Annotated in this window: 95 protein-coding genes, 1 tRNA gene, 1 other RNA gene and 2 pseudogenes (2 of these 99 cut by a window edge); 62 read left to right on the top strand and 37 right to left on the bottom strand. The window is 71.9% G+C overall.

Translation table 11 applies throughout. From position 1 onward, the window contains the following. The 13 genes from glyS to H3H34_RS09370 form a co-directional block, all read left to right on the top strand. On the top strand, positions 1 to 504 hold the 3' end of the coding sequence (gene glyS, locus H3H34_RS09430) for a glycine--tRNA ligase subunit beta (protein ID WP_194745037.1). 1689 nt of this gene lie to the left of the window's left edge; the window shows 504 of its 2193 coding nt (coding positions 1690–2193); its start codon lies off the left edge, out of view; it ends in the stop codon at positions 502 to 504. Further along, a complete protein-coding gene (gene ppdK / locus H3H34_RS09425) occupies positions 504 to 3155 on the top strand; it encodes a pyruvate, phosphate dikinase (RefSeq protein WP_194745036.1) in 2652 nt (883 codons plus the stop codon). Before glyS ends, ppdK begins: the two co-directional genes overlap by 1 nt. Next, the gene (locus tag H3H34_RS09420) at positions 3145 to 4071 is read left to right on the top strand and encodes an alpha/beta fold hydrolase (protein WP_194745035.1); all 927 of its coding nucleotides are present in this window, start codon (positions 3145 to 3147) and stop codon (positions 4069 to 4071) included. Before ppdK ends, H3H34_RS09420 begins: the two co-directional genes overlap by 11 nt. Further along, positions 4068 to 5207, top strand: a complete 1140-nt coding sequence (locus H3H34_RS09415) for an NAD(P)/FAD-dependent oxidoreductase (RefSeq protein ID WP_194745034.1) — start codon at positions 4068 to 4070, stop codon at positions 5205 to 5207. The genes H3H34_RS09420 and H3H34_RS09415 overlap by 4 nt, the downstream gene beginning before the upstream one ends. A gap of 22 nt (positions 5208 to 5229) precedes the next feature. Further along, positions 5230 to 6006 (top strand): DsbA family protein, encoded by a 777-nt coding sequence (locus tag H3H34_RS09410; protein WP_194745033.1) that lies wholly within the window; start codon positions 5230 to 5232, stop codon positions 6004 to 6006. Between the two features lie 28 nt (positions 6007 to 6034). Then, the gene (gene smc, locus H3H34_RS09405; protein WP_194745032.1) at positions 6035 to 9499 is read left to right on the top strand and encodes a chromosome segregation protein SMC; all 3465 of its coding nucleotides are present in this window, start codon (positions 6035 to 6037) and stop codon (positions 9497 to 9499) included. 94 nt (positions 9500 to 9593) lie between these two features. After that, positions 9594 to 9953 (top strand): AtpZ/AtpI family protein, encoded by a 360-nt coding sequence (locus H3H34_RS09400; protein ID WP_194745031.1) that lies wholly within the window; start codon positions 9594 to 9596, stop codon positions 9951 to 9953. Positions 9954 to 9969: 16 nt separating this feature from the next. Beyond that, positions 9970 to 10716, top strand: a complete 747-nt coding sequence (locus H3H34_RS09395; protein ID WP_194745030.1) for a F0F1 ATP synthase subunit A — start codon at positions 9970 to 9972, stop codon at positions 10714 to 10716. A gap of 14 nt (positions 10717 to 10730) precedes the next feature. Beyond that, positions 10731 to 10958, top strand: coding sequence for a F0F1 ATP synthase subunit C (locus H3H34_RS09390; protein ID WP_194745029.1), 228 nt, complete (start codon positions 10731 to 10733; stop codon positions 10956 to 10958). A 29-nt stretch (positions 10959 to 10987) separates the two neighbouring features. After that, positions 10988 to 11467, top strand: a complete 480-nt coding sequence (locus H3H34_RS09385) for a F0F1 ATP synthase subunit B family protein (RefSeq protein ID WP_194745028.1) — start codon at positions 10988 to 10990, stop codon at positions 11465 to 11467. A gap of 1 nt (position 11468) precedes the next feature. Beyond that, positions 11469 to 12005: a F0F1 ATP synthase subunit B family protein gene (locus tag H3H34_RS09380; protein ID WP_194745027.1), complete on the top strand. Its 537-nt coding sequence runs from the start codon at positions 11469 to 11471 to the stop codon at positions 12003 to 12005. 10 nt (positions 12006 to 12015) lie between these two features. Continuing rightward, on the top strand, positions 12016 to 12750 hold the full coding sequence (locus H3H34_RS09375; RefSeq protein WP_328831751.1) for an endonuclease/exonuclease/phosphatase family protein: 735 nt from the start codon (positions 12016 to 12018) through the stop codon (positions 12748 to 12750). Positions 12751 to 12766: 16 nt separating this feature from the next. Then, on the top strand, positions 12767 to 14344 hold the full coding sequence (locus tag H3H34_RS09370) for a phospholipase D family protein (protein ID WP_194745026.1): 1578 nt from the start codon (positions 12767 to 12769) through the stop codon (positions 14342 to 14344). A gap of 25 nt (positions 14345 to 14369) precedes the next feature. Here H3H34_RS09370 and H3H34_RS09365 read toward each other — a convergent pair whose 3' ends face one another. Next, a complete protein-coding gene (locus H3H34_RS09365) occupies positions 14370 to 14690 on the bottom strand; it encodes a chorismate mutase (RefSeq protein ID WP_194745025.1) in 321 nt (106 codons plus the stop codon). 71 nt (positions 14691 to 14761) lie between these two features. Here H3H34_RS09365 and H3H34_RS09360 point away from each other — a divergent pair, with 71 nt between their 5' ends. The 5 genes from H3H34_RS09360 (at position 14762) to H3H34_RS09340 (ending at position 19125) form a co-directional block, all read left to right on the top strand. Continuing rightward, positions 14762 to 15787, top strand: a complete 1026-nt coding sequence (locus H3H34_RS09360; RefSeq protein WP_194745024.1) for a polyprenyl synthetase family protein — start codon at positions 14762 to 14764, stop codon at positions 15785 to 15787. A 28-nt stretch (positions 15788 to 15815) separates the two neighbouring features. Next, positions 15816 to 18251 carry an ATP-dependent helicase HrpB gene (hrpB, locus tag H3H34_RS09355; protein WP_328831747.1) on the top strand — a complete coding sequence of 812 codons (2436 nt, stop codon included), beginning with the start codon at positions 15816 to 15818 and terminating at the stop codon, positions 18249 to 18251. 31 nt (positions 18252 to 18282) lie between these two features. Beyond that, on the top strand, positions 18283 to 18564 hold the full coding sequence (locus H3H34_RS09350) for an ETC complex I subunit (RefSeq protein WP_194745022.1): 282 nt from the start codon (positions 18283 to 18285) through the stop codon (positions 18562 to 18564). A gap of 29 nt (positions 18565 to 18593) precedes the next feature. Next, a tRNA-Arg gene (locus H3H34_RS09345) sits at positions 18594 to 18667 on the top strand. Between the two features lie 20 nt (positions 18668 to 18687). Beyond that, positions 18688 to 19125, top strand: coding sequence for a baeRF12 domain-containing protein (locus H3H34_RS09340; RefSeq protein WP_194745021.1), 438 nt, complete (start codon positions 18688 to 18690; stop codon positions 19123 to 19125). A gap of 4 nt (positions 19126 to 19129) precedes the next feature. Here the strand turns inward: H3H34_RS09340 and H3H34_RS09335 are convergent, their stop codons facing one another. From H3H34_RS09335 to H3H34_RS09315, 5 genes are all read right to left on the bottom strand, one after another. After that, a complete protein-coding gene (locus H3H34_RS09335; RefSeq protein WP_194745020.1) occupies positions 19130 to 21262 on the bottom strand; it encodes a PQQ-dependent dehydrogenase, methanol/ethanol family in 2133 nt (710 codons plus the stop codon). A gap of 98 nt (positions 21263 to 21360) precedes the next feature. Beyond that, positions 21361 to 24279 (bottom strand): TonB-dependent receptor plug domain-containing protein, encoded by a 2919-nt coding sequence (locus H3H34_RS09330; RefSeq protein WP_194745019.1) that lies wholly within the window; start codon positions 24277 to 24279, stop codon positions 21361 to 21363. 148 nt (positions 24280 to 24427) lie between these two features. Further along, the gene (locus H3H34_RS09325) at positions 24428 to 25693 is read right to left on the bottom strand and encodes a TCR/Tet family MFS transporter (RefSeq protein WP_194745018.1); all 1266 of its coding nucleotides are present in this window, start codon (positions 25691 to 25693) and stop codon (positions 24428 to 24430) included. Continuing rightward, a complete protein-coding gene (locus H3H34_RS09320; RefSeq protein ID WP_194745017.1) occupies positions 25690 to 26175 on the bottom strand; it encodes a helix-hairpin-helix domain-containing protein in 486 nt (161 codons plus the stop codon). The genes H3H34_RS09325 and H3H34_RS09320 overlap by 4 nt, the downstream gene beginning before the upstream one ends. A gap of 62 nt (positions 26176 to 26237) precedes the next feature. Then, complete coding sequence (locus H3H34_RS09315; RefSeq protein ID WP_194745016.1) at positions 26238 to 27125, bottom strand: SDR family oxidoreductase; 888 nt, start codon at positions 27123 to 27125, stop codon at positions 26238 to 26240. A 124-nt stretch (positions 27126 to 27249) separates the two neighbouring features. Between H3H34_RS09315 and H3H34_RS09310 the strand changes: the two genes are divergently transcribed. Next, positions 27250 to 27471, top strand: coding sequence for a sulfurtransferase TusA family protein (locus H3H34_RS09310; protein WP_194745015.1), 222 nt, complete (start codon positions 27250 to 27252; stop codon positions 27469 to 27471). On the opposite strand, the gene rfbB is transcribed toward H3H34_RS09310, so the two are convergent. From rfbB to argS, 3 genes are read right to left on the bottom strand one after another with little or no spacing between them, the layout of a single operon-like run. Then, the gene (gene rfbB, locus H3H34_RS09305; protein WP_194745014.1) at positions 27453 to 28523 is read right to left on the bottom strand and encodes a dTDP-glucose 4,6-dehydratase; all 1071 of its coding nucleotides are present in this window, start codon (positions 28521 to 28523) and stop codon (positions 27453 to 27455) included. The genes H3H34_RS09310 and rfbB overlap by 19 nt on opposite strands. A 51-nt stretch (positions 28524 to 28574) precedes the next feature. Next, positions 28575 to 29453, bottom strand: coding sequence for an SPOR domain-containing protein (locus tag H3H34_RS09300; RefSeq protein WP_194745013.1), 879 nt, complete (start codon positions 29451 to 29453; stop codon positions 28575 to 28577). Position 29454: 1 nt separating this feature from the next. Further along, complete coding sequence (argS, locus tag H3H34_RS09295) at positions 29455 to 31179, bottom strand: arginine--tRNA ligase (RefSeq protein ID WP_194751905.1); 1725 nt, start codon at positions 31177 to 31179, stop codon at positions 29455 to 29457. 130 nt (positions 31180 to 31309) lie between these two features. Here argS and H3H34_RS09290 point away from each other — a divergent pair, with 130 nt between their 5' ends. After that, positions 31310 to 32593 (top strand): DUF3011 domain-containing protein, encoded by a 1284-nt coding sequence (locus H3H34_RS09290; RefSeq protein WP_194745011.1) that lies wholly within the window; start codon positions 31310 to 31312, stop codon positions 32591 to 32593. A 49-nt stretch (positions 32594 to 32642) separates the two neighbouring features. Further along, positions 32643 to 33173, top strand: coding sequence for a Dps family protein (locus tag H3H34_RS09285; protein WP_408033954.1), 531 nt, complete (start codon positions 32643 to 32645; stop codon positions 33171 to 33173). A 118-nt stretch (positions 33174 to 33291) separates the two neighbouring features. Here the strand turns inward: H3H34_RS09285 and H3H34_RS09280 are convergent, their stop codons facing one another. The 10 genes from H3H34_RS09280 to H3H34_RS09235 form a co-directional block, all read right to left on the bottom strand. Further along, positions 33292 to 34287, bottom strand: a complete 996-nt coding sequence (locus tag H3H34_RS09280; RefSeq protein WP_194745010.1) for a lysylphosphatidylglycerol synthase domain-containing protein — start codon at positions 34285 to 34287, stop codon at positions 33292 to 33294. 30 nt (positions 34288 to 34317) lie between these two features. After that, positions 34318 to 35187 (bottom strand): dTDP-4-dehydrorhamnose reductase, encoded by an 870-nt coding sequence (gene rfbD / locus H3H34_RS09275; RefSeq protein WP_194745009.1) that lies wholly within the window; start codon positions 35185 to 35187, stop codon positions 34318 to 34320. Beyond that, a complete protein-coding gene (gene rfbC, locus H3H34_RS09270) occupies positions 35184 to 35741 on the bottom strand; it encodes a dTDP-4-dehydrorhamnose 3,5-epimerase (protein WP_194745008.1) in 558 nt (185 codons plus the stop codon). Before rfbC ends, rfbD begins: the two co-directional genes overlap by 4 nt. Beyond that, positions 35738 to 36616 (bottom strand): glucose-1-phosphate thymidylyltransferase RfbA, encoded by an 879-nt coding sequence (gene rfbA / locus H3H34_RS09265; protein WP_194745007.1) that lies wholly within the window; start codon positions 36614 to 36616, stop codon positions 35738 to 35740. Before rfbA ends, rfbC begins: the two co-directional genes overlap by 4 nt. 27 nt (positions 36617 to 36643) lie before the next feature. Further along, positions 36644 to 37474: a 2OG-Fe(II) oxygenase gene (locus H3H34_RS09260; protein ID WP_194745006.1), complete on the bottom strand. Its 831-nt coding sequence runs from the start codon at positions 37472 to 37474 to the stop codon at positions 36644 to 36646. Between the two features lie 101 nt (positions 37475 to 37575). After that, a complete protein-coding gene (locus tag H3H34_RS09255) occupies positions 37576 to 38745 on the bottom strand; it encodes a polysaccharide pyruvyl transferase family protein (RefSeq protein ID WP_194745005.1) in 1170 nt (389 codons plus the stop codon). Positions 38746 to 38834: 89 nt separating this feature from the next. Continuing rightward, on the bottom strand, positions 38835 to 39851 hold the full coding sequence (locus tag H3H34_RS09250; RefSeq protein WP_194745004.1) for a hypothetical protein: 1017 nt from the start codon (positions 39849 to 39851) through the stop codon (positions 38835 to 38837). A 123-nt stretch (positions 39852 to 39974) separates the two neighbouring features. Next, entirely contained in the window at positions 39975 to 41042 is a 1068-nt protein-coding gene (locus tag H3H34_RS09245; RefSeq protein WP_194745003.1) for a glycosyltransferase family 2 protein, read from the bottom strand. A 14-nt stretch (positions 41043 to 41056) separates the two neighbouring features. Then, the gene (locus tag H3H34_RS09240; RefSeq protein ID WP_194745002.1) at positions 41057 to 42037 is read right to left on the bottom strand and encodes a glycosyltransferase; all 981 of its coding nucleotides are present in this window, start codon (positions 42035 to 42037) and stop codon (positions 41057 to 41059) included. 38 nt (positions 42038 to 42075) lie between these two features. Further along, complete coding sequence (locus tag H3H34_RS09235; RefSeq protein ID WP_194745001.1) at positions 42076 to 43464, bottom strand: ATP-binding protein; 1389 nt, start codon at positions 43462 to 43464, stop codon at positions 42076 to 42078. Between the two features lie 690 nt (positions 43465 to 44154). Between H3H34_RS09235 and H3H34_RS09230 the strand changes: the two genes are divergently transcribed. From H3H34_RS09230 to epsI, 6 genes are all read left to right on the top strand, one after another. Continuing rightward, positions 44155 to 45387, top strand: coding sequence for an outer membrane beta-barrel protein (locus H3H34_RS09230; RefSeq protein ID WP_194745000.1), 1233 nt, complete (start codon positions 44155 to 44157; stop codon positions 45385 to 45387). 116 nt (positions 45388 to 45503) lie between these two features. Beyond that, positions 45504 to 46322 (top strand): polysaccharide biosynthesis/export family protein, encoded by an 819-nt coding sequence (locus H3H34_RS09225; protein ID WP_194744999.1) that lies wholly within the window; start codon positions 45504 to 45506, stop codon positions 46320 to 46322. Positions 46323 to 46539: 217 nt separating this feature from the next. Further along, positions 46540 to 47949, top strand: a complete 1410-nt coding sequence (locus H3H34_RS09220; RefSeq protein WP_194744998.1) for a Wzz/FepE/Etk N-terminal domain-containing protein — start codon at positions 46540 to 46542, stop codon at positions 47947 to 47949. Positions 47950 to 47951: 2 nt separating this feature from the next. After that, complete coding sequence (locus H3H34_RS09215) at positions 47952 to 48848, top strand: hypothetical protein (RefSeq protein WP_194744997.1); 897 nt, start codon at positions 47952 to 47954, stop codon at positions 48846 to 48848. Positions 48849 to 48898: 50 nt separating this feature from the next. Further along, positions 48899 to 49792, top strand: a complete 894-nt coding sequence (gene xrtV, locus H3H34_RS09210) for an exosortase V (protein WP_235945652.1) — start codon at positions 48899 to 48901, stop codon at positions 49790 to 49792. After that, positions 49776 to 50477, top strand: coding sequence for an exosortase-associated protein EpsI, V-type (gene epsI / locus H3H34_RS09205; protein WP_194744996.1), 702 nt, complete (start codon positions 49776 to 49778; stop codon positions 50475 to 50477). Before xrtV ends, epsI begins: the two co-directional genes overlap by 17 nt. A gap of 131 nt (positions 50478 to 50608) precedes the next feature. On the opposite strand, the gene H3H34_RS09200 is transcribed toward epsI, so the two are convergent. After that, the gene (locus tag H3H34_RS09200; RefSeq protein WP_194744995.1) at positions 50609 to 50869 is read right to left on the bottom strand and encodes an XrtV sorting system accessory protein; all 261 of its coding nucleotides are present in this window, start codon (positions 50867 to 50869) and stop codon (positions 50609 to 50611) included. A gap of 152 nt (positions 50870 to 51021) precedes the next feature. Here H3H34_RS09200 and H3H34_RS09195 point away from each other — a divergent pair, with 152 nt between their 5' ends. From H3H34_RS09195 to H3H34_RS13650, 3 genes are all read left to right on the top strand, one after another. Beyond that, positions 51022 to 52497, top strand: coding sequence for an undecaprenyl-phosphate glucose phosphotransferase (locus H3H34_RS09195; protein ID WP_207790870.1), 1476 nt, complete (start codon positions 51022 to 51024; stop codon positions 52495 to 52497). 191 nt (positions 52498 to 52688) lie between these two features. Beyond that, a complete protein-coding gene (locus tag H3H34_RS13655) occupies positions 52689 to 53384 on the top strand; it encodes an FxDxF family PEP-CTERM protein (protein WP_235945650.1) in 696 nt (231 codons plus the stop codon). Positions 53385 to 53613: 229 nt separating this feature from the next. Then, the gene (locus tag H3H34_RS13650; RefSeq protein WP_235983265.1) at positions 53614 to 54303 is read left to right on the top strand and encodes an FxDxF family PEP-CTERM protein; all 690 of its coding nucleotides are present in this window, start codon (positions 53614 to 53616) and stop codon (positions 54301 to 54303) included. A 57-nt stretch (positions 54304 to 54360) separates the two neighbouring features. On the opposite strand, the gene pdxH is transcribed toward H3H34_RS13650, so the two are convergent. Next, positions 54361 to 54945, bottom strand: a complete 585-nt coding sequence (pdxH, locus tag H3H34_RS09180; RefSeq protein WP_194744993.1) for a pyridoxamine 5'-phosphate oxidase — start codon at positions 54943 to 54945, stop codon at positions 54361 to 54363. A 102-nt stretch (positions 54946 to 55047) separates the two neighbouring features. Here pdxH and H3H34_RS09175 point away from each other — a divergent pair, with 102 nt between their 5' ends. From H3H34_RS09175 to aroC, 5 genes are all read left to right on the top strand, one after another. Further along, positions 55048 to 55935, top strand: a complete 888-nt coding sequence (locus H3H34_RS09175; protein WP_194751901.1) for a DnaJ C-terminal domain-containing protein — start codon at positions 55048 to 55050, stop codon at positions 55933 to 55935. 4 nt (positions 55936 to 55939) lie between these two features. Continuing rightward, on the top strand, positions 55940 to 56797 hold the full coding sequence (locus H3H34_RS09170; RefSeq protein WP_194744991.1) for a YihY/virulence factor BrkB family protein: 858 nt from the start codon (positions 55940 to 55942) through the stop codon (positions 56795 to 56797). After that, a complete protein-coding gene (gene fabI, locus H3H34_RS09165) occupies positions 56797 to 57594 on the top strand; it encodes an enoyl-ACP reductase FabI (protein WP_328831859.1) in 798 nt (265 codons plus the stop codon). The genes H3H34_RS09170 and fabI overlap by 1 nt, the downstream gene beginning before the upstream one ends. Positions 57595 to 57687: 93 nt before the next feature. Then, the gene (locus tag H3H34_RS09160) at positions 57688 to 58152 is read left to right on the top strand and encodes a hypothetical protein (protein WP_194744989.1); all 465 of its coding nucleotides are present in this window, start codon (positions 57688 to 57690) and stop codon (positions 58150 to 58152) included. Between the two features lie 61 nt (positions 58153 to 58213). Beyond that, positions 58214 to 59293: a chorismate synthase gene (aroC, locus tag H3H34_RS09155; RefSeq protein ID WP_194744988.1), complete on the top strand. Its 1080-nt coding sequence runs from the start codon at positions 58214 to 58216 to the stop codon at positions 59291 to 59293. Here the strand turns inward: aroC and H3H34_RS09150 are convergent. Beyond that, the gene (locus tag H3H34_RS09150) at positions 59290 to 60339 is read right to left on the bottom strand and encodes a putative sulfate exporter family transporter (protein ID WP_194744987.1); all 1050 of its coding nucleotides are present in this window, start codon (positions 60337 to 60339) and stop codon (positions 59290 to 59292) included. The genes aroC and H3H34_RS09150 overlap by 4 nt on opposite strands. Before the next feature lie 318 nt (positions 60340 to 60657). Further along, an RNA gene (rnpB, locus tag H3H34_RS09145) (RNase P RNA component class A) lies at positions 60658 to 61040 on the bottom strand. Between the two features lie 119 nt (positions 61041 to 61159). On the opposite strand from rnpB, the gene ndk reads away from it, so the two are divergent. Next, complete coding sequence (ndk, locus tag H3H34_RS09140; protein ID WP_194744986.1) at positions 61160 to 61582, top strand: nucleoside-diphosphate kinase; 423 nt, start codon at positions 61160 to 61162, stop codon at positions 61580 to 61582. Between the two features lie 118 nt (positions 61583 to 61700). Here ndk and H3H34_RS09135 read toward each other — a convergent pair whose 3' ends face one another. Further along, entirely contained in the window at positions 61701 to 62285 is a 585-nt protein-coding gene (locus H3H34_RS09135) for an HNH endonuclease (protein ID WP_194744985.1), read from the bottom strand. A gap of 161 nt (positions 62286 to 62446) precedes the next feature. Between H3H34_RS09135 and gluQRS the strand changes: the two genes are divergently transcribed. The 12 genes and pseudogenes from gluQRS to H3H34_RS09080 all read left to right on the top strand — a co-directional run bounded on the left by gluQRS (position 62447) and on the right by H3H34_RS09080 (position 72703). Beyond that, the gene (gene gluQRS, locus H3H34_RS09130; RefSeq protein ID WP_194744984.1) at positions 62447 to 63283 is read left to right on the top strand and encodes a tRNA glutamyl-Q(34) synthetase GluQRS; all 837 of its coding nucleotides are present in this window, start codon (positions 62447 to 62449) and stop codon (positions 63281 to 63283) included. Positions 63284 to 63359: 76 nt separating this feature from the next. Further along, positions 63360 to 63569 carry a twin transmembrane helix small protein gene (locus H3H34_RS09125; RefSeq protein ID WP_194744983.1) on the top strand — a complete coding sequence of 70 codons (210 nt, stop codon included), beginning with the start codon at positions 63360 to 63362 and terminating at the stop codon, positions 63567 to 63569. A 2-nt stretch (positions 63570 to 63571) separates the two neighbouring features. Further along, positions 63572 to 64150, top strand: a complete 579-nt coding sequence (locus H3H34_RS09120; protein WP_194744982.1) for a cob(I)yrinic acid a,c-diamide adenosyltransferase — start codon at positions 63572 to 63574, stop codon at positions 64148 to 64150. Next, entirely contained in the window at positions 64147 to 65340 is a 1194-nt protein-coding gene (locus H3H34_RS09115) for a M20 metallopeptidase family protein (protein WP_235945647.1), read from the top strand. The genes H3H34_RS09120 and H3H34_RS09115 overlap by 4 nt, the downstream gene beginning before the upstream one ends. 118 nt (positions 65341 to 65458) lie before the next feature. Then, on the top strand, positions 65459 to 67117 hold the full coding sequence (locus tag H3H34_RS09110; RefSeq protein ID WP_207790869.1) for a cation:proton antiporter: 1659 nt from the start codon (positions 65459 to 65461) through the stop codon (positions 67115 to 67117). Between the two features lie 61 nt (positions 67118 to 67178). After that, positions 67179 to 67928, top strand: coding sequence for an electron transfer flavoprotein subunit beta/FixA family protein (locus H3H34_RS09105; RefSeq protein ID WP_194751899.1), 750 nt, complete (start codon positions 67179 to 67181; stop codon positions 67926 to 67928). Further along, entirely contained in the window at positions 67925 to 68869 is a 945-nt protein-coding gene (locus tag H3H34_RS09100; RefSeq protein ID WP_194744980.1) for an electron transfer flavoprotein subunit alpha/FixB family protein, read from the top strand. The genes H3H34_RS09105 and H3H34_RS09100 overlap by 4 nt, the downstream gene beginning before the upstream one ends. Before the next feature lie 137 nt (positions 68870 to 69006). Continuing rightward, the gene (locus H3H34_RS09095) at positions 69007 to 69801 is read left to right on the top strand and encodes a S1/P1 nuclease (RefSeq protein ID WP_194744979.1); all 795 of its coding nucleotides are present in this window, start codon (positions 69007 to 69009) and stop codon (positions 69799 to 69801) included. Beyond that, a pseudogene (locus tag H3H34_RS13645) lies at positions 69699 to 71102 on the top strand (esterase-like activity of phytase family protein); the annotation flags it as partial. The gene H3H34_RS09095 and the pseudogene H3H34_RS13645, both read left to right, overlap by 103 nt. A 171-nt stretch (positions 71103 to 71273) precedes the next feature. Next, a pseudogene (locus H3H34_RS14165) lies at positions 71274 to 71375 on the top strand (PEPxxWA-CTERM sorting domain-containing protein); the annotation flags it as partial. Between the two features lie 80 nt (positions 71376 to 71455). Beyond that, positions 71456 to 71779: an HPF/RaiA family ribosome-associated protein gene (locus H3H34_RS09085; protein WP_194744977.1), complete on the top strand. Its 324-nt coding sequence runs from the start codon at positions 71456 to 71458 to the stop codon at positions 71777 to 71779. A gap of 63 nt (positions 71780 to 71842) precedes the next feature. Beyond that, complete coding sequence (locus tag H3H34_RS09080) at positions 71843 to 72703, top strand: 3-hydroxyacyl-CoA dehydrogenase NAD-binding domain-containing protein (protein ID WP_194744976.1); 861 nt, start codon at positions 71843 to 71845, stop codon at positions 72701 to 72703. 123 nt (positions 72704 to 72826) lie between these two features. Here the strand turns inward: H3H34_RS09080 and H3H34_RS09075 are convergent, their stop codons facing one another. The 4 genes from H3H34_RS09075 to H3H34_RS09060 are packed head-to-tail and all read right to left on the bottom strand — an operon-like array spanning position 72827 to position 76943. Continuing rightward, positions 72827 to 75328 carry a TonB-dependent receptor gene (locus H3H34_RS09075; RefSeq protein ID WP_235945645.1) on the bottom strand — a complete coding sequence of 834 codons (2502 nt, stop codon included), beginning with the start codon at positions 75326 to 75328 and terminating at the stop codon, positions 72827 to 72829. Positions 75329 to 75364: 36 nt separating this feature from the next. After that, positions 75365 to 75763, bottom strand: a complete 399-nt coding sequence (locus tag H3H34_RS09070; protein ID WP_194744975.1) for a nuclear transport factor 2 family protein — start codon at positions 75761 to 75763, stop codon at positions 75365 to 75367. Further along, positions 75763 to 76194, bottom strand: coding sequence for a nuclear transport factor 2 family protein (locus tag H3H34_RS09065; RefSeq protein WP_194744974.1), 432 nt, complete (start codon positions 76192 to 76194; stop codon positions 75763 to 75765). Before H3H34_RS09065 ends, H3H34_RS09070 begins: the two co-directional genes overlap by 1 nt. After that, positions 76191 to 76943, bottom strand: a complete 753-nt coding sequence (locus H3H34_RS09060; protein ID WP_194744973.1) for an aspartate/glutamate racemase family protein — start codon at positions 76941 to 76943, stop codon at positions 76191 to 76193. Before H3H34_RS09060 ends, H3H34_RS09065 begins: the two co-directional genes overlap by 4 nt. Before the next feature lie 100 nt (positions 76944 to 77043). Between H3H34_RS09060 and H3H34_RS09055 the strand changes: the two genes are divergently transcribed. Further along, on the top strand, positions 77044 to 77700 hold the full coding sequence (locus H3H34_RS09055; RefSeq protein WP_194744972.1) for a GntR family transcriptional regulator: 657 nt from the start codon (positions 77044 to 77046) through the stop codon (positions 77698 to 77700). Here H3H34_RS09055 and H3H34_RS09050 read toward each other — a convergent pair. Next, positions 77652 to 78326: an isochorismatase family protein gene (locus H3H34_RS09050; protein WP_194744971.1), complete on the bottom strand. Its 675-nt coding sequence runs from the start codon at positions 78324 to 78326 to the stop codon at positions 77652 to 77654. The genes H3H34_RS09055 and H3H34_RS09050 overlap by 49 nt on opposite strands. 115 nt (positions 78327 to 78441) lie before the next feature. Between H3H34_RS09050 and H3H34_RS09045 the strand changes: the two genes are divergently transcribed. From H3H34_RS09045 to H3H34_RS09025, 5 genes are read left to right on the top strand one after another with little or no spacing between them, the layout of a single operon-like run. After that, a complete protein-coding gene (locus tag H3H34_RS09045) occupies positions 78442 to 79446 on the top strand; it encodes a hydroxymethylglutaryl-CoA lyase (protein ID WP_194744970.1) in 1005 nt (334 codons plus the stop codon). Beyond that, positions 79443 to 81479 (top strand): hydantoinase/oxoprolinase family protein, encoded by a 2037-nt coding sequence (locus H3H34_RS09040; protein ID WP_194744969.1) that lies wholly within the window; start codon positions 79443 to 79445, stop codon positions 81477 to 81479. The genes H3H34_RS09045 and H3H34_RS09040 overlap by 4 nt, the downstream gene beginning before the upstream one ends. Continuing rightward, positions 81479 to 82021 carry an SRPBCC family protein gene (locus tag H3H34_RS09035; protein WP_194744968.1) on the top strand — a complete coding sequence of 181 codons (543 nt, stop codon included), beginning with the start codon at positions 81479 to 81481 and terminating at the stop codon, positions 82019 to 82021. Before H3H34_RS09040 ends, H3H34_RS09035 begins: the two co-directional genes overlap by 1 nt. A gap of 2 nt (positions 82022 to 82023) precedes the next feature. Further along, on the top strand, positions 82024 to 83901 hold the full coding sequence (locus H3H34_RS09030) for a hydantoinase B/oxoprolinase family protein (protein WP_194744967.1): 1878 nt from the start codon (positions 82024 to 82026) through the stop codon (positions 83899 to 83901). 4 nt (positions 83902 to 83905) lie between these two features. Next, entirely contained in the window at positions 83906 to 85099 is a 1194-nt protein-coding gene (locus tag H3H34_RS09025; RefSeq protein WP_194744966.1) for a CaiB/BaiF CoA transferase family protein, read from the top strand. 7 nt (positions 85100 to 85106) lie between these two features. On the opposite strand, the gene H3H34_RS09020 is transcribed toward H3H34_RS09025, so the two are convergent. Further along, positions 85107 to 85625: a hypothetical protein gene (locus H3H34_RS09020; protein WP_194744965.1), complete on the bottom strand. Its 519-nt coding sequence runs from the start codon at positions 85623 to 85625 to the stop codon at positions 85107 to 85109. A gap of 71 nt (positions 85626 to 85696) precedes the next feature. Here H3H34_RS09020 and H3H34_RS09015 point away from each other — a divergent pair, with 71 nt between their 5' ends. Then, entirely contained in the window at positions 85697 to 87805 is a 2109-nt protein-coding gene (locus H3H34_RS09015) for a TonB-dependent receptor plug domain-containing protein (protein ID WP_194744964.1), read from the top strand. Between the two features lie 87 nt (positions 87806 to 87892). On the opposite strand, the gene H3H34_RS09010 is transcribed toward H3H34_RS09015, so the two are convergent. Genes H3H34_RS09010 through H3H34_RS09000 form a run of 3 tightly spaced genes read right to left on the bottom strand, consistent with a single transcriptional unit; the run spans position 87893 to position 93046 of the window. Further along, positions 87893 to 89692 carry a cytochrome c3 family protein gene (locus tag H3H34_RS09010; protein WP_194744963.1) on the bottom strand — a complete coding sequence of 600 codons (1800 nt, stop codon included), beginning with the start codon at positions 89690 to 89692 and terminating at the stop codon, positions 87893 to 87895. 2 nt (positions 89693 to 89694) lie between these two features. After that, a complete protein-coding gene (locus H3H34_RS09005; protein ID WP_328831716.1) occupies positions 89695 to 90561 on the bottom strand; it encodes a hypothetical protein in 867 nt (288 codons plus the stop codon). Between the two features lie 19 nt (positions 90562 to 90580). Beyond that, the gene (locus H3H34_RS09000) at positions 90581 to 93046 is read right to left on the bottom strand and encodes a cyclic nucleotide-binding domain-containing protein (RefSeq protein WP_328831714.1); all 2466 of its coding nucleotides are present in this window, start codon (positions 93044 to 93046) and stop codon (positions 90581 to 90583) included. Between the two features lie 154 nt (positions 93047 to 93200). On the opposite strand from H3H34_RS09000, the gene H3H34_RS08995 reads away from it, so the two are divergent. Genes H3H34_RS08995 through ccmI form a run of 4 tightly spaced genes read left to right on the top strand, consistent with a single transcriptional unit; the run spans position 93201 to position 97407 of the window. Further along, positions 93201 to 95195, top strand: a complete 1995-nt coding sequence (locus tag H3H34_RS08995) for a heme lyase CcmF/NrfE family subunit (protein ID WP_328831712.1) — start codon at positions 93201 to 93203, stop codon at positions 95193 to 95195. A 5-nt stretch (positions 95196 to 95200) separates the two neighbouring features. Further along, positions 95201 to 95746, top strand: a complete 546-nt coding sequence (locus tag H3H34_RS08990; RefSeq protein WP_194744962.1) for a DsbE family thiol:disulfide interchange protein — start codon at positions 95201 to 95203, stop codon at positions 95744 to 95746. 1 nt (position 95747) lies between these two features. Beyond that, positions 95748 to 96176: a cytochrome c-type biogenesis protein gene (locus H3H34_RS08985; protein ID WP_194744961.1), complete on the top strand. Its 429-nt coding sequence runs from the start codon at positions 95748 to 95750 to the stop codon at positions 96174 to 96176. 1 nt (position 96177) lies between these two features. Further along, positions 96178 to 97407 carry a c-type cytochrome biogenesis protein CcmI gene (gene ccmI / locus H3H34_RS08980; RefSeq protein ID WP_194744960.1) on the top strand — a complete coding sequence of 410 codons (1230 nt, stop codon included), beginning with the start codon at positions 96178 to 96180 and terminating at the stop codon, positions 97405 to 97407. Positions 97408 to 97446: 39 nt separating this feature from the next. On the opposite strand, the gene H3H34_RS08975 is transcribed toward ccmI, so the two are convergent. Together H3H34_RS08975 and H3H34_RS08970 are read right to left on the bottom strand one after the other, a co-directional pair. After that, entirely contained in the window at positions 97447 to 98343 is an 897-nt protein-coding gene (locus tag H3H34_RS08975) for a FecR family protein (RefSeq protein ID WP_194744959.1), read from the bottom strand. After that, on the bottom strand, positions 98340 to 99689 hold the full coding sequence (locus tag H3H34_RS08970) for a hypothetical protein (RefSeq protein ID WP_194744958.1): 1350 nt from the start codon (positions 99687 to 99689) through the stop codon (positions 98340 to 98342). The genes H3H34_RS08975 and H3H34_RS08970 overlap by 4 nt, the downstream gene beginning before the upstream one ends. Positions 99690 to 99975: 286 nt before the next feature. Here H3H34_RS08970 and H3H34_RS08965 point away from each other — a divergent pair, with 286 nt between their 5' ends. Further along, on the top strand, positions 99976 to 102153 hold the full coding sequence (locus tag H3H34_RS08965; RefSeq protein ID WP_194744957.1) for a CHASE2 domain-containing protein: 2178 nt from the start codon (positions 99976 to 99978) through the stop codon (positions 102151 to 102153). Between the two features lie 100 nt (positions 102154 to 102253). Beyond that, positions 102254 to 103132, top strand: a complete 879-nt coding sequence (locus H3H34_RS08960; RefSeq protein WP_194744956.1) for a phosphodiesterase — start codon at positions 102254 to 102256, stop codon at positions 103130 to 103132. On the opposite strand, the gene H3H34_RS08955 is transcribed toward H3H34_RS08960, so the two are convergent. Both H3H34_RS08955 and H3H34_RS08950 read right to left on the bottom strand, forming a co-directional pair. Continuing rightward, on the bottom strand, positions 103129 to 110922 hold the full coding sequence (locus tag H3H34_RS08955; RefSeq protein WP_194744955.1) for a hypothetical protein: 7794 nt from the start codon (positions 110920 to 110922) through the stop codon (positions 103129 to 103131). The genes H3H34_RS08960 and H3H34_RS08955 overlap by 4 nt on opposite strands. A 16-nt stretch (positions 110923 to 110938) precedes the next feature. Next, positions 110939 to 112639 carry a ShlB/FhaC/HecB family hemolysin secretion/activation protein gene (locus H3H34_RS08950; RefSeq protein ID WP_194744954.1) on the bottom strand — a complete coding sequence of 567 codons (1701 nt, stop codon included), beginning with the start codon at positions 112637 to 112639 and terminating at the stop codon, positions 110939 to 110941. Between the two features lie 285 nt (positions 112640 to 112924). Between H3H34_RS08950 and H3H34_RS08945 the strand changes: the two genes are divergently transcribed. Further along, positions 112925 to 114047: the 5' portion of a cytochrome c family protein gene (locus tag H3H34_RS08945; protein WP_235945634.1), read on the top strand. It continues 305 nt past the right edge of the window; 1123 of the gene's 1428 nt are visible here — the first part of the coding sequence; its start codon is at positions 112925 to 112927; its stop codon lies beyond the right edge, outside the window.

The following is a 114047-nucleotide window of genomic DNA, read 5'->3' as shown; positions in this document are numbered from 1 at the left end:
CTCGCCGAGCGCCTCAAGGTCCGCGAGCGGGATGCCGGGGTGCGGCACGATCTCATCGACGCCGTGTTCGCGCTCGGCCACGAGGACGACCTCGTCCGCCTGCTTGCCCGGGTGCGCGCGCTCCAGGCCTTCGTCGAGACGAAGGAGGGGGAGAATCTGCTGGCCGGCTTCCGCCGCGCGGCGAATATCCTGAAGGCGGAGGAGAAGAAGGACGGCCCGCACGACGGGCCCGTCGCGCCCGCCCTCCTCGTCGAGCCTGCCGAGCGCGCGCTCGACACCGCGCTCGAAGGCGCGCAGGCCGCGGTCAGAGCCGCCGTCAACGCGGAGGACTTCACCGCCGCCATGCAGACCCTCGCCGCGCTCCGGCCCTTCGTCGACCGGTTCTTCGACACCGTCACCGTCAACGCCGATGACCCCGGCCTGCGCCGCAACCGGCTTGCACTGCTTGCCAAGCTGCGGGCCACCGCTGCGCTCGTCGCCGATTTCTCGAAGGTGGAAGGCTGATGCCCGACCGTCTCGTCGTTCCGTTCGGCGGCAATGCCGCCCCTGCCCACTGGCTCGGCAAGGCGCACCTCGGCGGCAAGGGCGCGAACCTGTGCGAGATGGCGGCGATCGGCCTCCCCGTGCCGCCTGGCTTCGTGATCCCGACCCCGGTCTGCGCGCGCTATCACGAGGCGGGCGGGCGGCTGCCGGAGGCGCTCCTCGCGAAGCTTCCCGAGGGGCTCGCGCACATCGAGGCGGCGGTCGGGGCGCGCTTCGGCGACCCGGCCAACCCGCTCCTCGTCTCGGTGCGCTCGGGCGCGCGGGTCTCCATGCCGGGCATGATGGACACGGTCCTGAACCTCGGCCTCAACCGCGAGACGGTCGAGGGCCTCGCGCGGCGCTCGGGCAACCGCCGCTTCGCCTACGACAGCTTCCGCCGCTTCATCCAGATGTATGCCGACGTCGTCCTCGGGCTCGACCACTATCTCTTCGAGGATGCGCTCGAGCTCATGAAGGACGACCGCGGCGTCACCCTCGACACCGCGCTGACCGAGGCCGACCTCGAGGCGCTCGTCGGCCAGTATCTGGAGATCGTCGCCAAGGAGCGGGGCGAGCCCTTCCCGATGGACCCCATGGCCCAGCTCGAGGGCGCGGTTGCGGCCGTGTTCGGCTCGTGGCGCTCCGAGCGCGCGACCGTCTACCGGCGGCTCAACGACATCCCCGAGGAATGGGGCACGGCCGTCACCGTCCAGGCGATGATCTTCGGCAACATGGGCGAGACCTCGGCCACGGGGGTGGCCTTCACCCGTGACCCGGCGACCGGCGAGCGGGCGATCTACGGCGAGTATCTGGTGAATGCGCAAGGAGAAGACGTGGTCGCCGGGATCCGCACGCCCCAGTATCTGACGAAGGCAGCGCGCGAGCGGGCAGGTGCGGCAGGCGCCTCCATGGAAGAGACCATGCCCGAGGTCTTCAAGGAGCTCTCGCAGGTCTTCACGCTGCTCGAGCGCCACTACCGCGACATGCAGGACATCGAGTTCACCGTGCAGGAGGGGCGGCTCTTCATCCTCCAGACACGAAGCGGCAAGCGGACCGCCAGGGCCGCGCTCCGCATCGCCTGCGACATGGTGGCAGAAGGTCTCATCGGCGAGGACGAGGCGGTCCGCCGGGTCGACCCGGCCGTCCTCGACCAGCTCCTCCACCCCACCCTCGATCCGAAGGCCGAGCGGCAGGTCATCGCAACCGGCCTTCCGGCCTCGCCGGGCGCGGCCTCGGGCGCGATCGTGCTCGACTCGGCGGAGGCCGAGCGGCGGGCCGGGCTGGGCGAGACGGTCATCCTCGTCCGCGTGGAAACGAGCCCCGAGGACATCGCCGGGATGCACGCGGCGAGGGGAATCCTCACCGCCCGGGGCGGCATGACAAGCCATGCTGCCGTCGTCGCCCGCGGCATGGGCCGCCCGTGCGTCTCGGGCGCTGGCGGGATTGCCATCGACCCCGAGACCCGCACCGTCCGCGCCGGCAGCCACGTGCTCAAGGAAGGCGATATCATCACGCTCGACGGCGCGACCGGCGAGGTGATGCTGGGCGAGGTGCCCACCATCGAGCCGGAGCTTTCGGGCGACTTCGCGACGCTCATGGCCTGGGCCGACCGCCACCGCCGCCTCAAGGTCCGCGCCAACGCCGAGACTCCGGCCGACTGTCGCGTCGCCCGCCAGTTCGGCGCCGAGGGCATCGGCCTTGCGCGGACCGAGCACATGTTCTTCGACCCCGACCGGATCGGCCTGGTGCGGGCCATGATCCTCGCGGCCGACGAGGCGGCGCGCGCGCCCATCCTCGCGCGGCTGCTGCCCCTGCAGCGCGCCGACTTCGCCGAGATGTTCGCGGTGATGGCGGGGCTTCCCGTCACCATCCGCCTGCTCGACCCGCCGCTCCACGAGTTCCTGCCCCAGCGCGAGGCCGACTATGCCGAGGTTGCCGAGGCGAGCGGAGTCTCGGTCGCTGGCCTCAAACGCCGGGTTGCCGAGCTCCATGAGATGAACCCCATGCTGGGGCACCGGGGGTGCCGGCTCGGGGTCACCTACCCCGACATCTACGCGATGCAGACGCGCGCCATCCTCGAGGCGGCGCTCCAGCAGGCCGATCCGCCGGTTCCGGAGATCATGATCCCGCTCGTTGCCACCCGCCGCGAGCTCGACCTCATGAAGGCCGTGGTGGACGAGACGGCGGAGGCCGTGTTCGCCGAGGCAGGGCGGCGCATTCCCTATCTGGTCGGCACCATGATCGAGCTGCCGCGCGCCGCCCTTGTTGCCGACTCGATCGCCGAGACGGCCGAGTTCTTCAGCTTCGGCACCAACGATCTCACCCAGACCACGCTCGGCATCTCGCGCGACGATGCCGCGCGCTTCCTCGCCACCTATGTCGAGAAGGGCATTTACCCCAAGGACCCGTTCGTCACTCTCGACGTCGATGGCGTCGGCCAGCTGGTGCGCCTCGCCGTCGAGCGCGGGCGGGGCGCGCGGCCCGACCTCAAGCTCGGCATCTGCGGCGAGCATGGCGGCGACCCGGCCTCGATCCGCTTCGTTGCCGGTCTCGGCCTCGATTATGTGAGCTGCTCGCCCTGGCGCGTGCCCATCGCCCGGCTCGCCGCTGCCCAGGCCGCGCTTGCCGACTGAGCCGCCGCGGCTTCCGGCGGCCGGCGCGGTTGGCACGCTGGCCATGGCCGACGGCACGCCGGTGCGCACCTTCCTCCTGCCGCACGCGGTTCCGCTGGCCCGCCTCCTGCTGCTGAACGGCCGGGCCGACTTCTTCGAGAAATGGGCGCGCCTCTTCGCCGAGCTGCACGACCTCGGCTTCGCGCTCGCCGCCTTCGACTGGCGCGGCCAGGGCCGCTCCGGCGGCAAGCCGGCCAATGGCGCCGGGCACATTTCAAGCTTCGACCTCTGGCTCGACGATCTCGACCGGCTCGTGCCCTGGGCGTGCGCCGCGCTCGGCGGCGAGGTGCTCCTCCTTGCCCACTCGATGGGCGGGCATCTGGCACTCCGCTGGCTGGCCGACGGGCGGGGCCGCGTGCCGGCGCTCGTGCTCACCGCGCCCTTCTGCGGCTTTGCCCTGCCCAGACCGGTCATGGCGGTCCTCGCGGCACTGGCACGGCGGCAGGTGCGGCGAGGCCGGGCCGAGGCCTATGCCCCGGGGCAGAAGCCCTGGGGAGCCCACCGGATGGACCGCGCGCGGGCCACGATCCTGACGTCGGACACCGGCCGCTTCGCCGAGGAGGGGAGCGCGGTCGAGGCCGACCCCGCGCTGGCGGTGGGCGGCGTGTCCTGGGGCTGGATTGCGGCCGCAGAGACAAGCCTCGCCCGGCTCCACGCCGCACCGCTCGAAAGGCTCGCCACGCCCACCCTCATGCTCCTTGCCGAGCGCGAGCGCCTCGTCTCGAACCGGGCGGCGCGCGCCGTCGCTGCCCGGCTTCCCGCCTGCACCGCGGAGACGGTGCCGGGCGCCGCCCACGAGATCCTGCGCGAGGCAGATGCGCCGCGCCGCTTCGCCCTCTCCCGCATCCGCGCTTTTGCGGCTAGGCACGCGCCATGACCCGGTTCGACATCGCCATCGCTGGCGCCGGGATCGCCGGGGCGAGCCTCGCCTACGCGCTTCTCGCGCGCGCGCCGGGCCTTTCGATCCTGCTGCTCGAAGCGGAGGACCAGCCGGGCTACCACACGACCGGCCGCTCGGCGGCCTTCTATGCCGAAACCTACGGCGGGCCCGACGTGCAGCCGCTGACGACCGCCTCCAAGGCCTTCTTCCAGAAGCCGCCGCCCGGTTTTGCCGAGACGGCGATCCTCTCACCGCGGGGCGCGCTCCACGTGGCGCACGCCGATGCGCTCGGCACGCTCGAGGCCCTCGAGCAGGTGTTCGAGGCGGGGCACGTTGCCTTCCAGCGGCTGGGGCCCGAGGGGATCGCAGCCAAGGCCCCCTTCCTCCGCGACGCATGGCGGGTGACCGCCATCTGGGAGCCGGGCTGCGCCGACATCGACGTGGCCGCGCTCCACCAGGCCTATCTCCGCTCGGCGAAGCGCGCGGGCGCCACGCTTGTCACCGGCGCCCGGCTGACGCGGGCCGAGCGGCGAGGCGATGGCTGGGCGCTTGCCACCAGCGCCGGCGACTTTGCGGCCGGCCGGCTCGTCGATGCCGCCGGCGCCTGGGGGGACGCGGTGGCAGAGGCCGCGGGCGTCGCCCCCATCGGCCTTGCGCCGCTCCGGCGCACCATCGTCGTCACCGAAGTCCGGCCCGAGGCGCCCGCCGACATGCCGGTGGTGATGGACGCTGGCGGAAGCCTCTACTTCAAGCCCGATGCCGGCCGGCTCTGGATCTCGCCCCACGACGAGACGCCCGACGTGCCCCACGATGTCCAGCCCGACGAGATGGACATGGCGGTCGCGCTCGACCGGTTCGAGCAGATGTGCGACTGGCCCATCCGCCGGCTGGCGTCGAAGTGGGCGGGCTTGCGGACCTTCGCGCCCGACCGCCTGCCCGTCATCGGCCCCGACCCCGGGGAGCCTGCCTTCTTCTGGTGCGTCGGCCAGGGCGGCTGGGGAATCCAGACCGCGCCGGCAGCTTCCGCCCTGGGTGCTGCGCTGCTGCTTGGCGAGGATCCGGGCGAGGGGTACGCCCGCTACCTGCCGGACCGGTTCCGACACGCATTGCCAGAGCCCCCCACATCTTGTTAGCCCTACGCTTCGAGGACCCGACATGTTGAAGCCGATTCGCCTCGCTTTCGCTGGTCCGCTGGTTGCGGCGCTTGCCGCCTGCGGCGGTGCCACCCCCGCCGGCGATGACCTGCCCGCGGGCAAGGCGCCTGCCGCCGGCACGGCGACGCCGGTTGCCGGCCCCGCGCCGGCCGCGCCCGTCGCGCGGGACTGGTCGCAGACCGTGGTGGCCACGCCCGAGGGCGGGTTCCGCATGGGCAACCCGGACGCGAAGCTGAAGCTCGTCGAATATGCGAGTCTCACCTGCGGCGTGTGCCAGCGCTTCCACCTCGAGGGGGCGGATGCGCTGAAGTCCGGCCTCGTGCGGCGCGGGCAGGTCTCCTACGAGTACCGGCCGTTCCTCCTGAACGCCATCGACATTGCCGCCGTGCTCGTTGCCACCTGCAACGGGCCGGAGCAGTTCTTCACCTGGGCAGACCAGTTCTACCGCAACCATGATGCCTTCGTGCAGCCCTTCACCCGGCTGTCGGATGCCGACGTGAAGAGCCTCAATGCCCTGCCGCAGGACCAGCAGGTCCGCCGGCTCGCCGAGCTCGGCGGGCTCGATGCCTTCGTGCGGCCCCGCGGCATGGCCCGCGCCCGCTTCGACCAGTGCCTCGGGGATGCCGCGGCGCTGCAGCGCCTGCTCGACCAGCAGAAGGTGGCGATGGAGAAGATGCAGGTGAACGCCACCCCCACCTTCTTCCTGAATGGCCGCAAGCTCGACGGCGTGACCAGTTGGGAGGCGCTTCGCCCGAAGCTGGAGGCAGCGCTCTCGTGAGCCCTTCTGCCGGGCGGCGGACCGGCTGATGCAGTTCGAGCGGCTGCGCCTCGTCGGCTTCAAGTCGTTCGTCGAGCCGACCGAGCTTGTCATCCTCCCCGGGCTCACCGGCATCGTCGGCCCGAACGGCTGCGGCAAGTCAAACCTGCTTGAGGCGCTGCGCTGGGTGATGGGCGAGAGCTCCGCCCGGGCGCTCCGCGGCGGCTCGCCAGCGAGCGGCGGCGGCATGGAGGACGTGATCTTCGCCGGCACCGCCACCCGGCCGGCGCGGAGCTTCGCCGAAGTGACGCTCACCCTCGACAACCGCGCGCGCCGGGCGCCCGCCGCCTTCAACGGCGAGGACCGCCTCGAGGTGACGCGGCGGATCGAGCGCGGCAGCGGCAGCGATTACCGGATCAACGCGCGCGACGTCCGCCAGCGGGACGTGCAGATGCTGTTCGCGGATGCCGCCACTGGCGCCCAATCGCCGGCGCTCGTCAGCCAGGGCCGGGTTGCCGCGATCATCGCCGCCCGGCCCGACGAGCGCCGCCAGCTGCTCGAGGACGCGGCCGGGATCGCCGGGCTTGCCGTGCGCCGCCGCGAGGCCGAGATCCGGCTGAAGGCGGCGGATTCCAACCTCGCGCGGCTGGCCGACCTCCTTGCTGCCGGCGAGGCGCGGGCGGCCGCCCTCCGCCGGCAGGCGAAGGCCGCCGAGCGCTACCGGGCGCTCTCGGCGCGGATCCGCGCGGCCGAGGCGGCCGCCGCGCGGCTGGCGTGGGTGGAGGCCGAGGCGCGGCTGGCCGCGGCCGAGGCTGCGGCAGGCGCGGCGGAGGCCGAGCTGCATGCGGCCGAAGAGGTCGAGGCGGTGGCGCGCACGGCGCAGGCGTCGAAGGCCGCAGGCCTGCCTGCGCTCCGGCAGGCCGAGGCAGAGGCTGCGGCCCGGCTCCAGGCGCTGCTGACCGCGCGCGCCACCCTGGTGGCCGAGCGCGCGGCGGCCACCCAGCGCCTGGCCGACCTTGCGGCAGCCCTCGCCGCGGCGCGGTCCGAGCGAGACCAGGCCGAGGCCCGCCTCGCCGATTCGGAGGCAACCCGTGCCCGGCTCTGCGCCGAGCTTGCGGCAGCTGAATCATCCGCGCGGGAGGCCGAGGCCGCCGCCGGGCCCGGAGCGGAGACCGTGACGCGGCTCGAGGCCGAGGCGGCCGACGCCGAGCGGGCACTGGCCGCGGCCGTCGAGGCCCATGCGGCTGTCGTCGCCGAGGGGCGGGCGGCGCGTGCAGCCGCCGAGGCGGCGCGGGGGCGGCTCGAGCGGCTGCGCACCGAGCATGACCGCCAGCGGGCTGCGCTTGCACGCCAGGAGGCGGATGGCGGCCTGGCGGCCGCCGACGCGCGCGTCGCTGCCGCCGAGCAGACCCTTGCCGCGGCCGTCGCAGACGTCGAGGCCGCGCGGGAGCGGCTGACAGCCGCTGCCGCCGCGCGCCGTGCGGCCGAGGAGGCGCGACTCGCGGTCGAGACCGCCCTCGCCGCCGCGCGTGCCGAAGTCGCCGCGCTCGAGGCCGAGGCGGAGGCGCTCCGGCGTCTGGCCTCGGCTTCGCCGGGCAACGGGCGGGCCGTGCGGCTCGAGGTGGCCCCCGGCCTCGAGGCGGCAGTGGCCGCAGCGCTCGGGGATGACGCCGATGCCGCGGTCGGCGCGGCAGCGCCGGGCGCTGCGCCCGCCCGCCGCTGGGCGGGGGCAGCGCCCGACCCGGAGGATCCCGCGCTGCCACCTGAAGTCACGCCGCTTGCCCCCCACGTGGCGGCCCCGCCGGAGCTGGCCCGCCGCCTGGCGCAGGTGGGCCTCGTCGAGGCGCCGCCGGACGCCGCCCTGCGCGCCGCGCTTCGCCCCGGGCAGCGGCTCGTCAGCCGCGAGGGTTGGCTCTGGCGCTGGGATGGCTTCGAGGCGCCGCCCGGCGGCCGCAGCGCGGCCGTCGCCGAGGCGCTGCGGCAGGCGAACCGGCTGGCCGAGATCGGCGAGGCCCTGGTGGCTCCGCGGGCGCGCCTCGCTGCGGCCGAGGCGGAGCTGGCCCGCCAGCGCGCCGCGGCTGCTGCGGCTGCGGAAGCGGAGCGGACCGCCGCGGTCGCGGAGGCGGCGGCGCAGAAGGCCCGCGCCGACGCGGAGGGGCGGCTGCAGGGTGCGCGCAACGCCGCAGCCGAGCAGCACGCCCGGCGCCAGGCGCTCGAGAGCGCGCTCGAGCGTCTGGCCGTCGAGCGCGAGAGCGCCGAGGCGGAGGCCAGGACGGCAGGCGAACGCGCGAAGGCCCTTCCCGATGCGACGGCCGCGGCCGAGGCAGTCGGCGTGGCGCGGCAGTCGGCCGAGCGGGCGCGGGCGGAGCTGGCGCGAGCGCGCGCCGAGCTTGCCGCCGAGGTCCGCAACGCCAGCGAGTCCCGGGCGCGCGCGCGGAGCCTTGCCCGCGAGATCGACGAGTGGGAGGCGCGCGGGGAGGCGGCGCGCGCGGCTCTTGCGCAGCTTGCCGAACGCATCGATGCGCTCGACGCGGACCATGCGCGTCTTGTCGGCGCGCCTGCCGCGCTCGGTGCCCGGCTCGCGGCGCTCGAGGCCGATGTCGCCGCCGCCGAGCAGGCGCGCGGCGCTGCTGCCGAGGCGGTGATGGCAGCCGACCTCGAGCTTGCCGACCTCGACCGCGCAGCCCGGGCCGCTGCCGCCCGCGTTGCCGATCTGCGCGAACGGCGCGGCGCTGCGGCCGCCGAACTGGCCGCGGCACGCGCAGGCTGTGACCGCCTCCTCGAGGCCGCTGGCGGAGCGCCGCCTGCGCCGCTTGCGGACTGCCCCGATGCCGCCGTGCTTGCGGAGCGAGCCGCCGAGCTTCCGCGGCTGGTTGCCGAGCGCGAGCGGCTGGGCGCGGTCAACCTCGTTGCGGCCGAGGAGCTTGCCGCGCTCGAGGAGGGGCTGCTGCGGCAGAAGGCCGAGAAGGCCGAGCTCGAGACGGCGGTCGCGCGGCTGCGCGCCTCGATCGGCGTCATCAACCGCGAGGCGCGCGCCCGGCTCCTCGAAGCCTTCGCAGCGGTGGACCGGGCCTTTCGGGAGCTGTTCCAGTCCCTCTTCGGGGGCGGCGCGGCCGAGCTTGCGCTCGTCGACAGCGAGGATCCGCTGGAAGCGGGCCTTGAAGTCAGGGCTGAGCCGCCGGGGAAGAGGCTCCAGTCGCTCTCGCTGCTCTCCGGCGGCGAACAGGCGCTGACAGCGATCGCCCTCGTCTTTGCGCTGTTTCGCAGCCGCCCGGCGCCCATCTGCGTCCTCGACGAAGTGGACGCGCCGCTCGACGACGCCAACGTCGAGCGCTTCTGCCGGCTTCTCGCCCACATGGCCGAGACCACCGACACGCGCTTCCTGGTGGTCACGCACAACATGATCAGCATGGCTGCCATGCACCGCCTCTTCGGCGTGACCATGGGCGAACCCGGGGTTTCGCAGCTTGTGAGCGTCGATCTTGCCGGCGCTGAGGACCTGCTCGCCGCTTGACCTGCCGGGCGACTGCCCCTAGTCGCGCAGCCGGCTTCGGCGGGGCTTCGGCACTGCCGGCTGCCGGTCCGTCTGGCGACATGGGGCTCCTTCCGTGACCGACCCGGCCGAAGGGCGCGCGAGCGACGATCTCGACGCCCGCATCGCGGCTGCTAGGGCACGCCAGGCGCCGCCACCGCGTCAGGTGGCCGCCTCCGCGCTGGCGCGCGGCACGCGATACGCGGCGGAAATCGCGGTCGCGACCGTCGTCGGCTTCGGGCTCGGCTGGTTCCTCGACGGCCAGCTCGGAACCGGGCCCTGGCTTGCCATCCTCTTCCTTCTCCTGGGAGTGGCGGCGGGCTTCCGCAACCTCCTGCGCGCAGTCGAGCAGGAGACGCGAGCGGTGGAAGCCGAGGCGGCGGCGGATGGCGGGGACAAGGGCGGCGGGCCGGGCGGCCCGGCGCGAACGGAGTGAGAGCGCGGGAACGGAGATGGCAAGTCCGCTCGAGCAGTTCGCGATCAAGCGCTACGCCGATCTTTCGGTTGCTGGCGTGGATGCGAGCTTCACCAACGCATCGCTCTTCATGCTGATCGCGCTCGGCGCGCTCACCCTCTTCATGTGGCTCGGCACGAGGAACGCGGGCCTCGTGCCCAACCGCTGGCAGGCTGCGCTTGAGACGCTCCACGAGTTCGTCGCCGGCATGGTGGACGAGAACATCGGGCCCAAGGGCAGGGCCTATCTCCCCTTCATCTTCTCGCTCTTCATGTTCATCCTGGCCTGCAACATCATCGGCCTGTTCCCGTTCAGCTACACGGTGACGAGCCATCTCGCAGTCACGGCTGCGCTTGCCGGGTTCATCTTCCTCATGACGGTCGTCATCGGCTTCTGGCGGCACGGTCTTCACTTCTTCTCGCTCTTCGTGCCGCCGCAGACTCCGGTCGTGCTGCTTCCGCTCATCGTGCTGATCGAGCTCATCTCCTTCCTGTCGCGGCCGGTCACGCTTGCCGTCCGACTGTTCGCCAACATGACGGCCGGGCACATCCTGCTCAAGGTGTTCGCCGGCTTCGTCATTTCGCTCGGTCTTGCCGGCGGCGGGCTGGTGGCTCTCGGCATCCTGCCGCTCACCATGAACGTCGCGCTCTTCGCCCTCGAACTGCTGGTGGCGGTGGTGCAGGCCTATGTCTTCGCGCTCCTCACCTGCGTGTACCTCAACGACTCCATCAACCTCGAACACTGAGAAGGACAAGACACATGGACGCTGCCGCGGCAAAACTCATCGGCGCCGGAATCGCTACCTTCGGGATGGGCCTTGCCGCCCTTGGCGTCGGCATCATCTTCGGCCTCTTCCTCTCCGGCGCGCTGCGGAACCCGGCAGCGGCGAACGCCCAGCGGCCCAACCTCCTGTTCGGCTTCGCGGTGACCGAGGCGCTCGGCATCTTCTCCTTCCTCGTCGCCCTCATCCTCCTCTTCGTCGTCTGACGGCGGCGGGCCGGGCACGAGGACAGGCCATGCCCCAGTTCGACCCTTCGGTCTTCGCGCCCCAGATCGTCTGGCTGGCGCTCGTCTTCGCGCTCCTCTACCTTGTCGTGGCGCGTTCGCTGCCGAAGGTGGAGCGGGCGGTGGAGGATCGGCGCGCGCGCATCGCCGCCGATCTCGCGGCCGCCGAACGCGCCCGGGCCGAGGCGAACGCGGCGGCGACCGGCCGCACTGCCGAGCTCGGCGATGCGCGGGCAGCGGCCCAGAAGCTGCTCTCCGAAGCCCGTGCCCGCGCCGATGCAGCGGTCAGGGCGCGGCTTGCCGAGGCCGAGGCGGCGCTCGGTGCGCGAACGAGCGAAGCCGAGGCGGCGCTTTCGCGCGCCCGGGCCGAGGCGATCGCCGCGCTCGACGAAGTGGCAGCCGAGGCGGCGGCCGAAATGGTCGGCAAGGTGGCCGGCCTCGAGGTGAGCGTCGAGGAGGCGCGCGCCGCAGTCAGGAAGGTGGCAGCCTGAGATGGCGGCGGAACCGGTTCACGGGCAGGGCGGGGAAGCGGCGCACGCCGCCGAGGCGTTCCTTGGGCTCGACAGCTATGGCTGGGTGGCGCTGGCCTTCGTCCTCTTCGCACTCGCGCTGTGGCGGCTTGGGGCCTTCCGCGCCATCCTGGGCGCGCTCGACGCACGCGCGGAGAAGGTGAAGGCGGAGCTTGCCGAGGCCGAGGCGCTGAAAGCCGAGGCGAAGGCCATTCTCGACCGGGCGGCAGCCGAGGCCGAGCAGGCCCGCCGCGACGCCGCCGACATCCGCGCCCGGGCCCAGGCCGACGCCGCGCGCATCCTGGCTGGTGCCGACGATGAGGCGGCGGCCGCGATCGCCCGCGCGACCCGGCTGGCCGAGGAGCGGATCGCCGCGGCCCAGCGCGCAGCCGAAGCGGAACTGCGCGCCCGGGCGACCGACCTTGCCATCGCGGCCGCCCGGACCCTTCTTGCCGAGCGGCAGCAGGCGCTCGAGGGCCTGACCGACTCGGCGATTGCAGGGCTCGACCGTCGCTCCTAGGGTCCGGCGGGTGACCGCCGCCGCAGAGATTGCCGCTGCTGCCCGTGTGCTGGTGGCGGCCAGCTACAACATCCACAAGGGCGTGGGCAGCGATGGCCTGCGCCAGCCCGCGCGCATCCTCGACGTGCTCGACGAGATTGGCGCCGACCTTGCGGTTCTGCAGGAGGCCGACCACCGCTTCGGCATTCGCCACGCGGTGCTGCCGCCGGCGCTCGTCGCCGAGCGGGGCTGGCGCCCCGTGCCGTTCGATCGCGCCGGCGTGAGCCTCGGCTGGCATGGCAACGCCATCCTCGTGCGCGGGGGGCTAGATGTCGCGCGGCATCGGCGGATCCGGCTTCCGGCACTCGAGCCGCGCGGGGCTGTCCTGGCCGACGTCTGCCTCGGCCCCCGGCTGCTGCGCGTGGTAGGCATGCATCTCGACCTCTCAGGCCTCAGGCGCCTCGCCCAGGTCAGGGCCATCCTGCGCCGGGTGGCGGCCGCTCCGGGCGATCCGCCGCTTCTCCTCATGGGCGATCTCAACGCCTGGCGGGCCGACGACCCGGCGCTCGGCCTGCTCGCCTCGGGCCTCATGCCCGTCGCCCTTCCCCCGAGCTTCCCGGCCCGCCTTCCTCTCGGGCGCCTCGACCGGGTCTTCACGAGCAGGGGGGTGGAGGTGCTCGAGGCCGGCGTCCACGCCTCGGCAACGGCGCGCGCTGCGTCCGACCATCTGCCCGTCTGGGTGCGCCTGGCTCTTCCGGCCGGGTGACGCACGCCCCCGCGCCATGAGCGCGCCCTGGGTCGCCCTCCTCGCCTTCGCGGCCGCGGCCGCGCTGGCCTGGCTGTGGCTGAGGCTCGCCTCGCGCCTGCCGGCGCCGGACCCGCGGCCGAAGCTCGGGCCGCCGCGGCCGGCGGCTTCGACCGCGCTCGGCCAGCGGTTCGCCCGGGCCTGCGCCGACCACCCCGGGCTGTCGGGGGTCCGCCCGCTTCTCGACCCGGTCGAATCGCTTGCAGCCCGGGTCCGGCTCATCCGCGCGGCGGAGACGTCGCTCGACCTCCAGTACTATATCTGGCGGGGCGACATCGCCGGGATGCTGCTCGTGGACGAGCTGCTCGCCGCCGCCCGCCGCGGCGTGCAGGTGCGTCTCCTCCTCGACGACAACGGCATCGCCGGCCTCGACCCGCTGCTGAAGGCGCTCGACTCCCACCCGCGGATCGAGGTGCGGCTGTTCAACCCCTTCGTGCTGCGCCGGGCGAAGCTTCTCGGCTATCTCGTCGACTTCGACCGGCTCAACCGCCGGATGCACAACAAGGCGCTGGTTGCCGACGGGACCCTCGCCATCCTTGGCGGGCGCAACATCGGCGACGAATATTTCGGCGCGACCGACGGCGCACTCTTCGCCGACCTTGACGTCATGGTGGCAGGGCCCGTCGTCGCCGAGCTTGCCGCCGACTTCGAACGCTACTGGACCTGCGCCTCGGCCCATGCCGCAGGCCGCATCCTCGCAAGGGTGAAGCCATGGCCGGGCCCGCGGATCGCCGCCCGCGCCGCCGAGGCGCGGGCGCGCCCCGAGGCGGCGCTCTATGCCCCGGCCTTCGCTGACCGTCCCGGCCCCGGCGGGCTGGTCGACCCTGAGCAGTTCGAATGGGTGCCCTGCCTCCTCGTCAGCGACGATCCGGGGAAGGGACTGGGCCTGGCCGGCCGCGACGACTACCTCGACCGCCAGCTGCTCCGCGTCATCGGCAGGCCGGAGCGGCTGCTGGGGCTGGTCTCACCCTATTTCGTGCCAACGAAGGCGGGTGTGGCCGCCCTCGTCGCGCTTGCCCGGAGCGGGGTGGAGGTTGCCATCCTCACCAACGCCTGGGAGGCGAACAACCACCGGATCGTCCACACCGGCTACGCACCACACCGCCACGCGCTGCTGGCGGCCGGAGTCCGGCTGTTCGAGGCCAAGCGCCAGCGGCGCGTCCCGCGTGCCGCATCCGGTGGCCTGCTGCTCGGCTCCGCGCGCCGCTGGGCGCCGCGCAACTCGCTGCGCTCGTCGGGTTCGGCGCTGCATGCCAAGACCTTCACCGTCGACGGCAGGCGCCTGTTCGTCGGCTCGTTCAACTTCGACCCGCGCAGCCTCGTCCTCAACACCGAGCTCGGCGTGGTGATCGAGAGCCCGGCGCTTGCAGGCGCGCTCGAGGCCGAGTTCCGGCGTGGCTTTCCGGGCGCCGCCTACCGGGTGGAGCGGGCTGGCCGCAGCCTCCTCTGGCACGAGGCCGACGGCACCGTTCACAGGCGCGAGCCGGGCACCCGGCTCCTCGACCGGCTTCTCATCCGCCTGCTCGCACCCTTACCGATCGACTGGCTGCTCTGAACGGCTGCCCCGGAGCGTGGTTGCCCTAGGCCTGGGTGCTGCGGGCCGCGCCGTCCGCCGCCGCGCCCCCTGGCGCGCCGGCGCGCAGGTGGTGGCGGATCACCTCGTCGATGATGAAGCGCAGGAACTTCTCGGTGAAGTCGGGGTCGAGCTCCGCCTCCTGCGCGAGCCGCCGGAGCCGCGCGATCTGCTCCGCCTCGCGCGCCGGGTCGGCCGGCGGAAGGCCAGCCGCGGCCTTGTAGGCTCCCACCTTCTGGGTGATCTTGAAGCGCTCGGCGAGCAGGTGGACGAGCGCGGCGTCGATATTGTCGATGCTGCGGCGGTAATCGGCGAGCGTGTCCGTCATGCCACGCTCCGCTGGCCGTGCGACCGATGGGGCCTTGCCTTCGCCACGGTCGCCCCATAGCCGAGACAGCCATGACAGCAACCACCCCCGGCGCCCAGGTGCTCCCCTTCCGCGGGGCCAAGCCCAGCCTCGCGCCGCTCATGGCGCTGGTCGCGCCGGGGCTCAACGCGGTCAACCGCGTGATCCTCGACCGGATGCAGAGCGAGGTCGCGCTCATCCCCGAGCTCGCCGGCCACCTCATCGCCGGCGGCGGCAAGCGGCTCCGCCCCATGCTGACCCTCGGGAGCGCCGCCGCGCTCGACTATGCCGGAGACCGGCACCATCGCCTGGCCGCGGCGGTCGAGTTCATCCACACGGCAACCCTCCTCCACGATGACGTGGTGGACGGCTCCGACCTCCGGCGCGGGCGAGCGACCGCGAACGTCATCTGGGGCAATGGCGCCTCGGTGCTGGTCGGCGACTTCCTGTTCAGCCGGGCCTTCGAGCTCATGGTCGAGGACGGCTCGCTCAAGGTCTTGAAGATTCTCTCGCGGGCGAGCGCGGTGATTGCCGAGGGCGAGGTGGCGCAGCTGACCGCCCAGCGCGTCGTCGAGACCACCGAGGAGCGCTACCTCGCCATCATCGCCGCCAAGACGGCCGCGCTCTTCGCGGCTGCCTGCCAGATCGCGGCGGTGGTGGCCGAGCGCGGCCCGGCGATCGAGGACGCGCTTGCCGCCTATGGCCGCAACCTCGGCATCGCCTTCCAGCTCGTCGATGACGCCATCGACTATGTCTCCGATTCGGCCACCATGGGGAAGGACCGGGGCGACGACTTCCGCGACGGCAAGGTGACGCTTCCCGTCATCCTTGCCCATGCCCGCGGAGATGCGGCGGCCCGGCGCTTCTGGGCCCGGGCCATGCGCGGCGAGGCGAACGGGCCGGATGCGCTGGCCGAAGCCATCGCCCGCCTCGACGAGACCGGCGCGATTGCCGATACGCTGGCCCGCGCGCGCCTCTATGGCAGCCGGGCCCTCGACGCGCTCGCCATCCTGCCCGACAACCCCGCCCGCGCGGCGCTGGCCGAGACCGTCGCGTTCGCGATCGACCGCGCGCACTGAGCCTTCGGGGGACGCAGGGCAAGCGCCCGTGCCACCCTCGTCCGCAAGCCTTCCGGTAGAGGCGGCGCTTCCGGCCCTTCGCGCAGCGCTTGCCGCCGCGCCTGCGGCCGTGCTGGTGGCCCCGCCAGGGGCAGGCAAGACCACGGCCGTGCCGCCCGCGCTCCTTGCCGAACCATGGGTGGCGGGCGGCCGGCTTCTCCTCATGCTGCCGCGGCGCCTCGCCGCCCGCGCGGCTGCCGAGCGCATCGCCGCGCGCATGGGCGCAACGCTCGGGCGGGAGGTGGGTTACGTCACCCGGCTCGAGACCTGCACCTCGCCTGCCGCGCGGATCGAGTGCCTGACCGAAGGAGTCTTCCTGAACCGGCTGCTCGCCGAACCCGATCTGCCGGGGGTGGCCGGGCTCCTCTTCGACGAGGTCCACGAGCGCAACCTCGAGGGCGACCTCGGTCTCGCGCTCGCGCGCGACGCCCAGGGCGCGTTCCGGCCCGATCTGCGGCTCCTCGCGATGTCGGCTACGCTCGATTCGGGGCGCCTCTCGGCCTTCCTCGGCGATGCGCCGGTCGTCACCGCCGAGGTGCCGCCGCATCCGCTCGTCATCCGCCACGTCCCGCCCAGGGCCGGCGAGCGGCTGGAGGAGACGGTTGCCCGCGCCGTCGGCGAGGCGCTGGCGGCGACAGCGGGCTCGGTGCTGGTGTTCCTCCCCGGCGTTGCCGAGATCGAGCGGGCGGGCCGCGCCCTCCGGCTTCCCGAGGGCGTTGCCCTCGCCCGGCTCCACGGCAGCCTCTCGCCGGCAGCGCAGCGGGCGGTGCTTGCGCCTGCGCCCGGGCGGCGGGTGATCCTTGCAACCGCGATTGCCGAATCGTCCCTGACCGTGCCCGGGGTGGCCGCCGTGGTCGATGCAGGGCTCGCCCGCCGGCCCCGGTTCGACCGCGACACCGGGCTCACCCGCCTCGAGACCGGCCGGGCGAGCCAGGCGAGCGCCACCCAGCGCGCGGGCCGCGCCGCGCGCGAGGGGCCGGGGCTTGCCATCCGCCTGTGGCCCGAGGGCGAGACCCGGGGCCGGATTGCCGAGGAGCCGCCCGAGATCCTCTCGGCCGATCTTGCCGGGCCGCTCCTCCAGCTCGCCCGCTGGGGCATCGCCGACCCGGCGCGGCTCCCCTTGCTCGACTCGCCGCCTCCGGCTGCCGTTGCGGACGCGCGCGCCCGCCTCGAGCGTCTGGGGGCGCTTGCGCCCGACGGCCGGCTGACGGCGAAGGGCGAGCGCCTTGCCCGCCTGCCGCTCGCCCCGCCGCTTGCCGCCATGCTGCTCGCGGGCGCGGCCGCGGGAGCCGCTGACCTTGCCGCGCGCCTCGCGCTGCTCCTGACCGAGCGGGGGCTCGGCGGCGAGTCGGTCGATCTCGAGGAGCGGCTGGCGCGGCTCGCCCGCGACTGCCCGCCGGCTGCTGCCCGCCTTGCCGCGCGCTGGGCGCGCGCTGCCGAGGCGCTCCAGCCCGTCGCCCGGCCCGCGGATTCGGCGCCGCCCACGGCTGGCGAGCTGCTCGCCGAGGCCTTTCCCGAGCGAATCGCGCGCCGGCGCCGCCGGCCCGGCCCGCGCGACGCGGATGCCGCCTACCTGATGGCGGGCGGGCGCGGCGCACTCCTGGCCGCGCAGGAGCCGCTGGCGGCGGCCGAGTGGCTGGTGGTGGCGGATGCCGGCGGCAGCGGCGCCGACGCCCGCATCCGCCTTGCCGCCGCGCTTGCGCCGACCCCGGCATGGCTTGCCGCGCGCACCACGACCGCGACCCGCGTGGCCGTGGAGGAGGGGAGGGTGGTGGCCGAGCAGCGGGAGACCCTTGGCGCGATCGAGGTCCGCCGCGCGCCGCTCGCTGCGCCCGCGCCCGAGGCCGTGGTCGCCGCCCTTGCCGCCCACCTCGCGGCAACCGGCCTGTCGCTGCCTGAGGCCGAGGCCCGTGCGCTTTCGCGCCTGCGGGCAGCGGCCGCTCACGGCTTCGAAGGGCTTCCGCCTCTTGATGACGGGGCGCTGGCGCGTGCGCTCGCCGAGCGCTCGGGCCCGGTGCGGCGGCTTGGGGAGCTGGCGGTTGCCGGCTTTGCGGAGAGCCTGGTGCCCGAGCCGCTGCGCCGGGCGCTCGACCGCTTCGCGCCAGCTGTCTTCACGACACCGGCAGGCACCCGGCATGCCGTCGATTATGCCGCTCCCGGCGGGCCGGAAGTCGAGGTGAGGGTGCAGGCCCTGTTCGGCCTTGCCGCGCATCCGCAGGTGCTGGGCGGCGTGCCGCTCACACTCGCGCTCACGTCGCCCGCCGGCCGGGTCATCGCCCGCACGCGCGATCTCCCCGGCTTCTGGCGGAGCGGCTGGGCAGAGGTGAGGCGGGAGCTCTTCGGCCGCTACCCGAAGCACGCCTGGCCGGAGGATCCGCTCGCGGCCGCACCCGCCCTGCGCGGCGGCGCCGGCCGGCGTTCTTGATTCCGGCCGCTGACCGGCCTTTATCAGCGCCATGCCGCACGCACGGATCTACCAGCAGGGCAAGAGCGCGACCCAGTCGGGGCGGGCGCGCGCCAGCCACTTCATCCTCGAATATGAAAGCGACCGGCCCAAGCGGCCCGACCCGCTCATGGGCTGGGCAGGAGGTGCGGACACGGTCGAGCAGGTGCGCCTCTCCTTCCCCACGCTCGAGGCGGCGCTTGCCTACGCCGAGCGCGAGGGGCTCGAGGCCGAGGTGGTGCCTCCCGCGCCCCGGCGGCTGATCCTCAGAAGCTACGCCGACAACTTCCGTTGAGACGGGGCAGCGACTAGGGTTGGGCCCAAGACCCCGTAGCTCAACCGGATAGAGCGCCTGCCTTCTAAGCAGGGGGTTGCGTGTTCGAGTCACGCCGGGGTCGCGAACTGGGAAGGACAACATATGAAGGTTCCGCACGAGGCGCTGGTGGTGGTGGCAGACGGGGGACGGATGGCTCTCTACCGCAACCGCGGCAGCGTCTTTGCGCCCGACCTCGAGCTCCTCGAGCAGGAGGCGGTGGAGTTTCCGCGCACCTCGGACGTCGGTGCCGACCGGCCGGGCCGCGCCTTCGAGAGCAGCAGCCACCGTCGGAGCGCCTACGAGGTGACCGACATCCACGACAAGGCCGAGGAAGCCTGGTGCCGCGCGATCGCCGAGCGGATCGTCGCGCTGCAGGCGGGCGCGAAGGCCGGCGTTCTCCTCGTGGCTGCACCGCGGGCGCTCGGCATGATCCGCGCCGCGCTTCCTGCCGACGCGCGCGAGGCTCTCGTTGCCGAAGTGGGCAAGGACTATGCCGGCATGAGCGCCGCGGAGGTCGCGAAGGCGCTCGAGCGGCTCTGAGGTCTCAGCCGCTCGGGTTGTTCGCCCGGTCGAGCACGTAGGCGCGGATCGCCTCGCTCTCGGCGGGCGTCAGGTGCTTCGCGAAGCTCACCATCCCGTTGCCGGCCAGCACGCCCTTCAGCACCACCTCCTCCCATTGGGCGCGGTCGGCGGTGATGGCGGACCAGCGGAGGTCGGGCAGCACGCCAGACGAGATGGCGAGCGGCCCGTGGCACACCGCGCAGCTGCGCGAATAGTGCAGGAACCCGGCCTCGACCATCTGCGGCGTGCCGAAGGCCGGGCCCTTGGGCGTGCGCTCCACCATCGGCAGGTCGGGGTCGGGGATGGTGCCGGTGCCGCCGAGCCTGAAAGCAACCACGCGGCCGAGCTTGGGCGGCACCGCGCGGTCGAAGAAGAAGCCGGCGGCCAGCGCGAAGGCGGTACCCCAGCCGGTTGCCACGGCCAGATACGGCTCGCCGTCGACTGCGTAAGCGACGGGCGGGGCCGCGATGCCGGACTTCAGGTTCATCCGCCAGAGCGGTCGGCCGGTTGCCGCCTCGTAGGCCACGAGATCGCCCTTGACCGTGCCCTGGAAGACGAGGCCGCCGGCGGTCGAAAGGATGCCGCCGTTCCACGGGCCATCGTGCTCCACCGTCCAGCGCGGCTTGCGCGCCACCGGGTCCCAGGCGATGAGCCGGCCTTTCAGCATGGCGCGCACGGCCTTCAGCGTGTCCTCGGGCAGGCGCGCGGTGAAGCCGGAGGAGAAGTCCACGCCCGTGTTCCAGGCGACCGGCCGGACTGCCGCCAGCGCATCCCGGTGCATCGCCTGCGGCACCTCCTGGGCCGGGATGAAGACCAGCCTTTCCCTCGGGCTGTAGGCCATGGGGTGCCAGTTGTGCGCGCCAAGCGGCCCCGGGGCCATGAGCGTGCTCGTGTCGCCATAGCGCGCCTCGGCCGTCTCGATCGGGCGCCCCTTCTGGTCGAGCCCGGTCGCCCAGGTCATCGGCACGAAGGCATCGCCCGAGATGAGGGCACCGGTCTTCGCGTCGAGCACGTAGAAGAAGCCGTTCTTGGGCGCCTGCATCACCACCCGGCGCGGCGCACCGTTTGCGCCCAGCGGCAGGTCGGCGAGGATCAGCGTCTGGGTGGCGGTGTAGTCCCAGTTGTCGCGCGGGGTGGTCTGGTAGTGCCAGCGGTAGCGCCCGGTGTCGGCATCGACCGCGACGATCGAGGAGACGAAGAGATTGTCGCCCCGCCCGTCTGGGTCGCGGATGGCGGCGTTCCAGGGGCTGCCGTTCCCCACCCCGAAGATCACCTGGTCATTGGGCTCGTCGTAGACGATCGCGTCCCAGACGGTGCCGCCGCCGCCGTCGCGGGTCCAGGCGCCGCGGTCCCCCCAGGTCGGGTTGGCGATCCGCGCCAGCGCTTCGTCGGAAGCCGCACCATCGGGCCGCTTCTCCGGGTTGGGCACGGTATAGAAGCGCCAGCGCAGGCTGCCGTCCTTCACGTCGTAGGCGGAGAGGTAGCCTCGCACGCCAAGCTCGGCCCCGCCGTTGCCGATCAAGACCATGTCCTTCACCACCCGCGGCGCGCCGGTGATGGTGTAGGGCTTCGACTGGTCGACCGTCACCACCGACCAGAGGAGCTTCCCGGTCTTCGCATGGAGCGCCTGGAGGCGGCCGTCGAGCACGCCGAGGAAGATGACGCCGTCGCGGATGGCGACTCCGCGGTTGACGACATCGCAGCAGGCCTTGGCGCCGACCGCCCGGTCGACGCCGGGGTCGTGGACCCAGAGCTCGCGCCCCGTCTTCGCATCGAGGGCATGGAGCACCGACCAGGCCGAGGTCACGTACATGACCCCGTCGGCGACGATCGGGGTCGCCTCGACTCCGCGCCCGGTCGAAAGCTCGTAGGTCCAGGCAACGCCCAGCCGGCTCACGTTCGAGGTGTTGATGGCTGCGAGCCGCGAGTGGCGCTGCTCGTCGTAGGTGCCGCCGTAGGTGAGCCACTCGGCATGCGCCGAGCCCGCCTTCGCCATGCCGTCGGTCTCGGCCGCGGCGGCGTTGCCGGGCGCTCCGGCCGGCCCGTGGCCCGAAAGCGCCGCCACGCCTGCCGCCGCCGCGCCGAGCAGCGCCGCGCGCCATCCCCATGCCTTCATCCGTCCGCTCCCTCGCTTCGGTCCTGCGCTCCGTTGGCGTGAGAGTAGGGCAGCGCGGCCTGCGTTTCACCCATCATTTTGCCGCGCGGCAGGCGCCTTCAGAAGCGGAACTCGGCGAGAAGGGTGAAGGAGCGGCCGCGCGGGTCGGCCACGCGCGGCTCCCAGGAACTCCCCGCCCCCGTGTTGCTGTCGTAGGCGATCGCGAACGGCGGGTCGGCGTTGAACAGGTTCTTGATGCCGACGGTGAGGTTGAGCCAGTCCCTCACCTCGTAGCCCAGCGAGACGTTGTGGATGACATAGTCGTCGGTGATCTCGACGAGGTCCGGCGGCCGCACCCGGCCGGCGGCGACTCCGGGAAGCACCTGGTTGCGGTAGCCTTTCCGGAAGATCTGCGAGACCGACGCGGTCCACGGCCCGTTGGTGTAGGTGAGGAACAGGTTGTGCCGCCACCTCAGGCCGAGGTCGCCGTTGAACGTGAAGAGCCCGATCTCGCTTGGCCCGAAGTCGGCGGTCGGCACGAAGCGCGAGCGCTTCTTGAGCAGCATCGTGCCGTCGAAGCCGGCGAGGAACTGGCCGTCGAGCGCGTCGAAGCCGAGCCTGCCCACGAAATCGAGGCCGGATGTCTCGGTCTGGCCGCTGTTCACCCAGCGCTGGTCGATGGTGACGAGATTGCCCGCGCCGTCGCGGATGAAGCGCTCGGGGAACAGCTGGAAGTTTGCCACGATCTGCTGCAGCGGCAGGAGCTGGATCGTCCCCTCGCGGCGGATGTTCCAGTAGTCGATGGCAAGCGAGATCCGGTCGCGCGGCTCGAACACGATCCCGGCGTTGAACTGGCGGTTCTCCTCGGGGCCAAGGTCGGGCTTGCCGCCAGTCAGGATGGTGGGCTGCACCACCTCGCAGCCGGGAATGGCGGTGTTGGGCTGGCCGCCCGGGCACTTGGCCGGGTCGGCAAGGTCGCGGCCCGAATAGGGGGATTCGAGCGTGCCGTTGAAGATCTGGTTGAAGGTCGGCACGCGGAAGCCGGTGTTGTAGCTGCCGCGCAGCATGATGGGCGGCACCGGCCGCCAGCGCACCGAAACCTTGGGGTTGGTCGTGGTGCCGAAGCCGGTGTAGTCGTCGATCCGCACCGCGCCGGTCACGTCGAGGCCGGGAAGCACCGGCACCAGCACCTCGGCATAGCCGGCGATGATGTCGCGGTTTACCTTGTCGAGCGCGTTGGCGTCGTCGAAGGGGGCAGCGATGATGAACGGGCGCGCGGTCGCGGCCCGACGGTCGCCGTTGAAACGGTAGGTCTCGCGCCGGAAGTCGATGCCGAGCGCAGCCTGTACGCGGCCGTGGGGCAGGCGGATGAGCGGACCCGAGACCGACGCCTCCACCTGCGTGAGGCCGAACTTGCCGCCGTAGAGCACCACCCCGCGCGCGGAGGCGGCCTCGAGCAGGGCGAGCGCCTCCTGCGACTGGGTCTGGCCGGGGAAGAGGAAGGGGTTGATGACGCCGGTGTTCAGCGCATCGACGATGCCGTTGGCGATGATGTTGCCGGCGGGGTCGCGGGTGGTGTTGCGGTAGTAGTAGCCCGAGCCGAGCTCCGACTCCGCCTTCGACCAGCCCCAGGAGACCGTGCCCTCGTAGTCCCAGCCGAACAGGAAGGGTCCTTCGGCGCCGAACATGGTCCTGAGCGTCTTGGTCTCGGTCTTGATCTCGCGCGGGCCGCACTCGATGCAGCGCCAGCGGTAGGCAATCGGCAGGCCGCGCCGGGTTGGGAGCACGGTGTCGGCGGGGAAGGCGGCAAGGAGCGCATCGAAGATGCGGTCGTAGACGGCGGCGTTCTGCGCCGTGCGCGGGAAGGCGAAGTTCTGGGTGGTCGTGTTGGGGATCAGCTGGAGGTTCGAGAAGCGCTTGGCCGAGGAGGCGTCCGAGCCGGTCACCTCGCCGAACAGCCGGTGGTCGCCGAAGCGGAAGCTGGCCCGGCCGATCCAGGTGACCGTCTCGATCGGCTGCTGGAGCACGGCGGCGCGTCCCGTGTCCCAGGCGCAGGCGAAGCGGGCGCCCGGCAGGTCCCAGAGGAGCTCGTCATAGGGGCCCATGCCGTCGATCGCGTCGCAGCCCGGCTGGCCGGGCAGGTCGAGCACGTTGATGCCGGCGCCTGCGCGAATCGTGGTCCCGGGAATGAAGGGGGCGGTTGCGGCGGACGCGATGATGGTGCCGGCCGGCGTGTTGGGGCCGACTCCGAGCGGGAAGATGGTGGCAAACGGCGAGCCGCGGGTGTCGGGCGAAAGGCCGCGGTTCGGCTGGAAGGTGTTGACGAAGTCCCGCTGGTCCCCGCGGAGCGCCCGGTGATCGGAGACGGAGACGCCGGCCATGAGGTTGATGCCGCGCTCCTCCACGTCTCCCCAGCCGCCCAGCACCGAGCCGCGGAAGATGTTGCCGCCGCCCTGCTGCGTCACGTCGACGAAGCCCTGGGCCAGCACGCCCTTGAAATCGGTGCGGGTGATGAAGTTGATGACGCCTCCCACCGCGTCGGTGCCGTAGATGGCGGACGCACCGTCGCGCAGCACCTCGACGCGCTCGACCGCGAACAGCGGGATCTGGTTGATGTCGACGATGCCGCCGTTGAGCCCGTGAGCGGGCACCCGCCGGCCATTCAGCAGGATGAGGGTGGCGGCCGCGCCCTGGTTGCGCAGGTTGGCCGACGAGGCGCCGTTGTTGCCGCGCGCCTGGCCCGAGACGACGTCGGCGTTGGAGGCAAGGTTGTCGAGCCCGTTGCCGTTGCTGGTGAGGAGCGCGATGAACTGCTCGGGGCTGTTGATGCTCTCGCGCCTGAGGTCGGTCTGGTCGAAGATCGAGAGCGGCAGCGCGCTATCGGTCGGCGACTGGCGGATCCGCGAGCCCGTGACCACGATGGTGTCCTGGGCCGACGCGCCCTGCGCTGCGGCCGGCGCCGAGGGGGCCGCGGCAAGCACGGAGGCCACAAGCGTGCCGGCGAGCAAGGCCGGCGGGTGCGGGGTCGGTCGGGTCATGGTGCGCTCCCTGTCATCGTGCCCATGCAATCAGGGACCGGGCGGCGGGAGAAGAGGGCCGCGCCAGGAATGAACACCCGTTCGGATGATCCTCGCGCCCTGTTGCGCCGAAGCCGCACCTCGGCCGGGGCGGACCACGCCTCGGCCGTCAGCCGCTGGCGCGGGCCACCCGGCGCGGGCCCCTGAGCCGCAGCGCGACGAGGAGGAAGGCCGCGCCGGCAAGGCAGGAGGCCAGCAGGAACGGCGCGCCGGGAAGGCGCAGCAACGGCTCGGCGCCCGAGACGCTTGCGAAGATCTGGGCATAGAGGGGAGGGCCGAGCACGACGGTCACGCTCGAGAGGGCGTTGAGCGCGCCCTGGAGCTCGCCTTGCGCATCCGGCGCCGTCATCGAGGTGGCGAGCGCCTGGAGCGAGGCGGGCCCCAGCGCTCCGAGCGAGCCCACGAGGATTCCAGCGAAGAGAAGCGCCGGCTGATCGGCAAGGGCGTAGAGGCCGGTGGCGAGCGCGCCGGCGAGGAGACCGATCCTGAGCGTCCGTACCTCGCCGAGCCGTCTTACCGCGCGCTTCACGACGAAGCCGTTCACCATGACCGAGAGCATGCCGACGACCCCGAGCGAGAGCCCCACTTCCTGCGGCGACCAGCCGTAGCGATACTGGGTGTAATAGGGCCAGATCGAATGCTGCGCCTGGAGCGCGAACCACCAGAGGAAGTGGGCGGCTGCGAGCACGAGGAGCGGGCCGCCAAGCAGCGAGATCCGGCGGAAGGTGGCGAACGGGTTCGCACGGGCGAGCGAGAAGGGCCGCCGGAGCCGCTCGGGCAGGCTTTCGGGAAGCACGAACCAGCCGAGCGCGAAATTGGCGAGGCAGGCGAACGAGGCAGCGACGAAGGGGAGCCGGTAATCCTGTGCACCGAGCAGGCCGCCGAGCGCCGGGCCCGCCATGAACCCGAGCCCGAAGGCGACGCCGACCAGCCCGAAGTTCTGCGCCCGCCGCTCGGGCGGGGTCACGTCGGCGATGTAGGCGTAGGCGGTGGAGTAGCTGGCACCCGTCGCCCCGGAGATGATCCGGCCGAGGAGGAGCACGAGGAGGTTGGGCGCGAATGCGGCGATGAGGAAGGCGACGGCATGCCCGGCGCTCGAGACGAGGAGCACCGGGCGCCGGCCGAAACGGTCGGAGAGGCCGCCGAGGATGGGCGAGGCGAGGAACTGGGCGAGAGCGAAGCTCATCACCAGCCAGCCGCCGATCGCCGAGGCTTCCGAGAGCGAGACCCGGCCTAGCGTCATCACGAGGTTGGGGAGGACGGGGATGACGAGCCCGAACGAGAGGGTGTCGATCCACACCAGGAGGACGATGAAGAGGAGCGCCCGCCGGTCGGCCGCGGGCGTGCGCTCCTCCGGTGCCGCGGGCCGGCTCAAGCGCCGTCGCCGAGCCTGCCGTGCAGCCGTTCGAACCCCTTGAGGTCGCCCTCGGCCAGAAGGCGCGCCTGCTCGCGCCAGCGGTCCCGCTCGGGGCGGCCCTGGAAGCTGCCGAGCCGGGCGTCGAGCGCGGCGAGCTCCGCATCCGACAGGTCGGCGATCTGGCGGAAGCGGGTGATGCCGAGTTCGGCGAGGCGGGCCGCGAGCTTCGGGCCGATCCCCTTGATCTGCCGGAGGTCATCGGGCGGGCCGTCGGCAGGCGGCGGCACGAAGGCGGCTGCGGTCTCTGGGGCGAGCTGGGGCGATGGCGCTGTCTCCACCGGGGGCGCTGTCGCAGCGGCGGGCGCCGCGGCGGGCGGCGTCTCCGGGGGCGGCACCCGCACGAGCCGGCGCCGCCGCGACGGGATGATCACGAAGACGACGACAGCCGCGAGGAAGACCAGGAACGCGAAGCCAAGGAGCAGCCACTGGTCGAGCGTCATGGTCGGAAGCCTTGAAACGCGCGGGGGGAAGCGTCAACCGCGACCGGGTGTCGGCCCTGGCGTCAGGTGGTGCGCTGGGCGCGGTCTCGGGCGTTGGTCGCCCGAATGGCCTGGCCGATCATCTCCCAGTCCTGGTCGTCGAGCTTCGTGAACTGGCTGAAGTTGCCGGCGGAGACCAGCCACTGGCCGCCGTCGATCGCGATGATCTCGCCAGTGAGGTAGGCGCATTCGTCGGCCATGAGGAAGAGGGCGAGCTGGGCGAGCTCGAAATGGTCGCCAAGCCGCCTGAGCGGGATCTGCTCCGCGCCCGTGCCGCCGCCAAGCTTCTCGGCAAGCGGGGCAGGCATCAGCCGTTCCCATGCGCCCTTGGTGGGGAAGGGGCCGGGCGCGATGGCGTTCGCGCGGATGCCCTTCGGGCCCCATTCGACGGCGAGGCTCTGGGTCATCGCTGCGACGCCCGCCTTCGACATGGCCGAGGGCACGGTGAAGGGCGAGCCGTTCCACACCCAGGTCGTTACGATCGAGAGGATGTTCCCCTTGTGCCCCCCCGCGATCCAGCGCTTGCCGGCGGCGACCGTGGTGTTGAAGGTGCCGTGCGCCACGATCGAGGCGATGGCGTTGAACGCGTTGGCGGAAAGGTCCTCGGTGCGGCTGATGAAGTTGCCGGCGGCGTTGTTGACGAGACCGGTGAGCGGCGCCTCGTCGAAGATCGCCTGCATCGCCTCGTCGATCGCGCCGGGGTTGCGGATGTCGACGGCCATCGGGGTCACGCTGCCGCCGGTCGCCTCGCGGATCTCGGCTGCCGCCTCCTCGAGCACCTGGCCGCGCCGGCCCCAGATGACGACGGCCGCGCCATGGGCGGCGAAGGCTTCCGCCATCGACCGGCCGAGCCCGGTGCCGCCCCCGGTCACCAGGATCCGGTGGCCGGCAAGCAGGTCGGGACGGAACATCGAGCGCGGCATGGCTGGTCTCCCCTCTGGTCCTGCCCGCTGCTAGGCGCGGCGCGGCGGCCGCGGCAACTGGCAAAGTGGCGCGGCGGCGCGCAGGGCGAAGGAAGGAGGAGGGAGGCGAACGGTGCGGCTGGTCGATGCGCGGGGCCTTGCGTGCCCGCTTCCGGCACTCCGCCTGGCGCGCGCCGTGCGCGAGGCGGGTCCCGGCCGCTACCGCCTGCTTGCCGACGACCCGGCCGCCGCGGTCGACATTCCGGCACTTGCCGCTGAGCGCGGCTGGATGCTCCTTGCCGCCGGCCCGGGCTGGTTCGAGCTGGAGGCCGGCCCTCAGGCGGCGGCGCGGTAGCTGCCGTCGCGGATCGCCCGCCACCAGGGCTCGTTCGCGAGATACCAGGCGACGGTCTGCGCGAAGCCAGAGGCGAAGTCGTGCCGGGGCGCGTAGCCGAGCTCGTCGCGCGCCTTGCTGCAGTCGATGGCGTAGCGTCGGTCGTGGCCGGGCCGGTCGGCAACGAAGGTCTTGAGGCTGGCGGTGGGCAGGCCGCGCGCGGCCGGCGCGTCGGGGAAGCGCCGGGTGAGCGACGGGTCCGCGGCGAAGGCATCGTCGATCGCGCGGCACAGCGTGTCGATGACGACCAGGTTGGGAAGCTCGGCGCCGCCGCCGATGTTGTAGGTCTCGCCCGGCCGGCCGCGGTCGATGACCGCCATGATCCCGCGGCAATGGTCCTCGACGTGGAGCCAGTCGCGCACCTGCATCCCGTCGCCGTAGATGGGAAGCGGCCTGCCCTCGAGCGCGTTCAGGAGGAAGAGGGGGATGAGCTTCTCCGGGAACTGGAACGGCCCGTAGTTGTTCGAGCAGTTGGACGTGGTGGTCTCGAGCCCGAAGGTGTGGTGGTAGGCGCGGACCAGGTGGTCCGAGGCCGCCTTCGAGGCCGAGTAGGGCGAGTTGGGGGCGTAGGGCGTCGTCTCGGTGAAGGGCGGGTCCTCGGGGCCGAGCGTGCCGTAGACCTCGTCGGTCGAGATGTGGTGGAAGCGGTGGGGCCTGCGCGCGCCGTCGCCGAGCCACGCCCGGCGCGCGGCCTTCAGAAGCGCGTGGGTACCGACGACATTCGTCTCGACGAACGCGTCGGGCCCGCTGATCGAGCGGTCGACATGGCTCTCGGCTGCGAAGTGGACGATCGTGTCCACCTCCCGGCTTGCGAGCAGCTGGTCGACGAGCGCCTCGTCGCGGATGTCGCCCACCACGAGCTCGGCCTTCACGTTGGCGAGGTTGGCCCGGTTGCCGGCGTAGGTCAGCGCGTCGAGCACGGTGATGCGGTCCGCGGGCCGCTCGCGCGCCCACAGGCGCACGAAGTTGGCGCCGATGAAGCCTGCCCCGCCGGTCACCAGAAGCGATCGCATGGTCCCTTGTCCTTTCCGCCTGTTCCGGCGCTGTTCCGTCTTCGGTCCTCGTCAGCGCACAGGGGTGCAGGCGTCGCCCGCCACCTTCAGCCGGTCGCAGAGGTCACCCGCCCTGACGTCAGGCCCGAGCGTGGTCCGCAGCCGCCAGAGCGGCGGACCTTCCGCCCGCTCGACGGGAGTGATGGCGGGCGAGATGCCCTTCAGTTCGGGGTGGCGCGCCGCCAGGTCGCGGAAGGCGCGGCGTGCGGCCTCGGCCGAGGAGAAGGCTCCGAGCTGGACCGTTGCACCGCCGCCGGGACCCGCGGCTCCGAAACCGGGTGCGGAGCGGGGCTGGGCCGGATCCGCCGGGTCGCGGGCGCGCTCGGCAGCAGGCGCCGGCCGCGGCGGCGTCTTGGCCTTGCCTTCCGCCTCGCCTGCCGCCCCGCCGTCTGCCCCACCGCCCGAAAGATCGGCGCCGGCGCGCGGGGGCAGGAGGTCGGTCGGCGGCCCTTCGGCCGGAAGGGTGGGCGCGGCCTCCGCCAGCGGCACCGGCTCCTCGGGCAGGCGCGCAGGGTCGATCCGCGCCTCCGGCGCCTGACCCTCGCCCGCCGGGAACAGGAGCTGACCCTGGCCCTCGACCGGTGTGCCCTCCACCCCCGGGCCTTCGGCCGGCACCCGCCACGGCCCGGGAGACTCGACAAGGGGCACGTTGCCATCGGCTGGAATGTCGACCGGTCCGTCGGCCTTCTCGGAGACCGCCCAGATCCCGGCGGCGACGATCCCGACGAGCAGCACCAGCCCGACGAGAAGGGCAAGAAGGGTGCGGCGGCCGATGAGCGTCGCCTCCGCCGTCTCGGGCTCGGCCGGCTCGAGCCAGGGGGTTGGCGCGTCCTCCGAATATGGCTGCTGCCGGCGCCCGGCTTCCCGGCGCGGAGAGGGGGCGCGAGCCATCTCAGCGCAGCGCCTCGGCGGCCGTCACGCCCATGATGGAGAGCCCGGCACGGAGCACGTGCGCGCAGGCCCGCGCCAGCGCGAGCCGCGCTGCGGAAAGGCCGGGGTCCTCGCCGAGGATGCGGTAGGCCGGGTCATCGTTGCCGCGGTTCCAGAGCGCATGGAAGGCGCTCGCCAGGTCGTGGAGGTAGAAGGCGACGCGGTGCGGCTCGCGCGCGGCGGTCGCCTGGTCGACGAGCCGGGGCCATTGCGCCATCAGCTTGACGAGGCCCCGCTCCTCCCCGTCGAGCCGGTCGAGCGGCGGCGGAGAGGGCAGGGCGAGGGCTTCCGCCCTGCGCTCGACCGAGCGGATCCGCGCATGGGCGTAGTGCACGTAGAACACCGGGTTCTCGCGCGACTGCTCGAGCGCCTTCACATAGTCGAAGTCGAGCGGACTTTCGGGCCGCTTGGTCAGCATCATGAAGCGGGTCACGTCGGGCCCGACTTCCTCGACCACGTCGGCCAGCGTCACGAAGTTGCCCGCCCGCTTCGACATCCGGACTGGCTCGCCGCCACGGAAGATGCGGACCATCTGCACGAGCTTCACGTCGAACGGAACGCTGCCGCCGGTCAGCGCCGCAACCGCCGCCTCGATCCGCCTGACGGTGCCGGCGTGGTCCGCGCCCCAGATGTCGATCATGGCCGACGAGCGCGCCGCCTTCTCGGCGTGATAGGCCATGTCGGTGCCGAAGTAGGTCCAGCTGCCGTCGGACTTCCGGATCGGCCGGTCGACGTCGTCGCCGAAGGCAGTCGCGCGGAAGAGCGGCAGCACCACTGGCTCCCAGTCCTCCATCACTTCGCCCTTGGGCGGCGGCAGGGTGCCGTCGTAGACGAGGCCCGCGGCACGGAGGCGCGCTTCCGCCATCTGGGGCGCGCCCCGCTTGAGGAGCTCCGCTTCGGACGTGAAGACGTCGTGGCGGATCCCGAGTGCGGCGAGATCTGCGCGGATGAGGTCCATCATCGCCGCCACCGCGCGCTCCCGGAACAGCGGGAGCCATTCGCTCTCGGGAGCAGCCTGGAAGCGGTCGCCGAATTCGGCTGCCAGCGCCTCGCCCACCGGCTTCAGATAGTCTCCCGGATAAAGCCCTTCGGGCACGGGCCCGACAGCTTCGCCGAGCGCCTCGCGGTAGCGGAGGTGGACCGAGCGCGCGAGCGCGTCCACCTGGGCACCGGCGTCGTTCACATAATATTCGCGCACGACGCGATGCCCGGCGAAGGCGAGCAGGTTGGCAAGCGCATCGCCCACGACCGCGCCGCGGCAATGGCCGACGTGCATGGGGCCCGTGGGGTTGGCCGAGACATATTCGACATTGACCGGAAGCGCCTCCGGGCGCGGCGGACGGCGGCCGTAGGCATCTCCGGCCGCGAGGATCGCCTCCAGCTCGCGCAGCCACACGCTCTCGTCGAGCACAAGGTTGACGAAGCCCGGCCCGGCCACTTCGGCCCGGGCGATCTCCGGCGCGCGGGCAAGGTGCATCGCAAGACGCGTGCCGAGCTCGCGCGGCGGCATGCCGGCCGCCTTCGCCAGCGCCAGCGCGGCGTTGGTGGCAAGGTCGCCGTGCGAGGGGTCGCGCGGCGGCTCGACGACGGGAACAGCTGCGTGGGCGGCAGGGAGGGTGCCGTCGGCCTCGAGGGCCGCGATGGCCTCGGCCACGCGCGATTCGATCCTCTCGAAGATGCTTGGCATCGGAACTCCGTAGGCGGCGCCTGCGTTAGCGGCTGGGACGCGCGGTGCCAACCGCGCCGGCGCCTTGCGGCTTGGCAACGCCGGGAGCCCGGTCTAGGGAGGCTCGGCTCAGGCCCAAGGGGAGTTCGCGATGGCCGGGAGGGAATGGGTCGGGTCTCTGGCGGCAGTGGCCATGGTCTTGGCGCAGGTGGCACCTGCCACCGTGGTGGCCCCGTTCGCGCTGGCCGCGGCCGCGCCGGCGGCGGCCCAGGCGCTCGAGTATGTCGAGATCCAGTGCTACTCCGAGCCCGGGCAGCAGAACAGCTGCCCGCTGCCGCCCGGCACGCGCTCGGTCAGCTTCAAGGGCCCGGACCGCTCGCTGCGCTGCCGGGAAGGGCAGACGTGGCGCCGGCGGGGGCAAAGCCTGTGGGTGGCGAACGGCTGCGGCGGCATCTTCGAGGCGGCCGTCCAGCGCGGCGGCTCGGGCGGGGGCTGGGGCGGCTCGGGCGGATCCGGCGGGTCGGGTGGCGGCTGGGGTGGCTCCGGCAGCTCGGGCGGCGAGATCACCTGCCGGAGCATCAACAACCGCGAGCAGCGTTGCAGCCTTCCCTCGCGTGGCAGCGTGAGCCTCGTGCGGCAGCTTTCCGACGCGCCCTGCATCGAGGGGCAGACCTGGCGCTCCGATGGCCGCAGCGTCTGGGTGCGTGACGGCTGTCAGGCGGTCTTCGCCTACGGCTCCGGCAACTGGGGCGGGGGCGGAGGCGGCGGCTGGGGCGGGAGCGGAGGCTGGGGCGGCTCCGGTGGCAGCTGGGGCAGCGGCTTCGCCGGCGAGCTCCGCTGCCGCAGCAGCAACAACCGCTACAACCGCTGCAACGTGGTGACGCAAGGCCGGGTCCAGCTTGTCGAGCGCTACTCCCGCGCCGACTGTGTCGAGGGACGGACCTGGGGCTACGACGCCCGCGGCATCTGGGTCGATCGCGGCTGCGAGGCCCGTTTCGCCTATGGCCGGGGCAGCTACCAGCCGCAGTTCGGCGGCAGCGGCAGCAGCAGCGGTGGCGGAGGTGGCGGCTCGGGGGTTGCTGCGGGCCTGTTGGGCGCCGGCCTCGCCGCCGGTCTCATCGCGATCCTGAGTTCCCGCGGGGAAAAGCACGACAGCAGCCGCTCGCCCTCGGCGCTCCAGGCCGATTACGGCCTGTTCCCGGCTGCAGCGCAGACCGAGGCGCGCGCCTGCATGGCGGAAGGGGCGCGCCAGCTCGGCGCATCGGGTGCCACCGGCATGCGGCTCGACCGCGTGATCACGACCGAACGGCGCGGCTCGGGCTGGCACCTCGTGACCGAAGTGACGGGCACCTGGCCGCGGGAGACGACGCGGCTGCGCATCGACTGCACGGCAACGGCCGAGCGGGTCTCGGCGTTCGACGTCTCGGCGCTCTGAGGGCGCTGCGGGCAGGAACCGACGAAGGAAACTGGGGAAGGGTTTGGCGATGGGGAAGAAGAAGGAGAAGCACGCCGGGCTGGCGCTCCCGGTCGATGATGGCGGCATGGTCGACATCGGGATCCCCCAGCCGCAGCTGAAGGCCATCACCGAGGGTCTCGCCCGGGTTCTTGCCGACACCTACACCCTCTATCTCAAGACCCACAACTATCACTGGAACGTGACGGGGCCGCAGTTCCACGCGCTGCATGCGATGTTCATGGACCAGTACAACGAGATGTGGATGGCGGTGGACACGATCGCCGAGCGCATCCGCGCGCTGGGCGCCTTCGCACCTGGAAGCTACAGCGCGTTTTCGCGGCTGGCGACCGTCTCCGAGCCCGAGGGCGTGCCCCCGGCGGAGGAGATGGTGGCCGAGCTTGCGGCCGACCACGCGACCGTCGTGCGCACGGCGCGCGAGGTCCTCGCGATTGCCGAGGCCGCCGGCGACCAGCCGACCGCCGACCTCCTCACCGAGCGCATGCAGATCCACGAGAAGACGGCGTGGATGCTGCGCGCCATGCTCGCCCGGCCCTCCTGAACCGGAGTCCCATGCGGGCCTCGACAGGCCACGGCGTCCTGCTTCGCCTTCGCCTGCGAAAAAAAGCCCTCGCGCCAAAGCGCGAGGGCCACTCAAGGGGGTCAGAGGGTACGTCCGTCTAGGTCCCCGGGGCTTTATCCGGGGTGAACGGCGTGGCGCGAAACCGGAGCGCCTCGCGCCCGCCGAGAAGCAGGATCGCAAGGCCGAACGGCAGCCAGTAGTAGGCGAGGCGGTAGACAAGGAGGGCGGAGACGAGCTCGGCCCGGCCCATGCCCGGCAGCGTCACCAGCATCACCGCCTCGAACACGCCGAGCCCGCCCGGCGCATGGCTGACGAGCGCCACCACCACTGCCACCACATAGGCCACGAGCAGCTGCGGGTAGTGGCCCCACTGCTCCGCGGGCAGCAGCACGAGGAGGGCGGCGCTGGCGAGCGCGATGTCGGCGGCTGCAAGCGCGAACTGGAGAAGCGCCTGGCCGAGCCGCGGCACGGGCAGGTGCCAGCCGAGGAGGACGAGCGGGCGGCGCCGACGGGCGCAGGCGAGGAGGTAGAGGAGGATCGCGGCCAGCACGAGGAGGCCGAGCGCGGCCTGTGCGGGAAACGGCAGGGGGGCCTCGTGCACCCGGAGGGCGCCGGGAACGGCAACCAGGAAGAGCCCGAGCAGCAGGAAGATGCCGAGCCAGTAGGTCACGCCCGCGATCACCACGATCCGGGCGATGTCGGCCGGGGTGAGGCCGGTGCCGGCATAGGCGCGCCAGCGGGCGGCACCCGCCGTGACCGGTGCGAAGCCCAGGTTGTGGCTGAAGCTGTAGGCCGAGAAGGCGCCCAGCGCGCAGCGCCACCAGGGCAGTCGTCGCCCCATCGCCGCGAGCGCGAGCATGTCGTAGCCGGAGAGGAGCAGGTAGCTGAGCGCGGTGAGGAAAAGGCACAGGAGGAGCTGGCCGGCGGAGATGGCGCCAAGCGCTGCACGCACGTCCGCCCAGGAAAGCTCGGCGAGGAGGTGCCGCAGCGCGAGCCCGGCAAGCAGGACCACGAGGGCTGCCCCGGCGAGCGAGACGGCCAGCCGGTGGCGGCGCAGACGCGCAAGCAGGCGCAGGCGCCGGCGGGGCGTCACGCCCGCGTCAGCCGCGGCCGGGGCGGCGACTCACGCGCGGCTCCCGGGGGCGATCGAGTCGAGCGCGTCGCGCAGCTCCGCGCGCCAGTGCCGCGGCAGGCCGACGAGCGCATGGGTTGCCGTGCAATCGAGCACCGACCAGCCCGGGCGACGCGCCGGGGTGGGGTAGTCTGCGGTCCTGATGGGGATGACCGGGGTGGCCCCGGGCAGGAGGCCCCGGCTCGCCGCTTCCTCGGAGATGGCGACGGCAAAGTCGTACCAGGAGGCAACGCCCGCATCGGTCCAGTGGAGGATGCCGCGCGCCGGCGTCGCGAGGAGGGCGAGGATGGCGCGGGCGAGGCTTGCCGCGTGGGTCGGGGTCCCGACCTGGTCCGAGACCACCCGCACCTCGTCGCGCTCGGCCATCAGGCGCAGCATGGTGCGCAGGAAGTTGCGGCCCTCGGCAGCATAGACCCAGGCGGTGCGGAGGATGAGCGCGTGCGGGTCAGCGGCAAGCACGGCCACCTCTCCGGCGCGCTTCGAACGCCCGTAGGCGCCGAGCGGGGCCGTCTCCGCCTCGGGCGGGTAGGGGTGGCTCTGGCAGCCGTCGAACACGAAGTCGGTCGAGACATGCACGAAGCGCACGCCGTGCCGGCGCGCGGCCTCGGCCAGCCGGCCGGGCGCCTCGCCATTGACCTCCATGGCGCGCTCGGGCTCGCTCTCCGCGCGGTCGACCGCAGTGTAGGCAGCGGCGTTCACCAGCGCGTCGGGGCGGGTCTCTGCCAGCCAGCGTTCCGCCGCCTCGGGCGCGGCGATGTCAAACGCTGCGCGCGGCGGGGCGATGACGGTGGTGCCGGAGCCGGCGAGGGCTGCAAGCGCCTGCGCGAGCTGGCCGCCGCCGCCCGTGACGAGCAGCCTCACGCGAAGACCTCGGCGTCGGCGAGCAGCGGGCTTTCCATGTCCCGTGGCGAGAGCAGGGGCGTGAGCGGGCCGTCCGGGCCCTCGAGCGGCCAGGCGACCCCGATCGCGGGGTCGTTCCAGCGGATGCTCCGGTCGCTCGCGCGGTCCCAGAGCGTCGTGCACTTGTAGAGGAAGTCGGCCTCGTCCGAGAGCACCAGGAAGCCGTGAGCGAAGCCGGGGGGAATGTAGAGCATCTCCTGGCCCTCGTCGGTCAGAAGCGCGCCGGTCCAGCAGCCGAAGGTGGGCGAGCTGCGGCGGATGTCGACCGCGACATCGAACACCCGTCCGCGCGCCACGCGTACCAGCTTCCCCTGCGGCTCGTGGAGCTGGTAGTGGAGACCACGCAGCACGCCGCGGCCCGAGCGGCTGTGATTGTCCTGCACCCATTCGGTCGGGAGACCTGCCGCGGCGAATTCGCGGGCGTTGAACGTCTCGAGGAAGAAGCCCCGGGAGTCGCCGTGGACGCGCGGCAGGATCCGCTTGACCTCGGGAATGTCGAGGCTCTCGACGATCACCCCTCCCTCCGCACCTGGTCGAGGAGATACTCGCCGTAGCCCGACTTGCGCAGCGGCTCGGCAATCCGCACCAGCTCGTCCGTCGTGATGAAGCCCTGCCGCCACGCGATCTCCTCGGGGCAGCAGATCTTGAGGCCCTGCCGCTCTTCCACGATGCGCACGTAGAGCGCGGCATCGAGCAGGCTCGCGTGGGTGCCGGTGTCGAGCCAGGCGAAGCCGCGGCCCATCAGCGAGACGTGGAGGTCGCCCGCCTCGAGGTAGCGGCGGTTGAGGTCGGTGATCTCGAGCTCGCCCCGGGCCGAGGGCTTCAGGTCATGCGCATAGTCCACCGCGCGGCCGTCGTAGAAGTAGAGGCCAGTCACGGCGAAGTTGCTCTTCGGCACCTTCGGCTTTTCCTCGATGGTCTCCGCCCGCCCTTGCGCATCGAAGCTGACGACTCCGTAGTCGCTCGGGTTCTTCACCCGGTAGCCGAAGACGCTGGCACCCGTCTCGCGGCCATCCGCCTCGGCCAGGAGTTCCGGCAGGCCATGGCCGTAGAAGATGTTGTCGCCGAGGATGAGGACCGACGGCCGCGTGCCGACGAAGTCGGCACCGATGTGGTAGGCCTGCGCGAGACCCCCCGGATGCGGCTGGACGGCGTAGGTGAAGGCAAGCCCCCACTGGCTGCCGTCGCCCAGGAGCGCCTGGAAGGCGGGCTGGTCGTGCGGTGTGGTGATGACGAGGATTTCCCGCACGCCGGCAAGCATCAGCACCGAGAGCGGGTAGTAGATCATCGGCTTGTCGTAGACCGGCATGAGCTGCTTCGAGACTGGCCGGGTCAGGGGATAGAGCCGCGTGCCGGATCCGCCGGCCAGGATGATGCCGCGTCTTCTCATGGCTGTCCTTCGCCTTGGCCGGGGAGGTCAGTGCCGCGCCAGCATGCGGAGGATGGCCGGCGGAACCCAGTCATGAATGAGGTGTCGGCGCGCCACCTCGCGGTCGGGCTGGTCGGCAGTGCCGGGCCGCGGCTTGAACACCGTGGTGCGCACCGGCACGTGGCGGATGCCTTCCTCGGGCGCGGTGTAATAGTAGAGCGCAAGCGACTTCCGCGACCGGTCGGGCGGGCAGGCGAGCGGGTCGGGCACGCCGTGGAAGCTGTCGAGGTCGGTGTTGAAGATGACGGCGCGGCCTAGCACGGGGGCGATCCGGTGGCAGCACCGCGTCATGTCGCGCGTCCACAGCTCGAGGTGACCGCCCCAGGCCTCGTCCCAGTCCTCGTTCAGGTAGATGAGGAGGTTGAGCCGGCGGATGACGTTCATCCCCTTGTGGACGTTGAAGTCGGCGTGGACCGAGAGATGCCCGCCGGCCTTGGTCTCGTGCAGTCCCCCGCCCACGTAATAGGGGTCGGCGATCAGCTTCGGGATCCCGGTGAGCGCCTCGAGGAAGCGCAGCATCGGCTCGCCGTTGAGTTCGGCCAGAAAGGCGCGCAGCCGGGGGGTGTGGATGTCCTTCGGCTGCCACTCGAACTTGAGCCGCTCCTGGGCGCGGTCATAGGCCTTGCCGGCGCCGGCCGTCGGCCATTCCGCAAGCAACGGCCGAAGCACCTCGGGGGCGAAGAAGTCGTCGAGGACGATGCTGGGAAAGGGCTCGGCTGCGATGTAGCGGTCGTGCAGCGCAGCGCCGGCGGCCTGCGCCTGGGCGAGGTCGAGCGCGACGACATCCTCCGAGAGCTGCCGAACTTCGAGAACGGGCATTGCGGACTCCGCGGCAGGTGGCGGGACAGCGTGGTTGGCGTGAAGGGGGCCCTAGCACGGTCTCGCCTCGTGGCCAAAGGCGCATTCGCAGTGCCAGAGGGTTACCGCGCACGTGCGGCAAGGCTGGCAAACAGCTCGGCGGCAAAGCCGACGTAGGTCTGAAGCCCCGCCTGCACCTGCTTCGAGGCTTGCGCAATCTGGGTCGCGACCTCGGCCCGGCGGTCGAGCGCCTCGAGCGTGAAGGCAACGGCCGCCTCGGTCGAGACGCCGCGCACCGGCACGAGCCACGGGTAGCCAAGCCCGCCGAACAGGCCTTCGAACTTGCGGCTGTAACTCACCGGCACCACCGGAACACCCGACGAGAAGGCGGCGATCGTGGCATGCATGCGCGCGCCGACGAGGAAGTCGAGCCCCGAGATGTAGGACTTGGCCGCCGACGGCGAGGGGAAGTCCGGAGCCTCGACAACCGCCGGGTAGCGCGCCTTCAGAAGCCGCGCAACCGCCGGGTCATCCTCCGAGGGGACCCCATGGGCGAAGACATGCTTGACGAGCTCGACCGTCACGTCCCCCCGCGCCAGGAGCGCCTCGATGAGCGCATGGGTGTAGGTGCGGTAGTCCACGTCGAGGCCGAACTCGTTCCGGCCTGTGTGCCCGCCGGCATAGAGCAGGGCGGAGACGTTGACGCCCACGCGCGTGCCGGGCCCCTTGGGCGCGGGCGTGTAGGGGAGCGCGAAGGCGACGTCGATTGCGTCGAAGATGGGTGCGCCGGGGGCGAGCGCGCGCGCCGCCTCGAGGCTCAGGGGATCGCGCGCGAAGACGGCGCGGGCCCGCCGCATGGCCCAGGCGGCTGCCCGGGTATGTGGCTGGCGGGAGAAGGGGCCGATGGTCTGCGGCGCGAGCACGAGCGGCGTGCCGGCCAGGATGCAAAGCAGCTTGGAGAGGATGATGAAGACGAACCGGCGGTCCGGGTAGATGTCGGTGAAGCTGTCGCCCCCGCCGATGTCGAACAGGGCGTCAAGCCGCCGCACGTCGGCAAGAAAGCCGCCGGGGCTTGCCATGTAGCGCGCGTCGATGGGGTGGATGGCGGCGAAGTCCGTGAGATAGGGCTTGCCGGCGTCGCGGAACTTGAAGAGCTCGAAGGCAAGCTCGACTCCGGCGCGGTGGGCGGCCTCGCCGAGGAGGGCCATGTTTCCGGCCGTGAGCGCGCCGACGCCAAGGTTGGCGCTGTTGTCGCTGTGCCAGATGAGCCCGATGCGCAGGGGTCGCGCCATCCCGCCTCCTTCCCCGCCGCTTTCCCCGCCTCCCTGCCCCCGCCGGCCCCTGTGGCGCTGCCGCCACCGGGGCCGGATCGGGCGGCCGGTCAGTTGCCGGCCGGGGCCGGAGCCGCCGCCGGCGCGGCCGAAGGTGCCGCTGGCGCCGCCCCCGTCGCGGGCGGCGCGGCGGGGGTGAGGACCTTCGCGGGGTCGGGCGCGCCCGGCTCTTCCTTGGGCGCGAAGCCCTCCTGATAGACCACCCGCTTGCGAACGGCCGCGACCTGGGCCTCCACTTCCTTGCGCAGCGCCTCCTGGACCCGAATGTTGCGCAGGAGCTCGGTGGCCGCGGCGCGGGCGCGCTCTCCGGTGAAGGGCTGGATGATGGTGTTGCGCACCTGGTTCACCAGCATCATCTGCCCGCCCTGGGCGGGTGCCGGGAACATGAAGAGCTCACCCGGCTTCTCCTGAAGGAGCTTGGCGATGGCGCGGACCACCTCGGGGTTCGCGCCAAGCGCGTCGAGCCGTGCCGGGCCGCGCTGGAACTCGATGCCGGCGTTGCGCAGCACCTCCTCCACGCCCTCGAGCGTCTTCACCTGGGCAAGTGGCAGTTTCTCGAGCTCGGGAGGCCGCATGAAGCGGATCTGCTCCACCTCCCAGATCTTGCGCTGGTCGAAGAGATCGGGATTCTCGGCGATGAACTTGTCGACCTCCTCGCGCGTCGGCTGCGGCACCTTGCTGGCGATATCTGCGGCGAGCGCCTGGGCCAGCAGCTGCTCGGAGGCGCGGCGTTCCTGCAGCTTGAACTGGGGCGACTGGTCGAGCTTGAGCTCGCGCGCCTTCTCGAGCAGCGCGCGCCGGGCAATGATCTGCTGAAGCGCGGCAATCTCGGCTTCGCGGCGGCTCACATTGGGCGGGATCTGCGCGCCCGCGAGCTCGGCGTTCACCTCGAGGAGCGTGATGTCGGTCCCGTCGAGTCGGGCGACGACCTGCCCTGTCGGGGCGCCTCCGCCGCCCTTCTTGTCGCCGCAGGCGGCAAGCGCGAGGGCGAGGCCGGTTGCCAGAAGCAGTGCCCGCGCCGTCCGGGTGGCGCCGTCGGCCTTGGCGCTTGCCATGTTCCCCATCATCCCTTCATCCTTTCGGGTCCTGTCGTCGTCGGGTTCTCGTCTGGTCCCGTCATGGGCCTCACGCCCCTTGTCCGGCTGCCGAGGTGGTCGCGGGGCGACACGGGGCGGCGCCTGGCTCGGACCTCACGTGCGCGGAAGCCCGAGCATCGCCCGAACCATGGTGGCGGCCTTCTCCGGCTGGCGCCGCCACAGCCGCCGCAGGATGAGCGCAATCGAGAGCGGGTACTGGAGCGGCCAGAGCAGCGGGAAGTGCCTTCGGTAGAACTTGATGCGGCTGCGCATCAGGTAGTATTCCGCAAGGGGTGTCCGCTGGCCCTTGCGCGAGGAGGAGCCGAGCGAGCCGCCCTCCTTGTGGTAGATGATGGCGCCGTGCGCGAAGGCGATGGCGAAGCGGCCGCGGTTCCTGACCGACCAGTCCATCTCCTCGAAGTAGAGGAAATAGCTCTCCTCCATGAGCCCGACGGTTTCGAGAAAGGCCCGGCTGGCGCACAGCGAGGCGCCGAGCACGAAGTCGGTCTCCTCCGCCACGGTCTTGGGGTTGAACTGGCGCGTGACCGGCACGTCGCGGCCGATGCCGCGGCTCATGCCGGTGAGCAGGTTGAACCGGCTGCCGTTGAGGCACTGCCAGTGCCCGGGCCGGTGGTAGTAGCGGACCTGGGTGCCGCACATGCCGACCTTGTGGGTCGCGTCCATCCGGGCGATGAGTGCGGAGACGGCGCCAGGCTCCACCACCGTGTCGTTGTTGAGGCACCAGAAGTAGGTGGTGCGCGAGTCGAGCAGGGCGTGGCGCAGGCCGATGTTGTTGCCCGCGGCGAAGCCCAGGTTCTCCGGGCTGGTGATGAGGGTGACATCGGCGTCGCCGGGCGCGCGCCTCGCCGCGTCCTCGACCCCGATGACGTCCACGGTGACGGGCTTCGCGACCGGCGGGGTGGTCAGGCGGCGCAGCGCGCCGGCCGGAGGCTCGTAGGGCTCCGCCCCCGAAGCCCAGGCGAGGATGCGCTCGACCGAGCCGTTCTCCGAGCCGTTGTCCACCACGATGATCCGCGGGCGCACGGTCGAGCGGAGCAGCGACTCGAGGCACTCGATCGTGTCGCGCCAGCCGTTCCAGTTCACCATGACCACGCAGAGCCGCACGGTTGCCTGCGGGATGGCCGCGACCGTGGCGGGAGCTTCCAGCTCGACCGGACGCATCGGCCTGTTCATGGTCAGGCGTTCCAACGTTCGGCGCCGAGCGTCCGGCCGGCGGCAAGGGAGCGGGCCTGGTCCAGCATGTCGATCCCTCTCAGCCAGCGGATCTGCAAGAGCACCCCGAGCCCGCGCAGCCGGGGCCCAAGGCCATGACCGCGCGGCGATAGCAGCATGCGTGGCGCGTGGCCAATCCCGGAAGCCATCACGAGCAGCGCGCGCAGGCGCCAGGTCGCGAGGCTTCCGCCATCGCGCAGGTGGCTGTGGAGAGCCTGGGCGGAAAGCCGCCGCCAGCGCTCCCGCATGGCCCGCAAGCCGGGCCGGGCCGGGTGCAGGGCAACGGCTTCAGGCGCGTAGCGGGGCGGGAAGCCGAGCCTCGTCGCGCGCTGGCCGAAGTCCTTGTCCTCCTGGGTGCCGATGCCGCCGAAGGGCCCCGCGCGGTCGAAGAGCTGCCGGGTGATGAACAGGTTGCCGGTGCCAGTGAACCCCTCGCGGGCGATGTAGCGGTCCATCCGGTAGGCGAAGACCGATTCGAACGCCTCGATCCCCGAGACCCGCCTCGGGTCGGCCACGTCGATCCGGACATCGCCACCCACATGGCCGGAAGGAGTCGCATCCAGCGCCGCGAGCCCGGCCGCAAGCCAGCCGGGGGCGGCCCGCATGTCGGCGTCGATGAACGCGAGCCGCTCGGCCCGGGCGGCGGCCACGCCCATGTTCCGCGCAGGTCCCGGACCGCGCTCGCGGCAGAGAAGGAAGCGCGCCTCGGGCCACGCCTCCTGCAGCGGGTCGAGCGGCGCGGTCGACCCGTTGTCCACCACGATCACCTCGAACCAGGCGCCGGGGGGGGCCTGGCCCACCAGCGACTGCAGCAGTCGGTCGAGAAGCTCGGGCGTGTTGAGGTGGGGGACGATGACGCTCGCGACCGGCGGTGCGGCAAGGTCGGCGCCCGGAGCGGCGAACCTGGAGGGCCGCGCCGGCGCGGGCTCGGCCCCCGCCGGCATGCCGGCGGGGCCTGGCCCGAGGGTCTTCGCTGGCCGCGTCAACGTCCGCCCCGGGCGAGCGCCGCGGAGAGCGAGAGGAGCTGGGCGACTCCCTGGGTCTGGAACCGGTAGCGTCGTTCCTCGCCCGCGTCCTCGCCCTCGCTCTGGCGCTCAAACAGGTCGAACCGGTCGGCAAGCAGGTCGAGCCGGGCCGCCAGCGCGTTCGCCTCGCTGCCCGGCAGCAAGGGCAGCAGATCTTCCGCCGAGAACCAGCCCTCGGGCGTTCCGGAGGCCTTCGCCGCTGCGATGAGGACCGGCAGGTCCGCCCGGACCTCGGGGCGCGCGAGCACGCGCTGCACGCGCGCAGGAAGGCCGGCGTTCCATTCCGCCAGCACGGCTTCTGTTCCCCTTGTGACGTCGTCGGGAGTGACCGTGCCGCGGCGGTCCTCGAGGGCGACCAAGGCTGCGCGCGAGCCGATGAGCCGCACGAGATAGGGCGAACCTGCCGCCATGCGCGCGATCATTGCCTGCGTCTCGGGCGGAAAGACGAGCCCGGTTGCGGCCTCGGCCCGCTCGAGGATGAACATCATGTCGGCCTCGGCCATGGGCCCGACCCCCAGGCCCACGATATTGCGGCGGATGGATGGCGTGAAGCCGACCAGCTCGTCGAGGTTCGAGGCCACGCCGGTCAGCACCAGCTGGACGCGGGCCGCCCGGTCGGAGAGGTTCTTGATGAGCTCGGCGACGTCGCGGCGGAAGGTGGGGTCGCGCACGCGGTCATACTCGTCGAGGATCAGGATGACGCGGGTGCCGACGATCCGGCCGAACAGCTCGGCAAGCGACCGCGGGTCGAGCGGTTCCGGTCCGAGCAGCTCGGCGAAGCTGCGGCCGTGCTCGCGCTCGTCGGCCACCGGCGAGATGTCGGCGTGGTAGAGGAGCGGGATCTGCGCGGCGAAGGTGCGGAACATGTCGTCGAACCGCGCCTCGACCCCGCAGGACCCGTAGAGCACGAGATAGCGGGCATCGCGCGCCGTCTCGGCGAACACATGGACGAGCGAGGTCTTGCCGATGCCGCGCTCGCCGAACAGCACCACATGCGCGCGCTGCTGCTCGATCGCGGCGATGAGATCGGCGAGGACGTCGGCCCGGCCGGCGAACCGGTCGCGGCTGGTGACCGGCTGCGAGGCGGTCAGCGCGTCGGCGAGCGCAAGCCTCGCCCGCTCCGGCTGGATCCGCCCACCGGGCGGCAGGAAGTCAGCCAGCTCGTCGGTCGCGGCAACCGAGAACCGCGGCAGCCGCGCGCCGGTCGCCGGCGCCTCGGCGCTTTCCGCCTGCGTTCCGCCGAGCCGGCGCAGCGAGCGACGCGCCAGCCCGGCAAGACCTGTCGGCCCGCCCCCCTCTGCCGACGCAGCGCCTGCCATCTCGCCGCCCTGTCGTTCGCGCGACACGCCCTCGTCCATCTCCGCCCGGTTCCCTTTCGTCCCTAGCGACAAAGCTGCGCCATGACAAAGCCGTGCCACGACAAATCCGCGCCCTTGACAAAGGCGGCCCGCATCTGCCGGTCGCCGCCTGTCACGCGGCTCAGTCACGGTCCAGCGGCAAGGAGGTTAATTCCTGTCACCGGCCGATTGCCTGCCAGCAGGCCTTGCGGCTAAGGGCTGGCGCGTTCGGGGAAAGCGCCAATCCGGCGGGGAGATGGATTTGTGGGCTTGACAAGGTGCAGCGGTCCCGAAGGTCGGGCGGCCCGAGCCCTCGGCGGCTCTTGCTCGCGCGCGGCCGTCCCGCCCCTCGCGGCCCTGCTCCTGCTCTCGGGCACGGCCGCTTTCGCCCAGGCACCTGCTCCCGCCACCGGCGGCGAGCCCGCGCGCACGCCCTCGGCGACGCAGGCCGACTCTGAGCAGGACTCGCCGGGCGTGCCACAAGGCGCACCTCGGGGGGCGCCGGGAGACGAACCGCAGCGTGCCGAGCCGCAGCCCGCGGGGCCGCAGCCGGTCGGTCCGGTCCGCACCTTCGAGCCGGTGCCCATTCCCGAAGGCATGGCGCCACCGGGCGTCCGGACGACTCCGCTCGAACCCGGCGCAGAACCACCGCCGGCGCCCGTGGGCCCGCCGCCGGTCGACCTGCGCCAGGGCGGGCGCGTGGCGCCCACGGTGCCCGGCGCCGCGGAGGCGGGGCTGGTGGTGGCGGACCCGCGGCGGGTGCTCGGAGCGGATGCGCTGCCTGCAGTCGGCGAGGCGGTGGCGGCAGCCTCCGGCCTGCGCCTGTCGGCGGTCCTGCGCGCGCGTTACCTCGACAACTTCGGCCTTCTTCCCGATCGGGACGTCGTCGACGATCCAAGCGAGGTCCTGCTCGAACCGTCGATCGTCGCGGCCATCGGGCGGCGCGTGGGGCGCCAGCTCTTCTATCTCGACACGTCCCTTGGCAGGAGCGAGGCAATCAAGAACCGCGATCGCTCCGCCAACCAGATCGCCCTCAACGGCGGCATGGCGTGGCGGCTGGGTCGGCAGTGCGACGGGCGGGTCGCCGGCGCCTGGACGACCGGGCGGGTGCTGTCGACCGACCTCCTGGTCCGCCGCGACCAGACCAACCGCACCACCACGTTGCTGTTGAGCGGCGCCTGCCGGCTGGACTCCGGCCTTCTGGCGTCTGCCAGTCACACCCGCGGGCGGCAGCGCTTCGAGCTGGCCCGCGGCGTCGACTTCGGCTCGAACTTCTGGGCCGCCGGCGGTTCGCTTGGCTACGCCCTCGGCCGGCGTGGCCAGGTCGGCGTCGAGGCACGCTATCAGAATGCCGTGTTCCCGTTCGGCTCTCCCGGCGTCGTGCCGGTGCCAGTGGTCGCAGGGAACGATCGGACCGAGAGCATCGGGGTCTCCGGGGTGGCGACCTACCGCTTCACCCGCTATCTCGTGGCGAGTGCCGGCATTGGCTGGACCCGGACGACCTCCAGCGATCCCGTCGCCGATGACTTCTCCGGCTGGACCGGCAATGTCAGCCTCGCCTACAATGCTTCCCGCTGGGGGGCTTCGGCGGGCTTTGCCCGAAACGTCTCGCTCGGGCAGGATCCGCTGGCGAGGTTCGTGGTCGACGAGGTGTTCAACGCGGCTGTCACCTACCGGCTGACCCGGAGGGTGTCGGCGACCGGCGGGTTCGACTACCAGCATCCGGATCGCCGGGGCATCGTCATCGGGCCGGGCGCGTTCCTGTCCCTCGTTGACAGGAACTGGCGTGCATCGGTTGGCGCCGACGTCGCGCTCGCCCAGCGCCTCGACCTGTCCGTCGACTATGGTCACCAGACCCGCGAATTCGATCTCCTGCCGGGCCGTGCGCATGCCAATACCGTGACGGGCGCGCTCCGGTTCGTCTTCCGATGACCGACTGGCCGTCAGCACCTGATCAAGTCCCGCGCAGGGCTGCCGTTAGCCCTGCCGGCGTGCCATCCGCCCGGCGGGTCGAGCGCCCCGCCCGCCGGCATCCTGGGGAGAAAGCCATGCCCGACCTTCCCGTCGTCTTCCGGCCCGCCCTGCGCCGGTTGTGGCCTTTTGCCGCAGCCGCCTTTTCGGCCTGCGCCGTCGTGCCGCCGGCTGGAGCGCAGACCCCCGCGCCGGCCTACCAGGGGTATGTGCTCGGCCCGGGGGACGCCATTGCCGTCACCGTCTACGGCCACGACGCCTTCAACGTCACGACGCGGATCAAGCCCGACGGCACCATCTCGATGCCGCTCGTCGGCCAGATCCCGGCGGCGGGACGGACGGTGGTGACGCTTGCGGCCGACATCAGCCGGCGCCTGACCGAGGCGCGGCTGCTCCGCGACCCGATCGTCAACGTCGAGATCGGCGACTACCAGTCGCGCACGGTCCGCGTGGTGGGGCAGGTCTCGCGCCCTGGGATCATCCCCCTCGACCAGCCCTACACGCTCTTGGACGTGCTGCTGAAGGCCGGCTGGGTCCGCGGCGACGGCTCGCGCAACATCATCGTCCGCCGCGCGGGCGTCCCCGACCGGGAGATCAGCATCGACGCGCTCCTGAAGGGGGACCCGGCGGCGGACGTGCCCATGGAGCCCGGGCTCACCGTCGTCGTCCCCGAGCCCGAGCTCGTCTACGTCATGGGCGGCGTGGGGCGTCCGGGCGGCTATCCGCTGCTGGAGGGCATGACGGTGCGCCGCCTGATCGGCATGGCGGGCGGCGCAACCGACGGAAACCCGCGGCGGTTCCGGCTGGAGCGGGACGGCAAGCTCCTGCGCGACGCGACGCTCGACACGCCGCTCAAGGCCGGGGATGTGATCACGCTCCGTCAGGCAAGCTTCTGATGCGGGCGCCGGCGGGAAGGCGCGACAGGCGGGACATGGCGCCCGCCGCAGGGCGGGGCACGCGGGTGCCGCTGATCTGCTGGCGGTCGAATCTTAACCAGTCGGCAAGGATGACGCGGCGCGAAAACCGCGCTAACGGGGCCGTGATGGCGGGTGCGGGTCGGGAATCGCGCCGGCCGGCCGGGTTGCCGGTTGCAGGTGTCGCAGGAGGACGGGCGTGAACCTCATCCAGTTCCTGAGAATCTTCTGGGCGCGACGGTGGCTGGTGCTCGGCACCACGCTGGCGTCCCTGCTGGTTGCCACCCTTGTCGCCTCGACGCTGCCGAAGCGTTACCCGGCAACGGCCCGGGTCATGCTCGACACGGTCAAGCCCGACCCGGTGACCGGTACCGGGATCTCGATGCGCGAAGCGCGGCCCTTCATCCAGACCCAGGTCGAGGTGCTGCGCGATCCTCGGGTGACTGGCGCGGTCGTCGACCGTCTGGGTCTCGCCAATGACCCGGCGACGATCGCGGCCTACCAGGCCTCGGGGTTCCGCGAGGAGGACGGAGGCATCCGCCGCTGGCTCGGGAACCAGATCGCGCAGCGCGTGGCGGCCGGTCAGGTCGGCCAATCGTCCATGATGGAGATCGTCTTCGAGGGGCCGACGCCCGAGTATGCGAAGGCGGTGGTGGGGGCGCTCAGGGATGCCTACATCGCCGAGACGCTGCGCATCAAGACGGACGCGGCGGCGCGGACGGGGGCGTGGTACGCCGAGCAGGCCGAGAAGGAGAAGGCGCTGCTCGAGAAGGCGGAGGAGCGTCGGACCGCCTTCATGCGCGAGAACAACATCACGCTGACGGCCGGGCCCGGCAGCCCGGACACCGAGATGAAGAAGCTGGAGTCGCTTCAGGCGGCGCTGGCGGCGGCGCGCGGGTCGACTGGCACCACGCTTGCGGCGGCCGGCGAGAGCGTACCGAATGCGGCGGCCGACCAGCTCCGCGTGCAGCTGGCCTCGATCGAGGACGAGATCGCCCGGGCCTCCGAGCAGCTCGGGCCCGAACACCCCGCCTACAAGGCGGCGCTGGCGCGCAAGCGGGCCATCGAGATGCAGCTCGCGAACGTCACCCGCCAGGGCGAGGCCAACCGGGCGGCGGCGGCGAACATTGCGCGAGGGTCCATCGCGCAACTCGAGCGCGAACTGGCCGCCCAGCAGCAGCTCGTGATTGCCCGCAAGCCCATCTACGACGAGCTTACCGTGCTTGACCGCGAGGTCGAGCTGCGGCGGGCGCAGTATGAGCGGGCACTGGCGCGTGCCGCCGATCTGCGGCTCGAGTCCGACGTCTCGGAAACCTCGTTCGTGCTGATGGGGGATCCGATCGCCGAGCAAACCCCCTCCTACCCGAAGATGGGGCGGATCGTGACGCTCGCGGGGATTTTCGGTCTCATCCTCGGGCTGCTTGCGGCGCTCGTCGCGGAGTTCGTCGCCCGCCGGGTTCGCGGGGCGGAGGACCTCGCCTACGCGACCGGCGCTCCGGTGCTGGTGACGGTGACCTCGCAGCCTCCGTCGCCCCTCAGGCTCCAGCTGCGGCGCCTCCTCGCGCGGCGGACGGAGCGTGACGACGAAAGCGAACTGCAGGCGATCTGATCATGACCGACCCCTCCCAGCTTGCCGTGGATCCGGCCGACGTCAGCGGCCGCGAGGCCGTCCCCATGGGCGATGCCCTGCTCCAGACGGGGATGCTCTCCGACGAGGATGCCCGCCGCGTCGCCGAGCACCAGGCGCGCACCGGCCTCGACTTCGACCGTGCGGCCGTGGAGCTTGCCCTCGCGACGCCCGAGGACGTCGCCGAGGCCCGCGCCCAGCTTCAGGGCAGCCTCGCCCTCAGCCTTGCTCCGTCGTCCGAGGTCTCCGACGAGCTTGTGGTCCTGTCCGACCCGGCGAGCCCAAGGGCGGAGGCCATTCGCCTGCTTCGCACCCAGATCATCTCCCAGCATGTGAGCGCCGGCCGCCGGGCCCTTGCCGTGTGCGCGGCAGTCGATGGGTCGGGCGCGACCTACATCGCCGCCAACCTCGCGGCCGCCCTGTCGCAGGTCGGCTACAAGACGCTGCTGGTCGACGCCAACCTCCGCAACCCGCGGATCGACGCCATCTTCGGGATCGATCCGAGCGGTCCGGGCCTCACCTCCTATCTCGCGCTGCAGGCCAACCGGCCGGAGCGGGTCATCTATCCCAATGTGCTGCCCAACCTCTCCATCATTCCCTCCGGCCCGCCGGTCGCGCGTCCGCAGGAGCTGCTCTCGGGCGCACGGTTTCGCGCTGGCGTCGACATCGTGCTGCGCGAGTTCGACGTGGCCATCTTCGACACGCCGGCGACGAACGAGAACGCCGACGCGCTGACGGTTGCCGGGGTGCTGGGCTACGCGCTGGTCGTCGCGCGGCGCGACACGGCGTTCGTGAAGGACGTGCAGGCCCTCGCGGCCCAGCTTGCGGCCGCACGCGCGACGATCGTGGGGTCGGTGCTGAACGACTACGAAACGCCCTGATCCCTTGAGGGAAGCGGGTCGCGCCGGTCCCGGCGTTGGAAGGCGGAGCCATGCAGGTTGCGATGACGCCGATGGAAACCGTGGGGCTGAGGCAGTTCGCCGCCCGCAACCCGGCGCTCGTGCTCGGCCTCCTCGCCGTGGGTATCCCCACACTCGTCGCCATGGCCAGCCAGAGCTGGACGCGGGAAGAAGGAGTCCACGGGCCGATCGTTCTCGCAACCGGCTTCTGGCTTATCTGGCGCCGGGCGGACGAGATCCGGCGCGAGGCCGTCCCGGGCAACTTCTGGCTGACGCTCGCAGGCCTGCTCGTGGCTGCCGCCATCTACACCTTCGGCCGTGCCTACGGCTTCCTCGTGCTGGAGGTCGGCGCCGTCTACCTTGCGGGCATTTCGCTTGCCTATGGCTTCATCGGCTTCCGCTTGCTCCGGAAGCTGTGGTTCCCCATCCTCTACCTCGGCTTCGCGGTGCCGCTGCCGGGGTGGCTGCTCGACTCGATCACCCTCCCGCTCAAGTATCTGGTCTCGGACATCGTGACCCGCCTGCTCCAGGCCGTGGGCTACCCCATCGTGCAGGTTGGGGTCACGCTCTACATCGCCCAGTACCAGCTCCTCGTCGAGGACGCCTGCGCCGGTCTCAACTCGATCATCAGCCTCACCGCCATCGGCCTCTTCTACATCTACCTCTTCCACAACGCGTCGTGGCGCTACGCGCTCCTGCTCGTGGCGCTGGTGCTGCCCATTGCGATTGCTGCCAACGTGATCCGCGTCATCATCCTGGTGCTCATCACCTATTATCTCGGGGACGAGATGGCGCAGGGCTACCTTCATGACACGGCAGGCATCGTGACCTTCGTCTCGGCGCTTCTTCTCATCTTCATGATCGACGGGCTGCTGACCCCGGTCCGCCGGATGCTGACACGGAGGTCGGATGCTCCGGCGGCGTGATCTCCTCCTGGGCGCGCCGCTCCTGGCTGCGGCGGGCGGCGCCTGGGCGCTGAAACCGCGCAACCGGATGAACCTGCTGGGGGACGCAAGCCTCGAGACCGTGGTGCCCGAGCGAATCGGTGACTGGGAGGTCACTCCGTCGAACGCGTTCGTCCTGCCCGAGGCCCGCGAGGGAAGTCTGGCCGCCACCCTCTACGACCAGCAGCTCTCCCGCCTTTACACCGGTGCCAGTCTGCTTCCGGTCATGCTGGTCATTGCCTACGGCAGCACCCAGAGCGATCTCCTCCAGCTCCACCGGCCGGAGGTCTGCTACCGTGCCGTCGGCTTCTCGATCGACCGGTCCGAGCGGGTGGACGTGGCCGTGGGCAACGCCCGGGTGCCGATGCGGGCGCTGACCGCCCGCGCCAACGACCGGGTCGAGCCCATCCTCTACTGGACCCGGCTCGGCGATCTCCTTCCCACCAGCAACAACGAACAGCGGCTGATGAAGCTCAGGACGGAGATGCAGGGCTACATCGCCGACGGCGTGCTGGTGCGCCTGTCCACCGTCGCGGAGCCGACTCCCGAGGTCTTCGCGGTGCTCGAGGCGTTCGCGCGGGCCATGCTGCAGGACATCACCGGTCCTGGTCTCGTCGCGCTGGTCGGCAGGCCGACGGCGGCAGCGATCCGGGGAGTGCGGGCATGAGGGCCTGGACCAGCACCGCAGCTGACAACGCGGCGAGGCTGGCGCCTGCCGTCTGGAGGGCGGAAGGCCGCATTGCGCCCTTTGTCTCCTGGCCCTGCTGTCGCCGTCCCCTTCCGTCCGCGCCCGCTTGGTCAGTCGGAGTTGGTGAACGGCCGAAGCACGAAGTGGATGAAGGCGAGCACGCCGGCAATGCCGCCCGTCGCCACGAGATGGTAGAGGAGGTTGTCCTGCTCGACCGCCGCATTGCCCACCTGGTTGAGGACGGCAAGCGCCACGGAGGCGCCGAGATATTGCCAGAGGCTGTCGCGCGGCGGCCCGACCGAGCGCTGCAGGAACAGGACGATGAGCCCGGCGAAGATGCCAACCGTCACCCAGTCGTAGACCGTCTCCATCTGCCGCCGGCCTCCCGAAACTCCCGGCACTGGACGGTCGTGACGTCCGCGCCCGAACGCCCCCGCGCTAGCGGCAACACGCGTCGCCTGCAACGCGCGTATCATTCCGTTAGCCATGTTTCGGTCCTGCAGCGGTTGTGGGAGCGCTGCAGATGCACGGCATGACGTCGGCCATGACCGCAGCAGCCCCCGTCACCCGCGTGCCGGCGGTCGAGGAAGCCAAGGTTCCCCTCGACCTCATGGTCTTCATCATCAGGGTGCTCGAGTTTCTCCTGGTTCTCGGCTCCGGGGCCGTCGCCCTCTATCTCTGGAGCGATGTCATCCCCGGATCCGGCCTCGCCGACTATCTCCGCGCGATCTTTGGGGCGGGTCTTCTGTTCGCGCTCGTTGCCGAGATCATCGGCACCTATGATCTCGACGCCCAGTTCTCGCTGCGCCGCGCCTGGCAGCGCCTGTTCACGAGCTGGGGGATGACGGCGCTGTTCCTCGTCACCACCGCCTTCCTGCTCAAGGTCTCGGCCGAATTCTCGCGGGGCTGGGCCCTCACCTGGTTCGTGACGGGCGGGGTGATGCTGGCCGGCAGCCGGGCTGCGCTTACCATCTGGCTTCGCCGCCTCAAGCGCCACGGCGTCTTCGACAGCCGCGCCGTCATTTTCGGCGCCGGTGAGCAGGGCCAACGGCTGGCCGACTACATTCGGGGGAACGATCGGCTCACCATTTCGCTCCTCGGCTTCTTCGACGACCGCCGGGATGGCCGCGTGCCGGTCATCTTTGGCGACCTTCCCGTCTTCGGCACCTGTGACGACCTCGTGGCGGCGATCCGCGAGGGCCTCATCGACCAGGTGATCGTCGCGCTTCCATGGTCGGCCGAGGAGCGCATCCGGGAGGTTGTCGCCAAGCTCGCGCTGACGCCGGTGCGAATCCGCCTCGCGCCCGATCTCGCAAGCTTCGCCTTCGCCCACCGCCCGCTTGTCCTTCTCGGCGACCTTCCCGTCCTCACCCTCTTCGAGCGGCCCATCTCGGGCACCGACGCCATCATCAAGCGCGCCGAGGACGTGATCCTGACGCTCCTCATCCTTGCCGTCATCTGGCCCGTCCTTGTGGTCACGGCGATCGCGATCAAGCTCGACAGCCCGGGCCCGGTGTTCTTCCGCCAGCCGCGCGAGGGGTTCAACAACCGCCTTTTCGAGGTCCTCAAGTTCCGCTCGATGACGCACGAGCTCTGCGAGACCGATGGCATCCGCCAGGCAACCCGGGGCGACAAGCGGGTGACGCGCGTCGGCGCCTTCATCCGCCGCACCTCGATCGACGAGCTCCCCCAGCTCCTCAACGTCCTGAAGGGCGACATGTCGCTCGTCGGTCCCCGCCCGCATGCCCCCTCGACCCGGGCAGCCGGGCGGCTGTTTCACGAGGTGGTCCAGACCTATGCCGCGCGCCACAAGGTGAAGCCGGGGATGACCGGCTGGGCGCAGGTCTGCGGCTTCCGCGGCGAGACCGACACGGAAGACAAGCTCCGGAAGCGGATCGAGCACGACCTCCACTACATCGAGAACTGGTCGGTCGGCTTCGACCTCTACATCCTCTTCCGCACCATCTTTGCGGTCATCGCGCCCAAGAACGCCTTCTGAAGGCGGAAGGCGTCCGCTTTTTCCGGGCCTGCCAGCGCGTTCGTCGGGGACGATGGGCGCGAGTTGTCAAAAATTTTTACAGGTGGCCGATCAGGCGGCGCGCAGAGCCTCGCCATTTCAGTCTATTAGCCATGCGGAGAAGTTGGCACGGTTTTTGCATCATGTCGGTTATGCAACCGTTGGAGGATGGCATGAACCTGTCTCTCGTGTCCCGGGCAGCCGTCGCCGGCCTTGCCCTCGCCTTCGCGGCGGTGCCCGCCGCTGCGGTGTCGACCTTCCGTCAGTTCCAGCAGGCCAATCCGTCCGACGAACTGTTCGTTTACACGGCCGGGCCGGTGAGCAGCTTCACCGGGACCTATACCCTCGGCCTGTCGACGCCGCGGTTCGGGATCCCGCCCATCTTCTTCCCGGTGACCGTCACGATCTCGGCGACCTCCACCGACCCGCTGATGATGATGACGCCCACCACCTTTGCGCAGACGGGCTGGGCGGGCACCATCACGCTCACCACGACCGATCCGCTCGTCCCGGGGGGCAACCTGCTGACCGTGACCTTCGCCGGAGCGGTCGCACAGTTCGAGAGCGACGGCGGCCCTGGCAACTGGGCCGCGGCACTTGCGCTTGCGGCCCCGAAGGTCCCGGGTCCCGGCGGGTCGTTCATCGCCTATCTGACGGACTATCTTCCGCAAAAGTGGATCGAGAGCTCGAATGCGAACAACTTCGCCCTGAGCTTCTCGGGCGGCGCGACCATCTCCGGTCCGTACGCGGGCACGGGCACCTTCGCGGCCCTCGTGCCGGAGCCGGCGACCTGGGCCATGCTCATCGCCGGGTTCGGGATGGTGGGGCTTGCGGCGCGCCGGCGTCGGGCTGCCGCAACGATCGCCTGAGTTCTCCGGTCTGGCTTTGAGGCGCCAGGTCCGCGAAGCGGGCCTGGCGCTTTGGCTTCCAGCCCGACAGACATGCTGCACCTGTCAAACTTTCTTACAGCCGGAGCCTGATGACCGACTGATGACTCAAGCCGTTCAACCACTTACGCGAGCAGAACGGTTGGCACGCTTTTTGCAGAGACAGGGGCAACGGTCGGGGGGTCCGGCCGCGCACTGAGGAGTTGAAGGCATGAATCGCATGTTGAAGCTCGGCGCGATTGTGGCGGCGTGCGCCGGCGCCATCGCTGCCCCGGCTGCCGCCGTGACGACCTTCCGCCAGTTCCAGCAGGCGGTCCCGACGGCTGAGCCCTTCTCGTATGTGAACGGGGCAACCAGCACCTTCTCGGGCAGCTATGCGCTGGCGCTCTCGACGCCGCGGTTCGGCGTGCCGCCGATTTTCTTCCCGGTGACCGTCACCATCTCGGCGTCGACGACCGCTCCGCTCATGATGATGTCGCCGACCACCTTCGCGCAGGCGGGCTGGGCCGGGACCATCACGCTGACCTCGACCGACCCGCTCGTTCCCGGTGGCAACCTGCTGACCGTCAATTTCTCGGGTGCGGTTGCCCAGTTCGAGCAGTCGGGCGCCAACTGGGCGGCGGCGATGGCCCTTGCGGCTCCCAAGGTTCCGTCCATCCCCGGCGGGCCGTTCATCACCTATGCGACGAGCTACGCGCCCCAGAGCTGGATTGCGCTCTCCAACGTCAACAACTTCGCCCTGAGCTTCTCGGGCGGTGACGCGATCGGGGGCCCCTATGCCGGCACCGGCACGTTCGCGGCGTTCGTTCCCGAGCCGGCCACCTGGGCCATGCTGATCGCGGGTTTCGGCATGGTCGGCTTCGCCGCCCGCCGGCGTCGCACCATCGCGACGATCGCCTGACCTCACCCTTTCGTCCGCAGGGGGCGGGCCTTCTTCGGGAGGCCCGCCCTTCGTGCGTCAGGGATAGAGGAGGCCTGAAACCCAGCCGCCCTCGGTCCGCCAGCAGCGCTCCCGATGGTGCTGTCGCCCTTCGCGGTCCTCCCAGAACTCGAACCAGCGCGGCCTCAGCCGAAAGCCCGACCAGAAGGGGGGGCGCGGCACCGCGCCGGGGAAGCGGGCCGCCATCTCGAGGAGGCGCGCCTCGAACGTCTCCCGCCGGTCGAGCGGCTGCGACTGGGCCGAAGCCCAGGCCGAGAGCTGGCTCGCCCGCGGCCGGGTCGCGAAATAGCTGTCCGCCTCGGCATCCGGAACCTGCGTCACCGGCCCCTGGAGCCGCACCTGTCGCTTGAGGGCCTTCCAGTGGAAGCAGAGCGCCGCTTCCGGCGTTTCTGCGAGCTGCCGGCCCTTGGCGCTTTCGAGGTTGGTGAAGAAGACGAAGCCGTCGGGCCCGAAGCGCTTCAAGAGCACCATGCGCACGTCGGGCCAGACCCTGCCATCCTGCTCGCGCGCGACGGTTGCAAGGGCACAGGCGTTGGGATCATTGGGTTCGGTGGCTTCGGCGTCTGCCAGCCAGCGGGCAAAGCGTTCGAAGGGATCGATCATGGTGCGAGGGCCTAGGGCGGCTTGTGCCCGGGTGCAATGCGACCTACATCGCTGTGGCTGCACGGCAACAGCAGGCACAGAACCTTCCGGACACGGCCGCAGATGACCGACCCCTACGCGACTCTTGGCGTGGACCGCACCGCCGACGAGGCCGCGATCAAGCGCGCCTACCGGAAGCTCGCGAAGGAGCTCCACCCCGACCGGAATGCCGACAACCCCAGGGCTGCCGAGCGGTTCAAGGCGGTGACCGCGGCCTACGAACTCCTCTCCGACAAGGAAAAGCGCGCAGCCTACGACCGCGGCGAGATCGACGCCGATGGCAACCCAAGAATGCCGCGCGGGTTCGACGGCTTCGCGCGTGGCGCGCGCCCCGGGGGAGGGTTCCGCCCCCCGCCGGGCGATTCGGCCGGGTTCGAGGCCGACTTCGGCGACATTCTCTCCGAGCTGTTCGGTGCCGCGCGCGGCGGCCGCGCGGGCCCGCGCGCACCCGCGCGGGGGGCGGATGTGGCCTACCGGCTCGCCATCCCCTTCGTCGATGCAGCGCTCGCCCGGCCGCAGCGCATCACGCTGCGATCGGGCAAGACGATCGACCTCAAGCTGCCGCCGGGCGTGGAAGACGGCCAGCAGCTCCGGCTTGCCGGCCAAGGCGAGCCGGGCCCGGCCGGCCCGGGCGATGCGCTCGTCACGCTCGTCATCCAGCCGGATTCGCGCTTCACGCGTGACGGAGACGACATCCGCGTCGATCTTTCGGTACCGCTCGCAACCGCGGTTCTCGGCGGCCAGGTGCGCACCCCTGTGCCCGATGGCGACGTGATGCTCTCCATCGCGCCGGGCACGAGTTCCGGCAAGGTGATGCGGCTCAGGGGCAAGGGCTGGACCCGGCGCGACGGCACGCGGGGCGACCTCCTCGCCCGCGTGATGGTCGAGGTGCCGGTGGGGGACGCGGCGCTCGAGAAGCTGTTCCGCGACCGGCAGGCGGCGGCAGGCTGAGGAGGTGGGCCGGCGGCCCGGGCCCCTGGCAGGCCTGGTCAGGGAAGTCCTCGGGGCCGCCTGGCGCGACGGGGCCGTTCACGCGGGCAACCTTGCCTATCTCGCGCTCGTGACCCTGTTCCCGGCGACCATCCTGGTCACTGCGGTGGCGGGGCTCCTCGGCCGCTCCGATGCCGGGCAGGAGGCGATCGCGGGCTTCCTTGCGCTCTTGCCGCCTTCGGTGGCCGGCGTTCTCAGGCCCCTCGTCGCCGAGGTGGTCGAAGGTCGGCCGGCGGGCGCGCTCGGGCTTTCCGCGCTGGTTGCCCTCTGGACCGTCTCGGGCTTCCTCGAGACCCTGCGCAGCCTCGTGCGCAAGGCCCACGGCGCTGAGGATGACCGGCCCTTCTGGCAGACCCGCCTGCTGATGGCGGCGGCGGGCCTGGCCGCCGCTGCCTCCGTGCTGCTGAGCGTCGCGATCGCAGTCCTTCTCGCGCTGGCGCGGACCCTGCTCGGACTCCTCCACCTGGCCCCGCTCGTCTCCGGCCTCGCCCGCCTCGTGCCCTTCGGCGTCGGCTTCCTTGCGCTGTGGACGCTTCTTGCCGGGCTTGCTCCGCGGAGCGCCCCTGGGCCGCACTGGCCCGGCGCGCTTCTCGTGCTCCTGATCTGGGCGGTCGCCCTTGCACTCGCGGACCCGCTTGTCGCCCTCGCCGGCGGCCTCGCTCGCACCTATGGGGCGCTCGCCGGGATCATGCTTGCGCTCCTCTTCTTCTACATCCTCGGCTTCGCGCTGGTGCTTGGAGCGGAGACCAACGGCGCCCTTTCCAGACGCCGCCGCGCCCGCCTAGAAGCGGGCAGCACCAAGGGGACTTCCGCATGGCACTGATGGCAGGAAAGCGCGGGCTCGTCATGGGGGTGGCGAACGACCGTTCGCTCGCCTGGGGCATCGCCTCCGCACTCCACCGCGAGGGGGCGGAGCTCGCCTTCTCCACGCCTGGCGAGGCCTTCGCCCGGCGCGTGCGGCCGCTTGCCGACAGCATCGGCTCCGCCCTCGTCCTCGACTGCGACGTGGCCGACGACGCCTCGATCGACTCCTGCTTCGCCGCGCTCGCCTGCCACTGGGACCGGCTCGACTTCCTCGTCCACGCCATCGGATTCTCCGACAAGGAGGAGCTGCGCGGCCCCTATCTTGCCACCTCGCGGGCCAACTTCCGCCTGTCGATGGAGGTGTCCTGCTACAGTTTTACCGCCGTTGCCCAGCGGGCGGTTCCCCTGATGACGCGGGGCGGGGCTCTGCTCACCCTTAGCTACTATGGCGCCGAGAAGGTGGTGCCCCACTACAACGTGATGGGCCTTGCCAAGGCCGCGCTCGAGGCCTCGGTCCGCTATCTGGCGGTCGATCTCGGGCCCCGCGGCATCCGGGTCAACGCCATTTCCGCCGGCCCGGTCCGGACGCTGGCCGCCTCGGGCATCGGCGACTTCCGCTACATCCTCAAGTGGAACGAGCTGAACAGCCCGCTCCGGCGCAACACCACGCTGGAGGACGTCGGCGGCGCCGGCCTCTATCTCCTCTCCGATCTTTCATCCGGCGTCACCGGCGAGATCCACCACGTCGACTCGGGCTACAACATCATCGGCATGAAGGCGGTGGACGCTCCCGACATCGCGCTCGCGAAGGACTGATCGCCGTTACTTATTGACGAACGCGTTTCTATGGCCATTGTTCATCCCGTAACTCGGTGCTATTAGGAGGAGAGATTTGCGAAAGGGTGATTCGTGGACTTCCTGCGACTAGCGGCGTCTTTTCTCTTGTCCGCAGGGCTCGCGGTTCACGCGCATGCGCAGGAGCGTTTGCTTCCGGCGAATACGCCCATTCCCCTTGTTGCGCTTGAGGAAGTCTCGTCGAGCGGGCTTCAGGTCGGCACGCGCGTTCGGTTTAGCGTGGCAGAAGACATTATCAACCGAGGTGTCGTCGTGATCCCGCGCGGCTCCCCGGCGACCGGCACAATCACCTGGAAGACCGGGAAGGCCGTCGGCGGCAAGTCGGGCAAGTTCGACGTGACATTCGATGAGGTCGTGGTCGACGGCAACAGGTTTCGCCTGATGGGCAAGCATCGACAGGAAGGCCGGGGCAATACTTTGGGGGCCGTACTTGGCTCGGTCATCATATCTGGCCGGTCGGCGGTCATGATTCCGGGTCAGGTCGTACAGGCCCTCACGGCAGAAACCATCTCCTACTGATTATCCAAGCGCCAGCGCATCGAAGCTTGTCGCCGTTCGGTCGTTCCGGCAGGCACGGGCCATGTCCCACAACAGCTTCGGCCACCTGTTCCGGATCACCACCTGGGGGGAGAGCCATGGGCCCGCCATTGGCGTGGTGGTGGACGGCTGCCCGCCCGGCCTCCCCTTGACCGAGGGCCACATCCAGCCCTTCCTCGACCGCCGCCGGCCCGGCCAGTCGCGCTTCACCACACAGCGCCAGGAACCGGATCAGGTGGAAATCCTCTCCGGCACCTACGAGGGGCTGACGACGGGCACGCCCATCTCGCTCCTCATCAGGAACGTCGACCAGCGCTCGAAGGACTATGCCGCGGTCGCCCGCGCCTACCGCCCGGGTCACGCCGACTTCGCCTATGATGCCAAATATGGCTTGCGCGACCCGCGCGGCGGCGGCCGTGCCTCCGCGCGCGAAACCGCGGCGCGCGTTGCCGCCGGCGCGGTGGCGCGGCAGGTGCTGGGGGAAGGCGTCCGCATCCACGCCTATCTCGTCGAACTGGGCGGGGACCCGATCGACCGCAGCCGCTTTGACCTGGCCGAAGTGGACCGTAACCCCTTCTTCTGCCCAGACCGCGACGCCGCCGCGCGCTGGGAAGGGCTGCTGGACTCCGCGCGCAAGGCGGGCTCCTCGCTCGGCGCCGTCGTCGAGGTGGTGGCGGAAGGCGTGCCGGCCGGCTGGGGAAGCCCGGTCTACATGAAGCTGGACTCCCAGCTTGCGGCGGCGATGATGGGCATCAACGCGGTCAAGGGCGTCGAGATCGGCGACGGCTTCGCAGCCGCGCGGCTCAGGGGCGAGGAGAATGCCGACCGCATGCGCCCGGGCGCGGAAGGGGAGGGCCCCCGCTTCCTCTCCAACCACGCGGGCGGCACGGCAGGCGGAATCAGCACGGGCCAGCCGATCGTGGTGCGGCTCGCGCTCAAGCCCACCTCCTCCATTCTCACCCCGGTCGAGACCATCACCACCACGGGCGAGGCGACCGAGATCGTGACGAAGGGCCGGCACGACCCCTGCGTCGGCATCCGCGCGGCGCCCGTTGCCGAGGCAATGATGGCGCTCGTGCTTGCCGACGCCAAGCTCATGCACCGCGGCCAGACCGGCCGCTAGGCCGCGCGCCCGAACAGCAGCAGCGCGCCTGAGAGCGCCACGGCAAGCGCGACGAGCGAGGCCCCGAGCACCACCAGCAGGGGGCGGGGGCCCGCTGCCAGCAGGTCCCGCATCGGCGAGCGCATGGCCGAGGCGGCGATGGCGAGCGCGAGAAGCCAGCCCGAGACCTGCCCCGCCCGCGCCGCCAGGGCCTCGGGCACGAGTCCGCCGGCGGAGGCGGCGGCAACGGCCAGGAAGCCCAGGAGGAACGCAGGCACGCCCACCCGCCGCCCGTGCGGATGGCCGGCAAGCGCCGCCACGAGAAGCAGCAGCGGCGCGAGCAGCGCGACTCGCGTCAGCTTGACGAGCGTTGCCGTGCGCGCAGCACCTTCGGACACCGCAGCGCCCGCGCCCACGGCCTGCGCCACGTCGTGAACGGCCGCGCCCATGAGGAAGCCCGCTGCCACGTCGCCCAGGCCGAGTGCAGCCGCGAGCGCCGGGTAGAGTGCCATGGCGGCCGCCCCCACGGCGGAGATGCCGACGAGCACCATGGTGAGCTCTCCGCGGGGCACGCGCCGGTCGCCGAGCGTTGCGGCAAGCGCGAGCGCCGCCGAGCCGCCGCAGATGGCGACCGACCCGCCGGCCAGAAGCCCGAACCAGCGCGAGAAGCCCAGCAGCTGGGCAAGGAGCACGCCGGACCCCAGGGCAAGCAGGATCACGACGAGGAGCAGGCCAAGACCGGGCGCGCCGATGGCGGCAAGATCGGCAACGGCGATGCGCGTGCCAAGGAGCACGATGCCAAGGCGCAGCAGCGGTCCGGCAGCAACGGCAAGGCCGGGCACCAGCCGGGGGTCACCCGAGAGGAAATTGAGGGCCAGTCCCACGAGGAGCGCCATGAGCGGCAGGGGAAGGCCATAGCTTGCGGAGAGGAAAGCGGCGGCGAGCACTGCGAGCAGCGCGACGAGGAGACCGGGCAGGTGGTCGGCAAGCCGCGCCTTCGGCGTGGGCTCGATGTCGCCGAAGAGGTCGGCGGCCTGGGGCAGGGGCCGTGCCCGGGGGAGGGTCATCGGCACCTGCCTAGCGTGCCCGGCTGGCGGGGGGAACGGCCCGCTCCGTGCCGGGCCGCGCCTCTCTCCGGCCCGGCAGGCAGGAGAGGCGGCGCCTCTCGGGCCGCGTCTCCTTGGCCCGGCAGGGAGGAGGGGCGGCTGCCTCTCGGGCCGCGTACCTTTCGGCCCGGCAGGGAGGAGGGGCGGCGCCTCTCGGGCCGCGTAGCTTTCGGCCCGGCAGGGAGGGTGGGTGTGGCGGCTGCCTCTCGGGCCGCGTCTCCTCGGCCCGGCAGGGAGGGTTGGTGTGGCGGCTGCCTGCCGGGCCGCAAGAAGAAAGGTGGGGCCACATGTCCTGTAAGCCGGGTTCTGTCCCCTCGTCGGGGGGCAGCCATTCCTCTCGGGCGGCTGTCGCCAGCCGCCTCCAGCGACCAACCCGCGCGCCGGCCGGATCGAGCCGTGGCCCCGAGGGGCCGTGCGCGCCTATTCGGTCTTGCTCCCGGTGGGGTTTGCCCTGCCGTCCCCGTTGCCGGGGCCGCGGTGCGCTCTTGCCGCACCCGTTCGCCCTTGCCGCCACCCTCGCTTTCGCAAGGGCCGGGCGGCGGTTCGCTTTCTGTGGCACTTTCCCTGGGGTCGCCCCCGGCGGGTGTTACCCGCCACCGCCGATCCGTGGAGCCCGGACTTTCCTCGAGGGCGTGCGCCCGCGCGGCTGCCCGGACATGTGGCCCAGCACCCATCTGGCCCACGCGCCCTCCCGGGTCAAGGTGCCCGCACTTGTGCATCGCACCATGGGCGGCTAGGGCGCCCGCGCGTTTCCGCAATGCCTGCAGCAAGGACCGAGGCGATGGCCATCACCCGCACCCTTTCCATCATCAAGCCCGATGCCACGCGGCGGAATCTCACCGGCCGGGTGACGAGCATGCTGGAGGAGGCCGGCTTGCGCGTGGTCGCCTCGAAGCGCATCCGGCTGACGCAGGAGCAGGCGGAGGCCTTCTACGACGTCCACCGCGAGCGGCCCTTCTTCCGCGACCTCGTGGCCTTCATGACCTCGGGACCGGTCGTCGTGCAGGTGCTCGAGGGCGAGGATGCGGTGGCGCTCAACCGCCGGGTGATGGGCGCGACCGACCCAGCGAAGGCCGAGCCGGGCACCATCCGCCGCGAGCTTGCCGAGTCGATCGAGGCCAACTCGGTCCACGGCTCGGACTCGGACGAAAACGCCGCGCGGGAGATCGCCTTCTTCTTCAGGCCCGAGGAGATCGTCGGCTAGACGGGGGAACGGCTCCGGCGTGCGGCGAACTCCCGCCGCAATCGCCCCTCGCAGGCCCGCCGCCTCCCTTCCGCGCCGGCGCGGCCGGGCCCTGGTCGACAGCGGCCGGAGTCTCGGCCTAGGCCTCGAGCTCGACGTCCCAGTAGAGATAGTCGCGCCAGGTCTCGTGGCAGTAGTGCGGCGGGAAGGCCCGGCCGTTCTCCTGAAGCTGGTGGCTGGTCGGCTGGAACGGCCGCTGCCGCGGCATCATGTGCGCCTCGGCCGGCGTCCGCCCGCCTTTCCTGAGGTTGCAGGGCGCGCAGGCCGTCGTCACGTTGGTCCAGGTGGTGCGCCCGCCGTAGGCGCGCGGCACGACGTGATCGAAGGTGAGATCCTCGCGGCTGCCGCAATACTGGCAGGTGAACTTGTCGCGGAGGAACAGGTTGAAGCGGGTGAAGGCGGGGTTGGCCGAGGGCTTCACATATTGCCGGAGCGCCACCACGGAAGGGAGCCGCATCGCGAAGCTCTGCGAGCGGATCTCCCGCTCATACTCCGCCACCACGTCCACCCGCTCGAGGAACGCTGCCTTGATTGCATCCTGCCACGACCACAGCGAAAGCGGATAGTAGGAGAGCGGGGTATAGTCGGCGTTGAGCACGAGGGCCGGGCAGGCTTCCGGCGAGACGTTGCGCTCCAGCCGCTCGAGGATCTCGGGATGATACATGCCGGCACGACCTCCCTCTGCGCTCGCGCAGGTCTGGAAATCCGGCCCTATCGCACCTCGGGCAGGTGGCTCCCACCGCCTGCGCCGCCCCTATACCAGAGGCTGTATGTCGCGCGTATGACAGCACCACATCTCGTGGGGGTCAAGCGCAGGCGTGCCGCATGACCCTGGTCACCCGCTTCGCCCCGAGCCCCACCGGGCTGCTTCACCTCGGGCACGCCTTCTCGGCCGTCCATGCCACGCGCCTCGCGCGCGAGGCAGGCGGGCGGTTCCTGCTCCGCCTCGAGGACATCGACCGCACCCGCTGCCGGCCCGCGTTCGAGGCGGCCATCCTCGCTGACCTCGCCTGGCTCGGCCTGATGCCAGATGCGCCACCGCTCCGCCAGTCGGACGCGCGCGCCCGTCACCGCGCCATCCTTGAGCAACTCGTCGCACGCGGGCTCGTCTACGCCTGCACCTGCACGAGGGGCGCCATCGAGGCGGCAGCTGCACCGCATGCGGGCGAGACCGTGCCTTACCCGGGCACGTGCCGCGGCAGGCCGCCGCCTGCTGACGGCACGCCCTTCGCCTGGCGCCTCGACCTCGCGCAGACCGGTCTCTCCCTCGTACAGCAGTGGCAGGACGTGGCCGCGGGCCCGCAGCAGGGCCGTGCCGACCTGGCGGGCGACCCGATCCTCTGGCGCAAGGACGGCTGGCCCGCCTATCACCTCGCCTGCGTGGCAGACGATGCCGCCCAGGGCGTGACGCTCGTGGTCCGTGGCCGCGACCTTGCCGCCGTCACGCCCCTCCAGCGCCTGCTTCAGGAGCTCCTCGGCTTCCCGGCGCCCGCCTATCTCCACCATCGGCTTCTGCTCGCGGCCGATGGCCGCAGGCTCGCCAAGCGCGACCGCGCCGAGACGCTGGCTGCGCTGCGCGAGCGGGGGGTGGACGGGACGGCCCTTGCGGACCGGCTCGGCGCGCTTGCCTCGACCGGGCCCGACCTCCACCTCTGCCTCTGAGCCCCGCGGCAGTTCTCGGCATCCGCACTCTCGGTTGGGGCGTGCATTCCGCGCGCGGCGCGCCTAGGTTCGCTCCATGGACAAGGTCATCATCGCCCTCATCGTCGTTGCCGCCGCGGCGGTTGCGGTCACGCTCGTCAGGGGCATCTTCACCATGGCTTCGGGCAGGGACGTCTCGGGCGTGAAGTCGAACCGGCTGATGACCGCCCGGGTCGTGCTCCAGGCGGTTGCCATCCTGCTCGTCGTCATCCTCTTCCTGCTCTACGGCCGCGGCGCGGGGGGCTGAGCATGGTGAAGCTGAACCGCATTTACACGAAGACCGGGGACGACGGGACCACCGGCCTTGCCGACGGCTCGCGGCTGGCGAAGGACGCCGCGCGCGTGGCCGCCTACGGCAGCGTCGACGAGGCCAACTCCGCGATCGGCGTCGCGCTGCTCCATGCGGAAGGGGCCCACCGGGAGATGCTGCTCCGCATCCAGAACGATCTCTTCGACCTCGGCGCCGATCTCGCCACGCCTGGCGAGCCGGAGGGCTGGAATGCGCTGCGCATCGTCGGAGCGCAGGTCACCCGCCTTGAGGCCGAGATCGACCGCATGAACGCCGAGCTTGCGCCGCTTTCGAGCTTCGTCCTGCCCGGCGGCACGGCGCTTGCCGCCCATCTCCACGTGGCGCGCACCGTGGTGCGCCGCGCCGAGCGCGAGACCGTGACCGCGGCCGCCGAAGGCGCCATCAACCCGCTCGCGCTCCAGTATCTCAACCGCCTCTCGGATCATCTCTTCGTGATGGCCCGGCACGCCAATCTCCCTGCCCACGGCGGCGCAGGAGACGTGCTCTGGGTTCCTGCGGCCAACCGGGAGTCGTCATGATGCAGGACCTGGTGGAGGCGGCCGAGGCGCTGCTGCCCGAGATGGTCGCGCTGCGCCGCGCCATCCACGCGGAGCCCGAGCTCGGGCTCTTCACGCCGCGGACGTCGGCCAAGGTGCGCGAGGCCCTGGCCGGGCTCCCGCTCGTCTGGCGCGAGGGGCCGTCCACGTCCGGCCTCATCGCCGTGCTGGAGGGTGGTGCCAACGGCCGCACCGTGTTGCTGCGCGGGGACATGGATGCGCTTCCCATGCCCGAGGAGACGGGCCTGCCTTACGCCAGCCGCGTCGAGGGTGCGATGCACGCCTGCGGGCACGACAGCCACACGGCCATGCTGGCCGGCGCGGCGCGGCTGCTGTGCGCAATGCGCGACCGTGTGGCCGGCACGGTCCTGTTCATGTTCCAGCCCGGCGAGGAGGGGCACCACGGTGCCCGCTTCATGCTGGAGGACGGCCTTCTCGACCCGTTGCCGGACGCCGCCTTCGCCCTCCACGTCATGCCCAATGCGCCGCACGGCATGGTGGGTGGCAGGGCCGGGCCGCTGCTCGCCTCGGCCGACCGGATCGAGGTGATCGTGCGCGGCCGCGGCGGCCATGCCTCCATGCCGCACGACGCGCTCGACCCGGTGCCCATCGCCTGCGCCATCGTGACGGCGATCCAGACCTTCGTCACCCGCGAGGTGCCGGTGTTCGACCCGGCGGTCGTCACCATCGGCCGCATCGAGGCCGGCACCACCGACAACGTGATTGCCGACAGCGCCCGGCTTCTCGGCACCATCCGCACGCTCTCGCGCACCCGGCGCGCGGCGATGCGCAAGGGCCTCAGCCGCGTTGCCGAAGGCATTGCCGCCGCCCATGGCGCGACGGCCGAGGTGCGCCTCACCGAGGGCTTTCCGGTGACCGTCTGCGACGCCCGGGCGGTCGCCTTTGGCCGCGAGACGGTCGAGGCCCTGTTCCCCGGTGCCTGGCGCGACCTCGAGCAGCCGATCATGGGCGCGGAGGATTTCTCCTACGTGCTCGAGAAGGTGCCGGGCGCCATGTTCTTCCTCGGCGTCAGCGAGGAGGGGGCGGACTGGCGGCAGTGCTGCCCGCTTCACTCCACCCGCATGGTGCTCGATGAGCGGGTGATGGCGCGCGGTGCGGCCCTCCACGCCGCGCTCGCCCTCCGCTTTCTCGAGACCGGCTTTTCCGGCTGAGACGCCGGGGCTCCCCCTCAACCGGGACTCGCTCCCAACCCCTGTCCGCCTTGCCGGGAGACGCGCGCTGACCGCCTGGGCCACCGCCTCGCTGTTCAACGAGATTGCGGCGCTGCTCGTGCTGGCGGCGCTCGTGGGGTTCGCGGGCAGCCTTCTGCGGCAGCCGCTCATCGTGAGCTTCATTGCCGTCGGCATCCTCGCCGGCCCGTCCGTCCTCGACATCGCGCGCTCGAGCGCGCCGATCGAGCTGCTGGCCGAGCTCGGGATCGCCATCCTTCTCTTCCTCGTCGGCGTGAAGCTCGATGTGAAGCTGGTGCGCGAGCTCGGGCCCGTCGCGCTGGCCACCGGTCTCGGCCAGGTGGTGTTCACGGCCGGCATCGGCTTCCTGCTGTGCCTCGCCCTCGGGTTCGACACGGTGACCAGCCTCTACGTGGCGGTCGCGCTTACCTTCTCGAGCACGATCATCATCGTGAAGCTCCTGTCCGACAAGCGCGAGATCGACAGCCTTCATGGCCGGATCGCGCTCGGCTTCCTCATCGTCCAGGACCTGGTGGTGGTGCTCGCCATGATCGGCCTTTCGGCGATCGGTGTCGGCACCCGCGCGGGCGGCGGCCTTTCCGATGCGCTGGGCGTGCTCGGCGCGGGCCTCGGCGCGCTCGGCCTCGTCCTGCTCTTCATCCGCTACCTCGCCGACCCGCTGACCACCCGGCTCGCCCGCACGCCCGAGCTCCTCATCGCCTTCGCGATCGCGCTTGCCGCCCTTCTCGCGGCTCTCGGAGACAGCTTCGGCTTCGGCAAGGAACTGGGCGGCCTGCTCGCGGGCGTGGCGCTGGCATCGACCCCCTGGCGCGATGCCATCTCCGCGCGGCTTGCCCCCTTGCGCGACTTCCTGCTCCTCTTCTTCTTCATCGCGCTCGGCAGCCGGCTCGACCTCGGCCGCCTCGGCGACGACCTCTTCGCGGCAGCGGTGCTCTCCGCCTTCGTCCTCGTCGGCAACCCGCTCATCGTCCTCGCCATCATGGTCGGCCTTGGCTACCGGATGCGCACCGGCTTCCTTGCCGGGCTGACGGTTGCCCAGATCAGCGAGTTCTCCCTCATCTTCATGGGGGTGGGAGTCGCGCTCGGGCACGTGGAGGAGGCCGCGCTGGGCCTGGTGACCATGATCGGCCTCGTGACCATCGCGGTCTCCACCTACATGATCACCTGGTCGCACCTGCTCTGGGCGAGGATCGAGCCGCTGCTGCGCCCGTTCGAGCGCCCGGCCCCGCGCGAGGCCCGCGAGGAGGAAGGCGAACGCACTCGCGGGCATGACGTGCTGCTGTTCGGGCTCGGCCGGTACGGCGCCGCCATCGGCCACAGGCTCCGCGCGGCCGGGCTCTCGGTCCTCGGCGTGGACTTCAGCCCCGAGGCGCTTGCCGACTGGCGTGCGGGCGGAGGCGAGGCCGTCTACGGCGACGTGGTCGACCCGGAGTTCCTTGCCCACCTGCCGCTCGCGGGCGTGCGGCTCGTCGTCTCGACCATCCGGGACCATCCCGCCCAAGGACTCACCCAGGCAGATGATCGCGAGGCGCTCCTTCAGGCGCTGCGCGCCGCCGGCTTCTCGGGCATCGTTGCGGTCACTGCCGTCCATGCGCGTGATGCGCAGCGCCTGGCGCGCGCCGGTGCCGACCTCGTCCTCGAGCCCTTCGCCGACGCAGCCGAGGAGGCGGCGCAGCGGCTCCTTGCCGCGGCAGAGAAGCGGGCGTCACGGAAGGCGGAGCGGCCTGGCGTTCGTTGACAGGCCCGCCCCCTTTCCGCATGGGACGCGGGCACGGAACACGCGCGCAGGGAGCCAGCCCATGAAGATCCTCGTGCCCGTCAAGCGGGTGGTGGACTACAATGTGAAGGTGCGGGTGAAGTCCGACCAGAGCGGGGTCGAACTCGCCAACGTCAAGATGAGCATGAACCCGTTCGACGAGATCGCCGTCGAGGAGGCGGTGCGCCTGAAGGAAAAGGGCGTGGCGAGCGAGATCGTCGTCGTCTCGATCGGGGTGCAGCAGTGCCAGGAGACGATCCGCACCGCGCTCGCCATGGGGGCGGATCGCGGCATCCTCGTCGTGACCGATGTTCCGACCGAGAGCCTCGGGGTTGCCAAGGTGCTGGCGAAGATCGCGGCGGAAGAGCAGCCGGGCCTTGTCATCCTCGGCAAGCAGGCGATCGACGATGACGCGAACCAGACGGGGCAGATGCTGGCCGCCCTGCTCGGCTGGCCGCAGGGCACCTTCGCCTCGAAGGTCGAGCCCGGTGACGGGCATGTCACCGTCACGCGCGAGGTGGACGGCGGCCTGGAGACGGTGGAGCTGAAGCTGCCTGCCGTCATCACCACCGACCTACGCCTCAACGAGCCGCGCTACGCCTCGCTTCCCAACATCATGAAGGCGAAGTCGAAGCCGATCGCGATGAAGACGCCTGCCGACTATGGCGTCGATCTCGCGCCGCGGCTCGAGGTGCTGAAGGTGACGGAGCCGCCCAGGCGCAGCGCGGGCATCAAGGTGAAGACCGTCGACGAACTCGTGACCAAGCTGAAGGAAGCCGGAGCGATCGCATGAGCATCCTCGTCCTCGCCGAACACGACAATGCGCAGCTCAAGGACGCGACCCTTGCGGCCGTGACGGCGGCGCGCCAGCTTGCCGGGCACGCCGGGGGCGAGGTCCACCTTCTCGTGGCGGGCGAAGGCTGCCGCGCGGTTGCGGAAGCCGCAGCGAAGGTCGAAGGCGTGGCCAAGGTGCTGTGCGCCGACGACCCGGCCTATGGCCACGCGCTGCCCGAGAATGTCGCACCGCTCGTGGCCAGCCTGATGGCGGGCTACGACGCCTTTGTCGCGCCTGCGACCTCGCGCGGCAAGAACGTGGCGCCCCGGGTGGCCGCCATGCTCGACGTCGCGCAGGTCTCCGACATCCTCTCGGTCGAGGGCGCCGACACCTTCACCCGACCCATCTATGCGGGCAACGCGATCGCGACCGTCCGCACGAAGGACGCGAAGAAGGTCATCACCGTGCGCGGCACCGCCTTTCCCAAGGCGGCCATGACCGGGGGCTCGGCCGCGATCGAGACGGTCTCCGGCCCCGGCGACTCCGGCCTCGCCGTCTTCCGGGGCGCGGAACTCACCGCTTCCGAACGGCCGGAGCTCACCTCCGCCAAGATCATCGTCTCGGGCGGCCGGGCGCTGGGCTCGAGCGAGGCCTTCCACACGACCATCGAGCCGCTGGCCGACAAGCTCGGCGCCGCCGTCGGCGCCTCGCGCGCGGCCGTCGATGCCGGCTATGTGCCGAACGACTATCAGGTGGGTCAGACGGGCAAGATCGTTGCGCCCGAGCTCTACGTGGCGGTCGGAATCTCGGGGGCCATCCAGCACCTCGCCGGCATGAAGGACTCCAAGATCATCGTCGCCATCAACAAGGACGAGGAAGCCCCCATTTTCCAGGTGGCCGACTTCGGCCTCGTGGGCGACCTGTTCCAGGTGGTGCCCGAGCTGACCGCCAAGCTCTAGGCGCCGGCCGGGCACGCGGCCGGGCGCGCGGGCGGGCGCGGGCGGGCGCGAGCGGAGCGGGCGGAGCGGAAGCAGGGCGCGCCGCGCTTCCCGCAGGGGAACGGCGAGCGAGCAGGGCGAGCGGGGAGGGCAAGCGGGTGCGTCGTCTCGCGGCCGTAGTCCGGTTGGTGGCGCTGGCCATTCTCGGCGCCTCCGCCGTGCCCGCGGCCGCCTGGGGTCCCACCGGCCACCGCATCACCGGCGCGCTCGCCGAGCACTATCTCTCGCCCAGGGCCCGGGCGGGCGTCATGGAGATCCTCGGCACCGAGAGCCTCGAGGAAGCCTCCACCTGGCCCGACCACATGCGCTCGGCCCCCGGCCTCTTCTGGCGGGTCACCGCCAGCCCCTGGCACTATGTGACGGTGCCCGACGGCCGCCGCTGGCGCGACCAGCCGGCGCCGGCCGAAGGGGACGCAGTCACCGCGCTCGACCGCTTCGCCCGCACCATCCGTGACCCGGCCGCGAGCCCTTCCGACAAGGCGCTCGCGCTGCGCTTTGCCATCCACATCGTCGGCGATCTCGCCCAGCCGCTGCACGTGGGCCGCCCCGGCGACCGCGGCGGCAACGACGTCAAGGTCCGCTTCTTCGGCCGCGAGACCAACCTTCACGCCGTGTGGGACAGCGACCTCATCGACCACGAGCGGCTGTCGTTCAGCGAGTGGGCCGCCCGGCTCCACCGGCGGCTGACACCGGAACAGCTCCGCGCCTGGTCCAGCCCCGACCCGGAGCAGTGGGTGGATGACGCGGTCGCCATCCGCGCCGGCCTCTACCCCGACCGTCCCGACCTCGCATGGGACTATGTGTTCGCGCAGCGCGAAACGCTCGATGCCCAGCTCGCCAAGGGGGGCCTGCGGCTGGCCGCCTGGCTCAACCGGCTGTTCGACGCGCCCTGAACGCGCCCGGGCTCCAGCCTGTCACGCTCCTGTCACCCCATGGAAACTGTCCGGTAACCTTGCCCGCGCATGAACGGGGCACAGGAGGGCATTCCATGATTCGTACCGTTCTCGCATCCGTCGCGCTGCTGGCCTCGGCACCGGCGCTCGCGTCCGTCACCTTCACCGGCATGTGGGCCGTGCCAGGTGGCGCCACTGACCTGTCGGGCATCAGCCCGGCGTTCGCCGGCAACCGCCTCTCCTTCGGCTCCGACCTCTTCTACGACCGGGCGTCCGGCACCTTCTGGGGCAACACCGACCGTGGGCCCGGCGGCGGCGTCATCAGCTTCCAGCCGCGGGTGCACCAGTTCACCCTCGACATCCAGCCCGACGGCTCGGTCACCGGCTTCTCGCTCCTGAAGACCGTCACCTTCACCCACCCCGACGGCCGGCCGTTCGATGGGCTCAATCCTCTCCTTCTCAACGGCGACAAGTCGGTGCTCGGCCTCAGCCACGATCCCGAGGGGCTGGTCGTGCTGCCGAACGGGCATTTCCTCGTTGCCGACGAATATGGCCCCTCCCTCTACGAATTCGACGCGAACGGCGTGTTCCTTCGCGCCTTCGAGACGCCATCGAACCTCCTGCCGCGGCGGGCGGACGGCACGCTGAACTTCGTCGACGGCCGCGGCGCGCCCGCGGGCGAGCGGGTGGAGACCGGCCGGCAGGACAATCGCGGCTTCGAAGGCCTCACCCTCTCGCGCGATGGCAAGCAGGCCATCGCCGTCCTCCAGGACCCGCTGATGGAGGAAGGCGGCCCGGGCGGCCGGGAAGGCCGGCGCAGCCGCAACGTCCGCGTGGTGGTCTACGACATCGCCAGCGGCAAGCCCGTCGCCCAGTACATCTACCAGCTCGAGGCGCTTGCCGACATCAACGCTCGCATCCCCGGCACGGCGGACGATTTCCCGGCCACCTCGCAGGGGCGGAACATCGGGCTGTCGGGCATCATGGCGCTGCCCAACGGCAAGTTCCTGGTGCTCGAGCGCGACAACCGCGGCCTGGGCGTGGACCCGGTGCTCGAAGGGCTGCTCCCCGTGGGCTCGAAGCGCGTCTGGCTCGTCGACTTTGCCGGCGCGACCGACGTCTCGACCATCAGCCTCGCCGGCTCCAACGCGCTCCCGCCCGGGGTCATCCCGGCGACGAAGACGCTCTGGCTCGACATCCAGGCCGAGCTCGAGCGCGCCGGCGTGCCGGTCGGCGAGAAGATGGAAGGCATCGCCTTCGGTCCCTGGATCGACGGCGGCCTCTCCTTCGTCGTCGTGACCGACAACGACTTCTCGGTCACCCAGACCGGCGGTGGCACGCAGTTCGACGTCTGCACCAACCTTGCGGGCTCGACCGCCGTGCAGGTCGCGCTCGGCGCCGCCTGCCCGTCCGGCCTCGCCCTGCTGCCGAGCTTCGCCTACGTCTTCCGCGCCTCGGGCCAGTCGCTGGTCGCAGCCGGCATCCCCGAACCCGGAACCTGGGCGATGCTCGTCGCCGGTTTCGGCCTCGTCGGTCTGGCGGCGCGGCGGCGCAGGCCGGCTCGCGCCGCCTGATCGTCCCCGCTCTCCCCAGCGCGGCGTTCGGCACCGGTTCAGCGTCCTCTCGCCATCCGGTTCCCGGAAAGGGAGACGGCATGGAGTTCCTGTTTTACACGTCGAACCAGATCACCGGGGACGATGACGTGCGCGCCCGGATCGAGGCGGCGGTTCGCGAGAAGCTCGAGCGGATTGCCCCGGCGCTCACGCGCGTCGAGCTGCATCTCTCCGACCCCGACGGCCGCGCCCGCGACGCGGCCGGCAAGCGCGCCCGCCTCGAGGCGCGCCCGAAGGGTCGCGACCCCATCGTCGTCAGCCACGACGCCCCGACGGTCGATCTCGCCGCGGTGGGTGCTGCCGAGAAGCTGCTCGTTGCCTTCGCTCGCGAGCAGGGCCGAATCACCAGCCGCAAGGGTCACTGAGCCCGGCTTGCCCACCTCCGGGCGGCTGGCTAGCAGGGCGCCGGCACGACGAAAGGCAGGGGCATGAAGGTCGGGGTCATCGGTGCGGGGATCATGGGGTCGGGGATCGCCCAGGTCGCCGCGGCGGCCGGGCACCAGGTCACGCTGACCGACATTGCCCTCGAGCGCGCCGAGGCGGGCAGGGCGGGGATCGGGAAGGCGCTCGACCGCCAGGTGGCGAAGGGCAGCCTTGATCCGGCGGCGGCCGCGGCGCTGCTCGCCCGCATTACCCCGGCAGGAGACACCGCGCCGCTTGCCGAAGCCGATCTCGTGATCGAGGCGGCGACCGAGAATGAGGAGCTGAAGCGGAAGATCTTCTCCGGCCTCGCGCTCGCCCCCCACGCCGTGCTTGCCACCAACACCTCGTCGATCTCGATCACCTGGCTGGCCGCCGCGACCGACCGGCCCGACCGCTTCATCGGCCTCCACTTCTTCAATCCCGTCCCGGTCATGAAGCTGGTCGAGATCATCCCCGGGCTTGCCACCTCCGAGGACACGCAAGCCACCGCCCGCAGCTTCGTCGAGGGCCTCGGCAAGACCGCGATCGTCTCGGCCGACTCCCCCTCCTTCATCGTCAACCGGGTGCTGTGCCCGATGATGAACGAGGCGATCTTCGCGCTCGGCGAAGGGGTCGGATCGGTCGAGGACATCGATGCCGGCCTCAGACTCGGCGCCAACCACCCGATGGGCCCGCTGACCCTTGCCGACTTCGTCGGCCTCGACACGCTGCACGCCATCATGCTCGTGATGCTGAAGGCCACGGGCGATCCCAAATATCGCCCGGCACCGCTTCTCACCAAATATGTCGAGGCCGGCTGGTTTGGCCGGAAGTCGGGCCGCGGCTTCTACGACTATTCGGGCGAGCGGCCGGTCCCGACCCGCTAGGGACTGGCGGGCCTGCATCGCCGACGACGGCCACGGAAGCCGCACCCACGACCGGCCCGGCAAGGCGATCGGCGACACTCCGTTGGGGGCGAGCGGAGGGCGCGCCAGACGGACAGCGCGCCCTCAGAAACGGATCGTTCCCTCAACCCCCACCAGCCGCCGCGCGCCCGGCGAGATGAACGAGCCGCCGAACTCGACCGCGGGAATGACCTCGGCAACGAAGCGCCGGTCGGTCAGGTTCTCGGCGAAGCCGACGAGGCTCCAGCGGCCGGTCTCGATCCCGGCGCGCAGGTTGAAGATGCCGAAGGCGTCGCGGCGGGCGATGCTGTAGTTGGCGTTGCCGACGAAGGCCGGGAGACCAAGCGCCGAGCCGGGCAGGAGGCCCGAGAAGAGCGTGGGCTTCTCCTGCGCCTGCACCGTGTGGAACCAGGTGGGGCCGGTAAGCCGCCAGTCGAACCGGAGCAGGCCGGAGAGCCCGCCAAAACCGAGGGGCTGGCGAACCTGCGTGCCCACGTTCACCGTGTAGTCGGCGGTGTAGGGGGACTTGTTGCCGACCGTGTCGGGCCGCGAGCTGTTCGCGCGGATCTCGCTGCCGAGGATGTTGGCTGCGCCGAACACCGTCCAGCCGTCGCGCACCTGAGCCGAAAGGTTGAACTCGCCGCCCCAGATGTGGACCTTGTCGATATTCGAGACGACGCGGAGCAGGCCGAACCCGCCCACGAAGAACTCGAAGAACTGCATGTCCTTCACGCTCGTGAAGTAGCCGGCGACGTCATAGGAGAGGCGTCCGTCGAAGAGCGTGCCCTTGACGCCGGCTTCGACCGCGTTCGAGGTCTCCTTGTCGTAATCGTCGCGAATGCGCACCTGCGCTCCGATGAAGTCGACGAAGTTCTGCTGGACGATTGTCGCCGAGCCCTGGTTGTTGAACCCGCCCGACTTGAAGCCGATTCCCCAGTTGGCGTAGATGTTGGTGGCAGGCGTCGGCCGGAAGCTGAGCGTGACCTTGGGCTGCACCTGCGACCAGTCATCGGACTTCTCGACCAGCGGTCCGAACGCCTGGCCCGGGTTGATGGGGCCGCCCGTGAAGGGGTCAGTCACGTTCGGGACGAGCGGGATCGCCCGGCGCTTCTCGATGTCGTAGCGGAGTGCCGCCCCGGCCGTGAAGCGGCTGGTCACGTCCCAGTCGACCGCCCCGAAGACTGCGTAGACGTTGGTCCGGAAGTTGTCGGCCAGAAGCTGGGAGGTGGGGTTGGTCGAGGTCGGCGGGTTGTAGATCTGGCGGATGACGCCATTGCCCGTGTCGCCGGCCAGGTTGATCGCGACCGTCCGGTCGATGTGAAGGAAGTAGAAGCCCGCCTGCCAGGAGAGCGGACCATCGGTGTTCGAGACCAGCCGGATTTCGGCGCTCACGTCTTCCTGGTCGCGCTTCTGGTACTGCGTGCCGTCGCAGGTGGTCGGCGAGTAGGGGCCGAACGTCGAGCCGTTCGCGGGGGCGAAGATGAAGGGCACCGGGATCTGGCCGATGAAGGCCGGCGGGTTGAGAGGATAGCCAGTCAACGCCGCCGTCGAGGCGAAGCAGGCGTTGACGGTCGACGCGACCGCCGGGTTCACGGCCGAGATATAGCGGGCGAAGTCCGCGGACGTGCCGTCGGCGACCAGATTCTGCTTCACGTTCGAGTAGAGCGCCCAGGCGGTCAGCCGGACCGGCCCGAAGTCATGGTCGATCTTGCCGGAGAACTCGAACGTGTCCTGCGCGTTGGTGGGCCGGATGTTCGAGTAGAAGTCGAACCGGTGCGCGTTCACGTCCTCGAAGAAGGCCGGGTTCGCGCCAGCGAAGTTCGGCAGGTGGAAGGCGGCGTTGAAGGCGATCGAGGCGCCGCGCAGGGTTGAGAAGCGGCCCTTCATGTCGATCTCGGTGGCATCGCCCGCCTCGATGACGAAGCGGCCGTCGATTGCGAAGACCTCCTGGTCATCGATGGTCTTCGAGCCGAGGAAGCGGTTGGTCCACCAGCCGTCGGTCGTGCGGTACCAGGCCGACAGCACCGCCCCCACGCGGTCGTTGAGCGGGGCGGCGACGAAGGCATCCGCCTCGAAGGTACGGTTGTTGGCGTAGAGCGCGCGACCTCCGGCCTCGAGGGTGTCGCCGGGCTTCACCGTCGACATCACGATCGCCCCTGCCGCGGCGTTGCGGCCGTAGTAGGCGCCCTGCGGCCCTTTGAGCACCTCGATCTGCCGGAGCGTGCCCTGGCGCTGGTTGAGCTGCGCCACGTTGGTCTTGAGGATGCCGTCGACGACGAGGGCAACCGAGCTCTCCGCGTCGCGCGCGCCGTTGATGCCGCGGATGTTGATCTGCGTGTCGCCCGCCTCGGCGGTACCGGTGACGATGGTCACGCCAGGGGTCAGCTGCACGAAGGCATCCGCCGTCTGGATGCCCGTGGTGCGGATGGTATCGGCGGTGAGCACGGTCACCGAGGCCGGCACGTCGGCCAGCCGCTCGTCGCGCCGGCGCGCCGTGACGATGATCTCCTCTCCGGCGCCCTCCGCGGCTCCGGCAGCGGTCTGCGCCCGGCCTTCGGTCGCGGGGAAGGCCGCAAGGGCGGCGCCGAGAAGCAGCATGGCACGCATCGTCTTCACCCCTTCGCTTGGCAGCGCCCGGCCTTCTCAGACGAGGACGTTCGCGCCGCTCATGTAGACATGGACCTCCTGGAAGCGCTCGCCCCTGATCCGCCAGAAGTTGGTGTTGAAAAGCCGGGTGACCGAGCCGTCGGCCGCGGTCAGCACCGCCTCGAAGCTGGCCGCGATGCGGCCGTGCGCGGCATCGACCGTCGTCACGAAATCCTTGTGGACGATGGTCTCCCACGCGCCGAAGAAGTCCACGAACATCCGCTCGATGGCCGCCTTGCCGGCGTGGGTCGTGAAGCTCGTCTGGATGGTGAAGAGCGCCTCTTCGTGGAAGCAGGCCAGCGTTGCTGCGAGATCCTTCCGGTCGACGGCAGCAAAATAGCGGTGGATGGCAAGATCGACGAGGCCGGCGCGGTCGAGGAAGCAGGGATACTGCATCAGGCGTCTCCCGGCTTCAGCAGGTTGTCGCCGCTCATGTAGACGTAGACGCGGTGGAACAGCCGGTCCTTCAGGTAGAAGCGGTTGGCATTCTCGTACCGCAGCTCGCTGCCGCCGTTCGGCGTGATGAGCACGGTGAACTGCGAGCAGATCGCATTGCTCGCAGGGTCCGCCACGTGCACGAAGTTGCCGTGCCAGATGGACTCGAAGTCGGCGAAGAGCTTCTGGAACATCGCGCGGATGGCCGTGTCGCGCCCTGCATGCACCGTGTTCGAGGTCACCTCGGTCAGCACCGCATCCTCGGTGAAGCAGTCGAGCACCTGCTCGAGGTTCTTGTTGTCGACACCGTCGAAGTAGCGCTTCGTCACGATGTCCACGTAAAAGGGGTAGGGGAGGGGGCGCTGGCCCGCTCCGCCCTCGGTCCACGTCATGGCAGGGCCCTCCGGATCTGCTCGCGCCGTTCCACTTCCGGGGCCGGGAACGCCCGCTTCGAGTGCGAAAGGCCGAGCGACAGCAAAAGCTCGAGATGCTTCCACGCCACCTGCCCGGGATTGATGACGGGAACCGGCAGCTCGGCTGCAAGATAGGCGGCCGACTGGTGCATCGTGGTGGAGCCGAGGACGATGACGTCGGCCCCGTCCTCGGCGATGGCAGCTTCCGCTTCGGCCTTGAGCTTCGCGAAGATCACCTCTTCCTTGCCCGCGAGCAGCTCGGTCACGTCGGGCCGGGTGTCGATCGAGCGGAGCGAGGCCACCCGGTCCCACCAGCCATATTCGGTGAGCGTCTTCTCGTAGAGCGGGAACCACTGCGGCCACATGGTGAGGATGGTGAACCGCTTGCCGAGCATCATCGCGGTTGCGAACGCCGCCTCGCCGGGCCCGACGACGGGGATGGAAAGCGCCGACCGCAGCGCGCGCAGACCGCTGTCCGACACGGTGTCGATGAGCACGCCGGAATAGCCTTCCCGCTCGGCGTCGATCCCGGCCTGGAACACCGTCCAGTCCATGAGGAGCATGTCGTGGTAGCTGTCCCCGAGCGCCGCGCCCCAGGGGACGGCCACGAACTCGGGGGCGTAACCGGGAGAGACGAGATGTGCCGGAAGCTGGGCTGCCCGGGCCGCAACGCCGGTGGCGTCCATCGGGATCGGCACGATGACCTTGATCCTGCGGGTCTCGGACATGGGCTCCCCGGCTGGCAACGGCGACCGTTTCTGTATACAGAGAGGCTCAGGATGGCCGTCACCCAACGGTTTTGACAGGGGAGGAAGGAAAGGGCAGCCCATGTCGCGCGCGGCCGACATCGCCTATGCCGAGATCCGCGGGCTCATCCTCTCGGGCCAGGCACCGCCGGGCACGCGGCTCAAGGAGGAGGAGCTGGCTGCCCGCTGCGGTGTCTCCCGCACGCCCGTGCGCGACGCGCTGCGCCGGCTCGAGGGCGAGCTTTACGTGGTGCGCAACGGCAGCGGCATGCAGGTTGCCGACTGGCGGGCGGAAGACGTGGAGGAGCTGTTCGCGCTGCGAAGCATGGTCGAAGCGCATGCCGCAGCGCGCGCTGCGACGCGGATCGACGCCGAAGCGCTCGAGGAGTTGCGGGCGATCAACGCGAGGCTCGAGGCGGCCATCGCGCGGCCGAGCGCCGACATCCAGGCCTTCCTCGAGGCGAACCGCGCCTTCCATGCCCGGATCCTGGCAGCCGCCGCCTCGCCGCGCCTGCCCGCAATCCTCTCGCTTCTCGTGGAGCAGCCGGTCGTTCGGCGCACCGCCCAGCGTTACGGACGCGACGCGCTCGAGCGATCGGCTGCCGAGCACGCCGAGCTGGTGCGGGCGCTCGCCGCGCACGACCCGGAATGGGCGCGGGCCGTGATGACCGGCCACATTCGCCGGGCCTATCACGCCTTCGTGGACGCCTCCGGAAGCGATCCGGCCCGCGCCACATAGGCCAGCGCGTCGGCGAGCCCGATCACGTCGGCGGTCTTGGCGGCAAGGTCGAACAGGTTGGCCTCGTGGATCGCGCGGTCCCGGTCGCCGCAGGCGTCGCGGACGACGAGCGGCACGAAGCCGTGGCAGAGCGCGTCGACGGCCGAGGCGCGCACGCAGCCGGACGTCGAGAGCCCCGTGATGACCAGCGTGTCGATGCCCTTGCTGCGCAGCATGTCGGCAAGGCTGGTGCCGAAGAAGGCGCTCGGATACTGTTTGGTGACCACGATATCGCCCGCTTGCGGCGCGAGCTCGGGCGTGAAGTCGCCGAGCGGGTTCCCGGCATCGAAGCAGGACAGCGCTGCGATCTTCCGGTAGAAGAGCCCGCCGTTCCTGGCCGGGTCGCCCGGCACATATTCGACGCGGGTGAAGATGACCGGAACGCCTGCGGCGCGCGCGGCATCCGCCAGCTCCGCGGCGGCGGCGCGGGCGTCCTCGACGCCAGCATAGAGCGGGGAGCTGCGGACATAGTAGGCGGCAGCGAAGTCGACCAGGAGGAGGGCGGGCTTCGTGCCCCAGGGCAGGGTGCCGCCGAACCCGGCGGCGCGATAGTCGGCTGCCACGTCGCTCACATCGTCCTTCGCCATCGCGCGTCCTTTCCGCTTGCGGTCTCGCCGGCCGGAGGTATAGGCAGGCGCAGAGGTTTTGTATACAGAAGGCGGACGCGAGGGGGTGGTTCCGTCTCGCCGAGTGGAGGCGCGCATGGATCCGGCAGTGGGCCGTTCGGTGGGCGACGGGGCAGGCAACAGGGCCGGCGAGGGGGTGGCGGGAAAGCCGTCGGTCACCATCGTCGAAGTGGCGCCGCGCGACGGCCTCCAGAACGAGAAGGAAATGGTGGGCACCGCCGACAAGGTGGCGCTCATCGCCCGGCTGGCCGGGTTCGGCGCCACCCGGATCGAGGTGGCAAGCTTCGTCAACCCGCGCCGCGTGCCGCAGATGGCCGATGCGGAACACGTGATTGCCGCCCTCCCTCCCAGGCCTGCCCGTGGCTATTCCGCCATCGGGCTGTGCCTGAACCCGCGCGGCGTCGAGCGCGCGCTCGCCACGCGCGAGCTTCCGAACGGCGGGCTTGACGAGGCCGGCTGCGTGCTAGTGGCGACCGACGCCTTCGGAATCCGCAACCAGGGCCAGACGGTGGCCGACGGCATCGCCGCCAACCGCGCGATGCTGAAGGCAGCGAAGGCCGGCGGCCTGTTCGCGCAGGTGACCATCTCGGCGGCCTTCGGCTGCCCGTTCGAGGGCGCGGTGCCCCCTGAGCGGGTGGTCGCGCTGGCAGAAGCCATGGCCGAGGCGGGGGCGGAGGAGATTGCACTCGCCGACACCATCGGCGTGGCGGTGCCCGCCCAGGTCACCGACCTTGTCGCCCGCGTCCGCGAGGCGGTCGGCCATGTCCCGGTGCGGATCCATCTTCATGACACGCGCGGCCTGGCCCCCGCCAACGCCTGGGCGGCGTACGAAGCGGGCGTCAGGGTGTTCGACTCGGCGCTGGGCGGTCTTGGCGGCTGCCCGTTCGCACCCAAGGCCACCGGCAACGTCGCAACCGAAGAGCTGGTCTACCTCTTCGAACGCTCGGGCGTTGCAACCGGCCTGCGGCTCGAGGCCGCGCTGGAGGCGAACCGCTGGTTCGCGGGCGTCATGGGCCGGGCGCTCCCGAGCCGGGTGGGTCGCGCCGGGGATTTCGTGGTGGCGGAGAGGCAAGCAGCATGAGCTATCGTCTGGGGGTGGATGTCGGCGGCACCTTCACCGACCTTCTCGTCATCGACGAGGAGAGCGGCGAAACCTGGCGGGAGAAGGTGCCCTCCACGCCCGACGACCCGTCGCGCGCCGTGATCGCCGGCGCCCGGGCCGTCTGCGAGAAGGCCGGCGTGTCGCCGGAGTCCCTCTCGCTCTTCCTCCACGGCACGACGGTGGCGACGAATGCCGTGCTCGAGGCCAAGATCGCGCGCGTGGGGCTCGTCGTGACCGAGGGCTATCGCCACATCCTCCAGATCGCGCGCAGCCTGGTGCCCGGCGGGCTTGCCGCCTGGATCGTCTGGCCCAAGCCCGAGCCGATGGCCCCGCTCGAGGCCACCATCGAGGTGCCCGAACGCATCGCCGCCGACGGCTCGGTGGTGCGCCCGCTCGACGAAGCGGCACTCCGGCGGGCCTGTGAGCGGCTGCGCGAGGAGAAGGTGGAGGCGGTGACCGTCTGCCTCATCAACGCGTATGTGAACCCTGCGCACGAGAAGCGCGTCGGCGCTATTCTCGCCGAGGAGCTTCCGGGCGTGCCGGTGAGCCTTTCCTCCGACATCCTGCCCGAAATGCAGGAGTATGAGCGGGCGCTGACGACGGTCGCCAACTCGGCCGTGCGGCCGACCGTTGCCCGCTACGTCGGCAACCTCGACCGCGAGCTGAAGGCCTGGGGCACCTCTGCCAAGCTCCACCTGCTCCGCTCCGACGGCGGCCTCATGACGGCCGAGAAGAGCGCCGAGGCGCCGGTCAACCTCCTCATGTCGGGGCCTGCAGGTGGCGTCGCCGGTGCCGTCTTCGTGGCGAAGAACGCCGGCTTTCCGAACGTTCTCACCCTCGACATGGGTGGCACCTCGACCGACGTCGCGCTCATCGAGAACTATGCCCCGCGGCTGCGGCGCGAGACGAGCGTGGGCCATCTGACGGTGCGAGCCTCGTCGCTCGACGTGAAGACGGTGGGGGCAGGCGGCGGCTCGATCGCGAGCGTGCCCGAGCTCACCAAGGCGCTTCGCGTTGGGCCGCAGTCGGCCGGCGCCGTGCCCGGCCCTGCCGCCTACGGCCGCGGCGGCGAGCTTCCGACGGTGACGGACGCCAACGTTGTCCTCGGCTACCTGCCCGAGAACCTGCTCGGCGGCAGCTTCCGGCTCGACCGCGAGGCGGCGCGCCGGGCGGTCCAGACCATTGCCGATGCGCTCGGTCTCGGCCTCATGGACGCCGCTGCCGGCATCATCTCGATCGTGAACGAGACCATGTTCGGGGCGCTCCGGCTGGTCTCGGTGCAGCAGGGCTATGACCCGCGTGACTTCGCCCTCATGGCCTTCGGCGGCGCCGGGCCGCTCCACGGCAATGCCATGGGCATTCTCATGGGCTCCTGGCCGGTCATCATCCCGCCGTCGCCGGGCATCCTCTGCGCTTATGGTGACGCCACCACGCGGCTGCGCGTCGATGCCCAGCGGAGCTTCAACCGGCTGGTGACGCAGACGAACGAGGCGGAGGTCGAGGCCGTCATCGACACCATCGCGAAGGAGGTGACGGCGGAGCTTGCGGCCGAAGGCGTGGCCCCTGCCGAGATCGAGCTCGCGGTCGAGGTGGATGTCCGCTACGCGGGCCAGGCCTTCGAGGTCCCGCTGCCCTTCGCCCGGGGCGGTTCGATCGCCGAGCTTGCCGCCCGGTTCGATGCCGAACACCTCCGGCTCTTCACCTTCAACCTGCCCGTGCCGCAGGAGCTCGTGAACATCCGCGTGGTCGCACTCGGCAAGGCCGCGAACGTGACGGCCGAGCGGATTGCGGAAGGCAACGGCGACCCGTCTGCCGCCAAGCTGCGCGACCACGAGCTGTGGATGGACGGCAGGGCGCAGCAGGCGGCAATCTACGACCGCGCGCGCCTGCGCGCCGGGGACCGGGTGCCCGGACCCGCCATCATCTGCGAGATGGACTCGACCACCCTCGTCCACACCGGCCATCTCGCCACCGTCGACCCCTTCGGCAACATCCTCATCCGGCCCGCATGATGCGCGCGCTTCTCCTCGCTGCCCTGCTCGCCGCACCCGCGCAGGCTGCGGCCGAAGTGGTGGCGTCCGCGCCCGACGGCTTCACCCTGCGCTTCTCCGGCCTCTCGCCGAGGCCGCCCGCGGAGGCCTGGGCGGCGCTCGCCGACTGGAGCGGCTGGTGGCCGGACGCCCAGACCTTCTCCGGCAAGGCGGCGAATCTTTCTTTCGGGGCCGAGGCCGACGGTGAGCTCGAGGAGGAATGGGACGGCGGCTGGGCCAGCCACGGCGAGGTGGTGCTCGCCATGCCGCCCAAGCTCCTGCGCAGGCACGCCGCCTTCGGTGCGCTCCAGGCGCTGTCCGTCGCCGGCGTCCTCGAGTTCGCGCTTGCGCCCGAAGGGCAGGGCACGCGCCTGACCCTCACCTGCCGGGTGGGCGGGCCTGCCTCCGCGAAGCTCGACAGCCTCGCCGCGCCTGTCAATGCCCTCTTCCCCGAAGCCTTCGCCCGGCTTCTTGCCCACACCCCGCCGCCCCCATCCGCCGAGCCTGCGCAGAAGGAGCCCTGACCATGCCCGCCCGCATCGTCGAGACCAACCCCAAGCCCTTCGCGGCCGTCAACATCGACCCTGTGACCCTCGACATCATCGAGAACGCGCTGCGCAACGCCCGGATCGAGATGGACGCGACGCTGACGCGGACCGCCATGTCGCCGGGGATTCGCGAGCAGGGCGACGCCTTCCCGCTCATTGCCGACCACAAGGGGCGCATGATCGTCGGCCAGTTCGGAAGCTTCATCGACGGCTTCCTCAAGGCTTACGACGGCGACATCGAGGACGGGGACATGATCTTCCTGTCCGACCCCTACAGCTGCGAGGGCGCGATCTCCCATTCGAACGACTGGCTGGTGCTCCTCCCCGTCTTCCGCTCCGGCCGGCTGGTGGCGTGGACGGCGATGTTCGGCCACCAGTCCGACATCGGCGGTAAGGTCGCCGGCTCGATGCCGATCGATGCCAGCTCCATCTTCGAGGAGGGGGTGCGCATTCCGCCGGTCAAGCTCTACGCGCGCGGCGTCTACAACCACGAGCTCATCAAGCTCGTCATGCACCAGACGCGCAAGCCCGACTGGTGCGCGGCCGACCTCAACGCCCTCATTGCCTCGTGCCGGGTGGCTGCCCGCCGCGTGCAGGAGATGTGCGACCGCTTCGGCGACGACGTCTATGTCTCGGCGACCGAGGCGCTCCTCCAGCGCAACTATCGCGCGATGAAGGCGCTCATCGAAAGCTCGGTGTCGACCGATCGCGTCACCTTCGAGGACTATGTCTGCGACGACGGGGTCGGCTACGGGCCCTACCGCATCCGCTGCGCGATGTGGCGCGAGGGCTCGAAGGTCATCCTCGACTTCGACGGCACCGACCCGCAGTCCGAGGCCTCGATCAACTTTTATCTCAACGAGAACATGTTCAAGATGTTCTTCGGCATCTACATGATCATGGTCTTCGACCCGGCGATCATGTTCAACGACGGCTTCTATGACCTCATCGAGGTGCGCATCCCGGAAGGTTCGCTGCTCAAGCCCCGCTATCCCGCCGCACTCTCGGGCCGTACCCATGCGCTGGGCCGAATCTTCGACATCCTGGGCGGCCTTCTCGGCCAGCGCACGCCCGAGTTCCTGTGCGCGGCCGGCTTCTCCTCCTCGCCCCACCTCATGTACTCGGGCCGCGACCGCAAGGGCGAGTGGTTCCAGCTCTTCCAGATCGGCTTCGGCGGCATTCCGGGCAAGCCCTTCGGCGACGGGCCCGACGGCCACTCGCTCTGGCCGGGCTTCACCAATGTCCCCAACGAGTTCCTCGAGCGCTACTTCCCGCTCCGGATCGAGCGCTACGAGGCGCTCGCCGACAGCGGCGGCCCGGGCAAGTTCCGCGGCGGCAACGGCATCAAGATGAGCTATCGCTTCCTCGAGCCCGGCACCGTCTCCATCCACGACGACCGCTGGTTCACCTACCCCTGGGGGGTGAATGGCGGGAAGCCGGGTGCGCGGGCGCGCAAGATCCTCGAGAAGGCCGACGGCACGACGAAGGTCGTCCCCAACAAGATCGACAGCCTCAGGGTGGAGGAGGGCGATGTGCTCCACTTCATCACCTGGGGCGGCGGCGGCTGGGGCGACCCGCTCGAGCGCGACCCGGCGCTCGTGGCCAAGGAGGTGCGGCAGGGCCTCGTGACTCCCGAGGGCGCGCGGCGCTACGGGGTCGTCTGCGACGGCGAGGGCCGGCTCGACATGGCCGCAACCGAGGCGCTCCGCGCCGAGATGCGGGCGAAGGCCACCAGCAACGCGCTCTTCGACTTCGGCGGCACCATCGAGGAGCTGCGCGCCCGGTGCGAGGCCGAGACTGGCCTGCCCCCGCCGAAGCCGCCCGTGTGGCACCACCTGAGGCAGGCTGCGGAGTAACGACATGGGGCAAGCAGGGTCTGGTCCGCTTGCGGGCCTCAAGGTCGTCGAGATGGGCCAGCTGATTGCAGGCCCTTTCTGCGGCCAGCTCCTCGGCGACATGGGCGCCGACGTCATCAAGATCGAGCCGCCCGGCAAGGGCGACCCGATGCGTGACTGGGGCCGCGGCGAATATCCCCTCTGGTGGGAAATCGTCGCCCGCAACAAGAAATCGGTCTCGCTCAACCTGCGGGTGCCCGAAGGCCAGGCGCTCGCGCGGCGCCTCATCATGGGCGCCGACATCCTCATCGAGAATTTCCGCCCCGGAACCCTCGAGGGCTGGAACCTGGCGCCAGCCGACCTTCTCGCCGAGAAGCCCTCGCTCATCGTCGTGCGCGTGTCAGGCTACGGGCAGACGGGCCCGTATGCCGAGCGCGCCGGCTTCGGCGGCATCGGCGAGGCCATGGGCGGCTGGCGCGCGATCGTCGGAGACCCTGACCGGCCGCCGGCGCGCATGGGCGTCTCCATCGGCGATTCGCTTGCCGCCACCTACGGCTGCATGGGGGCGCTTGCTGCACTCCGGCACCGCGACCTTACCGGCGAGGGCCAGATCATCGACAGCGCGCTCTACGAGGCGGTGCTGCAGGTGATGGAGAGCCTCGTGCCCGAATATACCGTCTCCGGCTACTTGAGGGAACGATCGGGCTCGGTGCTGCCAGGCGTCGCCCCCTCCAACGTCTACCCGTGCGCCGATGGCGAATTCCTGATCGGCGCCAACCAGGACACGGTGTTCGCGCGCCTGTGCGCCGCCATGGGCCGCCCCGAGCTCAAGGACGACCCGCGCTATGCCACCCATATCGCGCGCGGCCGCCACCAGAAGGAGCTCGACGACCTGATTGCCGAGTGGACGCGGACGCTGACGGTCGCCGAGCTGGAGACGAAGATGGTCGAGGCAGGCGTCCCCGCCGGCCGGATCTACCGCGCCCCCGACATGCTCGAGGACCCGCACTTTGAGGCCCGCGAAGCGCTCATCGAGCTTCCCCACCCGCGCTGGGGCACCATCACCATGCAGAACAGCTTCCCGAAGTTCTCGAAGACGCCAGGCGGCGTGCGCAGCCTCGCGCCGCAGCGTGTGGGCGAGCACAATGCCGAGGTGTTTGGCGCGCTCGGCCTCTCGGAGGCCGAGCAGGCCGCGCTTGCCGAACAGGGCGTGATCTAGCCGCCGCTCAGGGCTTGCGGCTCAGCATCAGCCGCGTCTCCGGCCCCGGGTTGCCCGAAAGCTGGAGCGTGTGGCGCCCGGGGCCGAGCGGGAACTCCACCACCTTGCGGATGCTGGTGCAGGGCGCGAGTGCCCCAAAGGCGGTGGACTTCACGAGGCCGTTCGGGCTGATGACGTCGACCCAGAGCCCGGTCGAGGCGGACAGCCGCCAGGTTCCGGCCTCGGGCACCTCCACCGCGAGAAGCCCGGCGTGCGGGTTCGCGGGCTTTCGCTCCTGCTCGGGCGGCTGACGGAGCGTGACGTCCCCGGACGGATGGAGCGTGACCGCGACTGGCGCCCCTATCGGAACCGGGGTCCCCGCGCCCGACTGCGCCGCCGCCACGGCCACGGCCTCGCCTGCCCAGGCGGCGAGATCGGCCGGCAGGTTGGCGTTGGAAACTTCCTTGCAGGCGGGGGCTGCCATCTGCGCTGCGGCCGGCGCGGCGACCAGCGCAAGGGCAAGGGAGAGACGCATCGGCATGTTCACGGGTGGGCCTTTCCTTGAACCAAGAGACCTGTATACCCTGCTATACAGGACTCGTGCCGCAGCAAAGCCCCGTGCCCAGGAATTCCATCGCCCTTGCACTTCTTCTCGCCGCCCCGGCCGCGGTCCAGTCGGCCCCTGCGAGCCCGCCGGCTGCGGCCTCTCCGCGTCCCTTCGAGCTCGGCACCATCACGGTCTCGGGAACCCGCCAGCCTGGCATCGACATTTCCGGGAGCAGCCTTTCGGCCGAGGCCATCCTCGCCTTCGAGCGCCTCACCCTTGACGAGGCGCTGAAGCTCGTTCCCGGCGCGACGGCCTCCAACAGCGGCGGCTCGAGGAACGAGCGGCTCATCTTCGTGCGCGGCTTCGACCGGCTCCAGGTGCCCCTCTCGATCGACGGCATCCGAGTCTATCTGCCGGCGGACAACCGCCTCGACTTCGGGCGCTTCGTGACCGGCGACATCGCCGAGGTGCAGGTCGCGAAGGGCCATGTGTCGGTCCTCGACGGTCCCGGGGCCATGGGTGGCGCCGTCAACCTCGTCACCCGCACGCCCGGCGACCGGCTTGATCTCGAAGGGCGCGCCGGGCTTTCCCTCGACCGCCGGGGAGATCTCTCAGGCCACGACCTCTTCGGCTACGCGGGCACGCGCCTGGGCCGCTGGCATGCGCAGGTCTCGGGCGCCCGCAACGACCGCGACTTCTTCACGCTCGCGAAGGGCTTCACCCCTACGCCCAACCAGGCCGCCGGCCGCCGCGACTTCTCCGACGCGCGCGACTGGCGGGTCAACGCCCGGATCGGCTTTGCCCCGATCGAGGGCGGCGAGATCGCCGTCAGCTACACCCGCCAGGAAGGGTCGAAGAACGCCCCGCTCGAGACGACATTCCCGCTGCCGGTCCAGCGCTTCTGGGCCTGGCCGGAATGGAATGTCGAGACCATCGCCCTGTTCGCCGCGCTTCCCTTGGGGGACTCGGCAAGGCTGCGCGCCCAGGCCTACCGCTCGCGCTTCGACAACCTGCTCCGCGCCTTCGACAGCCGCAGCCAGACGACCCAGACCCTGCCACGCGCCTTCAACAGCTGGTACGAGGACGAGGCGGTCGGCGGCTTCGTGCGTTTCGACGCCGATCTCGCGCCGCATCATGCCCTTGGCCTCGCGCTTCATGTGCGCGAGGACGAGCACGTCGAATATCAGCAGGTCTTCCCGTCGCGCGTCATCGAGCCGCCGCAGACCTCGCGCGAGACGACCTGGAGCGCGGCCGGCGAATGGCGCTTCGCCGTCTCCCCCGTCCTCTTCCTTGCGGTCGGCGGCAGCTTCGACTGGCGCGACCTCCACCGGGCGGAGGACTATGGAACGCCGCCGGGCGGTGGCCCGGCACGCGTCTTCGCCTACCCGACTGCCAACGGCCAGGCCTGGAACGCGCAGGGGAAGCTCGACTGGCGGCCCGACCCGGCGAGCCGCGTTGCGCTCGCCGTCTCCTCGCGGGCCCGCTTCCCGACCCTCTTCGAGCGCTTCTCGTCGCGCTTCGGCGGCGCCACCTCCAACCCCGACCTCGGCGCGGAGCGCGCCACCCAGGTGGAACTCTCCGGGGCCCGCGAGGCGGCGCGCTGGCGGGCCGAGGGCGCCCTGTTCGTGGCGGACGTGCGCGATGCGATCTTCTCCGTTCCCGCCCTCTTCTATCCCTGCACCGCCTCCACCGTGCCGCCGCCAGTTCCGACCCTCGGCTGCGAGCCGCAGCCGGTGAGCCAGAGCCGGAACGTCGGCCGGGGCAGCTACTGGGGTGCGGAAGGGGCGCTGTCGGCCGAGCTGACGTCACGCCTCAGGACCGGTGCCAGCCTCACCTTCGTGAAGCGCGACATCGCCGATCCGAACAATCCGGCGTGGCGACCCACGGGCGTCCCCGACATCTCGGCCTTCCTCTGGGCCGAATGGGAGCCGCTCCCCGCCCTGTTCCTCCTCCCCAGCCTCGAACTCGCCGGAGACCGCTGGCTGGTCAACACTGCCGGCAACCGCTGGATTCGCGATGGCAGCCACGCGCTCCTGAACCTCCGCCTCGCCTGGCGGCCCCGGCCGGGGCTCGAGGTGGCGGCCGCTGCGAACAACCTCGCCGATGCCAACTACCAGCTCGCGTTCGGCTTTCCGGAGCAGGGACGGAACGTCCGCCTGTCGGTTCGGGCGGTCTACTGACGGCAGGCAACATGCGCGGCGGCGGCAGGCGCCCGCCGCTGCGTCTTCCGCCCGGCGCGGCACCTCGCGCCAGCGGTCGCCGTGCGGCTACCCCGCGCGCCGACCGGCATCCGCAACCGCGCCGCGCGCCGTGCGGACGATCCCCCGTGCGTCGGGACCCGGCGCGCGGGCATCGGGGTGGAACCAGTGGCAGGTCGCGCAGGCGCCCGAGGCCTTCGTCTCCGGGTGCCGCGCCGCCCAGTCCGCATTGCCGTGGCACTGGCGGCAGGTGGCGATGGCCGGCAGCAGCAGGTCCTCGGCCTGCTCGCTCGTGCCTGCCGCGTGGCAGGTGGCACAGCGCACCGTCTTGTGCTGGCCGTGGGGAAACTGGCTGCGCTGGTAGAAGCGCCCGATGAGGTGGACCGGGGCGATTGCGAAGGTGAGGCGGCCCTGCGCGGAGTCGCGCTGCACCTCGTGGCAATCCCGGCACACTCCGCCGGGCAGGAAGGGGGCGGCCGCCCGAAGGTCCGCCGCAGGCGCGAGGCCGGGGCTCGCGGGCCCGGCCCCCGGAAGCGCCCGGGCTGCGCCGGCGACCGTGGGACGCGGGGCCACGGGCGGCCCGAGACCAGCGAGGGTTGCCACCACCTCGGCCGGCTTGCCGTGCGGCAGCTCGACGATCCGGCCCGAGGCGTCGGCAACCGCGAGGCTGTGGCAGGCACCGCAGTCCCGCTCCATCGCCACCGGCAGGAAGCCCGGGCCGGTCTTCTCGGGCCGGTGGCAGTCGGCGCAGCCGAGCGGCCTGCCATAGGCCTGAAGGCGCTGGGCCATGCGGGCAACCGCGTTCGCGGCCGAGAGATGCTGGGCATGGCTGAAGCGGAGGCCGTTGCGGTCCTCGGGCCGGCGGTCGAGCGGGACCTGCCGGAGGAGCGGCCTGGGGCCTTCGAAGCCAGCGACCACGAACGGGCGGAACTCGGGGTGGTCTTCCCGCCAGTCGCCGGCATCGCGGAGGGGCGTGTCGGAAAGGCGGTGGGAGAGGTCCCGGTGGCAGCCGGCGCAGCCGCTGGTCTCGGGGTTGGAAAGGAGCTTCGGGCCCTCGTGCTCGGTGTGGCAGACGGTGCAGCGCCCGGGCGGCAGGCCGGCCATGGCGCGCGCCGCGGCCACCGGCCCGGGGGGCTCGGCCAGGACGGCGAGGAGGCGGTCGGGCCGCGCGTGGTCGTGGGCGTCTTCGTGGCAGCTGCGGCAGGTGGAGTCGGTCACGCTTTCGAAGGGGGCCTGGTGACAGGCCTTGCAGTCGGCCACCAGCCGCGCGTGGGCCGAGCTCATCGGCCCGGAGAGCCAGGCCCGGTCGGACCTCGGACCCGCGCGCGCGAAGTGCGGCTCGGCGGCCAGCGCCCGCGCCGTGGCAGCCGTTGGCGGCAGCGGGCGGGCGAGGAAGCCGGCGATCGGCCAGGCGAGGAAGGCAAGCAGCACCACGAGGCCGAGGACCCAGGCCGCCGTGCGCCGCCCGGCGACGGGCGGCGTGAGCCTGTCGGGCAGCGCGCGGTCGACCGGGGCCTGCTCGAGGGTGAGGAGGATGGCGCCAGCCTCGGCGGCATCGCGCGCGATGGTGAGCCGGTAGCTGCCGAGCGCGATGGTCCGGGGCTCGGCGAGCGGCAGCGGGCCGGGCGAGGCCGGATGGCCATCGACGAGGACGGGTGCCTCGGGGCTCAGCACCACCTCGCCGCCGGCGCCCGCGGCCAGCATGAGGTGGCGGAGTGCGACGGCGAGATCGGGGATCTCGATGTCGCAGTCGGTCGCCCGGCCGATGGTGACGGGCCCCGGCCCGAGGTCCCGCTCGCGAACGATCTCGCCGCCGGCGAGGCGCTGGCTGACCTGGCGGAGGCGGAAGCGGGCGGGCGGGGGCGGCATGCTCACCAGTAGAAGAAGACCGAGACGATGTGGGCGAGGAGCGCGGCGAGCAGCGCGACCGTGAGCGGCACGTGGACGAGCAGCCAGACCTGGAGCCAGGTCTTGAGGCGCGCGTTGGTGCGGATGCGCGCGAGAAGCACGGAGCGCGCGGCGAGAAGGTCGCGAAGCGGCGCAAGCTCCGGGTCGCCTTCGGGAAGGGCGCGGAGCGCGGCCGCGGTGCCGCAGCGCGGGACGCGCCCGGCGAGCCGTGAACCGAGGCTTCGGCCGACCGCGGGTGTCGCCAGCGCGTCCCGGACGAGGGCGGCCTCGCGGTCCCCGAGCGGGCGCGCGGCGGCCTCGAGCGCGCGGTCGCTTTCGGCCAGCGCTGCGGCCATGGCGCGCTCGCTGGCCGTGGCCCGGTTGTCAGAGAGCTGCCGCGGCAGGCGCTGGTAGAGGACGACGCCCCAGACTCCGGAGAGGATGACGCCCATCATGAGCGCCCAGGCGAGCGTGTGGACGTTCCAGCCGAACTGGAAGCCGGCGTGGAGCGTGGCGATGATGGCAAGGGCGAGGCCGAGCCAGACATGCGCCGACACCCAGGCCTTGAGCGACCAAGGCCCGTCGGTGAAACGCCGCTTGCGGATGCCCAGCAGCGAGAGCCAGACGATGAGCCCGGCCGAGAGCGTGCCCAGCGCATAGCCGAGCGCGGTGCCGCCGTTCGGCCGGGGCCAGGGATCGTCGAGCGCATAGAGGAGGACGCTGCTGCCGGCCAGCAGCGCGGCGATCCACGCCCAGCGGTAGCGGCGATGGGCGAGGAAGCCTTCGTGGATGGCCTGTGGCGCGCGCCGTGCGGTCGTGGAAGGGGCGCTCGGGCGCGCGGGGGCGTTCACGGCTCCATCTCCCCGATCCTCAGTCCCGCCGCCCTGCCAGCGCGAGGAAGGTCTCGGGCGAGACGCGGATCGCAGCGCCCGTCGGGCAGGCGCGCACGCAGGCCGGCCCGCCGGCCTTGCCGGCGCACATGTCGCACTTCACCGCCTTCTTGGGCGGCGCCTCGGTCCTGAGCCGGGCCCGCTCGGCCTTCGCCCACGCCTTCGGCGGCTCGCCGGGGCCCGGGCCGCGGCCGAGCAGCAGCCAGGACAGGAGCCCGGGCTTCCGGGGCGGCGGCGAGTCCATCCGGATGACGCCATAGGGGCAGTGGCGCACGCAGTTGCCGCAGCCGATGCAGCTGTCGTTGATCGAGACCTCGCCGTCGGGCCCGCGGCGGATGGCATCCGGCGGGCAGTCGGTCATGCAGTGCGGGTGCTCGCAGTGGCGGCAGGAGGTGGGGACATGGAGATAGGCGAAGGTGCGGCCGGCCTCGCGATCGAGGCGGGAGAGGCCGTCGTGGCTGTCGGCGCAGGCCTTCTCGCAGTTGTCGCAGCCGACGCACAGCCGCTCGTCGATGAGGAGCGCGTCGGTCGCCTCGCCGAGGCCGTTCTCGACGAGGAAGGCCGCCGTCTCGCTGTAGAGGTCGACCGCGCTGCCGAACCGGTCCTTGCGCTCCTCGATGAAGGCGTTGAGGGCCCGGCGCGCGGCCATCTCGGCAAGCGTGCGGGCGCGGAGTTCCGGCCGGGCCTCGAACAGCCTCCGGAAGGCGGCGCCGTCGAGCCGGATGAGCTCGGAGCGGATTGCCGCGCGCACCGTTGCCGTGCGGGGGGTGCCGTCGAGCACCGCCATCTCGCCGAAGTAGGAGCCGGCCGGAAGGTAGCGGAGGAAGACCGGCCGGCCGCCAATGCGCTTCTCGACCGTGCAGGAGCCGCGGCGGATCACGAACATGTCGTCGCCGGTCTCGCCCTCCGTGACGATGGCCTCGCCTGCGCGGGCAGTGACCGTCCGGGCGGTCTCGAGGATGGGCGCGAGATCCTCGGCGACGAGCCCGGACTGGAAGATCTGCAGCAGAAGCCGCGTGGTGGTGATCCGGTCCACTTCCGCCCCCGCGTCGGGCACGGTGCCGATGAGGCGGAGCGCCGCCGTGCGCGGAAGCTCGACGAGGATGGCGGGGGTTGCCGCGCGCACCGTCGCGCCGCGCCGCCGGCCCGAGATGAGGCCGACCTCGCCGACGATCGAGCCTTCGCCGATGGTCGCCGTGCGGCGTGGCGGTCCCGGGTCGATCTCGACCTCGACTGCGCCTTCGGCGATGGCGAAGAGCGAGGCGCCCACGTCGTTCTTCACGAACACCACCTCGCCGGCCGCGTATCGGCGGACGGTCGCATCGAGCAGCAGCTCGCGCATCTGCAGCGGCGAGACCGGGCGGAAGATCGAGACCCGCGCGCGCAGGAAGGCGATCCAGTCGTCGACCGGGCGTGCCGGCTGGAGGCCGGCGAACACCCGCTCGAGGATCGGCTCGTCGGCCGGCCGGAGGTCGGTATTCCCGGCGATGAACTCGATGACATCATGGCCCTGGTTCAGGCAGTGCTTGATGAGCGGGTAGCCGGCGAGCGCGCCGATGACGTGGAGGCCGGGCACGCTCGTCTCGAACTGGGGGGAGAGCAGCGGAAAGGCCTCGCGCGCGGCAGAGGTGAAGGCGACCCCGGCCTTTTCGACGAAGGCCCGGGGCGGCGCCGAGCCAAGCCGGGCGATCACCCGGTCGCAGCGCAGGCGTGCCTCGCCGTCGCGCGTGTCGACGACCATGTGGCCCGCCTCCAGCCGGTTGGGCGCCGTCTCGGTCAGCACCGCGATCCGGCCAGCGTCTCGCGCTGCCATCAGCGCCTTGACGTTGGCGTCCTTGGCCTTGGCGAAGTCGGCCGAGCGGTTGAGGAGGGTGACATGGTTGCCCTGCGCCGGGTCGGCGGCGAGGCCGAGCGCATTCTCGATCCCGGCATCGCCTGAGCCAACCACGACGATGTGCTCGTCGACGAAGGCGGCGGGGTCGTCGAGCGTGTACTGGACCACCGGCGCGCCGGGCGCGCCGACGCCGGGGATCTTCAGCAGGTTGGGGTTGCCCTGGGTGCCGATGGCAAGCACCACATGGGCGGCGCGGATGCGCGTGCCGTCGGCGAGTCCCAGCGTGAAATCCCCCCGCGTGCCGGAGATCTCCGTCACCTCGGCGTGGTGGCGCACGGCAATTCCGGCCGCGGCGGCGTCCTCTGCCCAGCGGGCGAGGACCGTCTCGCGCGCGCCAGCCTCGAAGGCGAGATCGCAGCGCAGCAGGAGCTGCGGCGGAGTCGCCATCACGTGCTTGCCCTTCTGGTAGCGGAAGATGGTGTCGGCGAGATGGTCGGTCTTCTCGAGGAGGAGATGGCGCATGCCGCGCCGCGCCGCGCGGGCGGCTGCAGCAAGGCCGGCCGGGCCCGAGCCGACGATGGCCACGTCCAGCAGCTCTTCGCTTGGCTCCACAACGGCTCCCGTTCCGGTCGCGTCCGGCGGAAGCCTAGCACAGCTTCGCCCATGGGCCAGTCCCGCTCTTGCCCCGCGCCGCGCCAGCGCGCCCGCCCCGGATCTTTACGATCGCGCCCGAAGGCCCCTAGATGCCAGGGGCTTCCCGGCAGGGGTGGAGACGGGCGTCGTGGCAGCGGAGATCGGCCAGTTCGCGCTCATCCTCGCGCTGGTCATGGCAGTCGTGCAGGCGGGTCTCGCGGGCGCTGGCGCGCGCTGGCGCGACCCGGCCCTCGTCGCGGCCGGTCGGGCGGCCGCGATGGTGCAGGGCGCGCTCGTGCTGCTCGCCTTCCTCGTCCTCCTGCTGCTGTTCGTCCGCCTCGACCTCTCGGTCGAGCTGGTCGCGCGGCACGGCCATTCCGCCCAGCCCGCGGTCTACCGGCTGGCAGCAGCCTGGGGGAACCACGAGGGCTCCATGCTGCTTTGGATCCTGATGCTCTCCGGCTTCGGAGCGATGGTGGCGATCGGCGGCAGGGAGCTGCGGCCTGCGTTCCACGCCCGCGTCGTCGCCGTCCTCGGCCTGCTGTCGGCTGCGTTCCTCGCCTTCCTCCTCTTCACCTCCGGCCCGTTCGCGCGGCGCTGGCCTCCCGCTCCGGAGGGGGCGGAGCTCAACCCGCTCCTGCAGGACCCGGGTCTCGCGCTTCACCCGCCCCTCCTCTACGTCGGCTACGTGGGGCTGTCGGTCGCCTTCGCCTTCGCTGCGGCGGCCCTCCTCGAGGGGCGGGTCGATTCGGCCTGGGCGCGCGCAGTGCGCCCGTGGATCCTCGCCGCCTGGTCGGCGCTGACTGCGGGAATCGCGCTCGGCTCCTTCTGGGCCTATTACGAGCTTGGCTGGGGCGGCTGGTGGTTCTGGGATCCGGTCGAGAATGCCGCGCTCCTGCCCTGGCTGGTGGCAACGGCGCTCCTCCACTCGGCCCTCGTCCTCGAGACGCGCGGCACCCTCGTCTCCTGGACCCTCCTTCTCGCCATTTCCGCTTTCGCGATGAGCATGGTCGGCACCTTCCTCGTGCGGTCCGGCATCCTCACCTCGGTCCACGCCTTTGCAACCGACCCGACGCGGGGCAGCATCATCCTTCTCATCATCGGCGGCTTCACCGGCGCTGCGCTTGCGCTGTTCGCCTGGCGCGCGCCGGCGCTCGAGCGGGGCTCCGCCTTCGCGCCCGTCTCGAAGGAATCCGGCCTCGTCGCCAACAACCTCTTCCTGATGGCCGCGGGAGTCGCCGTGCTGCTTGGCACCTTCTGGCCCCTCGTCATCGACCTCGCGACCGGCGACCGGATCTCGGTGGGCCCTCCCTACTATGCCCTCACCTTCGTGCCGCTCGTCGTGCCGCTCCTCGCGCTCGTCAGCCTGGGGCCGGTGACGCGGTGGAAGACCGACCGCCTGCGCGACGTCATGGCCCGGCTGCGTCCGGCCGCTGGCGCCGCCCTGCTCGCTGCGGCCGCGACCTTCGCCCTCTTCTGGTCCGCAGGCTGGACGGCGGCGCTCGCCGCGCTCGGCTTCGCGCTTGCGGCCTGGCTGGTGGGGGGCGCGGTCTTGGCACTTCTCCGCCGCTTCCGGGTGCCCGGAGGAGGGTTCGCGCTGCGCCTCGTGCGGACCACGCCGGCCTCCGCGTGGGGCATGGCGCTGGCGCACGCCGGCCTCGGCATGCTCACGGCCGGGATCACGGCGGCCTCGCTGTTCACGGTCTCCGAGGTGGCAGCGATGGCGCCTGGGCAGGCGGTCGATCTTGCCGGACGCCGGCTGACGCTCGAGTCGGTCGGGCGGGTGACGGGGCCGAACTGGGAGGCTCTTGAGGCCCGCTTCCGGCTGGGGGACGGCCCGGGCGGCCGCACCGTCGTCGCCCAGCGGCGCCGCTACCCGGCAAGCGGCCAGCAGACGACCGAGGCCGGAATCGCCTTCGGCCTGCTCGGCAACGTCTACGTCTCCGTCGGCGACGCAACCGGCGGACGGCTCGCAGTCCACGCCTGGTGGCATCCGCTCGTTGGCTGGATCTGGGCAGGCGCACTGGCGATGGCGCTCGGCGGCGCCGTGGCGATGGCCGACCGGCGGTTCCGCCTGCCGGCGGCGGTCCGGGCAGCGCCGGCCGCAGTGCCCGTTCCGGCGGAGTGACGACAGTGGGCCGCCTTCCCTTCGTGCTGCCGCTCCTCGGCCTTGCCGCCCTTCTGGTGGCCCTCGGGCTCGGCATGACGCGGGACCCGAAGCGGCTTCCCTCGCCGCTGGTCGGCCGCCCCGTGCCCGAGTTCGCGCTGGCCCCGCTGCTGGACGGCGGTGCGCCGCTCGTCGCCTCGGCGCTTGCCGGCGACGGGGAACCCAAGCTCCTCAACCTGTTCGCCTCCTGGTGCACGAGCTGCCGGCTCGAGCACCCGATGCTGATGCGGATCGCCGCCGAGGGCGTCGCGCTCTACGGTCTCGACTGGAAGGATGCGCCCGAAGACGGGCGCGCCTATCTCGCGGCGCGGGGCAACCCGTTCCGCGCCGTCGGCAGCGACCCCGACGGCCGGGCTGGCCTCGCGCTCGGCGTGACCGGCACGCCCGAGACCTTCGTGATCGACGGGCGCGGCATCATCCGCCACCGGCATGTCGGGCCGATCACGGCCGAGGCGTGGGAAGGCACGCTTCGGCCGATGCTGGCGCGGCTCGGCGCGGGGGCGGCGGGCTGAGATGCGCTGCCTCGCCGTTGCCGCAAGCCTTCTCCTGCTGGCTGCCCCGGCCGTCGCGGTCGAGCCAGACGAGACGCTCGCCGACCCGGCGCTCGAGGCCCGGGCGCGGGAGATCGCACGGGGCCTGAGGTGCGTGCAGTGCCAGAACCAGTCGATCGACGAGAGCAGCGCGCCGCTCGCGCGCGACCTCCGGCGCCTGGTGCGGGAACGGCTCGCGGCCGGCGACAGCGATGCCGAAGTGGTCGCGGAGGTTCGGGCGCGCTACGGGGACTTCGTGCTGCTGAAGCCGCCGTTCGATGGCCGCACCCTCCTCCTCTGGGTGGGTCCCTTCGCCGTGCTGGTCGTGGCCGGCGGCCTTCTCGTCCGGCGGCTCGGCCGGATGCGGCCGGACCTCGACGAAGAGCCTGACGGGGCCGGTCAGGAGCGCTGATATGGGCGGGATCTGGCTCTGGGCCGCACTGACGCTGATCGTCGTGGGCGCCGTCGTCCCCGTTGTCCTGGCGCTGGCGGGGCGTCGCCGCCCGGCGAACGGGACCGCTGCCTCCGGCATGGCCCCGCTCCTCGCCGGCCTTGCGCGCGAGCTTGCCGACATCGACCGGCAGCTCGCCGAAGGGACGCTCGCGCCCGCCGAAGCCGCGGCGCTCAAGGGGAATGTCCGCCGCCGTCTCGAGGAGGAAGCACACCGCCTTGCCGCGGAAGGGCAACGCCCGGACGGGCCGCGAACCGGAGGTGCCGCATGGCTGCCGCACGCGCTTGCCGCGACCGTGGTCGTGGCAGCGGCCGGCCTCTACGGCTGGATGGGCCGTCCCGACGCGGTCGGAGGGAGGGCGGAGGCAGGCGGCAGGGACGAGGCGGGCGGCGCCGGACCCGCAAGTCCGGCTGCGACCGCCGGGGACGTGCAGCAGCTCGTCCAGCGGCTCGAGGCACGGCTTCAGCGGAACCCGGAGGATGCCGAGGGCTGGCGGATGCTGGGGTGGAGCCGGTTCGAGCTCGGCGACCATGCCGGTTCCGCGGAGGCCTACGCGCGCGCGGTGGCGCTTGCACCTGGCAACGCCGCCTATCTCTCGGCGCTCGGCGAGGCGCAGGTGATGGCGGCCGACGGCGCGATCACCCCCGCCGCGCGCGCGAGCTTCCGCCGGGCGCTTGCGATCGATCCCACGGATGCGCGCGCCCGCTACTATCTGGCCGCAGCGCGCGACCAGGACGGCGACACGCGAGGGGCAGTCGAGGAGTGGCTGAAGCTGGTGGCCGAGGACCCGGCGGCACCCTGGGTGGCGGACCTCCGGTCCATCATCCTCGCCCGGGCCGAGGCAGCGGGACTGGATGTCGCCGCGCGGCTGCCGCCGCCGCCAGCTGCCGCCCTGCCGCCGGGCATGCTGGCCGCACCCACGCCGGACCAGGTGGCCGAGGCCAGCGCCATGTCGCCCGAGGACCGGCAGGCGATGATCCGCGGCATGGTCGATGGCCTCGAGGCGCGGCTGAAGGAGAACCCCCGCGACCTTGGCGGCTGGCAGCGGCTGATCCGCGCGCGCATGGTGCTGGGCGAGGAGGCAAGGGCGCGCGCCGCCTATGCCGAGGCGCGGCGGGCCTTCGCGGGCCGCGACGCCGACTTGCGCGCACTCGAGGCGTTCGCCCGCGAAGTGGGCCTCCCCGGCGCCTGAGCGGGGGTCCATTTCCGTTGGGCGGCCCCGCCGGCCGCGTCAGGGGCAGACGGTCCCGCCGGGGGGGCAGGGCCTGGTCGCCGGCCGGGTCGGGTTGTCGGCGCTGGGTGGCAGCAGCTCGGTCACCTCCCGCCCGGGGGGCTGGACCTCGAGGGCGGAGGCAAGAACGGCAGCCGAGGGGATGGGCCAGCGCCCTTCGTCGCCCGCCGAGTCGGGGACGGTCCGAAGCAGCTCGGAAAGGCGGGCGAAGGCGGCCCTCGAGAATCGGAAGGGCCCGATCGGCGCGGCCCCCGGCGCCGGGACAAGGATGGCGAAGCCGGGCCGGTCGATCGGGACCGTCACTCCGCCGGCCGTCACCGTCAGCAGGCCCGGCCGGTCGAGCCCCTGCGTTCGCGGACCCGGCCCGCGCAGAACGACCAGCGTTGCGGCTTCCGGATCGAGTGCCGGGATTTCGGGCGGCGCGTCGAGGAGCGCGAGGATGGCCGGCACGTCGCCCCCGACCAGTCCCTCGAGCACGGTGCCGCGCACGCCGATGCTGGCCACCGGAGTCGAGACGGCGGCAGCACCGCCTTCGCCGCGGACCGCCCGGCCCGACATGAACCGGAAGGCCCCGCGCGCCACCGAGGCAGCGACCTCGCCGGTCCTGCGGTCAGGGTCGTAGACGAAGCGGTCGATCACCATGCGCGCGCCGGCGCCGACCGTGAAGACCGAGCGGTCGACAAGGAGGAGCTGCAGCTGGCTCGCGGCGCCGGTGGCAACCCGGGTGCCGAGGAACACTGGCTCGCGCAGCACGGCGGGCCGGAGCGCGGCATCGCGGAAGGTCTGCATCGCGACCTCGTTGCGGATCGCGCTGTTCACTCCCACCGCCGGCGGCGCCTGGGCGCCAGCCGGCAGGGCCGCGACGAGAAGCGCAAGTGCGAGGCTGCGCCCCCTCATTCGCCGAACACCCAGATCAGCCGCAGCTCGCCGCCAACCGACTGGTAGGCGAGATAGGGTCGCTGGGTGTCCCTCCGGGTCCAGGACAGTGCGGCCTCGAGGGTCATCCCCTCGCGGACATCGGCCGTCGCACCGGCATCGGTGAAGGCCGACAGCGGTGCCCCGAGCGCCGCGCGCACGAAGCTTCGCGTTTCCTTTCGCTCACGCCCGTCGAGCAGCGGGTCAGGCGCCTTGAAGTCGAGGACGCGGACGCTTCCGGCAAGCGTCGAATAGGCGCCCCGGCCAAGCTGGTGGCGCAGCGACCCCGAGAAGCCCGGCCCGGAGAAGGCGAGCGGCCGGAAGTCGGCCGACTTGTCTTCCCAGCCCAGCTGGGCGGACAGCGAGGTCGCGCCGGAGAGCCGGTGCGAAAGCCCGGCCGCAAGCGCGACCCGCACGCCTGAGCGGGCGTCGGCAGCAAGCCCGGGCACCAGCCCGGCAAGGAGCGGCTCGTCGAACGACTGGTCGGTGACCTCGACCGAGGCATCCACCGTCGTCAGGTGGGAAAGCCGGCGGCTGATCGCCAGGCGGCCGCCCCATTCGGTCAGGTAGGGATCGGCAAACAGCGCGAGGTGCCGCACCAGCCCGGCAGCAGTGAAGGCGGTGCGCGGGCCGATCTCGCCGGCGATCCCGGCCGAGACGTCGGCAAGCAGCGTCTCGAACCGGGGGCCGGACAGGTCCTTTCGGCCCTGCGCCGAGGCAAGCAGGAAGACGCTGGTCGGCTCGGCATCGGCCAGCCGCGCCGACAGCTTCAGCCGGCCGCCGCCGGAGAAACCGAGGCCATCGTCCTTCTGCCCGCCGCCTAGGCCGACATCGACCAGGTTGGCGATCGCCCCAGTCGCGTTGCCATCATAGGCAAGGCCAAGGTTGACCGACCCCGAGACGCTCACGCGCTGGTCGCGCCTTGCGATCAGCCGGCGATACTTGTCCACCTCCGCCCGCTGCAGCGGCGTGAGCTCGACTCCGTCGAGCAGGTCGAGCTCGCGGCTGGCGGCCTCGACATCCTCCATGCGGAACAGGGTGACGGCATAGAGCAGGCGGGCGGCATGCCAGTTGGGCTCCTCGAGCAGCAGCCGCTCGATCGCTGCGGCAGCCGAGAGAAGGTCACCCGCCGCTGCGGAGTCGCGGGCGAAGCGCAGGTTGAGCTCGGCATCGTCGGGCGCCCGCAGCACGGCATCGAACTGCCGGTCGCCGGAGCCGGAGATGACGATCTCGCGGCCCTCGGCCCGGGCCTGGAGCGTCGCCTCGATCGAGATCTCGTCCTCGCGGCTTCTCGGACGCTCGAACGCGCCGAAGGGATCCTCGGGCACCGCCTCCTGCGCTGCAAGGGGGAGGGGGCAGAGAAGGAGGACGCCCGCACAGAGCGCGCGCCAGCCACTTGCCGCTCGCCTCCGCCCGGACTGGCTGGCCCACGCCATGAACCCACCTCCGCGCTTCCCACGCCCCTGTTGCCGTTGCCCTCTTTCGTGCGACAGTGCAAGGATGTGGCCGTTCGGAACAGCAACCGATCCGGCGACCGGGGGAAACCGGAGCCCCTCGCGCCCGCCGCGTCTGGCCCTGCCCGGCCGGCTGGGCGCCGCGCTGCCGGGAGTCGCCGTGACGCTGCTTGCGCTGCTGCTCCACTGGAGCGAGGCGGGGCCGCTCCGGCAGCTCGGCCTGCTGCTGTTCGATGCCTACCAGCGCGCGGCGCCGCGCCCTTACGCGCCCGCGCCGGTCAGGATCGTCGACATCGACGACGAGACGATCGCCCGGCTCGGGCAATGGCCCTGGCCGCGGCTCGAGGTGGCGCGGCTCACCTCGCTCCTCGCCGAGGCGGGCGCGGCTGCGATCGCCTTCGACATCGTCTTCGCCGAACCCGACCGGACCTCGCCGGCGCGCGTGGCGGACATGCTCGAAGCCAACCCGAAGGCGCGCGCGCCGTTCGCCGACATCCGTGCCCTTGCCGACCACGACGCCATCTTCGCTGCCGCGCTCGCCGGGGCGCCTTCGGTACTCGGCTTCTTCCTCGCCCGCGAGACCACCGGGCCGCCGCCGCAGCGGCCGGCCGGCTTTGCCATTGGCGGGAGCCTGCCGGCGAGCATCCCGGTCTTTGCCGGCGCGATCAGCCCGCTGCCAGAGCTGGCGGAAGCGGCGAGCGGCGCGGGCTTCCTCACCATGACCGGCGACCGCGACGGCATCATCCGCCGCGCACCCCTTCTCGCCCGCGTCGGGGACACCGTGGTTCCGGCGCTCTCGCTCGAGGCACTCCGAGTGGCGCAGCAGGCCGGGGTCATCCTCATCCGTGCGTCCGACGCCAGCGGCGAGCTCGGCGGGCGCGGGGACGCCGCGGTCGTCGGCCTCAAGGTCGGGGACTTCGAGGTCCCGACCGACGCCGGTGGCGAGCTCTGGATGCACTACACCGAGCCGGTGCCCGAGCGGCTGGTGCCGGCCTGGACGCTGATGGAAGGCCAGCTTTCCGAAAGCCAGCGGCGCGACCTGTTCGAGGGCCACATCGTCTTCGTCGGCACCGGCGCCCAGGGTCTGCGCGACCTCGTCTCGACGCCGCTGCGCGCGCGCGAGCTTGGCGTGATGGTGCACGCCCAGGCGGTCGAGCAGATGATCCTCGGCCGGTTCCTGGTCAGGCCGGACTGGGCGGCCGGCGCCGAGCGGCTGCTGCTCCTCGTCTTCGGGCTGGGGCTGGCGCTCCTTCTGCCGCGCCTTGGTGCGCTGCCAAGCGGCATCATCGGCGCGCTGGCAACCGCCGCCATCGTCGCCCTGTCCTGGCTTGCCTTCCGCCGCTGGGGCCTGCTCCTTGATCCGGTCGGGCCGGTGCTGGCAGCGACCGGCAGCTACGTGGCGGTCACCGCCGCCAGCTTCTGGCGCGAGGAGCGGCAGCGCGCCTACATCCGCAACGCCTTCGACCGCTACCTCTCGCCCGAGCTGGTCGAGCGGATCGCCGCCGACCCCGGCCGGCTCGAGCTCGGCGGCGAGGACCGCGACATGACCGTCATGTTTTTGGACGTGCGCGGCTTCTCCCGCCTGTCGGAACGGATGGGCCCGCGCGAGGTCATCGCCTTCCTGGTCGAGTTCCTGACTCCGATGACCGACATCCTGCTCGCCCATCGCGCGACCATCGACAAGTATATCGGCGATGCCATCCTTGCCTTCTGGAACGCGCCACTCGACGACCCGGACCATGCGGAGCACGCCGCGCGCGCAACGCTCGCGATGGTAGCGCGGCTTGCCGAGCTCAACGCCGAGAAGGCCGGCGGTCCCGGCCCGTGGCCGGGCGAGGTCCGCATCGGGATCGGGCTCAACACCGGCACCTGCTGCGTCGGCAACATCGGCTCGGCGCAGCGGCTGAACTACTCCCTCATCGGCGACACGGTGAACCTCGCCAGCCGGATCGAGGGCCAGACCAAGGCCTATGGCGTGACGATCGCAATCGGCGAGGAGACGGCGCGGCGCCTCGAGGGGTTCGCGCTCCTCGAGCTCGACCGGCTCCGGGTGGTGGGCCGCGACCGCCCCGAGACGATCTTCGCCCTGCTCGGCCCGCCGGAGATGGCGGAACAGGCGGCGTTCCGCGCGCTCGCGGAGCTCCACGCGGCCATGCTGCAGTGCTACCGGGCGCAGCACTGGGAGGAGGCGGCCGCGCACCTCGACCGGCTGGCCGCGCTCGCGCCCGCGTTCGGCCTGGAGAAACTTGTCGCCCTCTACCGGGCGCGGGTCGAAAGGTTCGCCGCGAACCCGCCGGGCGCAGGCTGGGACGGCGTGGCGGAGGCCGAGAGCAAGTGAGCCGCGCGCCCCTTCCGCCCCGCGCAACAATGATTGACGCAGATTCGTCCCATCGCGGGCATACTCCGGCCCGCCCACCGAGTCGCCGAGGCAGAGGGCCATGCGGATAGCCCAGATCACCGACCTCCACATCGGGTTCGAGCCGGACAATCCCGACGAGCAGAACGCCCGCCGCCTGGCCGCCGTGCTGGCGCGGCTTGCCGAGCTCCAGCCGGACCTGGTGCTCGCCACGGGCGACCTCACCGAACATGGCGACGGACAAGGCTATGCGAGGCTTCGCGCGCTTCTCGATGCCTCCGGACTCCGGTTCCGGTTCCTCGTCGGCAACCATGACTGCCGCGCGGCCTTCGCGGCCGTCTTCCCCGGCTGGCAGGCCGATGACGGCTTCGTCCACCATGCGGCCGACATCGGCGGGCTCCGCATCGTCGCGCTCGACACGCTGGAGGAGGGGCGGCACAGCGGCGCCTTCTGCTCCGAGCGCGCACGCTGGCTCGAGGCGCGGCTCGCCGAGGCGCCCGACCGGCCGACGCTCGTGGCGCTGCACCACCCCCCGGTCGAGACCGGCATTGCCTGGATGACGGCACCGCGCAACGCGCCCTGGGCCGAGCGGCTTGCTGCGGTCATCGCCCGCCATCCGCAGGTCCGGCTGCTGGTTGCCGGGCACATCCACCGGACCATGGCGACGACCTTCGCCGGGCGGCCGCTCCTGGTCTGCCCGGCCTCGGCGCCGCAGCTGGCGCTCGACCTCGCGCCGATCGACCCTGCCGTGCCCGACGGCCGGCCGATGGTGGTCGACGAGCCGCCGGGCTTTGCCCTCCACGTCTGGGATGGGGTGCAGTTCGTGACCCACTTCGGCCTGGCCGATGGCGCGGACGTGATCGTCCGCCACGACACGCGGATGGCGCAGGCGATCGCGCCCATCCTCGCCGAGCACGCCGCCGACCGCGCCGGCGGTCCCGCCCCCTATCCTGCCGCCTAGCGGCCGGGCGCCCGGCGGTCGGGCCGATCCTCCTCCTCGTCGCGGCGGATGAGGATGGCGCCGTCCTCGACGCCCACCTGGAAAGTGCCGCGGTCGGCAAGCTCGAGCAGGATCGTGCCGCGCAGCGCACCCGGCTCCCCGGCGAAGGGGTCGAGCGGCGCGAACTGCTCGAGGCGGAAGCCGAGCGCCGGGTCGGCGAGCGGCGGCAGGCAGCTCTCGGTGCCGCCGATGCTGCAGCCGTTGAACCGCGCTGCCGGGTTTCCGGCCAGGATCGCGCCGGAGCGCGCGGCCTGCGGCCCGAAGAAGGCCCGGCCCTCGCCGTTGACGATCACCCCGGAGAGATCGACGACGCTGCCGCCGTTGACGGTGAGCACGGTCGGCACCCGCGGGCCCGCCTGGCGGTTGGCGAGCACGAGCCCGGCGAAGCTGCCGGGAACCGAGCTCGTGTTCTGGGCGACGATGCGCCCCGGAGCCGTGATGGTCATCGTCTCGGCGACCACCCACAGCCGGTCGTCGGCGGGGGACGGCGGCAGGCCCGGCGCGCCCGCCTGCACGTCGATTGCCGCCGGATCGGCAGCAGCGACGGCCACCTGGAAGTCTGCCAGACCGAAGATCACGTTGCTGAGCGCAGTGATCGAGATGTTCGCGAGCGGCACGAGCGCTGCGTAGCAGTCCTGCAGGAAGAGTTCCCCGGCACCCAGGCTTGCCGCCACCAGCACGGCACCCGGTGTCAGCCCCTCGATCGGGTTGGCGCCGAGGATGAGCCGGCCGCCGGCCTCGGTCGGGGTGACGTCGCCCACCACCCGGATGCGCGCGGCAGCCCCGGCGTAGAAGCCGAAGACCGGCTGCTTGGCCGGGTCGAAGCCGAAGCGGTCGACGACAAGGTCGGCGGTGCCGCCGACTCCGAAGCCAGCCTCGAAGGCGGCGCTGGCCGGGCCCTGCGGCGTGGTCGCCCGCGGCACCGCCCCGGTCGAGGCGGAGATTCCGGCCGGCGCGTCGATGCGGGCAATGTCTGCCGCGGAGACGACGAAGCCGGGCCCGCCGGGGGCGCCGCCGAAGCGCAGCGGCCCGGTGGCGACGAAGCGGACCTCGCGCCCGGCCAGGCGGTCGCGCAGCTCGAAGCGTCCGCCCACCAGGCTTGCGACCCCCGCCGCCGTCGCCTGGCCGATGGCAAGCAGGCCGCTGCCGGCCGAGAGCAGCATGTCGCGCCCGGCGGTCGCTTCGCCGAGCGAGAGCCCCGCCGTGAATCGGGCCAGGATGTCGGTGGGGGCGGCAAGCGTTCCGAACGTGCCCGTGCCGCCGTCGAGGCGGATGTTGAACCCGTCGCCTGCGCCATCGGGCCCGAGCCCGGTGGCCAGCACCCGGCCGACGCGGATGACGGGGCTTGCGAGATCGACATCGTCGTCGGCGACGACTTCCTCGAGGTCCATCGTCGCGCTGCCGGTGCCGACCATCCGGATGCTCCCGCGCGACGTGACGACACCGCCGCCCGGCGCCGAGAGGATCGAGAAGGCGCGCGCATCGACCGCCCCGCCGGCGGTGACCCGGCCGAGGCGGAGGATGCCGCCCGCTGCCTCGGGCGCGCGCAGCCGGAGCGTGCCGCCGGTCGAGACCGTGCCGGGAAGCGCCAGCTCGCCCGCCGTCGTCTCGAGCGTGGCCGCGCCGCCGACGGTCGCGCCGGCCAGCGTCATGCGCGCGGCGCGGGCGGCAAGGCTCCCCGGCGCCGCAATCGCCCCGGTCTCGAGGCTCCCGCCTGCCTCGAGCGCGACGTCGCGCCCGGCCTCGAGCGCGGAAAGCCGCACGTCGCCGGCGCCCTCCACGCGGATGTCGCGCCCGGCGGCAAGCGGCCCAGGCGCGGTGAAGCCCGCGCCGGTCGCCGTGACGAGGAGGTCCCGGCCGATTCCGCCCGTCGCCCCCAGCGCGAGGCTTGCCGCCGTGACCCGCGCGTCGCGGACGGTCGCAAGCTGCTCGATGGCAACCGCGCCCGGCGACTCGGCGAGGAAATCCCGCGCCGCCGTCACCGGGCCGAGGGTGATCGTGCCGCCGCGCACCTCCATCACCGGCCCGTCGCCCTCGCCGTCGGGCCCGAGGCCGGTGGTGGTGAGCGCGCCCGCCTGCACCCCCGGCGCCCCTGCTGCAAGGCGGAGGTCGTCGCCGGCCGACACCGGCCCGTCCACCCGGACGAGGCTTTCGCGCGAGCGCACGTCGACATCCGCGCCGGCGCTGATCCCGCCGGCCACGTCGACGAAGAGAAGGGCCTGGAGGCGGACCGAGCCGGGCGCGGCGATGCTGCCGGCCACCTCGATCCCGCCGGTGCGCGCCTCGGCATCGAGGTTGCGGCCGATTCCGGCAAGATTGAGCCGAACGCTGTCGCTGCGCACCACGAGATCGCGCCCCGCCGTCAGCCCCGGCGCGACGGGCGACCCGTCGCGGAAGCCGGCGAAGACGGCATCGCGGCCTTCGAGGCGCATGTCGCCTGCAGACGCGCCGCGCGCGATCTCGACGAAGGTGCCGGAGACGCCGACCGTGCTGCCGTCGCCCTCGGTATCGGGCCCGAGGCCGGTGGTCAGCACCTCCTCGCCCAGCACGAGGTTGGCGCTCGAGGCAACCCGGATGTCGTCACCGGCGGCAAGGCGCCCGAAGTTGATGCCCCGATCCGTTGCGAGCTCGACGTCGCGGCCGGCCTCGACGCTCGCCCCGCGCGTGCCGATGAAGCCGGTGGCCAGGAGACGCGCATCGCGGCCCGCGGCGAGCAGGACGCCGGAGTTCAAGGCAATCTCGTCCCCGGAGACGGCGATGTCGCGGCCGGCCAGGAGCCCTGTGCCGCCCACGTTCACCCGGTCGCCGTCGGCGCCGGCAAGTGCGATGTCGCGGCCGGCGCGGACGAGGCCCGACGTGAACAGGAGGCCCCCGGTCGCCCGGATCTCGGCATCGGTCCCGGCGGTCGCGCCCAGCGGCAGCTGCACCTCGGCGCCGGTGATGCGCAGGCTGCCGCCAGCGGTGGGCGCGGCGAGCGCCTGCACGCTGCCGAGCGCGGCAAGATCGAAGTCGCCGGCCGCGCTCGAGGCCTCGAGGAAGGCCGCGCCCGCCGCCTCGGCGAGGATCCGGCTGCCGTCGCCTTCCGCGTCCTCGCCCTCGCCGGTGGCGGTTGCCGCGAGGACGAGCGTGCCGGCCGCGCGCACGCTGACGTCGTCGCCGGCAGTCGCGCGCACGCTGACATCGCCGGCCGTCGATTCGATGCGGATGTCGCGCCCGGCTGCGATGCTGAACGGAAAGCCGAGCGGCCCGAGGACCGACGCGCCCGCCAGCCGCGCGTCGCGACCGGCGGCAGCCGTGTCGAGAATCTCGAGGCTGCCGCCGGCGGCAAGGTCGAGGTCGCGCCCGGCCGTCACGGTCGACGCCTCGATCCGGCCCGCGGCGGCAAGCGCGAGGTCGCGGACGGCTGCGAAGGCCGGGCCGACGATGTCGCCGGCGGTTGCGGCAAGGCTGAGGTCGCGCCCGGCGCTCGCCTCGGTGAGGTCGAGCGTCGTGCCCGTGACCGCGAGGTCGCGGCCGGCGGTCACCCCGCCGTCGCGGCCGAGGGTGGCCGGGCCGGTCGTGGCATCGACCGCGATGTCGCCGGGGGCCGAGAGCGCAAGCGCGTCGGCGCCGGCTGCAACCAGGCGGATGTTCGCTCCGTCACCTTCGGCGTCCGCGCCGTCGCCGCGCGCCTCGACCGAGCCGAGCGCCGCTGCTCCTCCCGCCTCCATGGTCACGTCGTCGCCCGCCGAGACGCGGCCCGCCTCCAGCGCACCGGCCGCGACCAGCCGCGCGTCGCGCCCGGCAACCAGGCCCGTTGCGCGCGTCAGGATGCGGAGGCTCGCCGCCTCGAGGTCGGCGTCGCGGCCGGCGGTTGCATCGGCGATCGCAAGCGCCCCGGTCATGCGCGCGCGGATGTCGGTCGGCGCCTCGATTGCGCCGAAATCGCCGAGCCCGCCGGCCAAGCGCACGTTGAAGCCGTCGCCGTCCGTGTCGGGCCCGAGCCCGGTCGAACGGACGAGGCCGACCCGGATCGACGGGCTTTCGAGGTCGACGTCGTCATCGGCGACGATCTCGTCGGCCTCGATGCTCCCCGGCCCCGTGCCCGTCACCCGCGCCGAGCCGCCGGCCGCAAGCCTCGTCGCCCTGACCGTCCAGGCGCGCGCGTCGAGGTTGCCGCCGGCCGTCACGGTCGCAAGCGCCATCACGCCCGCGGGGGCATCGTCCCGGGCACGCAGCGTGACCTCTCCCCCTGCCGAGAGCGGGCCGGCAGCGGAGAGGGCAGCCGCCGAGACCAGCCGGAGGTTGCCGGCGGCGGCGAGCCCGCCGGAGAGGGCGAGGTCGTCGCGCGTCGTCTCGAGGTCGATGTCGCGCCCGGCGGCAAGCGCGCCGAGCGCAAGCGCTGCACCGCGCGCGGCAAGGTCCCGGCCGGCGGTCGCGGTCCCGACGTTCACGCCTTCGCCGGCGTCGAGGCCGAGGTCACGCCCGGCAGTCGCCGAGGCAAGCGCGATGTCGCCGGTGGCAGCAAGCGCGAGATCGCGCACGGCGGCAAGCGTGCCGCCGCCGATGTCGCCGGCCGTCGCGGTCAGGCGGATGTCGAGGCCGATGTCGGTGTCGGCCGCGATCGTGACCTGGGTGCCGGTCACCTCGAGGCTGCCGCCGGCGGTGACGCTGGCGCCGGGGTTCACGCCGAGCCGCGCCGCGCCGCTGCGGGCGAGCACCCCGATGTCGCCGGTGGCGGCGAGCGTCTGGGCATCGACCGATGCCCCGGAGAGCAGGAGGCGGGCGCCGTCGCCTTCGTCATCCGGCCCGTTGCCGAGCGCGGCGGCCTCGAGGACGAAGACATCGCCCGCGGCCGCGATCCGCACGTCGTCTCCGGCGCGGGCGTCGTCGAGCAGCAGCGGCCCCGACCGGACCTCGACCGCGATGTCGCGGCCGGCCTCGAGCGAGGCCGCCGACAGCGTGCCGGCATCGACCAGGATGTCCCGGCGCGCCCTTGTCACGCGCGGCAGGGTGGTGGCGCCCGTCGTCGTGACGCGGATGTCGTCCGCGCCGTCGAGCCCGCCGGCGACAAGGCTCGCTGCGCTGGCGACGATGTTGAACCCGTCTCCATCCTGGTCGGTGCCGGGCGCGATCGTCGCCAGATCGACCGTCGCGGCCCCGGCAGCGGCGAGCAGGATGTCGTCGCCGGCCGCGAGCGTGCCGGCCGCGAGCCCGGCGGCCGAGGTGAGCGCGATGCTGCCCGAGACCGACAGCGCATCGACGGCAAGGTTGGCTGCGGTGGTGGTGAAGCGGGCGTTGCGGATCGGGCCGGCGAGGCCCGTGGCATCGAGGCTTGCAGCAGTGAGCGTCGCGTCGCGGCCGGCCAGCGCCGAGACGAGCGACAGCGCGCCACCGGCAGTGATCGAGAGGTCGCGCCCACCCCCCGATTCGATGATGGTCACCGGATCCGTGCCGGTCACAACCAGCGTCGCGTCGCGCCCGGCAAAGAAGGAGGGCGCCGCGGCCGCCTCGACGGTCAGCGCGACATCGACCTCGGCGTTGGCCACCAGCTCGGCAAGCCGCGACTCCGGCGAAAGGAGCCGGATGCTCGCCGAGTCGCTCCGGAGCTCGAGAACGTCGATGTTCTGGATCCCGCCCTCGAAGCGGACATCGCCGCTGATTCCGGCCGGGAAGTTCCCGAACTGCGCGAGCGCGAGCAGCTCGGCAACCCGGCCGTTGCCGGCGAAGTCGCGGTCGAAGTCGGGCACCAGCAGCGCCGGGTCGCCGTTGTCGAGGATCTCGTTGCCGGCGACATCGTCGAAGCCCGGCTTCGACTCGAGGGTCGTGCCCGGGTTGAAGAGGATGCCGCGGCCGAGCGACTCCCGCCCCGAGATGACGTAGAGGTCGTCGCCGAAGCGCAGGCTGGCACCAAGGAGCGTGTTCACGTTCGCCTGCCGCGCGATGAGGATGAGGTCGCCGTCGACATCGGCGCCACCCAGCGTGACCGGGCCGGCATCGCTGGTGAGCGCGAGCGAGCCGGGGTTGCCGCGCCCGGCCGCGACGCGCGCGTTGCCGACCGTCACGCCGCCGGCGGCGTCGATCCCGGCGAAGCCCGCGGCCGAAAGGTCGTCGAGCTGGACGTTGCCGAGGGCGGCAAGCCTCAGCGGCCCCGAGACGATCTCGGCGAAGCGGATCGAGGGCCCTGCGCCGGTGAAGCTGTCGGCGAGCGAAATCCGGCTGGTCGAAAAAAGGTCCTGGGTGCGAACGGCAAGACCCCCGTCGAGGAACAGGCCCGCCGTGCCGGTGTCGATGTCGATGTCGACGGCGAACGCGCTCAGCACCGAGCCCTGGGTAAACCCGGTGACGAGGCCGGCGAGCTGCACGCGGTCCTTGTCCGACTCCAGGTGGAGCGAGCGGATGGGGGAAGGGCCTCCGCTCGGGTCGGTCCGGTCGCTGTCGCGGGTCACGTCCGGCCCGGCATTGCGGCTCTCGATGGTGGTGCCGGGCCCGCCGGCCACGAGCGGTCCGTCTGCGACTGCCACGATGTCGTCGCCGGCCGAGAGGCTGCCGAGCGTGACGGCGCCGGCACTGCGCACGAGGATATCGCCGCCGGCCGTGAGCGGCGCCAAGCCGGTGACGTCGCCGCCCACCTCGACCCGGATGCTGCCTCCGGCCTCCAGCGCGCCGAGCGCGGTGAGGCCGGGAGGCACGGCCTCCCGCGTTTCGATGCGGATGTCGCCGCCGGCAAAGGCGGTCAGGAGTTCGCCCTCGTCCTGGCGGATGCGGATGTCGCCGTCGGCGGCGAGGTCGGCGAGCTCGGCGCGGATCCGCGTCGGGGCGGTGTCGTTCGGCGGGCCGGGTGCGTTTCCGGCGATGCCGCTGCCGGCCGAAAGCACGATCTGGCCCTGGTCGACGGTTGCCGCCGTGGCGACGACGGTGCCGGTTGCGCGGATGATGGCCGAGACGAGGTCGGTGCTGCCGACGAGCGAGAGCCAGACATTGGCGCCCCGGACGGTTCCGGCGAGGTCGATCGGTGCGCCGCCGTCGCGGGTGCCTTCGCCTGCCGGCACCTCGAACTCGACGAGATCGAAGTCGTTCGTCGCGTTGCGGGCGAGGCGGATGGTGTAGCTGTTCGCAGCGCCGACGAGGGCAGTGCCGCGCTCCGCCCGGATGTCCGAGCCCGCCTCCTGCCGCACGTTCTGCGCGACGATGGCGAGGAAGCCGTCGCTCGCCTCGACGCTGGCGCCGGAGGAAAGGAGGACCCCCGTGGTCAGCAGCGGGCCGAGGTTGGCCTCGATGGTCAGCCGGTCGGGCAGGAGCAGCTCCGCCCGCCCGGCGGGCGTGAGGAGCAGATCGGGCACGGCGTTCGAAAGGAGGATGCCGCCGGCTGCCACGCGGCCGCCGGTGCCGAGGATGATGCCGCTGCGCGTGAAGAACCAGAGGTTGCCGCCGAGCGGGTCGGTTGCCGAGGGTCCGAGCCGGCCCTCGACCGTGCCCTCGATGAAGAAGCCGGCATCCGACCGCAGCAGCGCGACGCCGTCCCGGCCGGGGTTGGTGAAGTCGAACCGCACCGTGTCACCCGAAGACAGGACGAAGCCCTGGCCATGGTCGAGATAGGTCCGGGGCGCGTTGAGGGTCACGAGACGGAGCGTGCCGACATCGGTGATGACCGGGGCGCCGCCGCCGGCGGTGACCTGCACGTCGGTGATGTCCGGAAACTGCGCCGCGGCCGGGGCCGCAAGGGCGAGGGCGGCAAGCGCGGTCCCGAGAAGAAGGCGGGTGCGGGTCATGGCGTCCTCCGCCGCACTAGAAGCCGACCGTGGCCTGGAGGAGCAGGCGGTCCGCAGGACGCGGATTGCCGAGCGCGCCGTCGAGCGGCCGGGCCCAGGCGACATCGACGGCAAGCCGGCCGGGCAGCTGCCAGGTGACGCCGGCCCCGGCGGACGCCAGCGTCTCGGCGAAGCCGCCGCGGTCGCGGTTCGAGACATGGCCGACATCGACGAAGGCATAGGGCTGTGCGAACGAGCCGGCCGGCAGCGGGAAGGGCCCGAAGCGCAGGTCGATGGAACCGAGGGCGCCCTCGTCGCCGGCGACGATCGCCGGGTCGTAGCCGCGGCCGACGGTGAGGTTGCCGATCGTCAGCTCCTCGTAGGCGAGGAGCGGCTTCGAGGCGAGCTGGGCCCGGCCGCGCACGGCAAGGCTCGCCAGCTCGGCCAAGGGGACGAGCGCGCTTGCCTCGAACCGGGCGACGAAGGCATCGGCCCTGCCGTCGAGGCGGGAGAGGAAGATGTCTCCGCGCTCGCTGGCGCCAAGCGCGGGGAGACCCTGGCGGAGCTGCACCTCGCCGGCGAGCTGGCCCAGCCGCGCCCGCCCGTCGCTCCCGCCCATCCGGAAGCGCTTGACGGCCGAGGCCCGCGCGAACAGCACCCGCAGCTGATCCTCGACGATGAGCCCGAAGCCGGGCCCGGAGGTCCGCTGCGAGACGACGTCGAGCCCGCCGGCCAGCTCCACTTCTTCCATGCGGCGCTTGATGGGCGGCCACGCCACCGCCAGCGTGCCGACGACCGAGGTGGCGCGCAGGTCGAGCGGCGCCAGCGCGTCGCCGGGGCGGGTCTCGCCGTAGGAAAGGCCGCCGGAAAGCCGCAGGCCGTTGCCCCCGATCCGCAGGTCTTCCCGCAGCTGGATGACGAACTGCTCGTTGTCGGGCACGGTGCGGAAGACCGCGAGCGTCGTGCGTTCGCCAAGGGTCGTCATGCCGTTGGCGTCGAGGCGGCCGAGCAGGGCCCAGCGGCCGGTCTGGCGGCTCTGCAGGTTCTGCAGGTTCGCCGTTGCCTGGAGCGGATCGCGGTCGACCACGAGCTCGATGTCGATGGCGCCGCGCCGGCCGGAAGCGCCCGGGCGGATCACGGTGCGCAGCCGCACGCCGGGCAGCTCGGAGGCGAGCAGCAGCGCCCGCTGGGCGCGGCGCAGGTCGAACGGGTTCATGCCGCGGATCTGCGCGGCATAGCGCTCCACGCGGCGGGTGACGGGCCCGGCCACGCCCACCACCCGGACGGTCTCGACACGGGCGTCGATCACCTCGAGCCGGACTCGACCGTCGGCGATGCGCTGCTCGGGGATCTCGACCCGGGCAAGCCGGCCCTGGTCGAAGAGGGCGGCCGCGGCCCGGTCGCGGATGGTGCAGAGCGTCGCAAGCGGCACCTCGCGGCCGAGGAACTCGCCGTAGGTCGAATCGAGCACCGCCTTCAGCCGGGCTTCGACCCTGGGGTCGGGATCGGGCCGGCGGCCGGCGAAGGTGACCCCCTCGAGCCGGAAGCTGAGCGGCGAATCGCGGAACGGGCAGGCGGCGGGGAGGGGTGGGGCGAAGAGATCGGCGCGATCGACGGGCGTCTCGGAGCGCCGGGCCGGGTCGAGAATCTCGGGCGGCGGCAGCTGCGGGAGGGGAGGGGTGGGGAGCTGGCCTGCCGCAGGCACCGCCAGACATATGGCAAGCCCGGCAGCTGCCACGGTTGGAACGCGCGCGGGCCCAGCACCAGCTCCGCCTGCTTCGGTGCTCGCGGCCTGTGCCTTGCTCCGCATGCCTCCCCCCGCTGCGGCCTTCGGCCGGGCGGAGCGGCAACGCCAGCCCAGTTACGCCCTCCCCGAAACCGGGCCGCAACCAGATTCTTAGCGGCAACCTGGCGGCAGGACAAGAAAAGCTGCAGCCGCTCCGGATGGAGGCAGCCTTGCTGCCGGGCCGCCGCGCGCGTAGCGTGCCCCGGAACGAGCAGCGGGCGGGGGACGGGAAGGCCGATGGGCCGCCATGAGCCGGACCGGATGGCGGGCGCTCCGAGGCGCAGGACCGGGCGTCTCCTGCGCGGCTGGCTGGACTTTGCGCTGCTGGCGGCGCTCGCTGCTGCCTCTTCGCTTCCGGGTCTTGGCGAGCGGCCTGCCCGCGCCCAGGTCCACGAGGGCGTCGCAAGCTGCGCCGGCTCCACCTGTCACGGGCGGCAGGCGCCGACTGGCGCCACCGTCCGGCAGAACGAGCTCCAGACCTGGCAGGACCCGTCAGGCCCCGCTGGCGCGCACGCCCGCGCCTGGCGGGTGCTGCTCGCGCCGGAAAGCCGGCGCATGGCGAAGCGGCTCGGCCTGGCCGCTGCCGAGCAGGCGCCCCAGTGCCTTTCCTGCCACGCCGATTTCGTGCCGGCGGCGCGACGCGGGCCAAGGTTCCGGATCGAGGACGGGGTGGGGTGCGAGGCCTGCCACGGCGGCTCCGGCGCCCGGCCCGACGGCTCGCCCGGCTGGCTGGCGAGCCATGCCGCCGTGGGCGCGAGCCATCGCGCGAACGTCCGGGCCGGCCTGTTTCCCGCCGACGATCCCGTCGCCCGCGCCGGCCTGTGCCTCGACTGCCACTTCGGGAGCGACCGGCCCGACCAGTTCGTGAGCCACCGGCTCATGGCCGCCGGCCACCCGCGCCTCGTCTTCGAGCTCGATCTCTTCACCGCGCTCCAGCAGCATCACGACGAGGATGCCGACTATCGCGAACGCAAGCCCGCCTTCTCCGGCCTCAGGGCCTGGGCGGTGGGCCAGGCGCTGGCCTCGGCGCGCCAGCTCCGCCTGTTCGCGCGGCGGGGCTCCGACGGCGCCTGGCCGGAGTTCGTCTTCTTCGACTGCCGCAGCTGCCACCGTCCGATCAGCGATGCACGCGGCGCCAAGCCGCTTGCGCGGGCCGAGCAATGGCGCCCGCTTCCGTCCGGCTTTCCCGCCTTTGCTGACGAGAACCTGCTCCTGCTCGATGCAGCCGCCCGCGTGCTCGCACCGCCGGCTGCTGCCGAGGTCGCGGAGCGCTCTGCCGCCTTCCACCGCGCCTTCGCCGAGAACCGCCCGGCCGCCGATCGCGCCGCCCTCGCCCTTGCCGACAGCGCCGAGCGGCTCG

It is taken from the genome of Thermaurantiacus tibetensis, from assembly GCF_015354055.1.
Classification (GTDB): Bacteria; Pseudomonadota; Alphaproteobacteria; order Sphingomonadales; family Sphingomonadaceae; genus Thermaurantiacus; species Thermaurantiacus tibetensis.
The sequence above is the reverse complement of the archived record's forward strand: the minus strand, read 5'-3'. Positions and strand labels throughout refer to the sequence as shown.

Bases quoted from the DNA above. Each gene is read 5' to 3' on its own strand.
- ppdK (WP_194745036.1), top strand. From the start codon at position 504: ATGCCCGACCGTCTCGTCGTTCCGTTCGGCGGCAATGCCGCCCCTGCC.
- H3H34_RS09415 (WP_194745034.1), top strand. From the start codon at position 4,068: ATGACCCGGTTCGACATCGCCATCGCTGGCGCCGGGATCGCCGGGGCG.
- H3H34_RS09410 (WP_194745033.1), top strand. From the start codon at position 5,230: ATGTTGAAGCCGATTCGCCTCGCTTTCGCTGGTCCGCTGGTTGCGGCG.
- smc (WP_194745032.1), top strand. From the start codon at position 6,035: ATGCAGTTCGAGCGGCTGCGCCTCGTCGGCTTCAAGTCGTTCGTCGAG.
- H3H34_RS09395 (WP_194745030.1), top strand. From the start codon at position 9,970: ATGGCAAGTCCGCTCGAGCAGTTCGCGATCAAGCGCTACGCCGATCTT.
- H3H34_RS09390 (WP_194745029.1), top strand. From the start codon at position 10,731: ATGGACGCTGCCGCGGCAAAACTCATCGGCGCCGGAATCGCTACCTTC.
- H3H34_RS09385 (WP_194745028.1), top strand. From the start codon at position 10,988: ATGCCCCAGTTCGACCCTTCGGTCTTCGCGCCCCAGATCGTCTGGCTG.
- H3H34_RS09380 (WP_194745027.1), top strand. From the start codon at position 11,469: ATGGCGGCGGAACCGGTTCACGGGCAGGGCGGGGAAGCGGCGCACGCC.
- H3H34_RS09370 (WP_194745026.1), top strand. From the start codon at position 12,767: ATGAGCGCGCCCTGGGTCGCCCTCCTCGCCTTCGCGGCCGCGGCCGCG.
- H3H34_RS09365 (WP_194745025.1), bottom strand. From the start codon at position 14,690: ATGACGGACACGCTCGCCGATTACCGCCGCAGCATCGACAATATCGAC.
- H3H34_RS09360 (WP_194745024.1), top strand. From the start codon at position 14,762: ATGACAGCAACCACCCCCGGCGCCCAGGTGCTCCCCTTCCGCGGGGCC.
- H3H34_RS09350 (WP_194745022.1), top strand. From the start codon at position 18,283: ATGCCGCACGCACGGATCTACCAGCAGGGCAAGAGCGCGACCCAGTCG.
- H3H34_RS09340 (WP_194745021.1), top strand. From the start codon at position 18,688: ATGAAGGTTCCGCACGAGGCGCTGGTGGTGGTGGCAGACGGGGGACGG.
- H3H34_RS09335 (WP_194745020.1), bottom strand. From the start codon at position 21,262: ATGAAGGCATGGGGATGGCGCGCGGCGCTGCTCGGCGCGGCGGCGGCA.
- H3H34_RS09330 (WP_194745019.1), bottom strand. From the start codon at position 24,279: ATGACCCGACCGACCCCGCACCCGCCGGCCTTGCTCGCCGGCACGCTT.
- H3H34_RS09320 (WP_194745017.1), bottom strand. From the start codon at position 26,175: ATGACGCTCGACCAGTGGCTGCTCCTTGGCTTCGCGTTCCTGGTCTTC.
- H3H34_RS09315 (WP_194745016.1), bottom strand. From the start codon at position 27,125: ATGTTCCGTCCCGACCTGCTTGCCGGCCACCGGATCCTGGTGACCGGG.
- rfbB (WP_194745014.1), bottom strand. From the start codon at position 28,523: ATGCGATCGCTTCTGGTGACCGGCGGGGCAGGCTTCATCGGCGCCAAC.
- H3H34_RS09300 (WP_194745013.1), bottom strand. From the start codon at position 29,453: ATGGCTCGCGCCCCCTCTCCGCGCCGGGAAGCCGGGCGCCGGCAGCAG.
- argS (WP_194751905.1), bottom strand. From the start codon at position 31,179: ATGCCAAGCATCTTCGAGAGGATCGAATCGCGCGTGGCCGAGGCCATC.
- H3H34_RS09290 (WP_194745011.1), top strand. From the start codon at position 31,310: ATGGCCGGGAGGGAATGGGTCGGGTCTCTGGCGGCAGTGGCCATGGTC.
- H3H34_RS09285 (WP_408033954.1), top strand. From the start codon at position 32,643: ATGGGGAAGAAGAAGGAGAAGCACGCCGGGCTGGCGCTCCCGGTCGAT.
- rfbA (WP_194745007.1), bottom strand. From the start codon at position 36,616: ATGAGAAGACGCGGCATCATCCTGGCCGGCGGATCCGGCACGCGGCTC.
- H3H34_RS09260 (WP_194745006.1), bottom strand. From the start codon at position 37,474: ATGCCCGTTCTCGAAGTTCGGCAGCTCTCGGAGGATGTCGTCGCGCTC.
- H3H34_RS09255 (WP_194745005.1), bottom strand. From the start codon at position 38,745: ATGGCGCGACCCCTGCGCATCGGGCTCATCTGGCACAGCGACAACAGC.
- H3H34_RS09250 (WP_194745004.1), bottom strand. From the start codon at position 39,851: ATGATGGGGAACATGGCAAGCGCCAAGGCCGACGGCGCCACCCGGACG.
- H3H34_RS09245 (WP_194745003.1), bottom strand. From the start codon at position 41,042: ATGCGTCCGGTCGAGCTGGAAGCTCCCGCCACGGTCGCGGCCATCCCG.
- H3H34_RS09240 (WP_194745002.1), bottom strand. From the start codon at position 42,037: ATGCCGGCGGGGGCCGAGCCCGCGCCGGCGCGGCCCTCCAGGTTCGCC.
- H3H34_RS09225 (WP_194744999.1), top strand. From the start codon at position 45,504: ATGCCCGACCTTCCCGTCGTCTTCCGGCCCGCCCTGCGCCGGTTGTGG.
- H3H34_RS09215 (WP_194744997.1), top strand. From the start codon at position 47,952: ATGACCGACCCCTCCCAGCTTGCCGTGGATCCGGCCGACGTCAGCGGC.
- xrtV (WP_235945652.1), top strand. From the start codon at position 48,899: ATGCAGGTTGCGATGACGCCGATGGAAACCGTGGGGCTGAGGCAGTTC.
- epsI (WP_194744996.1), top strand. From the start codon at position 49,776: ATGCTCCGGCGGCGTGATCTCCTCCTGGGCGCGCCGCTCCTGGCTGCG.
- H3H34_RS09200 (WP_194744995.1), bottom strand. From the start codon at position 50,869: ATGGAGACGGTCTACGACTGGGTGACGGTTGGCATCTTCGCCGGGCTC.
- H3H34_RS09195 (WP_207790870.1), top strand. From the start codon at position 51,022: ATGCACGGCATGACGTCGGCCATGACCGCAGCAGCCCCCGTCACCCGC.
- H3H34_RS13655 (WP_235945650.1), top strand. From the start codon at position 52,689: ATGAACCTGTCTCTCGTGTCCCGGGCAGCCGTCGCCGGCCTTGCCCTC.
- H3H34_RS13650 (WP_235983265.1), top strand. From the start codon at position 53,614: ATGAATCGCATGTTGAAGCTCGGCGCGATTGTGGCGGCGTGCGCCGGC.
- pdxH (WP_194744993.1), bottom strand. From the start codon at position 54,945: ATGATCGATCCCTTCGAACGCTTTGCCCGCTGGCTGGCAGACGCCGAA.
- H3H34_RS09175 (WP_194751901.1), top strand. From the start codon at position 55,048: ATGACCGACCCCTACGCGACTCTTGGCGTGGACCGCACCGCCGACGAG.
- fabI (WP_328831859.1), top strand. From the start codon at position 56,797: ATGGCAGGAAAGCGCGGGCTCGTCATGGGGGTGGCGAACGACCGTTCG.
- aroC (WP_194744988.1), top strand. From the start codon at position 58,214: ATGTCCCACAACAGCTTCGGCCACCTGTTCCGGATCACCACCTGGGGG.
- H3H34_RS09150 (WP_194744987.1), bottom strand. From the start codon at position 60,339: ATGACCCTCCCCCGGGCACGGCCCCTGCCCCAGGCCGCCGACCTCTTC.
- ndk (WP_194744986.1), top strand. From the start codon at position 61,160: ATGGCCATCACCCGCACCCTTTCCATCATCAAGCCCGATGCCACGCGG.
- H3H34_RS09135 (WP_194744985.1), bottom strand. From the start codon at position 62,285: ATGTATCATCCCGAGATCCTCGAGCGGCTGGAGCGCAACGTCTCGCCG.
- gluQRS (WP_194744984.1), top strand. From the start codon at position 62,447: ATGACCCTGGTCACCCGCTTCGCCCCGAGCCCCACCGGGCTGCTTCAC.
- H3H34_RS09125 (WP_194744983.1), top strand. From the start codon at position 63,360: ATGGACAAGGTCATCATCGCCCTCATCGTCGTTGCCGCCGCGGCGGTT.
- H3H34_RS09120 (WP_194744982.1), top strand. From the start codon at position 63,572: ATGGTGAAGCTGAACCGCATTTACACGAAGACCGGGGACGACGGGACC.
- H3H34_RS09115 (WP_235945647.1), top strand. From the start codon at position 64,147: ATGATGCAGGACCTGGTGGAGGCGGCCGAGGCGCTGCTGCCCGAGATG.
- H3H34_RS09105 (WP_194751899.1), top strand. From the start codon at position 67,179: ATGAAGATCCTCGTGCCCGTCAAGCGGGTGGTGGACTACAATGTGAAG.
- H3H34_RS09100 (WP_194744980.1), top strand. From the start codon at position 67,925: ATGAGCATCCTCGTCCTCGCCGAACACGACAATGCGCAGCTCAAGGAC.
- H3H34_RS09085 (WP_194744977.1), top strand. From the start codon at position 71,456: ATGGAGTTCCTGTTTTACACGTCGAACCAGATCACCGGGGACGATGAC.
- H3H34_RS09080 (WP_194744976.1), top strand. From the start codon at position 71,843: ATGAAGGTCGGGGTCATCGGTGCGGGGATCATGGGGTCGGGGATCGCC.
- H3H34_RS09075 (WP_235945645.1), bottom strand. From the start codon at position 75,328: ATGCGTGCCATGCTGCTTCTCGGCGCCGCCCTTGCGGCCTTCCCCGCG.
- H3H34_RS09070 (WP_194744975.1), bottom strand. From the start codon at position 75,763: ATGCAGTATCCCTGCTTCCTCGACCGCGCCGGCCTCGTCGATCTTGCC.
- H3H34_RS09065 (WP_194744974.1), bottom strand. From the start codon at position 76,194: ATGACGTGGACCGAGGGCGGAGCGGGCCAGCGCCCCCTCCCCTACCCC.
- H3H34_RS09060 (WP_194744973.1), bottom strand. From the start codon at position 76,943: ATGTCCGAGACCCGCAGGATCAAGGTCATCGTGCCGATCCCGATGGAC.
- H3H34_RS09055 (WP_194744972.1), top strand. From the start codon at position 77,044: ATGTCGCGCGCGGCCGACATCGCCTATGCCGAGATCCGCGGGCTCATC.
- H3H34_RS09050 (WP_194744971.1), bottom strand. From the start codon at position 78,326: ATGGCGAAGGACGATGTGAGCGACGTGGCAGCCGACTATCGCGCCGCC.
- H3H34_RS09045 (WP_194744970.1), top strand. From the start codon at position 78,442: ATGGATCCGGCAGTGGGCCGTTCGGTGGGCGACGGGGCAGGCAACAGG.
- H3H34_RS09040 (WP_194744969.1), top strand. From the start codon at position 79,443: ATGAGCTATCGTCTGGGGGTGGATGTCGGCGGCACCTTCACCGACCTT.
- H3H34_RS09035 (WP_194744968.1), top strand. From the start codon at position 81,479: ATGCGCGCGCTTCTCCTCGCTGCCCTGCTCGCCGCACCCGCGCAGGCT.
- H3H34_RS09030 (WP_194744967.1), top strand. From the start codon at position 82,024: ATGCCCGCCCGCATCGTCGAGACCAACCCCAAGCCCTTCGCGGCCGTC.
- H3H34_RS09025 (WP_194744966.1), top strand. From the start codon at position 83,906: ATGGGGCAAGCAGGGTCTGGTCCGCTTGCGGGCCTCAAGGTCGTCGAG.
- H3H34_RS09010 (WP_194744963.1), bottom strand. From the start codon at position 89,692: ATGCCGCCCCCGCCCGCCCGCTTCCGCCTCCGCCAGGTCAGCCAGCGC.
- H3H34_RS08985 (WP_194744961.1), top strand. From the start codon at position 95,748: ATGCGCTGCCTCGCCGTTGCCGCAAGCCTTCTCCTGCTGGCTGCCCCG.
- ccmI (WP_194744960.1), top strand. From the start codon at position 96,178: ATGGGCGGGATCTGGCTCTGGGCCGCACTGACGCTGATCGTCGTGGGC.
- H3H34_RS08975 (WP_194744959.1), bottom strand. From the start codon at position 98,343: ATGAGGGGGCGCAGCCTCGCACTTGCGCTTCTCGTCGCGGCCCTGCCG.
- H3H34_RS08960 (WP_194744956.1), top strand. From the start codon at position 102,254: ATGCGGATAGCCCAGATCACCGACCTCCACATCGGGTTCGAGCCGGAC.
- H3H34_RS08955 (WP_194744955.1), bottom strand. From the start codon at position 110,922: ATGACCCGCACCCGCCTTCTTCTCGGGACCGCGCTTGCCGCCCTCGCC.